Origin of the sequence: Blautia segnis (assembly GCF_014287535.1) — a bacterium.
Taxonomy (GTDB): Bacteria; Bacillota; Clostridia; order Lachnospirales; family Lachnospiraceae; genus Blautia_A; species Blautia_A acetigignens.
Window position 1 is genome coordinate 1 of sequence record NZ_JACOOT010000039.1, and the last position, 115343, is coordinate 115343.

At 44.8% G+C, this 115343-nt stretch carries 96 protein-coding genes, 1 pseudogene and 1 riboswitch; of the genes and pseudogenes, 15 read left to right on the top strand and 82 right to left on the bottom strand.

Translation table 11 applies throughout. The features are described from left to right. Positions 1 to 306 precede the first annotated feature (306 nt). Entirely contained in the window at positions 307 to 1203 is an 897-nt protein-coding gene (locus H8S54_RS16410; RefSeq protein WP_021926169.1) for a PD-(D/E)XK nuclease family transposase, read from the top strand. Between the two features lie 342 nt (positions 1204 to 1545). Here H8S54_RS16410 and H8S54_RS16415 read toward each other — a convergent pair whose 3' ends face one another. From H8S54_RS16415 to H8S54_RS16505, 20 genes are all read right to left on the bottom strand, one after another. After that, positions 1546 to 13206, bottom strand: coding sequence for a hypothetical protein (locus H8S54_RS16415; protein ID WP_186901848.1), 11661 nt, complete (start codon positions 13204 to 13206; stop codon positions 1546 to 1548). A gap of 68 nt (positions 13207 to 13274) precedes the next feature. Beyond that, positions 13275 to 14270 (bottom strand): hypothetical protein, encoded by a 996-nt coding sequence (locus H8S54_RS16420; protein WP_186901849.1) that lies wholly within the window; start codon positions 14268 to 14270, stop codon positions 13275 to 13277. Positions 14271 to 14282: 12 nt separating this feature from the next. After that, positions 14283 to 15065 carry a hypothetical protein gene (locus H8S54_RS16425; RefSeq protein ID WP_173768206.1) on the bottom strand — a complete coding sequence of 261 codons (783 nt, stop codon included), beginning with the start codon at positions 15063 to 15065 and terminating at the stop codon, positions 14283 to 14285. A 36-nt stretch (positions 15066 to 15101) separates the two neighbouring features. Further along, the gene (locus tag H8S54_RS16430; protein WP_173768204.1) at positions 15102 to 16229 is read right to left on the bottom strand and encodes a hypothetical protein; all 1128 of its coding nucleotides are present in this window, start codon (positions 16227 to 16229) and stop codon (positions 15102 to 15104) included. 444 nt (positions 16230 to 16673) lie between these two features. Continuing rightward, positions 16674 to 17072, bottom strand: a complete 399-nt coding sequence (locus H8S54_RS16435) for a hypothetical protein (protein ID WP_186901850.1) — start codon at positions 17070 to 17072, stop codon at positions 16674 to 16676. Between the two features lie 355 nt (positions 17073 to 17427). Further along, positions 17428 to 18675: a sensor domain-containing diguanylate cyclase gene (locus tag H8S54_RS16440; protein WP_178655790.1), complete on the bottom strand. Its 1248-nt coding sequence runs from the start codon at positions 18673 to 18675 to the stop codon at positions 17428 to 17430. Between the two features lie 15 nt (positions 18676 to 18690). Next, positions 18691 to 19233 (bottom strand): V4R domain-containing protein, encoded by a 543-nt coding sequence (locus tag H8S54_RS16445; protein ID WP_021925852.1) that lies wholly within the window; start codon positions 19231 to 19233, stop codon positions 18691 to 18693. A 91-nt stretch (positions 19234 to 19324) separates the two neighbouring features. Then, positions 19325 to 19678 (bottom strand): hypothetical protein, encoded by a 354-nt coding sequence (locus H8S54_RS16450; protein WP_243176865.1) that lies wholly within the window; start codon positions 19676 to 19678, stop codon positions 19325 to 19327. A 155-nt stretch (positions 19679 to 19833) separates the two neighbouring features. Next, entirely contained in the window at positions 19834 to 20319 is a 486-nt protein-coding gene (locus H8S54_RS16455; protein ID WP_021925854.1) for an ureidoglycolate lyase, read from the bottom strand. A gap of 123 nt (positions 20320 to 20442) precedes the next feature. Next, positions 20443 to 20625: a hypothetical protein gene (locus tag H8S54_RS16460; RefSeq protein ID WP_173768202.1), complete on the bottom strand. Its 183-nt coding sequence runs from the start codon at positions 20623 to 20625 to the stop codon at positions 20443 to 20445. Continuing rightward, a complete protein-coding gene (locus tag H8S54_RS16465) occupies positions 20591 to 21142 on the bottom strand; it encodes a PD-(D/E)XK nuclease domain-containing protein (protein ID WP_186901851.1) in 552 nt (183 codons plus the stop codon). Before H8S54_RS16465 ends, H8S54_RS16460 begins: the two co-directional genes overlap by 35 nt. After that, positions 21117 to 24323: a hybrid sensor histidine kinase/response regulator gene (locus H8S54_RS16470; protein WP_186901852.1), complete on the bottom strand. Its 3207-nt coding sequence runs from the start codon at positions 24321 to 24323 to the stop codon at positions 21117 to 21119. The genes H8S54_RS16465 and H8S54_RS16470 overlap by 26 nt, the downstream gene beginning before the upstream one ends. A 62-nt stretch (positions 24324 to 24385) precedes the next feature. After that, positions 24386 to 24835, bottom strand: coding sequence for a PD-(D/E)XK nuclease domain-containing protein (locus tag H8S54_RS16475; protein ID WP_186901853.1), 450 nt, complete (start codon positions 24833 to 24835; stop codon positions 24386 to 24388). A 6-nt stretch (positions 24836 to 24841) separates the two neighbouring features. Further along, positions 24842 to 25120: a hypothetical protein gene (locus tag H8S54_RS16480; protein ID WP_186901854.1), complete on the bottom strand. Its 279-nt coding sequence runs from the start codon at positions 25118 to 25120 to the stop codon at positions 24842 to 24844. Beyond that, entirely contained in the window at positions 25113 to 26303 is a 1191-nt protein-coding gene (locus H8S54_RS16485; protein ID WP_186901855.1) for a P-loop NTPase family protein, read from the bottom strand. Before H8S54_RS16485 ends, H8S54_RS16480 begins: the two co-directional genes overlap by 8 nt. Positions 26304 to 26456: 153 nt before the next feature. Beyond that, complete coding sequence (locus H8S54_RS18695; RefSeq protein WP_330600211.1) at positions 26457 to 27278, bottom strand: ATP-binding protein; 822 nt, start codon at positions 27276 to 27278, stop codon at positions 26457 to 26459. Further along, positions 27205 to 27405, bottom strand: a complete 201-nt coding sequence (locus H8S54_RS18375; RefSeq protein WP_243176867.1) for a hypothetical protein — start codon at positions 27403 to 27405, stop codon at positions 27205 to 27207. The genes H8S54_RS18695 and H8S54_RS18375 overlap by 74 nt, the downstream gene beginning before the upstream one ends. Before the next feature lie 17 nt (positions 27406 to 27422). Beyond that, positions 27423 to 28529, bottom strand: a complete 1107-nt coding sequence (locus tag H8S54_RS16495) for a PAS domain-containing protein (RefSeq protein ID WP_243176869.1) — start codon at positions 28527 to 28529, stop codon at positions 27423 to 27425. A 98-nt stretch (positions 28530 to 28627) separates the two neighbouring features. Beyond that, a complete protein-coding gene (locus H8S54_RS16500; protein ID WP_186901856.1) occupies positions 28628 to 30310 on the bottom strand; it encodes a recombinase family protein in 1683 nt (560 codons plus the stop codon). Continuing rightward, entirely contained in the window at positions 30300 to 31256 is a 957-nt protein-coding gene (locus tag H8S54_RS16505) for a recombinase family protein (protein ID WP_186901857.1), read from the bottom strand. The genes H8S54_RS16500 and H8S54_RS16505 overlap by 11 nt, the downstream gene beginning before the upstream one ends. A 97-nt stretch (positions 31257 to 31353) precedes the next feature. Between H8S54_RS16505 and H8S54_RS16510 the strand changes: the two genes are divergently transcribed. Beyond that, positions 31354 to 32247, top strand: a complete 894-nt coding sequence (locus H8S54_RS16510) for a hypothetical protein (protein ID WP_186901858.1) — start codon at positions 31354 to 31356, stop codon at positions 32245 to 32247. Positions 32248 to 33137: 890 nt separating this feature from the next. Here H8S54_RS16510 and H8S54_RS16515 read toward each other — a convergent pair. The 8 genes from H8S54_RS16515 to H8S54_RS16550 form a co-directional block, all read right to left on the bottom strand. Beyond that, positions 33138 to 34100 carry a hypothetical protein gene (locus H8S54_RS16515; RefSeq protein ID WP_186901859.1) on the bottom strand — a complete coding sequence of 321 codons (963 nt, stop codon included), beginning with the start codon at positions 34098 to 34100 and terminating at the stop codon, positions 33138 to 33140. Positions 34101 to 34407: 307 nt separating this feature from the next. Continuing rightward, on the bottom strand, positions 34408 to 35421 hold the full coding sequence (locus tag H8S54_RS16520; RefSeq protein ID WP_186901860.1) for a hypothetical protein: 1014 nt from the start codon (positions 35419 to 35421) through the stop codon (positions 34408 to 34410). Between the two features lie 4 nt (positions 35422 to 35425). Next, positions 35426 to 36109, bottom strand: a complete 684-nt coding sequence (locus H8S54_RS16525; protein WP_117849795.1) for a PilZ domain-containing protein — start codon at positions 36107 to 36109, stop codon at positions 35426 to 35428. Positions 36110 to 36256: 147 nt separating this feature from the next. Then, a complete protein-coding gene (locus H8S54_RS16530; protein ID WP_173767611.1) occupies positions 36257 to 37459 on the bottom strand; it encodes a sporulation protein YqfD in 1203 nt (400 codons plus the stop codon). 41 nt (positions 37460 to 37500) lie between these two features. After that, a complete protein-coding gene (locus H8S54_RS16535) occupies positions 37501 to 37827 on the bottom strand; it encodes a YabP/YqfC family sporulation protein (RefSeq protein WP_021924389.1) in 327 nt (108 codons plus the stop codon). A 155-nt stretch (positions 37828 to 37982) separates the two neighbouring features. Beyond that, entirely contained in the window at positions 37983 to 38522 is a 540-nt protein-coding gene (locus H8S54_RS16540) for a DUF2284 domain-containing protein (RefSeq protein ID WP_021924388.1), read from the bottom strand. A gap of 17 nt (positions 38523 to 38539) precedes the next feature. After that, a complete protein-coding gene (locus H8S54_RS16545; RefSeq protein ID WP_117849788.1) occupies positions 38540 to 39481 on the bottom strand; it encodes a tRNA dihydrouridine synthase in 942 nt (313 codons plus the stop codon). A 122-nt stretch (positions 39482 to 39603) separates the two neighbouring features. Further along, positions 39604 to 40797 (bottom strand): ATP-binding protein, encoded by a 1194-nt coding sequence (locus tag H8S54_RS16550; RefSeq protein ID WP_186901861.1) that lies wholly within the window; start codon positions 40795 to 40797, stop codon positions 39604 to 39606. 360 nt (positions 40798 to 41157) lie between these two features. Here H8S54_RS16550 and H8S54_RS16555 point away from each other — a divergent pair, with 360 nt between their 5' ends. Next, positions 41158 to 42315: a pyridoxal phosphate-dependent aminotransferase gene (locus H8S54_RS16555; protein ID WP_186901862.1), complete on the top strand. Its 1158-nt coding sequence runs from the start codon at positions 41158 to 41160 to the stop codon at positions 42313 to 42315. A gap of 288 nt (positions 42316 to 42603) precedes the next feature. On the opposite strand, the gene rlmH is transcribed toward H8S54_RS16555, so the two are convergent. The 18 genes from rlmH to H8S54_RS19205 form a co-directional block, all read right to left on the bottom strand. After that, a complete protein-coding gene (rlmH, locus tag H8S54_RS16560) occupies positions 42604 to 43083 on the bottom strand; it encodes a 23S rRNA (pseudouridine(1915)-N(3))-methyltransferase RlmH (RefSeq protein ID WP_021924384.1) in 480 nt (159 codons plus the stop codon). 6 nt (positions 43084 to 43089) lie between these two features. Beyond that, on the bottom strand, positions 43090 to 43392 hold the full coding sequence (locus tag H8S54_RS16565; RefSeq protein ID WP_021924383.1) for a Dabb family protein: 303 nt from the start codon (positions 43390 to 43392) through the stop codon (positions 43090 to 43092). 40 nt (positions 43393 to 43432) lie between these two features. Continuing rightward, positions 43433 to 46372, bottom strand: a complete 2940-nt coding sequence (locus H8S54_RS16570) for an FtsK/SpoIIIE family DNA translocase (RefSeq protein WP_243176870.1) — start codon at positions 46370 to 46372, stop codon at positions 43433 to 43435. 18 nt (positions 46373 to 46390) lie between these two features. Then, positions 46391 to 47266, bottom strand: coding sequence for an undecaprenyl-diphosphate phosphatase (locus H8S54_RS16575; protein WP_186901863.1), 876 nt, complete (start codon positions 47264 to 47266; stop codon positions 46391 to 46393). Positions 47267 to 47478: 212 nt separating this feature from the next. Then, positions 47479 to 48876, bottom strand: coding sequence for an NADPH-dependent glutamate synthase (gene gltA, locus H8S54_RS16580; protein WP_117849778.1), 1398 nt, complete (start codon positions 48874 to 48876; stop codon positions 47479 to 47481). Next, a complete protein-coding gene (locus H8S54_RS16585; RefSeq protein WP_186901864.1) occupies positions 48876 to 49763 on the bottom strand; it encodes a sulfide/dihydroorotate dehydrogenase-like FAD/NAD-binding protein in 888 nt (295 codons plus the stop codon). The genes gltA and H8S54_RS16585 overlap by 1 nt, the downstream gene beginning before the upstream one ends. A 162-nt stretch (positions 49764 to 49925) precedes the next feature. Further along, positions 49926 to 50717: a ClpP family protease gene (locus H8S54_RS16590; protein WP_117850396.1), complete on the bottom strand. Its 792-nt coding sequence runs from the start codon at positions 50715 to 50717 to the stop codon at positions 49926 to 49928. Positions 50718 to 50818: 101 nt separating this feature from the next. After that, positions 50819 to 51547: a YebC/PmpR family DNA-binding transcriptional regulator gene (locus H8S54_RS16595; protein WP_173767606.1), complete on the bottom strand. Its 729-nt coding sequence runs from the start codon at positions 51545 to 51547 to the stop codon at positions 50819 to 50821. Beyond that, entirely contained in the window at positions 51517 to 52854 is a 1338-nt protein-coding gene (locus H8S54_RS16600; protein ID WP_021926627.1) for a hemolysin family protein, read from the bottom strand. The genes H8S54_RS16595 and H8S54_RS16600 overlap by 31 nt, the downstream gene beginning before the upstream one ends. Before the next feature lie 147 nt (positions 52855 to 53001). Continuing rightward, entirely contained in the window at positions 53002 to 53352 is a 351-nt protein-coding gene (locus tag H8S54_RS16605; RefSeq protein WP_021926628.1) for a type II toxin-antitoxin system PemK/MazF family toxin, read from the bottom strand. Positions 53353 to 53446: 94 nt separating this feature from the next. Further along, positions 53447 to 54613 carry an alanine racemase gene (gene alr, locus H8S54_RS16610; protein WP_021926629.1) on the bottom strand — a complete coding sequence of 389 codons (1167 nt, stop codon included), beginning with the start codon at positions 54611 to 54613 and terminating at the stop codon, positions 53447 to 53449. 69 nt (positions 54614 to 54682) lie between these two features. Further along, positions 54683 to 56233, bottom strand: a complete 1551-nt coding sequence (locus H8S54_RS16615) for an NAD(P)H-hydrate dehydratase (protein WP_186901865.1) — start codon at positions 56231 to 56233, stop codon at positions 54683 to 54685. A 120-nt stretch (positions 56234 to 56353) separates the two neighbouring features. Further along, positions 56354 to 57001 carry a redox-sensing transcriptional repressor Rex gene (locus H8S54_RS16620; RefSeq protein WP_021926631.1) on the bottom strand — a complete coding sequence of 216 codons (648 nt, stop codon included), beginning with the start codon at positions 56999 to 57001 and terminating at the stop codon, positions 56354 to 56356. Between the two features lie 254 nt (positions 57002 to 57255). Beyond that, positions 57256 to 57624: a hypothetical protein gene (locus H8S54_RS16625; protein ID WP_021926632.1), complete on the bottom strand. Its 369-nt coding sequence runs from the start codon at positions 57622 to 57624 to the stop codon at positions 57256 to 57258. Positions 57625 to 57756: 132 nt separating this feature from the next. After that, positions 57757 to 60582, bottom strand: coding sequence for an ATP-binding protein (locus H8S54_RS16630; protein ID WP_186901866.1), 2826 nt, complete (start codon positions 60580 to 60582; stop codon positions 57757 to 57759). 33 nt (positions 60583 to 60615) lie between these two features. Continuing rightward, positions 60616 to 60876, bottom strand: coding sequence for a response regulator (locus H8S54_RS16635; protein ID WP_186901867.1), 261 nt, complete (start codon positions 60874 to 60876; stop codon positions 60616 to 60618). Next, entirely contained in the window at positions 60852 to 61094 is a 243-nt protein-coding gene (locus tag H8S54_RS18380; RefSeq protein WP_021926635.1) for a hypothetical protein, read from the bottom strand. Before H8S54_RS18380 ends, H8S54_RS16635 begins: the two co-directional genes overlap by 25 nt. A gap of 391 nt (positions 61095 to 61485) precedes the next feature. Beyond that, positions 61486 to 61561: riboswitch (cyclic di-GMP riboswitch) on the bottom strand. A gap of 46 nt (positions 61562 to 61607) precedes the next feature. Further along, positions 61608 to 61688, bottom strand: a complete 81-nt coding sequence (locus tag H8S54_RS19205; protein WP_317259456.1) for a DUF6783 domain-containing protein — start codon at positions 61686 to 61688, stop codon at positions 61608 to 61610. Between H8S54_RS19205 and H8S54_RS19210 the strand changes: the two genes are divergently transcribed. Further along, on the top strand, positions 61659 to 61763 hold the full coding sequence (locus H8S54_RS19210; protein ID WP_317259455.1) for a DUF6783 domain-containing protein: 105 nt from the start codon (positions 61659 to 61661) through the stop codon (positions 61761 to 61763). The two genes, H8S54_RS19205 and H8S54_RS19210, sit on opposite strands and share 30 nt — an antisense overlap. Before the next feature lie 215 nt (positions 61764 to 61978). On the opposite strand, the gene H8S54_RS16645 is transcribed toward H8S54_RS19210, so the two are convergent. The 4 genes from H8S54_RS16645 to H8S54_RS16660 form a co-directional block, all read right to left on the bottom strand. Next, positions 61979 to 63310, bottom strand: coding sequence for a threonine/serine exporter family protein (locus tag H8S54_RS16645; RefSeq protein ID WP_186901868.1), 1332 nt, complete (start codon positions 63308 to 63310; stop codon positions 61979 to 61981). 27 nt (positions 63311 to 63337) lie between these two features. Then, complete coding sequence (locus H8S54_RS16650) at positions 63338 to 64144, bottom strand: DUF4866 domain-containing protein (protein WP_117849759.1); 807 nt, start codon at positions 64142 to 64144, stop codon at positions 63338 to 63340. A gap of 166 nt (positions 64145 to 64310) precedes the next feature. Next, positions 64311 to 64784, bottom strand: a complete 474-nt coding sequence (locus tag H8S54_RS16655) for a DUF2284 domain-containing protein (protein ID WP_117849756.1) — start codon at positions 64782 to 64784, stop codon at positions 64311 to 64313. 56 nt (positions 64785 to 64840) lie between these two features. Then, the gene (locus H8S54_RS16660; protein WP_186901869.1) at positions 64841 to 65734 is read right to left on the bottom strand and encodes a LysR family transcriptional regulator; all 894 of its coding nucleotides are present in this window, start codon (positions 65732 to 65734) and stop codon (positions 64841 to 64843) included. Between the two features lie 176 nt (positions 65735 to 65910). Between H8S54_RS16660 and H8S54_RS16665 the strand changes: the two genes are divergently transcribed. From H8S54_RS16665 to H8S54_RS19505, 3 genes are read left to right on the top strand one after another with little or no spacing between them, the layout of a single operon-like run. Then, on the top strand, positions 65911 to 67212 hold the full coding sequence (locus tag H8S54_RS16665) for an adenylosuccinate synthase (protein WP_117849750.1): 1302 nt from the start codon (positions 65911 to 65913) through the stop codon (positions 67210 to 67212). Then, complete coding sequence (gene pyrB, locus H8S54_RS16670) at positions 67209 to 68150, top strand: aspartate carbamoyltransferase (protein WP_117849748.1); 942 nt, start codon at positions 67209 to 67211, stop codon at positions 68148 to 68150. Before H8S54_RS16665 ends, pyrB begins: the two co-directional genes overlap by 4 nt. Beyond that, entirely contained in the window at positions 68150 to 68248 is a 99-nt protein-coding gene (locus H8S54_RS19505; protein ID WP_186901870.1) for an aspartate carbamoyltransferase regulatory subunit, read from the top strand. The genes pyrB and H8S54_RS19505 overlap by 1 nt, the downstream gene beginning before the upstream one ends. 5 nt (positions 68249 to 68253) lie before the next feature. Here H8S54_RS19505 and H8S54_RS18385 read toward each other — a convergent pair whose 3' ends face one another. After that, on the bottom strand, positions 68254 to 68412 hold the full coding sequence (locus H8S54_RS18385; RefSeq protein ID WP_330385697.1) for an MmcQ/YjbR family DNA-binding protein: 159 nt from the start codon (positions 68410 to 68412) through the stop codon (positions 68254 to 68256). Positions 68413 to 68992: 580 nt separating this feature from the next. Between H8S54_RS18385 and abc-f the strand changes: the two genes are divergently transcribed. Then, on the top strand, positions 68993 to 70906 hold the full coding sequence (gene abc-f, locus H8S54_RS16680; protein WP_117849743.1) for a ribosomal protection-like ABC-F family protein: 1914 nt from the start codon (positions 68993 to 68995) through the stop codon (positions 70904 to 70906). A gap of 79 nt (positions 70907 to 70985) precedes the next feature. Here the strand turns inward: abc-f and H8S54_RS16685 are convergent, their stop codons facing one another. From H8S54_RS16685 to H8S54_RS16695, 3 genes are all read right to left on the bottom strand, one after another. Beyond that, on the bottom strand, positions 70986 to 72191 hold the full coding sequence (locus tag H8S54_RS16685; RefSeq protein ID WP_021924537.1) for an NADP-dependent isocitrate dehydrogenase: 1206 nt from the start codon (positions 72189 to 72191) through the stop codon (positions 70986 to 70988). A 237-nt stretch (positions 72192 to 72428) separates the two neighbouring features. After that, complete coding sequence (locus H8S54_RS16690; RefSeq protein ID WP_021924538.1) at positions 72429 to 73820, bottom strand: hypothetical protein; 1392 nt, start codon at positions 73818 to 73820, stop codon at positions 72429 to 72431. A 157-nt stretch (positions 73821 to 73977) separates the two neighbouring features. Continuing rightward, positions 73978 to 74814: a S8 family peptidase gene (locus H8S54_RS16695; protein ID WP_021924539.1), complete on the bottom strand. Its 837-nt coding sequence runs from the start codon at positions 74812 to 74814 to the stop codon at positions 73978 to 73980. A 163-nt stretch (positions 74815 to 74977) separates the two neighbouring features. Between H8S54_RS16695 and H8S54_RS16700 the strand changes: the two genes are divergently transcribed. Both H8S54_RS16700 and H8S54_RS16705 read left to right on the top strand, forming a co-directional pair. Then, the gene (locus H8S54_RS16700) at positions 74978 to 76261 is read left to right on the top strand and encodes a chloride channel protein (RefSeq protein ID WP_021924540.1); all 1284 of its coding nucleotides are present in this window, start codon (positions 74978 to 74980) and stop codon (positions 76259 to 76261) included. 40 nt (positions 76262 to 76301) lie between these two features. Next, a complete protein-coding gene (locus H8S54_RS16705; protein WP_021924541.1) occupies positions 76302 to 77678 on the top strand; it encodes an NCS2 family permease in 1377 nt (458 codons plus the stop codon). A 98-nt stretch (positions 77679 to 77776) separates the two neighbouring features. Here the strand turns inward: H8S54_RS16705 and eno are convergent, their stop codons facing one another. Beyond that, the gene (gene eno, locus H8S54_RS16710; protein WP_021924542.1) at positions 77777 to 79075 is read right to left on the bottom strand and encodes a phosphopyruvate hydratase; all 1299 of its coding nucleotides are present in this window, start codon (positions 79073 to 79075) and stop codon (positions 77777 to 77779) included. 204 nt (positions 79076 to 79279) lie between these two features. Between eno and H8S54_RS19595 the strand changes: the two genes are divergently transcribed. Beyond that, entirely contained in the window at positions 79280 to 79474 is a 195-nt protein-coding gene (locus H8S54_RS19595; RefSeq protein WP_186901871.1) for a hypothetical protein, read from the top strand. On the opposite strand, the pseudogene H8S54_RS16720 reads toward H8S54_RS19595, so the two are convergent. Then, positions 79446 to 79607 (bottom strand): annotated as a pseudogene (locus H8S54_RS16720) (cupin domain-containing protein); the annotation flags it as partial. The gene H8S54_RS19595 and the pseudogene H8S54_RS16720 overlap by 29 nt on opposite strands. A 244-nt stretch (positions 79608 to 79851) precedes the next feature. Between H8S54_RS16720 and H8S54_RS16725 the strand changes: the two are divergent. Both H8S54_RS16725 and H8S54_RS16730 read left to right on the top strand, forming a co-directional pair. Then, positions 79852 to 80529, top strand: a complete 678-nt coding sequence (locus tag H8S54_RS16725; RefSeq protein WP_186901872.1) for a DUF6198 family protein — start codon at positions 79852 to 79854, stop codon at positions 80527 to 80529. Between the two features lie 198 nt (positions 80530 to 80727). Then, complete coding sequence (locus H8S54_RS16730; RefSeq protein WP_021924544.1) at positions 80728 to 80880, top strand: hypothetical protein; 153 nt, start codon at positions 80728 to 80730, stop codon at positions 80878 to 80880. Between the two features lie 144 nt (positions 80881 to 81024). Here H8S54_RS16730 and spoIVA read toward each other — a convergent pair whose 3' ends face one another. From spoIVA to H8S54_RS16840, 22 genes are all read right to left on the bottom strand, one after another. After that, complete coding sequence (gene spoIVA, locus H8S54_RS16735; RefSeq protein WP_117849732.1) at positions 81025 to 82494, bottom strand: stage IV sporulation protein A; 1470 nt, start codon at positions 82492 to 82494, stop codon at positions 81025 to 81027. 118 nt (positions 82495 to 82612) lie between these two features. Beyond that, a complete protein-coding gene (locus H8S54_RS16740; RefSeq protein WP_186901873.1) occupies positions 82613 to 84301 on the bottom strand; it encodes a [FeFe] hydrogenase, group A in 1689 nt (562 codons plus the stop codon). 14 nt (positions 84302 to 84315) lie between these two features. Next, positions 84316 to 86187: an NADH-quinone oxidoreductase subunit NuoF gene (locus H8S54_RS16745; protein ID WP_186901874.1), complete on the bottom strand. Its 1872-nt coding sequence runs from the start codon at positions 86185 to 86187 to the stop codon at positions 84316 to 84318. Then, on the bottom strand, positions 86184 to 86663 hold the full coding sequence (locus H8S54_RS16750; protein WP_186901875.1) for a complex I 24 kDa subunit family protein: 480 nt from the start codon (positions 86661 to 86663) through the stop codon (positions 86184 to 86186). Before H8S54_RS16750 ends, H8S54_RS16745 begins: the two co-directional genes overlap by 4 nt. Positions 86664 to 86945: 282 nt before the next feature. Then, positions 86946 to 87920, bottom strand: coding sequence for a GTP 3',8-cyclase MoaA (gene moaA / locus H8S54_RS16755; RefSeq protein WP_186901876.1), 975 nt, complete (start codon positions 87918 to 87920; stop codon positions 86946 to 86948). Further along, a complete protein-coding gene (locus tag H8S54_RS16760; RefSeq protein ID WP_186901877.1) occupies positions 87913 to 88341 on the bottom strand; it encodes an MOSC domain-containing protein in 429 nt (142 codons plus the stop codon). Before H8S54_RS16760 ends, moaA begins: the two co-directional genes overlap by 8 nt. A 312-nt stretch (positions 88342 to 88653) precedes the next feature. After that, on the bottom strand, positions 88654 to 89508 hold the full coding sequence (locus tag H8S54_RS16765; RefSeq protein ID WP_021926210.1) for a bifunctional 5,10-methylenetetrahydrofolate dehydrogenase/5,10-methenyltetrahydrofolate cyclohydrolase: 855 nt from the start codon (positions 89506 to 89508) through the stop codon (positions 88654 to 88656). Between the two features lie 29 nt (positions 89509 to 89537). Next, positions 89538 to 90167 (bottom strand): cyclodeaminase/cyclohydrolase family protein, encoded by a 630-nt coding sequence (locus H8S54_RS16770; protein ID WP_021926209.1) that lies wholly within the window; start codon positions 90165 to 90167, stop codon positions 89538 to 89540. A gap of 17 nt (positions 90168 to 90184) precedes the next feature. Beyond that, positions 90185 to 91870, bottom strand: a complete 1686-nt coding sequence (locus H8S54_RS16775; protein WP_186901878.1) for a formate--tetrahydrofolate ligase — start codon at positions 91868 to 91870, stop codon at positions 90185 to 90187. A gap of 171 nt (positions 91871 to 92041) precedes the next feature. Further along, positions 92042 to 92713 carry a DUF3786 domain-containing protein gene (locus H8S54_RS16780; RefSeq protein ID WP_117849714.1) on the bottom strand — a complete coding sequence of 224 codons (672 nt, stop codon included), beginning with the start codon at positions 92711 to 92713 and terminating at the stop codon, positions 92042 to 92044. Positions 92714 to 92719: 6 nt separating this feature from the next. Next, positions 92720 to 94663, bottom strand: a complete 1944-nt coding sequence (acsV, locus tag H8S54_RS16785) for a corrinoid activation/regeneration protein AcsV (protein WP_117849711.1) — start codon at positions 94661 to 94663, stop codon at positions 92720 to 92722. A 167-nt stretch (positions 94664 to 94830) separates the two neighbouring features. Next, a complete protein-coding gene (gene acsE, locus H8S54_RS16790) occupies positions 94831 to 95616 on the bottom strand; it encodes a carbon monoxide dehydrogenase/acetyl-CoA synthase methytransferase subunit (protein WP_021926205.1) in 786 nt (261 codons plus the stop codon). A gap of 33 nt (positions 95617 to 95649) precedes the next feature. Next, positions 95650 to 96996, bottom strand: a complete 1347-nt coding sequence (gene acsC, locus H8S54_RS16795) for an acetyl-CoA decarbonylase/synthase complex subunit gamma (protein ID WP_021926204.1) — start codon at positions 96994 to 96996, stop codon at positions 95650 to 95652. Positions 96997 to 97020: 24 nt separating this feature from the next. Then, on the bottom strand, positions 97021 to 97962 hold the full coding sequence (gene acsD, locus H8S54_RS16800) for an acetyl-CoA decarbonylase/synthase complex subunit delta (protein WP_021926203.1): 942 nt from the start codon (positions 97960 to 97962) through the stop codon (positions 97021 to 97023). A gap of 49 nt (positions 97963 to 98011) precedes the next feature. After that, positions 98012 to 100138: an acetyl-CoA decarbonylase/synthase complex subunit alpha/beta gene (acsB, locus tag H8S54_RS16805; protein ID WP_117849709.1), complete on the bottom strand. Its 2127-nt coding sequence runs from the start codon at positions 100136 to 100138 to the stop codon at positions 98012 to 98014. 256 nt (positions 100139 to 100394) lie between these two features. Further along, entirely contained in the window at positions 100395 to 102524 is a 2130-nt protein-coding gene (gene acsB, locus H8S54_RS16810) for an acetyl-CoA decarbonylase/synthase complex subunit alpha/beta (RefSeq protein ID WP_186901879.1), read from the bottom strand. A gap of 18 nt (positions 102525 to 102542) precedes the next feature. Next, positions 102543 to 103316: an ATP-binding protein gene (locus H8S54_RS16815; protein ID WP_117849704.1), complete on the bottom strand. Its 774-nt coding sequence runs from the start codon at positions 103314 to 103316 to the stop codon at positions 102543 to 102545. 24 nt (positions 103317 to 103340) lie between these two features. After that, the gene (cooS, locus tag H8S54_RS16820; protein ID WP_117849702.1) at positions 103341 to 105233 is read right to left on the bottom strand and encodes an anaerobic carbon-monoxide dehydrogenase catalytic subunit; all 1893 of its coding nucleotides are present in this window, start codon (positions 105231 to 105233) and stop codon (positions 103341 to 103343) included. A gap of 215 nt (positions 105234 to 105448) precedes the next feature. Then, entirely contained in the window at positions 105449 to 106219 is a 771-nt protein-coding gene (locus H8S54_RS16825; RefSeq protein ID WP_021924410.1) for an ATP-binding protein, read from the bottom strand. A 48-nt stretch (positions 106220 to 106267) separates the two neighbouring features. After that, positions 106268 to 107200 carry a methylenetetrahydrofolate reductase gene (locus tag H8S54_RS16830; RefSeq protein ID WP_021924409.1) on the bottom strand — a complete coding sequence of 311 codons (933 nt, stop codon included), beginning with the start codon at positions 107198 to 107200 and terminating at the stop codon, positions 106268 to 106270. A 103-nt stretch (positions 107201 to 107303) separates the two neighbouring features. After that, positions 107304 to 107486 carry a CooT family nickel-binding protein gene (locus H8S54_RS16835; RefSeq protein WP_021924408.1) on the bottom strand — a complete coding sequence of 61 codons (183 nt, stop codon included), beginning with the start codon at positions 107484 to 107486 and terminating at the stop codon, positions 107304 to 107306. Positions 107487 to 107525: 39 nt separating this feature from the next. Next, entirely contained in the window at positions 107526 to 107921 is a 396-nt protein-coding gene (locus H8S54_RS16840; RefSeq protein ID WP_186901880.1) for a cobalt transporter, read from the bottom strand. A gap of 538 nt (positions 107922 to 108459) precedes the next feature. Here H8S54_RS16840 and H8S54_RS16845 point away from each other — a divergent pair. Continuing rightward, positions 108460 to 109284 (top strand): aldo/keto reductase, encoded by an 825-nt coding sequence (locus tag H8S54_RS16845; protein ID WP_021924406.1) that lies wholly within the window; start codon positions 108460 to 108462, stop codon positions 109282 to 109284. 190 nt (positions 109285 to 109474) lie between these two features. On the opposite strand, the gene H8S54_RS16850 is transcribed toward H8S54_RS16845, so the two are convergent. The 4 genes from H8S54_RS16850 to H8S54_RS16865 are packed head-to-tail and all read right to left on the bottom strand — an operon-like array spanning position 109475 to position 113813. Further along, positions 109475 to 110476: an NAD(P)H-dependent glycerol-3-phosphate dehydrogenase gene (locus H8S54_RS16850; protein ID WP_021924405.1), complete on the bottom strand. Its 1002-nt coding sequence runs from the start codon at positions 110474 to 110476 to the stop codon at positions 109475 to 109477. 10 nt (positions 110477 to 110486) lie between these two features. Then, complete coding sequence (gene plsY, locus H8S54_RS16855) at positions 110487 to 111125, bottom strand: glycerol-3-phosphate 1-O-acyltransferase PlsY (protein WP_021924404.1); 639 nt, start codon at positions 111123 to 111125, stop codon at positions 110487 to 110489. Positions 111126 to 111127: 2 nt separating this feature from the next. Then, entirely contained in the window at positions 111128 to 112453 is a 1326-nt protein-coding gene (gene der / locus H8S54_RS16860; RefSeq protein ID WP_186901881.1) for a ribosome biogenesis GTPase Der, read from the bottom strand. Beyond that, the gene (locus H8S54_RS16865; RefSeq protein ID WP_117850382.1) at positions 112416 to 113813 is read right to left on the bottom strand and encodes a DUF512 domain-containing protein; all 1398 of its coding nucleotides are present in this window, start codon (positions 113811 to 113813) and stop codon (positions 112416 to 112418) included. Before H8S54_RS16865 ends, der begins: the two co-directional genes overlap by 38 nt. Before the next feature lie 325 nt (positions 113814 to 114138). On the opposite strand from H8S54_RS16865, the gene H8S54_RS16870 reads away from it, so the two are divergent. Next, positions 114139 to 115311 carry a ribose-phosphate pyrophosphokinase gene (locus H8S54_RS16870; RefSeq protein ID WP_021924401.1) on the top strand — a complete coding sequence of 391 codons (1173 nt, stop codon included), beginning with the start codon at positions 114139 to 114141 and terminating at the stop codon, positions 115309 to 115311. The last annotated feature ends 32 nt before the right edge of the window (positions 115312 to 115343 follow it).

Genomic DNA, 115343 nt, shown 5'->3' on the forward strand with positions numbered 1-115343 from the left:
GTCTCGTGGGCTCGGAGATGTGTATAAGAGACAGATTTTATAGGTCATTTATTGATGACAAAATCATCTGAAAATATTTATTGTTTGTAAATGGGAAAAATAGGATTGGAATAATAAATCATTCCCCCCTAGCCATCTTTCATCTTTTATGTTACTATATCCTTGAAACAAAAAGTTCATATCGCAGAAAGGCTTGTGGTGGATGATCGTACAAAGTACACTCTCAAAAACAATTTCTACCACAGGACAAAAGGCAGCATACGACAAAGCCTGCAAGAAACTTCTTTCAGAAAAGATCATACTTGCATGGATCATGAAAAGCTGCCTGCAGAATACCGGGACTGTACTGTTCAGGAAATCGCAGAGAAATACATAGAGGGGAAACCTCAGATATCAGAAATTGCGGTACATCAGGACGAACAGTTGGAAACAGCCCCAATGATAAAAGGACTGAACACAGAAGATAACAGTATTTGCGAGGAAACAATCACCTATGATGTCCGTTTTCATGCAGTTGCACCAGCCTCTGGGGAATTGATCCAGCTCATTATCAATATAGAAGCTCAGAAGGACTTCTATCCCGGCTATCCGCTTATAAAACGCAGCATCTACTATTGCAGCCGAATGATTTCTTCCCAATATGGGACTGAATTTACAAACTCCCACTATGAGAAAATCAAAAAAGTCTACAGCATTTTTATCTGCATAGACTCCCCGCAATACAGGAAAAATACAATTAACTATTATTCTCTGCAGGAGCAGAATATAGTAGGTAACGTACAAGAGAAAAAGGAAAATTATGATCTGATCACTGCTATCATCATATGTCTCGGCGACAAAAAGCATGAGGCAGATTCCGGGATTTTGAAATTACTGGAAGCACTGTTCTCTTCCGAACGGGATCCCGAAGAAAAAAAGCAGATTCTGCAGCAGGATTATAATATCCCGATGACAAAGAAATTGGAAGGTGAGGTGGCAGAAATGTGCAATCTGAGTGAAGGAATTGAACAGCGTGGAATTCAAAAGGGAATTCAGAAAGGACGATTAGAAGGACGATTAGAAGGCCAATTGGAAACCAGACAGGAATCCATCCAAAATCTGATGAAAAATTTAAAGCTTTCCATGGAGCAGGCAATGACTGCACTCGGAATTCCGGAGACGGAATGGGAGACGTATCGGAAGCTGAATAAAACCCATAATTAAAAGAAAGCAAGAGAACTTCCCGGTCAGATAGCGGGAAATTCTCTTGCTTTCTTTTTTATGGCAAACGCTTCATTACGTTAATTTGCAAAAGCATTCCAACTTGAGCCTTTTTCACAATATGAAACAAATCTCTACAGGAACTCAAGCCAGTTTGCAAAAGAGTTCGATAAGTATTTCTTTTTACCGTGCAGAGAAGCAACTCCTCTACACGGTATTATTCATAAAAATTTTAGACTATTTAGAAATATTTACCGGGGTCTGGTACCTTCATACTGGTACGCCCCTCTCCCCTTCACGCCCCTCTTTACCGGAGTCTGGTACCTTCATCTACCGGGTCTGATACTACTGCTTGACGCTTGGAAGAATAAACTCTGGAGCAATCTTAGCAAGGGTATAAATGATATCAGCATTCTGCTGCGGTTCAATTGTACCAGTTCCAGCACTGTTCAATATTTCTGCTGTAACAACAACGCGATAATTAGAGTAATAATGATTTAACTGTGAATCTTCTACATTATCAACACGAACCTTAAGCAAAATCCTTTGCGACAACACGTTTCCTTTAAAAACACTACTATTGTTGTTTATATTACCATCTTTCCAATAAGCTATTTGCGGAACAGTCCATGACCAGGTACTATCTTTATAATCCACCACTGGAGTTATTTCCTTGGTCGGGTCCTCCTTGTCCGGAGCTTTAGATTCCAACTCGATGTCCAGATAATCCGCAGCATCCGCTGTTGATGTCTGATATGTTTCTTTTGATTGATTCGTATCAGTATTCTTCGGCTGCAGACTCAGCGTAAATTTAATACCGCTAGAATTTTTCAGTGCATCATCCAAATTCTTCACATCCGACAAATTATAATATGCTGTCGTACTGATCTGCGAATATTTCTTCGTGGCATCATCCAGATTCTGTAAATCCAGAAGATTAATACCAAGCTGACTGATATCATTTGCTTCATAGGTAAGCTTTGCACCTGCTGGTTCTTCTCGATAATATGCAGTCTGCGTCTGCAGCTTTGTCGCACGGTTCGTACTGTAAGAAAGACTTTGAGCTTCTGTAGATAACTGCGAATAATAGGTAAGCTTTGTGAAATCCGTTGGCTGACCATTCTCTGGTTTCGATTCTGGAATCACATCTAAACCGGTTTCAGAAATTCTGGCCTCCATTCTAACTTCCACATAAAAAGTACTGTTTCTCGCAGAATCTTGAATACCCGCCGCTTTCACTAAATCTCGTACCTCGCGAAGGCTAATCATCTGCTTTTTATCTCCCTCTACTTTCATCAATGGTAATTCCATATTTCCGCCATCAGATATCCAAGAATAGCTGACAGCAACAGTTTCTGTATTACCTGCTGCTTCGCTCCAACCATTCCCATTATACTGATAATAAGTTTTTGCAGTTCCATTTTCCCTGTAAACATAAAAGTTTGCAGTTCCTTGCGTACCACTAGGAAACATTACGGCCTGCGAAACATTATTTACGGTTTTCTGAAGTCCTCCGACAAATCTCAGATACAACTGATCATACTCATTATAAATCTGATCAGTTGGGAATGCTATAGTATCTACTACATCAACCTTCACCTTTGAATCATCTACACTTACTTTTTTTGTCAGATCTACTATATTCTGTTCGTCAAGAGTATGTGTATATCCCTTTGAAATAACATATGTACTGGCAGTATTATTATGACTATCCACCGTTCCATCCTTTTTCAGGTAATAAATCTCATGTGGAATTTCACTTGTAATTTCGGTCTGCAGAGAACCATTCAGCGTTACATTTCCACTATTCTTAGGTACTGTTATAACTAAATAATAGTTTTCAGAAATTGAGCTTTTTGTTCCAGAATTTAAAGCACCTTCAGGAATTTTCATCTTATATTTTTTTTCTGAAATTTCGCCTTCCTCAGCTAATCTGTAATACTCGTATTCTCCCTTTGCATTTTTTATCCGCACGGTCGGCGCAGGATGAGTCTCGTTGGCAGAAGGCTCTGTCCCAGCTAATCTGCCATCACTCTCAACTTTAACAAAAATTCCATTTTCTTCTACTGTTACCTTCATCAATTCAGCCAAACTTGGCGCCTGATATTTAACACCGTCAGAACTTTCGAAGCTTTTAAGAGATATTTTATTATTTTCAGTACCAGTTACCGTGTAATAATATACTCTGTCATCCAGGCAATCCACTAGAGATAATTGTGTTCCTTTAGGAAGATAAACATCCCTGCCCAGCGCAAAATACAGCGCCTTATCCATAGGTTCTGCAACATTTCCCCCTGCTTCAATATAACTTTCCCATCCATAATCCGCAAAAGTTCCCTTTTTGCTGTTGTATGTATAAGTTAAATAACCTGAAATAGAACTTCCAAACCCTTCCAGAACATGGCTGGTACCAGTATAATCAGAACTTCTGAAATTTGTTCCATAACTTAATGTAGCTGTAAAATCCATTTCCAGCATACGACGGACAATAACCGGGACCATAATATTGTAATTATGCTCTTGATTGCTTTCATCCTTTTCCGTAAAAGTTACAGTCAAAAGTGTAAAGCGATTCTTTTCGTTATCATAATCCGTAGTAGTCACAAAACTGATTTTATTGTTTTCAGTTTTTACCTGAAGTGCTGCGTTTTCCTTCGTATCCCTTATAAAGTAGCCCTTCTCTGCATCATATACATATACAGCAGTACTTGCCTCTACATGTTTATTCTCATCAGAATTTAATTTATTTGCCTCAGAAAAACCTCCATTGGTTATTATATTTAAATAATCCATTACAGTTGTTGTATCACCATCTGAGACTTGCAATACCGGAAAATCCAAACTACTTTTAATAGGCTGATTGGCATTATAAGCAGAAATAGCTTTTGTAAAATCAAAGGAGCTTACATTTGTTTTTTTATACTTATAATGTCCATTCGCCTCAGCTTCCGGTAGATTATCCTTGAAAATATTCTCCGCAAGCACTCCAAAAGTGTCTGTGTCTGCATCCCAGGAAACACCGTCTCCATAAAGAGAAAGGGCAGTCGATTCACCGGTAGCAGTTGCTTTTGTGTTCACACATAACGAGCTTTTAGGACTAGTAACAACATACGGTTCACTAAGTTCATTTGCTGGCATTATTTTGTCTCCCGTCTCTCCTAGGGGAACCTGCAACAAGTTGGTATTACCAACTTGTTCAGCATTCAATGCAGATCCGGAATAATCAGCAAATGCGAAGTAGCTTTTTGAGGAAATATTATCAGTGCCGTCAACCTTATATAGCTTAATATCAGGATTTATACCTTGAAGACTAATCCCCGCTATATTAATATACTCAACAGCATTAGAACGCACATCGCCAAACAAAACACCTGTTTTAGATGGACCATCAAATGTTACATTTGCAATCAAAATATTTGATGCTGCAAAATTACCTCTTAGATTTCCTATAATTCCACCAACTTTATTCCATGTTTGTTTTCCTCCCACAACATTTGCATTTTGCGCTGCGCAATCAAATATATATAAAGCTCCAGTATTATTATTATCACTATCTCCTCCAAACGCTCCGACTCCCCATGCTTGCCCGGTAACATCCAGAAAGCGAACATTACTTTTTTTAATGCTAACTGTATTCTTATTATTAAAAATACCAAAAATTCCTCCGGCGCAACAGTACCCCTTCACTTCTGTCTTATCACTATCAGAACTGCCCGTTACAGCACAACTAGTAAAACTTGTTTTTATCTTTACGTTTCCGGCAATTCCTCCGGCAATTGCTCCATATATTTTACTGGATGTAATACTACAATTTTCAAAAGTCACTACACCGTGAGAAATAATACCAACAATACCACCTGCGCCCTGACTTCTGTCCTTGTCAGAAGCAGTTGCATGGTTCACTGTATTAATGGTTCCCTTTTCTAAATTACATTCAGTAAACTTATTTTCATTTCCTGAACCTTTTGCATATCCAACAATACCACCTGTTCCCATGCCCTTTCCTTTAGGTGTAGTAATTGCGGCTTTATCTGCTTTAGTCCCCTTAAACAGCACTCTGTTAATCTGATATTCTTTACCATCTATCATACCAATGAGACCACCTGCCCATCCAGAATCGGAAGTAGATGGCTTAGCTGTAATTTGGATATCTTGCAACACCGCTTTTCCAGTTGCTTTTGCATTAACTTTTATTTTCGTTTTTATGTATCCAAACACACCTCCTGCATAAATCGCAGCTTTATTCGTTCCAATCTTCGAACCATTACCAACAGTAATCTCATTATTCGTAACAAGAGTGCTTTCAATCTCTGTATCATTATTATCCAAATAGCCTACAAATCCGCCAACAGCGTTAAACGCATCAATTGTAATTCCATCATATTTAGAATCGATTATACTGATTCCAATAGAACTACGATTGTTAAGCTCAGGTTGCAAAAGCAATGCAATATCATATGGTCGGTAGTTGATAGGTTTCGTACTAGGCGCTTCTCTTCCAGAACTTCCAATTAAGCCACCAGCATTCACCGACCCTACAATATTCATGTTTTTTAATTCAACATTACTAAAATTAACGCTAGCACTACTTCTACTCGCTATTGCAGAAATACTGGATGTTGTCCCCGCAAATCCGCCGACATCCACATTATTTTTAAATGTGTACTCAGTCGCACTATCAACCTGATTTCCCGCAGCATCATAATACTGCAAAGAAACACCGCCAGAAACGACTCCCTTAGCATCTTTCTTACCCTGAAGGGCTAACTTCTGAATTGTACATGTTTTTTTAGTCTCAATGCGAAGTAAATTATATACTCCGCCAACAGCTGCTGCATGGAAATCATCATCTGCATACTCCTTTACCTGTGTATCCAGTGTCAGGCTGCTCTCATTACCGTTGAATCCCAAAAGCTGTGGCACAATCCCCTTAGCCTTCGCACTATCACCCTGGAGAATTGCATTTGATACATAACGGGCAGAAATCCCCTGATAACCGCTTCCGTAAATTGTCATATCATAGCCATCTTTGGTTAATATAATATTGACATTTTGATCACCGCCAAGATTAAAGCAACTACCATTTCCATATTTAGCAAGTAAATATGGCGGATTCTCTGAAGCAACCATATTTTGATCATCCGTTAATGAAAGCTCTACCTCTTCATCCTTTTGGCCAATTCCAATATGATTATAAGAAGCTCTTCTCACTTTTCCATATTTTCCGCCGAATTTATATGTTGTAGTTTTTGAATTTGCCGCATTGGCTGTATTGCTATAGGCATTGCTTATTCCATTTGATGCTGCACCACTGTTAACTACTGCAGACAAAATCAACAATCCCTGTCTATCTTGTACAGCTACTGTAGTTTCAGTTACTGTAGTTTCATCTACAGAAATACATGGATCCGTATGAGTTGTAAGAGTATTAATTTTATAATTTTTATCCGTATTTTCCATTCCAACTGTTGACTCATTAAATGCAAAACCATCTAATACTCTTCCCACATATGGATTGACATACATACTTTTATACGCATTAGCCACTACAGAAACATTATTTTCCGCAATCATAGCATCCGTCAAACCTGTTTTCGCATTTTTATTATTTTCAGCGCTCTCCATCCCACGGAAGATTACGCCTCCACCGCACACAGATCCAACATAGCCGCCTACAGGAATCAGATGTTTCTTTTCTCCTTCAATTTTTAGCCAATTTTCCGCAATTCTTACCGTAACATTATCAATAATGTTGTCTCCGCCCAGTATACAACCAATTACTCCACCGAAGCATACATCCTGATAGTAACTGGAAGTTTTGTCCCCATTATAAGTCAGTGTTTTCTGTTCCGTTACGCTTTCTGTTCCGGTTCCTCCATATACAATTGTCAGATTCCTTATAACGCTTCCGTAGCTATATGGAATCAAACCACTGCAGGTCCCACTGCCTTCCAAAATCAAAGTTGTTCCACTTGTGTTCGTGCTGGTGAGGACACCGCGGAACGGTCTAAATGAATTTCCAAAACCTCCAAAATTAGTCAGCTTCATCTGATAGGAATCAGATCTATCCTCCAGCTTTTCTCCCTTAAGATCATAAAATGCGTTTAGCATATACTGAAGCATAACATCATTGTCCAGCGGAGTGCCACTTATCACCTTCCACTCATTTTCCTCTTTTTCCACAGGATCCCAAGAGGTACCGTTATACTGATAGGAAATATCCCGTGCTGAATTTTCACAGAATTCAGTTTGATTTTTGGTAATTGTAACTCTCCAATCTTTACGTGCCTTACCAGTTGCCAGATACTCAGAGATAATCGTCATCTCGCTCTCTGATGTAATTTTATAAGGATGGCCATATGTACCACAACCATTCACAATATCAGCTACTCGCTGGTTAACTTTTATCTCATGATATAATCCTGAATAGCTCACATACACATATGGAAGATATGAAGAAAAACTAATACTAAAATCATTCTTTACGTCTTTAACAACCCCTTCTTCTTTTCCATGTTTATCTTCATCATAGTACCATTTTTGCTGCCCCAAATATTCTGTTGACTCAGAAATTTCCCTTCCATAAGTCACTTTATGGTGATCATATTTATCCTCTTTATAATCGTTCTCATAATAAAAATTATAAGTTGCAACGGAGGAAGATCCATCATGTCGGAACGATTCCAATAAAGTTGCGTGGGTAAAAATACCACCTGCTTCCTCTGCAGATTTATCTGGAAGTAAAATATTCAAAAATGATAAGTTAATCTGTGTCCCACTGTCCGAGCCCACATTTCCAATTAAGCTGGATGCCGCAGCAGTTCCTAATGTATACTCCTCGTGAGTCACTCCATTCACATCCAGATTCGTGTAGCTTCCAATGCTGTTAATAAAAAGAGGAGCATAATCGTTGCCACAATCATTAACAGCTAAGTTCTTGAATGTAACATCTTGTATTTCTACTGTAACCTGATACACCGTATTTTCTTTCTTTGAACCATTAACACTTCCAGAAAAAAGGACACCAGAACTATTGCCATAATTTACTTTTCCTACTGTTCCTGAAAAGCTGACCTCTTGCAAGCTTACCTCTGTTTTTTCATTTTTTCCATTCACATGGTTCAAAAACAGGCCGCAATGCATAGTATAATGCTGCGATTGTGAAGCGACATCCGATGCACTTGTGAGTTTATTAGTTTCCTTAGACTCACAGGTTTCAATTTCTTTGTTGTAAAATTTAATATCAGCATATTGTACAGTAACGCCGCCGTCCAGATTAATTGGATAGTAGCTGTATGTTTGCATATCAAGACTGGCATGGGTAGTTGAAGAATCACTACCAATCATTGATACATCATTCACTACATCATTTATCTTAATCTGAGGTGATGTATTTTCATATCTTGTCAAGTACTCTTTTATATTTGCAGCTGCATAACGGTGAGTGCTCCAAAGCACTAACTCTTGTGGCGTATCAATTCTACCATTGTTTTTCGCTGAATTTTTTTGCGCCTCTGCTAAACATTGCTCCAAATCATAATAATAACGACTGCAACTGTTTGTTTCATGTGAACTGCCATATGCGGTTCGATTTTGATAAGTTGTACACTTCTCCTTATCAACACCAACAGGTACACTAGTAGTTCCAGATGTTTGTAATTGTGTAGCTATGGAAATAACTCCATTTACTCCATTATTTGAAATCGTCGTGGCTGAGGCAGCTGTATATGCTACAAATTCATCAAAAGCGCCTGTTTTTGTAGAAGAAATATTTACATCCTTTCCAATTTTATAGGAAAACTTTTCTCCGTCATCCCAATATTCTGTCGTATCCAAAAACAAAGCACCTAATTCTGTACTTGTGTTATTTATAGTCTCATACGCTTTTTCTCCATGACACACTAACAATCCAATGTCTTCCCCGGCATTAATCGTAAATTTCTCCATATTAATTCCGTAAGCACGGATTTCCCAAATGCCGCTGGAACGATATGCCAGCCCACCAACGCTCTTTGCGTTAGGGGCATTAATTGCAGCATCTGTTATTTTCAATTTGGTATCAGTACCATCATTGCCGTTACGTTCTCCCATGAAGTATACTCCCACATGAGACCATATACTTCCCAACAAGCCACCGCAAACTTCACTTGCTTTAGAAGCATTAATTTTGAAACCATTGAACTCCAATTTTCTTATTTCCATCCAGTGATTTGCAGTCGCTTCACTTCCGCTATTATTTATAATTCCTATGAGACCACCCACATAAGCATACTTTTGTACATCACTGGTAATTTCACCCGTAACGGTTAAATCATTACATGCCAGTTTAAAGTAACTATTTTCAACCCGTCCAATTACGCCTCCTGCATATATTTTTGTATCGTTTGTATTTCCCCCTGCACTTTTTAAGTGTATTTTTGCACCAGCCTTTGTTCCATTTTCTATCTGCAAGGTTGCCTGTTCATTCGTAGCTATGCCACTGCCAAAAAAACCGCCTACTATCATGCCTGCACTGCCATTAATGTATGCCACTATATTTTCTGATGTAGTAACATTGTTGACAGTAATAACCTGATTTCCACCAGCTTCCCCGGCAGCAACTCCGCCAACGGTCATCTCATTTCCAGCATTACTTACATGAATTGCTCCGGCTATTTTAATATTTTTAATTTCCCCTGCAAATATTGCAAAGATTCCCTGATAGTTATGATAGCTGTTATAAGCATATACTCTTCCGCAACCCTCTTTATCATCAGTAGCCAAACTACTCTCCTGAAATCCAAATGTTTCGCCAATCGCAAGCGTTAATGTAGCCCCATTACTTGCAGAAAACACTCCAGAATATGCTAATTCCTTACTGTTATCGCGTGTCAGCCCATAAATGCCAGTTCCTGTTAAATTTATATCACTTGTGATGGTAATATTGCTCTTAAATAACAAGCCATAATTTTTAGTATTAATAACAGCTTTATTTGCACTAAAATACCCTCGCGAATTCCAGGCTATAGAAAGTAACGCAAAATCATCTGCTGACGATAAAGAAATCTCTTTAATATTACTCCATGCAACCGCTGGGTTTTTCAATACCACGTCATGTTCATTTGTTATTTGAATTAAGTTGTAGCTAAGGCCACCAGTACTACTGCTATCCTCCGATGATTTTAAACGAATAATTTGTCCATAAGTTCCTATATCATTAATGAAAGCGCTTGCCTTGGTAAAACTACTACGTTTATATGTCCATCCATTTCCATTTCCATCTCCTTTCGCATAAACTAAACCGCATTCGTTTTCTTTCACCAATTGTCCTACAATGCCATTGGAGCGCCCTTGAAAGTTTACATTTGTAAGATCTGTGCATCCAGATAATTCTAAAACACTGCCTTCGCCGGCATGTCCTAAAATTCCACCGCCTTCCCATAAACTGCTATCGTTGCTGTTTCTAGTATCTATTTTCACATTATATACTTTCATGATACTATTTTTGGTTAAGTATGCAGAGATTCCTCCAAACAAACTTCTCGCATGCGGATTTGTTATATTCACAGCCACATTATTAACTTCAAGATACGTAACATTTTCTTGATCATTATCTCCAATTCTTCCAATCAAACCACCGTGGTACATTGGTCTTGTTTCTCCTGTCGTATAAACAGAATTTACTTCTAAATTCTGAAGTACCAGTGCGCTTTCTTTTGCTGTACTGGTCAATTGTCCTGCAATTGCCCCGTACCCTTGTGAACGACCTCCGTCTTGTTTATATTTCGCATTAAATTCAGTCTTTGCTGTAGTATTATCCTCAGAACCAATCACATAACAAAGGCCTCCCTGAAGATTGAGCCTTCCGAAATATCCGCCGGAATTCCCCCCTCCCAACCCCCAGGCTCCATCTGCCCAGACAGTCGGATTAATGATTTTTATATACTGTGGAAAACTCTGATTAGTATCAACAATATCCGCATTTAAAGTATAATCACCAACAAAGCCGCCTACATGCGTCCAGCTCTTTCCGCCTACATTTGGCGTACTCACTTCAATGTCACTTTTCACACTATTAAATGTAACATTATCGGCTTTTCCCGCTATGCCGCCAGCTGCTCCATTAACAGTTTTAGTACCATCGCTTGTAATCGTAATTTGGGGAGAATCAATCGTAATTCCTGCATTCTCAGCAGTAACAATCTCTGAGTGTTCTTTCATTCTTCCCATAAGACCACCAGCAGTTCCAGTTCCTGCAGTTACCTTAATGACAGGTTTACTAAATTCGATCACTGCATTGACAGTTGTCTCGAACTTAGCTTTTTCCCCCAGACTTCCTACTAATCCACCAGCTGCAGTTGAACCATTTATTGTCACATTAGTAAAATTCAAGGCAGCTTTTACAGAAATTGATGCTGCAGTTTCTTCTGCATCGGGTTTTTCCACAATACCAACTATACCGCCAGCGTTTCCAGTTGTCGCAGTTATAGTCACACCTTCAAATTTAATCGTTGAATCCAATTCCAGTTTTGTATTTTTTTTCATTTCACCAATAACGCCGCCGGCATTTTGATTCGCTGATGTTATTTTTATTTCATTGCTTTCAGATGGAAACGCATAATTCCCAATATGAAGATTTCCACTTTCCAGTGTGTTACAGATCAATCCTGCATTACCGGAAACTGGAACTACATTTACCTTCACACCATCGGTATATGTGACAATATCTTTTTCAATATGTAAAGTCTGATTTTTAACGTTTTCCACTTCTTTTATCGTTCCGATCAAACTTCCCAACACTCCCGATGAGTCCCCGGTAATCTTAATTGCAGGAAGCATATGCCCAACGTCTTTAGTCTCATCAAACTGATATGTCCCAGCCAACATTGGTACCGTACCATCACCACACCAGGTAAGTGACAATATATTACCACCGTTCATTGAAATTACTGCCTTTGACGATAACCCTCCAAAAAAGGAGTACCCAACTTTAAAATTTGCCGGAACTACTCCTTTGATTGTTCCCTGAAAAGGATAATCTGCACTGCCAATTCCCTTATACTTGTACTCTACCCCTGCAGTTATTGTATCCTGAACAGTCATGCCCTGCTCACCTTCTGCTGAATCAGACATCATAGTAGCATCAACTATTTCTTCTGTATTATTATTCAGATCCTCCTCTGTCGTTTCAGCAGCTGCCTCCGCCTGCATCTCATCTTCAATAACTATATTGCCTTCCAAACTATTAGCTGCAGCTTCATCCTGCTGTACTGTTTCTTCCTGAACATCTATATTTTCATCCGCAGATGCAGCTTCCTGAACAGAAGTTTCATCCGCAGCAGAAGTTGCAACAGTAGAAAGCCACTCTGAAAGATCAGTATTAGCGGCTATTGGTTGGGTAATATCTATATCACCAGAACTAGAAAATTCTATAGTAATTCCCTGTATTTCTTTTGGATCACAATTTGAAAGCAGAATCAGGTCTTCATTTGATCGTATACTCATTACCGATTCTTTTTCTTTATAGTGTTTTAATTGGTTTAACCGTAATACTCCTGTAGCTTCTGCCTGTACAGAAGCCTGTCCATTCTCTTGCAGATCTGTCTCTTCCTTCTGAGTATCATCAGAAAACAAATCCTCCCCCTCTTGTTCTTCTGACACTTCAGAGGTAATCTCTGTCACTTGTCCATTATCTTCTGCACCACTAAAAAAGCCAGTTTCGTTATCATTTGACGAATCGGCTTCCATTGTATTACCCGTTTGTTCTCCGCCAAAGAAACCAGTTTCTCCTGCGGTATGCTCTTCTCCTTCGCTTTCACCCTCTCCAGATTCAGAAGCTTCAGGGACCAGACCATCCGATATTTCAATGCCGTTTTCTTCTGAATAAGTTTCCACCTCTTCCATGCTGGAAATTTCATCACTCTGATTTTCTGCACTGGCACTGATTTCTACTATGCCAGTCGGTATTGCGCATACTGTTAAACTCATTGTAAGAAGTGTTGCAAGAACCTGTTTATATTTTTTCACCAATGTCAACTCCTATGAAATTAATTTCTTTCAATCAACGTCAAATCAGTTTCTATCTTTCAAAATCATTATTGTGTTGCAATTGGAGTAGGAGTTACGGTTACAGATCCGTTTCCCTTTTCTTTTGCTGTAAAAGTAATTTTATTACTCAATTCCTCCCATTCCACTGAATTGCTATCCTTATCCAAAAGATTTGATTTCTTTTTTATGTAAAAAGGTATCAGATAGTCTCCTGTTCCCTCTGGCTGGTTCATTTCAAACGTTAAGATTCCATCGTCTAAAATTTTTTTAATCTCGTTTTCTGTTTTTCCAAGATTGATGAGGAAAAATTTATCTATTTCCACAGTATCCGTATCCCACTTTAGCGTTGCATCCGCAACACCACTTGAAATTAATACTTCATAGTTAAATCCATCATAGAACGCGGGATCAACTCCTGACGTTGCATCAATAAATTTCCCAGCCCAGCTAAAGGAATTTATTGTTGAACCAGTACATGGAGTAATGACCGCTGCCAAAAGCTGTTCATTCGTAACAGACAGATTAGTGGGCGTTGCAATGGCTACAATTTTCAGCTTATCCAAATCTGTTCCTGGAAAGCTTATTGTATATTTAAAATAATTGTCTTTACGTCCCCTTAAAACTTGATTCGATATGGTATATGTATTATTATTAACAGTTTCATCATTTACTTTATAATTATTTCCATTTCCATTCTCAAAATTAAGCTGCAAAGTATAAGTAATATCTCTGTCGCTTGACAGGCTGGGGTTTCCATTTGCGTAATTATATATATATATATCAAAAGATATCGGATCGTCTTTCTTCAATGATTTATCATAAAGAATTGTTCGGCCAGCATAATCCGTAGATCCACTTGCACAGGTTTGAAGATAATTGGAGGTAAATCGGATTGTTTCACCATTTCCATTTCTGACAACCCCTCGCTGGAATGCCTGACTGTTGTATGCAGCATAGCTTCCGCTTGCAAGGACAGCCAATGCAAGGAAACAAACAACTGCCAGCAATATTCTTTTCCATTTTGGTTTCTTTAAAAATTCCATTTTTATCCCCTGTTATTGTACATCTGCATTCTCGGCAAAAATATAAAAAAGATCGGTTTCCTTGGTCGTTTCAGTCCAACTGATTTCGCATACAAAATAGGTATGATGATATTCTGTTTTCGTTCCATTTTCATCTGTTATTTCTACCCTATTGCTGGAGTCAGAGTCCAGGCTGTAATTATTAGCCTTAGCGCCAGCCAGCCAATATATAGGTTCTGCATGCGCCTGCACATTATCGTAATTTCCATAGTTGATTCCGTGATATGTCTGATCCGCATATAAATACTCTGATGTAGAATCAATCTTGTTGATATAGCTTCCTGCTACGCGATCATTCTCTTGGTAACTATATTTAGAATTATCTTTTGCTGTTACAATTTTATTTTCTGCCGAACCAGTATCACTTGAATTCACTTGATTTGCCCTATAAAGATTAAATTTCAATCCTTTCAAATTTGTAGTATGCGCAATCTCTAATTTAAAACTTCCTGTACTTTCCACACAGAACACACGCCGAATCGTTACCGTACCATTAGTATCTTTTTCGTCTCCTTCATTATAGGTTAGTTCCAGGGAATCAAGTTTTTTTCCGCTGGGTCCCAGAATTGAAATATTGGATGGAGGCAGAATTTTCATTAATGTTGCCATGTCCATTCGATTAAAAAACCAGGCATAGGTAAATCCGGCAATCAAAGCTGCGATTGCCGCAAGCATGATTATCGAACGTAATAGTTTTATTTTGCCAGAAGAGGCTGTATTCTTTTTCTTATCTTTTGTTTCGGATTCCATCTTCATATTTCATTCCTTATCAATTTACAGCTTTTTGTGTTCTTATTGTTCTGCATTCAATTCCACATAAATATATTGAGCATTCTTTCCAATATATTCATCTGCAAGATTATAATAGTTTGTACAGCTTTCGAATATTTCGTCTGACATGTTTATATCAATCGAGTTTTCCGCACCACTAAAACCACTACTGTACGTTTTGGCTGAATAAAATAATTTACTTGTATTTTTCGCACCATATGCTTCATTTGCTGGAACTTGAGCATTTACAAACTTCAACAGTTTCTTATAGTCAGCTTCAGACGTATCAGTAAATAAATCACCTTTTCCTGTCCTATCGTTATATACATAATTTCGGAATTCTTTCGGCCATTTCCAATACAAGATAACTTTATAGGGCATGTTTTTTTCAAATACAGCTGTATCAGATGCACTGTTTTTGATGTCGGATGCATTTATAGTCAGCTCATTAATAAGTTCATTGCTAGATTCATTTATTTCACCAAGCCAGCCGCTATAGCCTTTTGTATTATTAGCATCCAAACCAGTAAAAATTAAAATATGTCCCTGTATCAAATTCTCCCAAACATGATTCTCCACCAGTGAAAGATTATTGCCGTTTCCTTCCTTATATCCTGTTAAATTTATCTGAAACGTTATTTTTTTCAAGCCATCCTGTTTCGGAATGAAATAGAATTCCAATTCACCACTGGCTCCAGGATAGAATTTCTGCTGACCGTTTAAACGCCAGGCAAGACTGCTGCTTCCAGTATAAAGGGTTTTGCCATTTAATGGATATGTAGTTCCAGTTTTATAATCAATATAATTTGAATAATTATTTTCGTTGCTTCCCTCCGACAGCTTCCCCTGTGATAATTCTGGCTTCTGCCTTTCTCCGGCACTTGCCAATTCAAATGGCACTGTATTCTCCGCCGAAATACTTGTCCCTGTCATGGTTACTTTCGTATTTGATACAAACCACGCAATACAAACTGCAATAATCGCAATCAAAGTCGTAAACGCAAGCACAAAGCTTCTGGCGGCCTGCTTCTTGTAGCGGGTGATTTTCTCGGTGGTTTCGTTATTTTCTGTTTTATTATCATCGGAATGTGCTTCTAAATCCGGCTGTTCCGGGGTTGAAGCTGGCTTCTGGTTCTTCTCTTCTGCCACGGGATTTCACTCCTGTCTGATCTTATAGTCTTGGGATTTTCGTATAATAGAAAGATTTACAGAATTATACAGAATTGATTATAACATTCTTCGTGCTGATTTTCAATAAATCGACGGTTTTTTTCATATTTTTCACATTTTAGTGGAATTTTGGGTGGTTATTTTACAATTATTATATGATGTATTTTAGTGTATTGTCTAGTTTCAATCTATCTTTAGAGGTTCTATTTGTTACCATTCTTTTACTTTTTCATAAAATTTAATGTAGATTTCGATTAACTTTTATGGATTCTCAGATGCATTTCAGTATAAATCGGCATTTGTTTTAATGATGTATATAGTTGTACTATATTGTTATTCTTCATAAAAAACATACGCAGATAACCACTTTTCGGCATCTGCGTATATTTTTTGCATCATATCTTTCTGAATCTTTCTTTACAACTACAGCATTTTACTCTTCAACCGCTTAAGTTCTGCCTCCAATGCATTTGCACGGGCACACTCCCTTTCAGCCCTGGCATGTTCTCTTTCCGTATTTTTTCGCTCCTCTTCTCTTCCCTCAGCCCGCATCATATTGTCTCTCTCAAACTGCTTCATATACTTTACTGACACCTCCCTGTCTTTTTTCACGGTTTCTACCATGTGGTGGAAATCACGTAGTGTATCGTTTACGACGTTCTCACTGGTGCTTTTCTCCATGTAACGCAGGAACTGGCGCACTTCTTCGGACACCTGACCTTTCGTTCCTCTGGTGTATAGAAAAATCGTTTTCGCTCCATCATCGTATGGAACATCCGGTTCTGCATCATATAGAGTGGCCTCCAGTTTCCGTTCTGCCATTTATGACAGTACCCTGACGAAAAAAATCCTCAGACGCTACAACCGTAACTACCTGAGGATTTTCATCTTCCATTTACTTTAATGCAAAATCGAAAAGGACAAACAGCTCAGAAACTACCGTTCCTAATGCCCTTGTACCTATGATTTTTATTCCGCCACAAACGGCACAACATCCTTCACCGCTTCCGCCGGAGAGATCTCAGCGTCATCATTGTCTACATCAATGAGGTGGTATCTGTCATTTCCACATTCACGCGCTCATACAGCTTCTTCAATCCCTCCGGGGAAAGATCTCTGGTAAAATATACAACAGATTCCTCCCCGCTGCATGTTATTTTAAGCCTAAAAGTCCACTTTAAGTCAAGGAATTTTTTTGCGCCCGCGTATGTTCCCGCTTCTGTCGGTACATGGCTCTGTCTGCGTGGCCGATGATGTCCTCGATGATCAGGTTGCCGTGTCCTTCTGGAATTTCCTCAAGACCGAAGCTGAATCCCTTCTTATAAGGATGCTCCTTCTCGCTTGCAAAAATCTTCTGGATGCGGCGCATTTTCCTGCGTGCCGTCTCCACCTGGCAGTGGCGCAGCACAATGCAGAATTCATCTCCGCCGATTCTGGCAAACACATCCTCCTGGCGGATATTGCAGCTGACAGTATCCGAAAAGTGCCGGATATACCAGTCGCCCTCTCCATGTCCATAATTATCATTCACATATTTCAGATGATCCAGGTCACAGTAGCAAAGGATCACACCCTCGCCGCTTTTCAGAATCTCAGTGGCTTTCTCGAAGAAGAACAGACGGTTGCCGATTCCGGTCAGAGGATCCTTGTAAACCTCAATCTCCAGCCTGCTCTGGCGCTGCTTCTCTTCTGTCACCTCGCGGATAATATGCGCATAAGCCTTCTGACCCTGCCAGAGCATGATTCCGGTGGTGATCCTGTAATAATGATGCTGGCTGACCTCTGTCTCCCAGGTCCACTCGTAAGTATCACTCTTGGCAAACATGCTGCCGTCCTGCTTCTCCTGCTGCTGCAGACAAAGCTGATAAATCTCCTCCGGGGATATCTGGATGCTCATGTTCTCATTGCTGTAAAGCACCTTCTGCCCGATCATACTGATGACCATAACCTCTTCATCACTTCTGGCAATCAGCTCCATGAGAAGCTGGTTATAGCTCTCCATCATGTTGGCATGGGTTTTCTCACGCTCTGCTTCCCGCTTCAGGGATTCCTCCCGCTCCTTCAGCTGCCTGGTCATGGTATTAAACGCCTCGGAAAACTCTCCCAGAAAGGATACCGTCTGAGAATAATCCCCCTTGGCTACCTGCTTGGCCTGCCAGGTCAGATGATTCAGATTGGAATGCATGTTCTTCAGATTCTCACACAGGAAATTATCCCGGTCCGGAACCTTGGCTGAAAGCTTTCCCCTGGAAAGAGCTTCGGAATAATCTTTCATCTCCTGAACTGCATGATCCAGAAATTCAAGCCCCATCCCCAGCTTCTTATAAGGCTCGTCCAGTGCTCCCAGATCCAGGGGCTTCACTGTGGAATCGTACAAAATGCTCCGCAGATATTCAAATAGTAATTCACAGTTTTTATCTTCCATTTAGGAAACTCCTAGTCACTCTTGGTCTTTTACATTGGCGTGGAAACGGCAGACACGGTCGCCAGTCGCCCAGCAGTCCACCTCTACTGCTGTGTAGACCTTTCCCGAATAAACAGATAAAATACCGGAAATAAATCCTTCATCATAATTGCAGACCGTCTCTCCCAAAATGGGAAGTCCGGAGCAGTCTGCATCCTCGGAAACTGTGAGAATAATTCTTCCGCTTGCCTCATCTACGTCCTCAATTCGCAGCACGCCGATCTTCAGCTCCTCCAGCTTCTTCTGAAGCTCACTGACAAACTGATCCAGCGGCTGATCCAGATTCAGCATCTTCTTCGCAAAATATTCTCCAGCCATACGTCCAGCCTTGCGGAAAATATCTACCTGCACTTCCTTGCCAAACCTGGTGCACAGCTCTTCCTTCAGTGAGTATTCCAACATACGGTAAACCAATACTGGAAGCTCCTCTCCAAGATTTTCCCTGCTTTTCTCATCAAACTGCAGGTATTCCTCAAATGTAATCGGTCTCTTATTTGTCATAAAAATATTGTTCTCCATAGAGCAGCTTCCTTTCTCCCGCCAACGAGCGCCAATGCGAAAACTCCGTCCTCATTGGCAATTTCGATAGCTTTAGTATAACATATTTCTGTCAGTTTGTTAATAAAAACCGTAACCATTTCTGCCATTTTCTTTTACATGGTAGAGGGCCTTGTCCGCATCGTTGAAAATGCTTGGGCCAGGATTCTCCCTGTCGGTAAATGCCACGCCCACACTGAGGGAAACTGCGGGAAGAAGTCATTTCTACCATAATAATGGCGAACTCATCGCCGCCGATCCGGCATACGTAGTCGATGGTTCGAAACGCCCTCTTCAGGCTCTCATACTCTGCTTCGTGGCGGATCAGCTTCTGAGCCTCTTTATTCTCCTTGTATACCTGGTTGTAGGTTTCCGCAAGATTCTGCAGTTCATCTGTGTTAAAATATCCCTTAACCATAGAATTCATTGTATACTGATTCGATATCTTATGGTATAACGGACGAATGCCCAAAATACAAGTCACACAAGGCTATCTTTTTTCCAGTCAAAAAGGAGCGATTTCTCGCCCCTTACATTTTTAAGTTTCCTCTTGATGGTGGGAACTCACCAGCTTTTGAAATTTTATACAATCTTAAACCAGTCTTTTTCCTCGAATTCTACTACGGTGCAGTCATTGGCATAAGTGCATTCTGGCAAAATGATCATGGCGTGGAGCACATCGTTGTGTACGGGCAAAGGACATAGATGCCAGATGGCGGCATTGATTTTCACCATACATCCTTTGGGGACGATAAACGCCTTCGCAAGTTCGGGAACCGGGGTGCCGGCAGATGCGGGGGCTACGTGGATAATCATGTCATCATCTAAAGCTACAATGCCTTCCCATGTTGTGGTGTGATATTCAGCCATTTTGACAATGCGATCATCCTTTCGCACGGCGATTGGGGAAAATCCCATACTGCCCATGCAGGTTCCGGAAATGCGGTCAGGATAGAATTTGTGGATTTCGCCCTGCAGCGGATAACCTTCAGGTTCCGTCATAGAATAATAGGTTCCGAACGGGGCGAAATCCCCTGGTGTAATGTTGACAGCTTTAATTTCTCTCATGGAAAAACCTCCTCAAATTTAGTAAAAACCCTGGAAATATTATAGCATGGAGGCGGTGAAAGCTCAAGACGAGAAACGCAAGAGCAAGCGGAATGATACTACCGAACCGCTCGCTCTTGCGTTTTATTTGTCAAACAAACCATGCTTATTTGCTCTTTTCTGAGCAAGTTCATATACTTCTTCGTCGGCACGAACACCGATTACAATAACCATCATAGAAGATTCTGTACGACGAAGCTGATAGACGATCCGTAACCCAGCAGAGCGAAGCTTAAAAATCAGCCAGTTCATCTTCTGTAATGCCAAGGCGACGATTCATTTCTTCCTCAGAAATTAAAGAAGAAGGATTAAAATGTGCCATGCGCTCAGAAGCAACAGCCAGCAAACGGGCATCATTCAGTTTTTCAGCAACCACCTTGCACCGTTTTTTAAAAAATGCGATTCCATATGCCCATATATCATTGCGGCCTTCGTTGCGAAGGTACTGATCATATCTGCGATCATGAATTTGGCTCATGGCTCGTTCACAAGCTCTGTCCAGCTCAGAAAGACTTCCTACACTCTTAAGTTCGATGATAATTCCTGAATCAGGATTATCCGTTTCAACGATTAAATCCGCAAAGCCATCGCCCGACTCCCTGTTGGAAAGAATTCCCCATGTTCCATTTCCCACTAACATCCCAGATAAGAGGGCGTGATAGAACTTTTCTTTTTCTTTTTGTGGTCCCTTGGGATCCAGAACGCTGATTGTTTTGCTTAATGTCCGTGTCAGACTGAATTCAATAATTTGAAAGCAATTACAGCCAGTTTTCCAGAACATCATTCAGTTTATTCATATCCAGCGGTTTTGCGATATGTCCATTCATCCCTGTATTTTTGGCCAACTGTACATCTTCTGCAAAAGCATTGGCAGTCATGGCAACAATAGGCAGTTTTCCCTTTTCACCCGGAAGGCTCCTGATTGCTGCAGTTGCCTCATAACCATTCATGACAGGCATTTGGATATCCATAAAAACAAGATCATACGAACCTTTCGGAGAAGCTTCCACTTTCTCAACTGCAATTTTCCCATTTTCTGCCGTTTCCACTTTTGCACCTGTCATTTGCAAAATTTCACCAGCAATTTCTCTGTTCAACTCATTATCCTCAACTAGCAGAATCTTTTTTCCCGTGTAGTCTGATTCTGACAGCTTCTCCAAATAATTTCTTGCTGTTTTTTCTTTTCTTCCTGAAGTAAACTGCCGCAGTGTAGCCGTCAGCCGGGAACGGAACAGCGGTTTTGCAATAAAAGCATCTATGCCCGCCGCCTTTGCTTCTTCTTCAATCTCGCTGAATTCATAAGATGTCAGTACAATGATGGTGATCTCTTTTCCTATCCGTTTCCGGATCTGTCTGGCTGTTTCTATGCCATCCATATCCGGCATCTTCCAGTCTAAAATAACAGCAAAGTAATCATCTTTCAACTCATGCCGTGCATAACAGCGCTCAACCGCTTCCCTGCCAGAGAGAACCCATTCACCCATAATACCGATTTCCTTCAGTGTGGCAACTGTACTTTCACAGCAAGTCTTATCATCATCCACTACCAGAACCGGCAGATTCATCAGATTTTTATCCTGTTCTTTTTCTTTTTCCTGAAGCTCCAGATAAATTGTTACTGTGATTTTAGTTCCCTTGTGCAAGGTACTGTCCACTTTAATAGTGCCATTCATCAGGTTCACAATATTTCTGCTGATTGCCATTCCCAGACCGGTTCCCTGAACTCTGGTTGTCCGGTGGTCATCTGCACGGCTGAAAGGATCAAACATGATTTTCTGGAATTCCGGTGACATACCGATTCCATTATCCTCAATCGTAAATTCATAGCATCCAAGTTCCGAAAATCCATTTGGCTTTTCCTCTATGGAAAAAGTAATATTTCCACCATCCGGTGTATACTTGATTGCATTACTCATCAGATTCACAAATACCTGTTGAATCCTCAGGCTGTCACCACAGACAGCCTCATGTTCAATATGATTGATGTGTATATCAAAATTATGTTTATGTTCATCAAGCACCGGTTTCGTAAGTGTAATAAGATTATCTACCAGCTCTGACAGATTGAAATCTTCCTGTGCCAATGTCATTTTTCCACTTTCAATACGTGCCATATCCAATACTTCATTGATCAGCCCCAGCAGATGGCGGCTTGATTCTGTGATCTTGCTGAGGCATTCAATGACTCTGTCCTGGCTCTCAACATTTGCTCCTGCGATTGCCGTCAGACCTACAATCGCATTCATTGGTGTCCGGATATCATGGGACATATTGGAAAGGAATTCTGTTTTCGCACGATTTGCATTTTCTGCGGACCGGTAAGCCTCTTTCAGTGCCTGACGGGATTCAATCTCTGCTTTCTTCTCCTGTGTCACATCCATGGATGCCAGCAATACCTTTTCCAGCTTTCCATTCTTCCATTCCAAGGGAATATAAGAAGCGATTTTATAAGTCTTTTCATCCAGGCTGCAATACTCAAACTTATAAATATCATTTTCACTTTTCAGTTTTTTCCGAATATTATCCGGGGCTATCAGGATATCTATAGCTTCCAATGGTTCCAGTGTCTTATATTTTTCAAGAACCTGCATCTGAAAATCATGATAAAATCCCAGAGGTTTATATATCATCTGTCCATTCAGATTGTAGAATTCATATCTGTCATTTTCCAGATCACAAACAACAAAACGGTCAACCAGACGCACAATACTCTGGATCAGCTGCTCCATGGAAGCATTGTCCGCTGCCATCTGCAGATGCCGTGCGCTCTCTACCTTCGCTTCTGTGATATCCCGCAGAAAAATCATGGCATATTCTGAATCCTCTATCTCACCGCGTATGATCACATTGCGGACCCATCGTTCTTCTCCATTCAGGGTGATCCGACACTCTAAAGACAATTCAGTTTCCAGACCCTTCAGCCTTTCTGCAATATAACCACGGTCGTAAAAAGAGGATACCGCCTTCTTATCTGTCTCCACAACATAGGAATCCACAAAATGCCGAATCAATTCATCCCACGTATAACTCTGTTCAAAGACTGTCATCAGGGACGGTTCAACCTTAAAGGTATCAAAAGTATTCGCTTCCAGATTCACATAATACTCGCACAAATCTGCTTTCGTAAAAGCCCGGTGGAAAGCAGCAGATTTTTGTGCCTGCATGGTTTCTTTTTTCTCCCCATCAATGTTAATAAAAATCCCGGCAATCCTGCTGGCAGAACCATCCAGACGGCGTATTACTTCTGCCGATGCCCGAAACCACTGGTATCGATTATCCTTCATTCTCATACGATACTCTACATGGTATTTTATCTGGTTCGTCTTATCCTTAATTGCCGCCTGAAGCTGCACCATTACTCTTTCTTTATCCTGTGGATGCAGAAGATCTGACCAGGATTCCAGTTTATTCGGAAAGTCCAGAGTGTCATGATAGCCAAGCATTTTTCTAAATTCATGACTCCAGTTTGCATTCACAATCTCACTGTTTTCGTCACAGTCAAAATACCAGAAGCCAGAACAGATAGCCTCATTGAGCAGTGTCAAATTTACATGGTCCCAGTTGACCTGTACGGACATAACCCAGATCTGTCTGCCCTCCTCATCTGTCGCATCCTCTTTACAAAGCCGTACATTTTTCACTGTACCGTCTGCTGCAAGGATCTGTGCTTCCCCTGTTCCGTGAAGCTGCAAAAAACGGTCTCGCTCCAGTATATCTTCCTCGTCATAAAAGAAGTTTCTCAATGAGCCTTTTGTCTGTTCCATGAAAGTATCGAATGTATATCCTGTACTATGTAACAACAGATTATTCACAGACAAAATAGACAGGTTTTGGTCATAAGATCCTGTCATTATACCTACCCCGCCATTATTTTCCAGTGTTTTCTGTATAGCCTGTGACATGGCCTGTGTCTGTCCCGTTACAGTCTCATCTAAAGAATAGATTTTGTCTTCATAATTTTCCATTTTATAAAACTCCTCACTCTGGGGGACAGGGAAAGTGGCTTTTTAGGTGTCCCCTTGGCATTTTACAATTTCACTGGTTGCAATACAAACAGTTTCACTGTTTTCCTATCAAATTGTTTATTAAAATAAACATTAAAATTCTTAGTTTCTTTTATAATCTTCTTTTTGTCATATACATAAAAGAAAATATTTTTTTCCTGATAATGAACAATATCTGCTTCTATTTCTTCTATTAATTTTTTCAAAGTCATTGAATCGCGGGTGCATTTTGCTTCTAAAACTACATCTAAATCTGGAATAAATATATCTTCTCGCACTGTTCCAATACCAGAATCCTTTGAGACTTCTTTTCTTATTCCCGGATAAAGAGGTTTTAATGCCGCATATAATAAATGCAGCAAATCATATTCATTTTGTATCATTATTTTCTTCAAATTTTCATATCTAATTGTTGCTCTTTTATCAGGTAAATATTCTGTTAGTGCTTCTAAAAAAAGATAAAAATTTTCCAAATATATTTAAAGATTCTTTAAATCCGGATTCTGATATTCTTCCTGTGTCAATGCGGATAAATAATCTGTTAATTTAATCTTTGCCATCAACATGTTTTCTCTATTTACTTCATCTGAAAATCGATTCTTTAAATAAGTTGCTCTTTTTCTGATTTGAACAATAATATCATTTGGATACTCTTTGCTCATTAGTATTTCGTATAAGTCTGTAACAAATTGATCATACTCATTAATTTCAAAAATATTTTGTAATTTTTCAATATATGGCTTCAACCAATTATCCATTTTTTCTTCCCCATCTCAAATAAAATAAAAAAAGTGGATCCAATACATATACTTTTCCATCTTTCCATTCAATTGCCCTGTAAATTTCTTCTTTTGCTTCCAAGACATTTTGTAATTTTCTTAAATGCTCTTTAACAATTGATTTCTCAGGATTCTTTTCATTTGCTGACAGCTTAATCAGTTGAATAATTCTACTATAAAATGTTTCAAATGAAATCTCTGTTAATGGCGGATTTTTAGCAAGTGATTCAACAATCAAACCGTACATGTCTAACAGCTTCCCATCTATTGTTTCATACATTTTTCTTTGTTGTCCTCGCTGATTGGGGCCTTTTCCCATCGTATTAACTACATCGGCATAGCTGAAATTCACAGTTGTAAACTTATATGCTTTTTCCAGAATTTCATCTGTTACTTCTTGTTTATTTTCATCTTCTAATAAAGTACAAATGCTTAAACATATATACTGCATCAGTTGTGGTGATGTCAGACATTCAACAGCAAGTTTTTCAGCAACAGCATCAGTAATATTAATATTGAGTTTTTCAAATCCCATTAGCGCAATTTTTTTCAGATCTTCTTCTTTCCACGTATCAATAGTAATCAAACTCAAACGCCCTGATAAATCGGCATTCTGACGAATTGCATCATCTGATCTGTGAGGAAGTGAAACAACTATAACTTTTAATTCTCTACGTATTGCATCTTTTAATTGTTGCGCTATTTTTATCTGCATCTCTGGCGATGCATAGTGAAAATCATCTATAACCAAGACTTTATTGTGTTGGATATAATATTCAATAATTTTATCTTTTGAAAGAACATATTTTTCATTTTTTCCATCTCTGTCTGTTATTTCTTCGGTCTTTGAAAATCTCTCGGTCGTTATTTCTCCCATATAAGGCAACTCAACCTTAGCCGCTACTGTTGCCCAAAAATCTGTATTTTCATTAAAATCTGCTCCTGAAATTTCAACTATGTTATCTAATCCAATAACTTTCTCACATAATATCGTCTTTCCCATCTTTGACGGACCAATAATAGAAGTCAGACATCCAGCGGTCCGCAATGCTTGTTTTAATCGTAATTCATAGGATATATCTGTATCCTCATAATGACGTGATACATATGTATATGTCGGGTATGCGCCAGGTTTAAATACTTTTTCTGCTCTCATTGTCATTACTTTCACCTCCACATGGATTTATTTGTATTATAACATATTTATATCCTTTTTAAATCCTTTTTATACCTTTTAATACCTTTTCGTGGGAAGCCAAGGGGACAGGGAAAGTGGTTTTTTAAGTGTCCCCTTGGCTTTGAGAAGTTGCAACCACTACACACAATATTCACACAAAATTCTCTTTACGTTTTCAATTTTTATAGGCTTTGCCAAGTGAGCATTCATTCCTGCTGCCAGACACTTTTCTTTATCTTCTCTGAATGCATTTGCTGTCATGGCAATAATCGGGATTGTTTCAGCATCTGGACGTTTCAGTGACCGGATTGTTTTTGTCGCAGTAAGCTCATCCATTACAGGCATCATGATATCCATCAGAATTGCGTCAAAATAACCTTCCGGTTTCTCCTGAAACATTCTGACCGCCTGCAGTCCATCTTCTGCAACTGTCAGATTTGCACCTTCATCAGACAACAGCGTTTCCGCAATTTCTGCATTCAATTCATTGTCCTCTACCAGCAATAAGTTTAATCCGCTGATATCCATCTGTGCCTCTGTTTTCTTTACTGTATCTGGTGCGGAAGCAAGTTTAAACGGAATCCTGATGATAAAGGTTGAGCCAACGCCTTCTTCGCTTTTAACTTCAATAGTTCCACCCATTTTTTCAATCAGACCTTTTACAATCGCCATTCCCAGTCCAATTCCCTGCTGTGTGCTTTTTGCATCCTCTCTTTCCTGCGAAAACGGATCAAATATATGCTCCTGGTATTCCCTGCTCATACCAATGCCAGTATCAGTAATTATCCACTCATATGTCGTAATTCCGTCAACAGCTTCTGCATAATCTAACACAGTTGTTATCTTTCCGCCAATTCGGTTATACTTAATACAGTTTCCATAAATATTAAGAAAAATTTGTCTTAAATGCACCGGACTTCCATAAATAAAAGGATATCGAAGCCCTTCCTTTTTTTGCACGGAACCGCATCTGGATTCCTCTGTCTTTTGCCCGCTGTTCTATGATAGTCAGAACATCCTGACTTAATTCCTCAAAATTGATGATTTCCTGTGTCAGAGGTACATTTCCCTCTTCAATTTTGCTCATCTGAAGGATATCGTTAATCAGAGACAATAGATAGTCTGCAGCCACCTGCATTTTTCTGAAATTTTCCAGGACCAATTCCTGTCATCAAAATGTTTCTCAGCAATCTTCAGCAATCCGATAATTCCATTCAGCGGGGTTCTCATATCATGAGACATCCTGGAGAGAAAATCAAACTTGCTTTTATTTGCTTTCTTTTCACTTTCCAGGGCAATTGATTTGTGCATGAAGTCATTTTTATCCAGCATGAGATTCCAATGTTCAATGGTTCCGTCTTCCTTTATTACTTTTTGCCCACGATCTTCGATATACTTGTATGTCCCGTCCTTACAGCGTATCCGGTAAATAGTAGCATAATGATCGGAATGAGTATATTGATTTAATGCATCTGCAAGTCCGACCTTCATGTCATCTGGATGAACAAGGCCGATAATACTACCGCCAGAAGCGTCCAACAGTTCCTTTGGTGTTGCGTAACCGAGCATATTTGCAAATTGTTCTGAAACATATTTGAAAGAGTATTCCGGGTCATCATTACTGATTTTGACGCCGCCAGGGATGGATACGGTAAACAACTCCAACTGACTTTGCAGTTTCTTTGTCAATTCCTCGATCATAGCCGTATGCTTTTTCTCTTCTGCCAGAAGCTTCGCATACTCTCTGTTTGATTTTTCCAGTGCCCGCTCTTTTTCCTCTAAGCGGTAATGTTCTGTACGGTCAAGAACATAATTAACTGCAATGACATCTCCAGTTTTCTCTTCACGGTACAGGGCCATGTGATCTTCTGCAAGCATGGGCTCAAAAGTAGCAGTCCTGGTCCAGTATCGGAACGATATATGCCGTTCACCATTTTCAAACCGATTTAATAATCGTTCTCTGTCAAACTCGTGCAGAAAATCTTTAAGACCTTCTTCAGGTATGGTCAATGCCCATGCAGCCACCAGACTCTGTAAGCTTGAATTCTCCGGCAAACCTAATTGTTCATTCAGATTATATTTTTTTCCATTAACTACCTGATACATGGAACCACGTACGATATTCTTTGTGAGATTGATCACGCAGTACCCATCCGCAATAGCAAATACCGACTCTTCCAAAAAACGATTATTAATAATGTCCTGACTCATTCAACTTCTCCTCGTCAATCTTCTAGTAAGGATTATATCCTTATTTTTGTGTATTCGTCAATAAAAAAGAAAGCCAAGGGGACAGGGAAAGTGGCTTTTTAGGTGTCCCCTTGGCTTCTGGCATTCCCCTTTCTTTTCTTTGGTCGGTATGGCTTCTGACGTTTTTCCATCGGGAGCAGTTCATAATTGCAGGAAATCGTGCCGCCATCCTTCTTATAAATGATCAGCTTACCCGGCTCACACATCCCGATGTGGTCAATCTGCCCGGTAAAAATTTCGTCCGTCATCTGAGCAACGCCCAGGGCTTCTGCCAGAATGCTGTTCAGGTGGTCATGCGTGATCTGTTCGGATGCACAGGAACCGCCGTTTCCGATGCCCCTGCATTTCCAAAAGGTCACCATCCCAGCCCTGGCTACCTTTCTTGTCTGCTTGTTATAATTCATTCCGCAAAGCTCGCACCGGATTCTGCCTGTCATGCAGGAAGCCCCTTTTGTCTTTGCCGGGGAAGCGGTGCGGTTTGCAGCGTGTCTGGCTTTTCGTTCCGGTGTCCATGATGCTTTCTGTGCCGTATGCTCCCAGTGCTGGATGACCTCTGTGCCGTCATGCAGGCAAAAGAGTAATTCGTGTACTCCCTGCACTGTGATGGATTCCACTTTGTCAAAAAAGATATCCTCATCAAATTCAGAAACGCCCAACACTTTTGCACTGGCTTCCATGAGCTTTGCTTCTGGAATATTCTTGGAACCACACCGTCTGTACTTCTCTGCTTTCTTTCCTGTGCAAACCCAGGTCGGACGCTTTTTCCCGATCGCACTGGTATTCCAAAGCTGTCTGGTGTAGTGCCGTCCGCAGCAGCCACAGATCACCTTCATCGTGAAAGGGTACTTCCTGCCTGTGTGATTATAAGGAAACCGTCCCATCTCTTTGTTTTGGGCGAGTTTCTTCTGCACCTGTTCAAAGGTATCCATGTCAATGATTGCCTCGTGGGTATCCTGTACAAAATACTGTGGAAGTTCCCCTGTGTTCATCACTTTCTTTTTGGAAATCGGGTCCTGGATGAAGGTCTTCTGAAGAAGGGTATTCCCTGTGTAAGTGATGTTTCGCAGGATATTGCCGATTGCACTTACGGAGATTAGTTTTCCATTGATGGATGTGATTCCTTCTCCAGCCAGTTCCTTTGCTGTTTTCATATGGGAACCACCTGCAAGGAAATTTGCAAAAATCCGTTTGACCGCCTCAGCTTCCTCCGGAATCACAGTCAGCTTTCCATCTACCCAGTGATAGCCGAGGGTTCTGCGTCTTGTATTTCCGATTCCATTCTGGAAGGCTTTATGAATTGCCCACTTTATATTTTCGCTGATAGATTCGCTTTCTGCCTGTGCCACCGATGCTATCAATGTCAGCATCAGTTCCCCTTCCTCTGTCAGGGAATCAATGTTCTGTTCCTCAAACCGCACAGAAACACCAAGCTGCTTTAAATATCGGACTATCCTAAGTAAATCCAGAGTATTTCTTGCGAACCGGCTGACTGATTTCACAAGAATCAAATCAATTTTTCCGGCTTTGCAATCACTTATAAGCCTGACAAAGCCTTCTCTTCTTTTTATATCGGTTCCTGAGATTCCGTTGTCCTTATAAATTTCTGCCAGCTCCCATTCTGCCTTTTCATGTATCTGCCTCCGGTAAAATTCTTCCTGTGCCTGCAAAGAATGCTGTGTTTCTTTTGTCTCTTCAGAAACCCTCACATACGCTGCGACCCTCAGCTTTTTGTTATTTTCCATGCCTGGATTCTCTTCTTTTCAGTTCTTCTTGCACTCTCTGAAACATCTCTGTATCAATGATTGCTTCATGATTCCCAACAATATAATATTGAGGAACTGCGCCCTCGTTTTTACGCATTTCACGGTCAAGAAAGTCTCTGGAATACCGTTTCTGAAGCAATGCATCACCCCTGTATTTTTCATTTTGCAAAATATTTTTTACTGTTCGCCCATTCCAGATTTGCAACCCATAGGGTGTGGAAATTCCTCTTTTTGTCAGTTCGGCAGCAATTCTATAAAAAGAATATCCATCCAAAAACATCCGGTAAATCATCTGCACAGTCTCTGCCTGTTCCAGGTTCACCTGCAGCTCTCCGTTCGCACCACGATCATATCCAAGGAAATGTCGAAACGGCACAAACACTTTTCCGTTTTGAAAAGCCTTACGCATTCCCCAGCGTGTATTTTCGGAAATGCTGCGGCTTTCTTCTTGTGCCAGAGAACTCATGATCGTTATCAGAAGTTCTCCTTTTGTGTCAAAGGTCCAGATGTTTTCCTTTTCAAAATAACACTCGACTCCATGCTCTTTCAGCTGACGAATCGCAGTCAGACTATCTACTGTATTTCTCGCAAAACGGCTGACTGATTTCGTTATGATCAGGTCGATATTGCCTGCAACAGCATCATCGATCATTCTTTGAAATTCCACCCGTTTTCGTGTAGAGGTGCCCGTTACGCCTTCCTCCGCATACATCCCGGCAAAGCTCCAGTCTGCCTGTTTTTTTATGTAATCTGTATAATACTGAACCTGTGCTTCATAGCTTGTCTGCTGGCTTTCTTTATTGGTACTTACTCTGGCATACGCCGCCACACGGCGCTTATTCTTCTCCTGCCCATTTTCTGAATTACGATCCTCCCGCGCCGGAATCACTATCACTTTTTTCTCTTTTTTTGTTTTCTCTGTCATAATACGTTCCTTCCTTCTTCTGTGAAATCTCTTGCAAATATAGCATAACAAAATAAGAAAAATCTGACGAGAAAATAATAGCGAAACAAAGGTTGCCATGGTACTGGTTGCCGCTGTAGCGCTGGGATCAAGTACGTATGCTTGGTTTGTAACGAATACGAAGGTTACAGCAGGTAAGGCAGAAATGACTGCAACTGCTGCAAACACACTGCTCATTTCTGCAGCAGGTCAGAATGAGTGGGCAACATCTTATGATTTTACCGACACTAACACAACGTTTGCACCAGTATCTACTGTTGGTACTGATGATGGAACAGAGTTTAACTTCTTCAAACAGAAAAATTGGGCAAAAGATTCTGGACAGAGTAATGCAATCACCGTTAATAAAGTATCTGAACTTACCGATGATGAAAAAGCAGATGGTACAACTCCACTTTATTACAAAAAATCCTTTGACATCAAGGCATCACAGGCTTGTAAACTTTATCTTGATACTGAGACTGCATTTACAGCAACAGCAGGTAGTATGAATAAGACACTTCGTCTCGCACTTGTAGTAAAAGACTCTACTGGTGCTTATAAGAAGACAGTGATTTATCAGGTAGACAAAGAAGCAAATGCTACAAATGGTAATAGCTATAATACTACTCTTGCTAGTACCGGAAGTAATGGTATTGCAAAAGCTGTTTCAGCTGTAGGTACAGATGATGCAGTAACTTCTGCAGCACTTGCAGTTAAAGTTCCAACAGATAAAGATATCGTTAGTCAGGGGCTTCTTGCAACACCAGATGCAACTAATGGACTGAATCCTACGGTTGGCGCAGGTGTGGATACTCTTTATGAGTTCACGGGTGCTAACGATGTATGCCAAATTACTGCTTATATTTGGATGGAAGGTTGTGATTACGACTGTACAAACAATACTGTTAACGAAATTACAGCAACTGCAAATAAAGTAAGTGCTAATCTTGGTTTCTGTGCAGGACTTTAATTCTATAACAAGAGGTTATATTGAAAACTCCCTAGATGGTTGTGGCATCTGGGGAGTTTTTTGAAAAGCCCAAAGAATCCAAGGGGACAGGGAAAGTGACTTTTTAGGTGTCCCCTTGGCTTTCACAGTCCGCATCAGTTCCTTCCATCCAGATGTAAACTCGCATGGTTGTGTTTCCATCATAATCTACGCTAGATGCAATTTTCTGTGCATTTCCGGTTCGCAGTATATAACTGAATCCATCTTTTGTAGCTGCATAATTGTACGTTTTTCCATCTGCAGAATCCGTCCATGTACGTAGACTAGGTGTGGTTTTACTTCATTCATAAAATATATTCGTATAAAAAAATGTCTCCCCTGGGGGGCACATCGTTGAGAGGTGCGGGGAGTCCTGTTAATATTATTATATGTATAACAGATAAAAAAACAATGTGCAAAATAGCTAAAATTCATCTTAAGCTCTGACAATGCAAGCTAGCATACAGCTATATGCTCCGAAAGTCTTATGAAAGCAAGTTGCCAAATCGTTAAAAGGTTGTTTGGTTTGGGTTATACCTCTTAAAAGTATCAATGTTCAGTAAAAAATGTTGCCATGGTATGCGTAGTTGCTATCGCGCTGGGATTAAGTACGTATGCGTGGTTTGCAAGCAACAATAGTGCAAAAGCTGAAAAAATGAATGTAACTGCAACAGCAGATGTTAAGTTCTTGGAAATCCAGAATGCCAAAGGGACAATGAAAAAACTACTTTTCCTGTCCCCTTGGCTTCAAGAAAAGATCATGGAAAGAAATTAAATATCTCTCCATGACCCTTGCTACTTGGGGAATATTCAAAGTTCCCAGATGCCACAACCATCTAGGAACCTGAGGTTAATTACATTTCGTTAATATTTTACTGAGCTGCACCAACGCAGAAGCCGAGTGTTGTTGTAACTTTTTGCTGGGTGATATTCTTTACAACAGAACTGTTACAATCAGCATCGCAACCTTCCATCCAAATATATACATCAATAGTTACAGTATCATCTGGCTTTGTGAACTGGTAGAGAACATCGGCATCATTAAATTCTGTTGCCATTGCATTATTAGTAGGTGTTGTTGCAAGATTTGGTGTTGTATTTGTTGTACCAGTATGTAAATATTTAGTAACACCATTAGTTGTGTCGATATTTTTACCGACAATATCTGCAGATGTGCTTGCTCCAGAAATGGCCTTTTTAACACCATCCGCACCAAGAGTAAGTAAAGTTGTATTATAGCTATCGGTTAAATTGTCTTTATCAACCTGATAGATATAAGCACCATTGTAAGTAGCAATGCCGTTACCCTTAACAACAAGAGCTACACGAAGCGTAGTAGCAGTGTCGTTGGCAGTTGCCTGTTCTGTTTTTGCTGCGATATCAAAAACAGTCTCCTTATCAAGATACAGATTAGATTTCTGACTTGCTTTTAAAGTGACAGTATCTTTATAGTATTCTGTTCCGGCAGTGGCATCAACAAATTCACTAGCGTTGTAAGTACCGTCTGTATCCGTTTTCCATGCATTGTCTTTAAAAAATTTAAGATCAGCATATGTATCAGAACCGATAGTTGATACTGGTGCAAAGTCTTTTGAATCATAATCTGCTAATGTTGCAACAGTGCCCCATTTAGCATTTGTTTCTCCATCACCATGGGTAATTAAAAGGTTATTTGCTGCTTTTGCGGTTACATCAACGTTTTCAGCTGTAACCTTAGTATTGTTCACAAACCAAGCATACGTACTTGATCCCAGCGCTACAGCGGCAACCAATACCATGGCAATCGCTGCACCCAGCTGTTTTTTAAGTGTTTTCACACTTTTTGTTTCTGTCATATTTTTCCTCCCATTTGCGTTCTTTTGGCGGTTGAAAAATGGGGCGGTGGGAAGTGATATTCGGTTCTCTTGCCATCAGTTCATGCTCTCACCGGGCCCGGTTAAAAGAGTTTCTCCTCAAACCGTTTCCGGTGAGGATATCAACTCATAGCAGGCCTTGGAATAGGACTTCCGATTCCGTTTCCTTTCCCTCAATTGCCAAAAGATTTGCTCCTTTGTAAAAAAGGTTATTTCTTTTTTATATAAACAGTGGTTGTGGCACTGCTCATACCATTCATATGTACCTGGCTTCTCAGGTACTTTTTGGTTATTTATTTCGCCTGGTGTCCCAGGTGATCTCTCTGTCTGAATAGTAGCTGTCATTTGGTGCTTCATTTCCTGACGCATTGATGGGCTTGTCGCCTGTCAGGGTATCCTTGATATCTGTGATGAACTTCCATACAAGGCTTGTCTCATCGTCATAGTCAGCATCAATATGCATGCTGAACTGGACGCTTCCTCCGATGATGGAATCCACACATTCGGGATCGTCTCCCTCCATCCAGATTGCAATGGTATAGCGGTCTACGTTTCCCACAAGGAAATCGGGCTCTTCATATGTACAAACCAAATCTTCGGACTCAAAGCTGGTGCAGCCGCTTTCGTCGCCTCCGTCTGCTCCCGGCTCCGCATATACCACGCGGGTTCCGTTCCGCCAGACTGCCACTCGAACCGCATCCTCCGCGCCCTTGGCACAGGAGTCCAAAGTGATCCTTGCCTTGTAGCCAAGATCCTCCTTGCCTGCGTTTCGCACGTAATAGGTGTACGCCATGTAGTTCTTGCCGTTATGGTCTCCCTCTTCTTCATCCAGATTGTCTGGAAGATCCTCGATGGAAATATTGGTGGCATCCTGCACCGCACTTGCGGTAAGCCTTGCCGTTGCGTCCTTGAAATCTCCGGTCTCGGAAATACTGATTCCCTTTCGGTACAGCTCCAGACGGTTCAGGTTGATGGTGAAGTTACCCATTTTCTCCTGCATAAATGCGGTGATAAACAAAATTGCTACCAGAAGAAGCAGTCCCATCAGCAAAAGCTGCATTCTATCTAATTGCAGAAGTGCTGCTCCGATCTTACGGCGCTTACGGTGGGGAATGTACATGCTGACAACGTCCTCAGGGTCTGCTCCCTCGCCGTATTTGCTCATCAGCTCTTCCAGCTCTTCGATTCGGATAATCTGATCTGTCTTTCTCTTTCTGCCAAAGCGCTTCCTGGGCTTTTTCTCTTCCTGGTTTTCTGAAATATCGGCAGGGATTTCCTCCTGCCTGTTCTTCCTTCTCTTCATACTCTTACAGTCTGTATCTCTTCTTCACATAGGCTACATAGTTCTGCATAGCGGCCTTCTCCTCAGGGTCTGCAAAACGCAGCTGGATACCGGCTACATAGCGGAAGCTTCCGCCCTTGGGTACCTCTCTCATCCAGCAGATCACGCCAGCCACCTCGTGCTCCGGAACTCCTGCGGCGGCAGTTCCGATTCTGGGAAGGGTGAAAATGCAAGTCTCCCCTACATCAAACCAGCGGTTCATATAAATTGCAAGACCGCCGTTGGAAATATCCATAGTCTCGCCCAGCTCCTGATCGATCTCTCCGTCTGAATTCAGTGCCCAGGTATCCTGCATGTATTTCACCGGCAGAGCCACCTTCATACGTACATCCACACGCTTGATAAACTGTCTGTGTTCTGTTACACGACGTACCTTCCAGAAACGGCGGATTCCAACCTTCACGGTATCGTCTACATATCCGGCAATAATGCCCGCTTCCTCTCCGTCGCCGTACTCAAACAACAGCTTCTGATTCTCGTCAGGCTCCAATGCTTTTCCCCCAACCATAGGGATGGATACCAGAAAAGCAGATTCGTCTAATGATTTATTAAAAGTACATATCATATTGAATTTCGGTTCCTGACCGATGGGAACATCAAATGCCATTCGAAGCTTCGTTCCCGGATTGATCTTTAGTACTCCTGCCATGCTTCACCTCGTCTCCGCGTTTCATCCTGCAAAGGCGTTCTTTCTATATCGCTACTTATTTATCCCATATTATAACAAATATCATAATTTCCGTCTACATTATTTTACCAAATTATTTTCAGAATATTTCCAAAAAGCACTGAAATTTCACGAAGTTTCCTCTCCCTTTTGCACACTTCTCCTCTCCCCGCATTTTTCATCCACGGTCAAGGTTCCTTTGGTGATGCAGCGGGTTTTGTCTACGGTGATGGAAAGACTGGTGTCCACAATGGTGATGTACTGATCCAGCAGATTTTTTTCGTAGAGTTTTAGCTGCCGGGCGGCTTTTTCTTCGGCCTGTTCTTTGGTGTATACAGCCTTTTCAATCTGGTAGGGCGTGCGGGTGATTTTTCCCAGGGAAATAGGGAGGGCAAAATTTTCGGTGACCTGCCAGGGGATTTCTTCCACGGAAGTGATATGCTGCTCCCGGGACGCGCTGCCCGCGCCCAGAATCCAGTTTCCTATGTGAAAATACCAGCTGTTTTTCGGCTTGCCGTCTGCGATTTTTTTCTGATAGGAAAGGGAAAATTCCTGGTAGTATGGGATCTGATGGCGGACATAGATGTCTGCGTCTGCGGAAACGTACTCGGTGCGCACCACCTCCTGGCTGTCGTTTAAAATCTCTACAATTCCGGATATGAGAAGGTCGCCTTTCTGACAGGTGTCTCCGGTTTTCATTTTGGGGACGCCGCTTCTTGTGGTCATGCTTACGATTTCGCCGTCAAAATCTGCGATCAGATCACAGGGCACCGCCTCTTCCTGAAGGGTTTCTTCCAATACCTCCTCCTGAATGGTAAGAAGCAGCCGGGTTCCCTGCACCCTGGCAGAAACAAAGGTAATATCCGGGTAATTTTTCCGAAGGAGGGCTGCGATTTCGGAGCAGTTTACGTTCTTTTTGCTGATTCCATGGATCACGCCCTGCTGGTCCAGAAATTCCAGTAGCTGGGGTGTGGAATTTTTCACGTTTCCGTCAATGTGAATGTTCCAAATGCGGCCGGAAAGCCAGAAAAGCAGAAGGGCGCACAGCAGGATGCCTGTAAGAAAGCATTTCCTGCGCCAGCTTCTGTACAGGAAAAAGGGCAGGCCTCTTTTTTCCAGAATGTGGATGCGGACATGGGTTTTGCTATGTATGGGCGCCAGCTTTTTGAAATCTGCTATGGAAATGCGGGCGGTGAGTTTCTTCTCTTCTGGGAGACGGACATTTTCCAGAAGGAGGCCTCTGGCGCGGCACAGGTTTAGGAAACGCTCTATCTGCTCCCCGGATACGGAAATTTTCACAGAGCCGCGGACGAATTTTTCGGGACTTTCCATGCTTCCAGGCTCCTTTCTTATTTTGGACGTTCCATTCTTTCTCATCCACGCTCCAGCAAAACACAGGAAATGAATCCTTTTATTTCCATTTCCATGGGGCTGTAGCTGGCGATCTCCAGATTTTCCCCCTGGAGGATCACTTTCCCTTTGCAGGTCAGGATGATCAGCTTTTCGCCGGAATAAAAAAGGATGCTTTTATAGTTTTCGATCACAGCCCTGGATGGACCTGTGAGGGTGATGATGGGGTCCTTGCAGGCAAGATCGCCGGGAACCTGCATGGCGGTCAGGATGTTTTCCCGGAAAGTGTAGGGACTTCGGGATGAATCCCCCTCTTTCTCAGGATTTTTGCGCACTCTTTTTCCAGACATAAAAAAATCCTCCCGGCCTTTATAACTAGCTTATGCGGGAGGATTTTTTTTATGCCGAAGCAGCCCCGTCAGGTATCCGCACAGAAACAAACACCTGGCGTTTGACCTAAATTTTTTTCAGACGCTGCTATTGTTTTTGACAATCATAATCTTTTTTACCGGAAAAGTACCAGGGAAAACCAGAGTATGGTGTTTCCGCCAAGATTGTATTCCATGGAATGTTTCTCTACCAGCTCGTTGGCGACTACGCCGTGGCTTTCCAGGCAGGGGTGCATTCTTTCCGGGAAACGGCAGGGCTTGCCGTCTAAGTAAGCGCAGTGTTCGCACAGGTCGCAGGATTCTGTGGAAAGGGTGAAAGTCTCAAAGCCCTCACCCTGAAGGAATTTCGCCACCTCACAGGTCAGTTCCTCGTGTGCGTCCCGGGTGGACAGCATTTCTTCCATGTTCATAAGGTCGGAAACCTCTGCCACGCTGGAAAAAAAGATGCCGCTTTTGTAGCTGTGGATCCGGGCGGCGCATTCCTCAAGGGTGCCTACCGCAGGGGGACAGGCCCAGGTGGTGCCGTAGCGCTCGCACTCCTGTTTGCAGATGGTACGCACCCGCTCCCGCACTTGGATTTCAGCAGCATCCAGCACGCGGTATTCGTAAATGGGATACTGGGATATAAATTCTTCAAAACGATTTGTGTCTAACATGTTGTTCCTCTTTGTATTTAATCAGCCAGCTCCTGCTCTGCAAACAAACTGGATACGGCAGCCTGGTAGTCGGACAGATGCTGGGATTTCTTGATTTTCTTTGCGTATTTCTCGTAGTTTGTGAAGCTGACTGCCATGTAGCTCCAGAGCTCTTTCATGCGGAAAAGCACGTTTCGCTCGCCAGATAAAAGCTCTTTGTATTCTTCCAGCAGACAGTCGTGGAACTGGCAGAGCACTGCTTTGCCCGGCTGTACGCCATCCCGAATCTCGCTTACCAGACCTGGATTTGTGATCAGGCCTCTGCCGTACATAAAACAGTCTGTGTCCGGGAAGCGCTGGGTAATGCGCTTATAATCTGCTGTGGAAAACAGGTTGCCATTGTAGCACAGGGGCATTTTCAGCCGGCTGACTGCCTTTTCGTAAGCACCAAGACGGGGGACGCCCCGGTACATATCTGTCTGGATTCTGGGGTGGATGATCAGCTCGTGGATGGGATATTTCTCGTAGATGGCAAGAAGGTAATCCCAGTCCTCCTCGTAATGGGTGCCGATCCTGGTCTTGATGGAAATCTTCATGTCCAGTTTGCTAAAGATCTCGTCCAGAAAGGCGTCTAATTTCTGGGGCTCTGCCAGAAATCCGGCACCTTTGCCTTTGGCGGTTACAGTGCCGGAGGGACAGCCAAGGTTTAAGTTCACTTCCTGGTGTCCGTAGTCCTCCTTCAAAAGCTGGGCTGTGCGGATGAAGTCCTCTGCATTGCAGGTCAGGATCTGGGGAACCACGTACATCCCCTCGTTCCGTTCCGGCGACACCTCGCAGATTTCCTGGAAGCTTAAGTTCTTCTTGGGTTTGGCGGAAATAAACGGGGTGAAGTATTTGTCCATAGGATGATAAAACCTGTGGTAGGCACGTCGGTATACAAAATTGGTCACTCCCTCCATGGGAGCCATGTAATCTTTCATTTAAGTCCTCGCATGTATTAATTTCTGAAATTTGTAGGGCACAAAAGCCACTGGGAACGAAATTTTCATAAAACCAATTATACACGTTTCTATCTTTTTAGACAATGGCTGATTCCTCAATATCAGCGGATTTTGTTCTCCTTTTTCCATTCCCGGTATTCTTCCAGTCTTCGCACGTATGCATCAAATTCCGGAACTGTGAAATCCAGTTCCTTATACCGCACGGAATAAATAATTCCTTTGCTGATCAACTGAGCCCTTGAGGTAGAAATAGAGTTTACCGTCTTGTTCATTATTTTTGCCACACTGGAAATCGTACAGGGAAGTTCCCCACAGGCTGTCATTGCAAAAATAAATTTCTTATCAGCCTCAGAGCACCGCTCATACCTGACTTTAAAAAAACCATTATCCAGCGTTTTCAAAAACTCCTCTACATTTTTTTCCACGCATTTTCCGTCAATTACGTCTGTGCTGGTATTTTGGTAAACGATCTGGCATAGCTGCTGGATAAAAAACGGATACCCTTTGGTAAGCCTGATAATCTTTGTTACTGCGTCATCTGTATAACGAACATGCATCTTCTCCGCCGGCTTCTCAATTGCCTCTCTCGCCTGTGTTTCTTCCAATGAGCCAATTTCTTTGTAAACAAATAATCTCTCCGAATAGGATTTCTCCTCGGAAAGCATGGAATAGATCTTCGGAAGTCCTGCTCCCACGATCATTACCGGATAGCCCAGCTGATTGGCCCGGTGAAGCGCCGCAATCAGTGCGCCAAGCTCATTGGATTTCATATACTGAATTTCATCTATGAAAAAACAGATGGGTGTTTCCGCCTTGCCGGCGGCTTCCCCGATGGTACAAAAAACGTCCGTCAGGCTCTGGGTCAGATTAACGGTTGTATACAGTTCTCTTTCCTGCACAGAAAGGGAAAAGGTATTTTCACCAGGGTCGAAAGACACCACCAGAGCTTTAATAGCATCCAACGGTTTCTGGATCAAATGTTTAAATTTCTCAACTGTACTTATTTTCCTTAAAAAGGCCTGGGAACAGCTTGCAATCTGAGAAATAAAGTCATTCCGCTCTTCTACCTCTATATGTCTGCAGAAAATCCCTTTTTCTTCCGCAATGGTCTGTAGCCTGTTGATCAGAACAGTTTTCCCCACACCGCGAAGTCCGCTGAAAATCACGGATTGTGTGGGAATATTCAGCATCAGCCCATCAAATAAATTCTCAATATTTTTTATATCTTCGTCACGGCCAGCCAGATAAACAGGCATCAATCCTGCACCAGGTCTGTATGGATTTACTTTAAACATTTCAGCACCTCCAAGCATAATGATGTTAGGGGCAAAAAATAATTCCCCCAGAGCTTTTTAACACGCTCTAAATTGCTCTATCACATATTATTCCATTAACCACCGTCTTCGTCAACACATTTCCGTGTAAAAGTATAAAAAAGTATGGTATATCTCAAATATAACCAGATAAGCATCATCTATTCCACCACAGACCTTAAAGTGCTATATTTTTCACAAATACATATGTCTTTCCCAGAAAATACAGTTTCCTGGCAAATTTCTCTTGCCACCTATACTTTGCCGTGCTAAAATGCAAAAGAACCTTTTCCTGTAATTGGAAGGGAAGGTTATTTTGACAGAAAGAAGGCATACAAAAAGATGAAATTTTCCAAGCGACTGGATTTATTTGGAGATGAAATTTTCGCTGCGCTGAATGAGAGGCGGCTTGAGCTTGAGAAACAGGGAAAGAAAATATACAACATGAGCGTGGGAACCCCGGATTTTCACACACCGGACCACATTAAGAAAGCACTTATGGACGCAGCTGCGGACGACCAGAACTGGCGTTACAGCCTCCGTGACCTGCCAGAACTTCTGGACGCGGTCTGTGCTTATTACAAGAAGCGTTTCCAGGTGGACATTACACCGGATATGGTAATGTCTGTTTACGGAAGCCAGGAAGGTATGGGACATCTGGGCATGACCCTGTGTGATGAGGGAGATGTGGTGCTTCTTCCGGATCCCTGCTATCCGGTTTTTGCAGCGGGAAGCAAGCTGGGCGGCGCAGTGCCTTACTACTATCCGCTGGTTGCAGAGCATGATTTCCTGCCTTATGTAAAAGATATCCCGGAGGACGTAGCAAAAAAAGCACGCTACATGGTAGTTTCCCTTCCGGCGAATCCGGTAGGAAGCATTGCTACTCCCGGACTTTATGAAGAAATTATTGCATTTGCAAAAAAATATGACATTCTGATCATCCATGACAACGCATACAGCGACATTATTTTCGACGGCGTAAAAGGCGGAAGCTTCCTTGCCACTCCTGGAGCCAAGGAAGTGGGTGTTGAATTTTTCAGCCTTTCCAAATCTTTCAACGTAACCGGTGCCAGAATCAGCTTTCTCATCGGACAGCCGGAAGTGATCGCTGCCCTTAAGAAGCTGCGCAGCCAGATTGATTTCGGTATGTTCCTGCCCATCCAGAAAGCTGCCATTGCCGCACTGGAAGGACCTCTTGACAGCGTGAAGGAACAGTGCATCCAGTACCAGGCACGCCGCGATGCACTTTGTGACGGACTTGCCTCCATCGGCTGGGAAAAACCAAACGGCAAGGGAACCATGTTCGTATGGGCCCGCATCCCAGGCGGCCGCACAGACAGCATGGCATTCTGCATGGAACTGATGGAAAAAGCCGGCGTCATCGTCACCCCAGGCGCAAGCTTCGGACCTCACGGGGAAGGATATGTGCGCTTCGCACTGGTACTTCCGCCTGAGAAAATCAAAGAGGCGGTTGAGGCAATCCGTACAAGCGGAATTTAATGCATAAAAAAACGCCTAAAACAGCCAGCGGGAAGGGAGTTTTCCATTACAGATTTGAACCTCGAAACCAGGCTCACAATCCACAAGGCAGAAAATTTTCTGACTCATATTTGGTTTGTGCATTCAAACATAAGTACCAAAATCCAAAATAACTCAAGAAAAGAAAGGGCTTTTATAACTCATTCAAGTTATAAAAAGCCCTTTCTTGTTTCCAGAGCATGTTTGCAAAAGGCCTTCTGCAAGATGTACGTTACAATTTGCGGAAAGATTTTGGAGACACACTCTAAATTATTTGTGGTAGGGTTCGTGGTTCATGATGCGGTAGCCGCGGTAGATCTGCTCCAGGAGGATCATCTGCATCAGCTGATGGGGGAAGGTCATTCTGGAGAAGCTAAGCTTGTAGTCGGCGCGCTTTAACACTGCATCGGAAAGGCCCAGGGAGCCGCCGATCACAAAGACGATGCTGCTTTTTCCCTGTACCCCTAATCTGGCGATCAGATCGGAAAGTTCTACGGAATCCAGCATTTTGCCGTCTATGGCAAGGGCGATCACATAGTCCTGCTCCCGGATGTGGGAAAGAAGACGGTTGCCTTCTGTCTCCTTGATCTGACGGTTCAGGGCATCGGAGGCCTTGTCCGGGGTTTTCTCGTCCGGCACCTGGATGAAGTTCAGCTTGCAGTAGCGGCTAAGGCGCTTGGCGTACTCGGCGATCCCGTCATTTAAATATTTTTCTTTTATTTTTCCAACTGTGAGAATACGAATTTCCATAGCAGATTACATTTCAAAATCCATTGCCACGCGGTCGCAGGTGTTTGGTCTTACGTAGGTGTCGGCAACTTTTACGTGATTTGGGTTTACAGCGTAGGCAGCAAGTGCCTCGGCGCTCTCAAGCTCTGTGATCAGGCACAGGTCACGGGAGCTGGATGTCAGGGGATCGGTGACTACCTTTGCGCTGATCAGGCCTGGAACTACGCCTACAAGACCTTCTAAATGCTCTTTGATCTGTGCTTTTAATTCCGGCTTCTTCTCCTCCGGAATCTCCTCTTTAAATGACCACATTACCATATGTTTTACCATGTTTCTCTTCTCCTTTACTATTAGATTTTACCCGTTTCCATTACAAATGTTCTTCCACATAGGTCTGGAATTCTTCCATGGACATCAGGACTTTACGGGGCTTGGTGCCTTCTTCGGGGCCTACGACTCCGGCGTCGCAGAGCTGGTCCATGATCCTTGCGGCACGGTTGAAGCCGATCTTGTACATTCTCTGCAGCATTCCGATGGACGCTTTCTCCTTCTCGATAATGAATTTGCCGGCCTGCTCGAAATAAACGTCACGTTCCTCCCCGCCGGAGCTTCCTCCTGCTGTGAGAACCGCATTGTTCATCTGCTGCTCGATCTTGCTGTCATAGTCAGTCCTTGGGTTCTTGTCTGCTAAGAAGTTCACAATATCACTGACTTCATCATCCGAGACAAAAGCTCCCTGCAGTCTGGCAGGCTTCTGATAGCCCTGCGGATAAAACAGCATATCTCCTTTACCAAGCAGTTTCTCCGCACCGTTCATATCCAGAATAGTTCTGGAGTCCACGCCGGAAGTAACCGCAAATGCAATACGGGACGGCATGTTCGCCTTGATCAGACCTGTGATGACATTGACAGAGGGTCTCTGGGTTGCGATAACCAGATGAATGCCTGCTGCACGGGCCAGCTGTGCCAGACGGCAGATGGCATCCTCCACATCTCCAGGTGCCACCATCATCAGGTCGGCAAGCTCGTCTACGATAATGACGATCTGACACATTTTCTCCGGGCGCTGTTCGCCCTCCGGGAAGGTCATCTTGTCCAGCTTGCGGTTGAACTCCTCCAGATTACGCACGCCATACTCTGCAAAGGTATTGTAACGGTTGCTCATCTCATTTACCGCCCAGTTCAGAGCACCAGCTGCCTTCTTCGGATCTGTGACAACCGGAATAAACAGATGGGGAATTCCATTGTAGACACTAAGCTCCACCACCTTGGGGTCGATCATGATCAGCTTCACCTCATCCGGTTTGGCTTTATATAAAATACTGATGATCAGCGTATTGATACATACGGATTTACCGGAACCAGTGGAACCAGCGATCAGAAGGTGAGGCATTTTCGCGATATCCGCAACCACAGTCTTGCCCTCAATGTCCTTGCCAGCTGCAAAAGCAAGCTTGGATTTGGCATTCTGGAACTCCGGTGACTGGATCAGATCGCGGAGCATCACGGCACTGTGCTCCTTATTGGGAACCTCGATTCCAACGGCCGCCTTGCCTGGAATAGGTGCCTCAATACGAATGTCCGGCGCTGCAAGATTCAGCTTGATATCATCAGCAAGGCCTACGATCTTGCTGACCTTCACGCCCATTTCCGGCTGAAGCTCATAACGGGTGACGGTAGGTCCGCAGCTTACATTGGTTACCTTGGCATTGACGCCGAAGTTGTATAAAATCTCCTGAAGTTTCTGCGCTGTCTTCCTTAAGTGAGCATCGGAATCTCCCTGGGATTTGCCGTTGCCCCTCTTCAGAAGGTTCACAGACGGGTACTGATATTCCCGCTTCACGGCTGCTTCCTGGGTGCTGATCTCGTGCTGGATATTGACGATTCCGCTCTCAATCTCCTGCCTGGAGGATTTGGGATTCTTGGCAGGCTGGCGGGATGCTCTCTCCTCTCCTGCAGGGGCGACACCATGAGAACCATCAGCTGTGCCAGACGAACCAGAAGTACTGGCAGCTCTTCCAGAGCCATGAGAACCTGAAACATCAGCTCCCGTGCCGGAACCGCCGGCACTTGTTGCCTGCATGGTTCTGGCAGTTGCCATGGCTTCCTTGAAATCTACGCCAGCGTAGCTGTCCTCATCTTCTGCATCCTGCACTGGATTCACTGCCTGAGGCTGCATTTCTTCTCCAAAATGCGCCAACTGCTGCTGCTCTTCCATCACAGTCTCTGGCAAAACTTCTTCCGTATCCACAGTCTCTGATCTGTGAATGGCAAAATCCAGTCCTGTATCCTCCGGAAGGGAAACCTGGTCATCCATTCCATCCCCGTAAGCCTCCATATCACTGAACAGATCCGTTCCCACAAGAAATCCAGTGGTCTCTGCCTCTGCTCCTCTTCTTGCCTGGCGTCTCACCGGCTGGCTGGCTTCTGTCAAACTGTCTCTGTTTTTCTGCTTCTTTTTCCCAAAGATGGAAGAAGTTTTCTTCGAACCGTCTTCTGACTCCAATTCTTCCTCTTCCAAATCCAGATCCTCTTCCGCCAGCGCAGCCTCCAGCTCCTTCATTCTTCTCTCCCGGCGTTCCTGGGCTGCCATCTGGCGCTGCTGGGCCTTCACCTGACGTCTTAACTCCCGCTCCGGTGCTCCCTCCTGGTAACGCTCATGAGTTCCCTTCAGCATCTCCAGGAGCTTATCGTAAAGCTTATAGAGAAATCCCAGAAAAGAATGCTGGGTGATCAAAATCAGGCAGACTAAGATCACAAGCACAATGATCACATAGGCTCCTACCGTTCCAAATGCGGAAATGGTAGAAATGCAGATGGCTCCTCCAATGGCGCCTCCGCCCGTGTGATACTGGGAACTAACCTTGTAGTACTCTGCCAGAGTGGTGCTCTCTGCGTACCCCTCTGTCAACAGCTGGAACACGCCGCAGAGCACCAGAAACAGAACAGCTGCTGCCGCGGTCTTCTTATAGGCAAGCACATTACCCTTATTGGAAATCAGAAACACGGACACCCCAAACAAAACGAATGGAAATGCATAGGCCATCAGCCCCATCACTCCCATCAGTGCCCTGCTGATGCTTCCACCCACACTGCCTCCAAAGCCCAGGCAGCTTACCATCAGGATAATGGAAGCTGCGATCAGCACAAGAATCACGATCTCTGTCTGGAAACCGCTGGATATGGACTGCTTGGTATTTACATTTTTCCTGGTGGAAGGCCGTCCGGCGGTTTTCTTTTTGCCAGAGACATTCCCTTTAGCGGTTGATTTTTTCCTCGTATTAGATTTCTGCGTTTTTGACGCTGCCATTTAAAAGCTCTCCCTTCATCAGGCAAAATTACTGATCAGCGCTACCGCACCAGCCACAAAGCAATAGAATGCAAAATAGCGCAATTTCGTATGCTGCACGATCTGAAGCAGAAAGCGGATCATAAAATAGCCTACTACTCCTGCCGCAACCATGCCAAGAACATATGTAAATCCAAGTGAAACCGTCATCTTCGGTGTGGTAAACTGGCCAAGCTCCAGAATCAAGGAGCCAATTACAGCCGGAATACTGATCAGATAAGAATATTTCACCGCAAATTTCCTTCTGAAGCCGCACATCATACCGGCGCAGAGAGTCATACCGCATCTGGAAAGTCCTGGAAATACAGAGATTCCCTGGCAGATGCCGATCCACATGGCATGATCGTAGGTTGCCTCCTTCGGTGTCTTAATTCCGCCGATGTTGCTCAGATCGGTCACAAGAAGAAAAATTCCGGTGATCAGAATGCAGATGCCCGGAAGAAGCGGGGAAATGGCCGCCTTGGTCACCAGTCTTCTGCAGATGTAGCCAAGCATGGCTGTGGGAATAGATGATACCAGTATCAGCACCGTAAGCTTCCGATAAGTACCGGACACCAAACGGGCATACCCAAGCTGCTCTCCTGTCCTGCGGTTATGAAAATAGATGTTCAGATTGCCGATCACGTCCATAACCATTCCCAAAAGTTCCTCGCCGATCCTGCGGATATCCTCATGAAATGCGAAAAAAATCGCCGCAAGGGTTCCCACATGAAGAAGCACCTCAAAAAGCACTGCCGTATTCCTGGTAATTCCCATGGCATTCTCTATGGCTGCCAGATGTCCAAAACTGCTGACAGGGAGAAATTCCGTGATTCCCTGCACGATTCCCAATAAAATTGCCTGTAAAACTGACATAACACTCAATTCCTTTTCTATTGTTAAGATCCGGCAGGCAAAAGCCCACCAAGTATTCCCATTATATCACAAACCCGCAGAAGATACAACTTTTAATCGAACAGCTGTTTATGGGGAAATATGGAACTAAGCATTTCTGCGCATAAAAAATCCCCGTCTGAAATCCCATAATGGAAAATCAGACGGGGAAAACATACTCAAAGGAGTATTACTTATTTCGCATATTTGCTCTTAATGTACTCGTCGATACCTCGGGCACCTGCTTTACCTGCTCCCATTGCAAGGATAACAGTTGCAGCACCTGTAACAGCATCTCCGCCAGCGTATACGCCCTCTTTGGATGTCTTACCGAACTCTTCGTCAGCGATGATGCATTTTCTCTTGTTTACATCAAGGCCGATGGTTGTGGAGGAGATCAGCGGGTTCGGGCTTGTACCAAGGGACATGATCACAGTATCAACGTCGATGGTAAACTCAGAACCAGGAATCTCAACAGGACGTCTTCTTCCGGATGCATCCGGCTCGCCAAGCTCCATACGGATGCACTTGATTCCGGTTACCCAGTCTTTGTCATCGGTAAGGATCTCAACAGGGTTGCACAGAAGATCAAACTGTACGCCCTCTTCCTTAGCGTGATGTACTTCCTCTTTACGTGCAGGAAGCTCAGCCTCGGAACGACGATAGATGATATGTACCTCTGCGCCAAGACGAAGTGCAGTTCTTGCAGCGTCCATGGCAACGTTACCACCGCCTACAACTGCAACTTTCTTGCCGTGTGCGATCGGGGTATCATAATCCTCGCGGAATGCTTTCATCAGGTTGTTACGTGTCAGATACTCATTAGCGGAGAATACGCCGTTTGCCTGCTCCCCCGGGATTCCCATGAACATAGGAAGTCCGGCACCGGATCCGATAAATACAGCCTCGAAGCCCTCATCCTTAAGAAGCTCGTCGATAGTTACGGATTTACCGATGATAACGTTGGTCTCGATCTTAACACCGAGAGATTTTACGTTCTCTACCTCAGCAGCAACGACTTTGTCTTTCGGAAGACGGAACTCCGGAATACCGTAAACAAGAACGCCGCCTGCTTTGTGAAGAGCCTCGAAGATAGTTACATCATAGCCCATCTTTGCAAGGTCTCCGGCACAGGTAAGTCCGGAAGGACCGGAACCGATTACAGCTACCTTGTGTCCGTTCTTCTGTGCTGCAGGAACTGGCTTGATGCCGTTCTCTTTCGCCCAGTCAGCAACGAAACGCTCCAGCTTACCGATGGAAACAGCCTCGCCCTTCATACCGCGGATACATCTTCCCTCACACTGTGTCTCCTGAGGACATACACGTCCGCAGACAGCCGGAAGAGCACTGGACTCACCGATGATCTGGTATGCTTTCTCGAAGTTTCCTTCTTTTACTTCATGAACGAAGCCCGGGATATTGATGGAAACCGGACATCCTTCCATACATTTTGCTTTCTTACAGCCAAGGCAGCGGTTCGCTTCTTCCATTGCCTCTTCTTTATTATAACCAAGGCAAACCTCTTCAAAGTTCGTAGCACGTACCTTAGGAGCCTGCTCTCTGACTGGTACCTTCTTTAATACATCTGCCATTATTTGTCACCTCCACACTGTCCGCATCCGCCGTGATGGGTATCGCCCTCCTGAAGCTTCAGAAGCGCACGTCCTTCTTCGGTCTTGTACATCTGCTGTCTCTTCATGGCAAGGTCGAAGTCAACTTTGTGTCCATCAAACTCCGGTCCGTCAACGCAGGCAAATTTTACTTCGCCGCCAACCATCAGACGACAGGCACCGCACATACCAGTTCCATCTACCATGATCGGGTTCATGCTGACAACGGTAGGAATATTCAGTTCTTTGGTTAACAGGCAGACAAATTTCATCATGATCATCGGTCCGATCGCAACGCACAGATCATACTCTTTGCCCTGGTTCTGTACAAGGTCGCGAAGTACGTCAGTACCCATACCTTTGCGTACATAAGAACCATCATCTGTAGTTACATACAGATTACATACTTCTTTCATCTTGTCCTCAAGGATAAGGAGATCCTTTGTCTTGGCACCAACAATGGCATCAGCAGTAATGCCGTGCTCGTGAAGCCATTTTACCTGAGGATATACAGGTGCTGTACCAACACCGCCGGCTACGAATACAATTCTTTTCTTCTTAAGCTCTTCAATGTCTTCATGGCAAAGCTCAGATGGCTGTCCAAGAGGTCCAACGAAGTCTTCGAAGTAATCTCCGGCTTTCAGCTCGGACATTTTGGTGGTAGATGCACCAGCCGGCTGGAATACGATTGTTACAGTTCCTTTCTCTGCGTCATAATCGCAGATTGTAAGCGGAATTCTCTCGCCTACTTCGTCCATCTTTACGATGACGAACTGACCAGGCAGACAATGCTTAGCCACGCGGGGTGCTTCCACGTCCATAAGAAAAACATTTGCAGAAAGTTTCTCTGCGTTGAGAATCTTATACATAGTTCCCTCCTGAAGTACTATATTTAACAAGCGCTAAAAATGTGCGTCCCCAGTGAGGACACATGTACGCTAGTCATATCCTATACCACTATAGCACAAAAAGATGGGTTAGTAAAATGAAATTCTACAGTTTCTCTTATATTTTTTCAAAAAAATGCCAGATCAGCTGTTTTTTTCCTTTTTTTCACCAATGAGCTGGTATAACTTCCCCAGAGCTTCCCGCATTCCGCCTACTTCATCGATCAGGCCCTCCTTTACTGCCTCCGGGCCTTCCAACATAGTTCCCACATCCTTTACCAGCTGGGTGGTGTCCAGCATCAGCTCCTCCAGCCGCTTCTGAGAAGTATGGGAATGGGTGGAAATAAAGGTGGTGATCCGGTCCTGGATCTTTTCCATGTTGCGGTAGGACTGGGCCACGCCGATGAACATGCCGTTGGAGCGCACGGGATGGATCACCATGGTAGCGCTTGGGACCACAAAAGAATAATCTGCGGAAACTGCCATGGGAACGCCGATGGAATGTCCGCCTCCAAGAACCAGAGAAACGGTAGGAACGCTTAAGGAAGCGATCATCTCCGCAATGGCAAGGCCCGCTTCCACGTCACCTCCTACGGTGTTCAGAAGAACCAGAAGGCCGTCCACGGATTCGTCATCCTCGATCATGGCAAGCTTGGGCAAAACGTGCTCATATTTGGTAGTTTTGCTGTGGGACGGGGCAGACTCGTGGCCTTCCACTTCCCCGATGATGGTCAGAAGCTCCACCTTGTATCTTTTGGAATTCTCATGCAGGGTCACTTGTCCCATATCCCGGATCTGTTTATTCTGCTGCTCTTCCTGATCCAGGTTTTCCTTTTTTTCTGCTTTTTCCTGCTGCTGTTCTTTCTGCGGCTCTTCTTCCTGCTTTTCTCCTTTTACAGAGCTCTTCTGCCCTGCTTTTTCCTGGCCTTTCCCCATGTTTTCTTCTGATTCTAATGGGTTTTCCTCTATTATTTCCAGCATAAAAAAATACCTCCACACATTCTTGTATGGAGGTATTATCTGCAATTCTTATAAAATTATTCAGCCCAGTTGTGCCATACGTCTGTAACGTCGTCATCATCATCCAGAAGATCAAGGATTCTCTGGATATCCTTCAGAGCCTTCTCATCAGTCAGCTCTACAGTGGTCTGCGGGATCATGGCAACCTGTGCCTCAAGAAGCGGAACGCCTGCTGCCTCAAGAGCCTCGCGTACTGCACCAAGATCATCCGGAGCTGTGAGAACCTCATAGCTGTCCTCTTCCTCTGCGAAATCCTCAGCGCCTGCGTCAAGAGCGATCATCATCAGCTCGTCAGCGTCCATCTCGCACTCTTCCTTATCGATGATGATCTGACCCTTCTGGTCAAACATGTAGGATACGCAGCCCTGGGTTCCGATGCTTCCGTTACCCTTTGTAAATGCGTTTCTTACATTGCTGGCTGTACGGTTCTTGTTGTCAGTCAGAGTCTCAACGATGATGGCAACACCATTGGGGCCGTATCCTTCGTATACTGCCTTCTCGTAGCTGTCAGCAGAGTCAGCACCTGCTGCCTTCTTAATACCGCGCTCGATGGTATCGTTCGGCATGTTGTTTGCTTTCGCCTTGGCGATAACATCGCGAAGCTTGCCGTTGTTGCTTGGATCCGGACCGCCGGCCTTAACAGCCATTACGATCTCACGGCCGATGATGGTAAAGATCTTACCTTTTTTAGCGTCGTTTTTTTCTTTCTTGTGCTTTATGTTTGCGAATTTTGAATGTCCTGACATTTCTTATCCTCTCCTTTTGGTTCTTTTTTTATCTTTTCGGCCCGTACCTTTCCAATAGTCTTGTTTCCAAGGGAAAGGATTCTGAAACGGTAGCCGTTTACCACAATTTCTTTATCCAGATCATCCTCTGTGGGGATATGCCCCAGAAGATTGGTCAGATAACCGTTTAGGGTCTCAAACTCCACCTTCCCGAAGTCGATGCCAAGTTCCTCGGATACATCCTCCAGGTAAGCCAGCCCGTCAATGATCACACTGTTGTCCTTCTGTGTGCGGAAGGTGCTGTCATCCTCATCATATTCATCCAGAATGTCCCCTACGATCTCCTCCAGGATATCCTCCATGGAAACGATTCCGGAAGTCTGTCCATACTCATCCACTACCACTGCCATATGGATCTTCTTCACCTGCATGGAGCCGAACAGATCACTGATTCCTCTGGTCTCCGGAATAAAAGAAGCTTCCCGGATCAGTCCCGGCAGATCCTTAAGGGGCTTAAATTTGGCCCAGGAATTCCGGGTAAGGAACTTCAGCGCATCTTTATAATGAATGATTCCCACAATATTGTCAATGGTTTCCTTATATACCGGATAACGGGAATTGCCCTCCTCCAGCATAGTATCCACAATAGACTGCAGATTCTCTTCCTGGTCAAAGGCGATCACATTCTTGCGGTGGGTCATAATATCCTTGGCTTCTGTGTCATTGAACTCCATGATGTTCTGGATCATCTCGGCTTCATTTTCCTCGATGACGCCCTGCTCATGGGCCTCATCTACCATGGAAATGATCTCCTCTTCTGTCACAGGCTCCTCTGCCTGGTTAAAGGCCACTCCGAAGGGGCGTGCCGCCAGCTTGGCGATAAAGGTAACGCACATGGTAAAAGGATATAAGATCCTGGTAAAAAATCCCACAACTCCCAGATAGCGGTAGGCATATTTCTCCGGATGGTAGGTTCCGATCCTTCGAAACGTAAGGATGCCAAGAGATGCAAGCAGGATCACCACAAGTGCAAGCACCAGGATCACTGCTGCCAGATGCTTTATGTAGGGATGAAAGGTCTTCGTAACCCACGGAACGATAAATGCTCCGAAGCTCACGCCGGAAGCCATGACAATCAGCGGAATCGCATTGACAAACGTCATGGGACTGTTCATCAGGGATAACAGATAAGTGGATTTCTTATCTCCTTCCTGCGCCCGCTTCTCAACCTCGCTTCCGCTCAGATTGTGTACTGCAGCCGAGAACCCGTAAAAAATACCGTTCAGCCACAGCAGCAACAATAAAATAATAACGCCCGCCAGGGGCATACTACTGCCGTCCTCCATAAATAAACCCTTTGTTCCTCCGTATAAAACCAGTCAAGGGGATCTTCACCATCCGCCTTGCTATTTGGTTAAAATGCGGCTGCAAATGCCGCTGAGACTTAACAACTATATCACTAAACTTTCTTTTCGTCAAGAGAATGTAAGCTCCAGGCTGATCTCAAGGGCATGATTTACCTTGTCAAGCATGGGGCCGTCCAGGTGGCATACCTTATCCTTAAGCCTTCTCTTGTCAATGGTACGAAGCTGTTCCAGAAGAATTACCGAGTCTTTTTCGATTCCGTAGGCGGACGCATCGATCTCAATATGGGTAGGCAGCTTCGCCTTGTTCATCTTGGATGTGATGGCTGCACAGATCACAGTGGGGCTGTGCCTGTTGCCCACATCGTTCTGAATAATAAGTACCGGGCGGATGCCTCCCTGCTCGCTTCCCACCACAGGGCGAAGATCCGCATAAAAAATATCCCCTCTTTTAATTACCACACAATTCACACTCCGTTTTACTTTAACTTTTTCACTCCTGAAAATAAGTATTTCCAACTTTTTTCCTGTGTATACATGTGTGGTGTTTTACTATTTAATCAAAATACGTTAATTCTCCGCATTCCTCTCCGTCCCTGATGTAGATCCTTGGAACGCGCTTGCTGATATCACAGACAAACTCATAGGAAAAGCGGCCGGACAGATCCCCGATGGTGTCTGCTGTGATCTCTTCCTCTCCGTCTGTGCCAAGGAGTGTCACCTCATCCCCTGTTTTTGCATCCGGAATGTGGGTTATATCTACCATAAACTGATCCATGCAGACTCTTCCGCAGATCGGCGCCTTTTTGCCGTGGATCAGCACCCAGCCCTTGTTGGAGAGCATTCTTGGGTATCCGTCTGCATAGCCCACCGGAATGGTAGCCAGTCTGGTGACGCGGTCTGTGGTGTAGGTTCCGCCATAGCTTACCTCCGTTCCCGGCTCCACGTCTTTTACATAGGAAATGTGGCTCTTTAAGGACATTACCGGCTGAAGCTTCACAATATCCTTCTCCACTTCCTCGGACGGGTAAATGCCGTAAATGGTGATTCCGGCGCGGACAAGGTTTAAGTTTGCCTCCGGCACACGGATGATTCCGGCGCTGTTAGAGCAGTGGTGAAGAGGAATATGGATGCCGTTTTTCTCCAGAAGGTCCGCGAAGTCAAGGTAGCGCTTCAGCTGTACCATGGCCGGGGTGCGGTCATACTCATCTGCCCTTGCAAAATGGGTAAACAGGCCTTCCACTTCCACATTGTCAAGCTCATAAATCCTGCGGATCTCTTCCAGACTCTCTTCGCTGTCCTTGAATCCGATTCTTGTCATGCCGGTGTCTGCCGCAAGATGGATCAGCGCCTTTTTGCCGCAGGAGGCTGCCGCCTCGCTAAATTTGCGGGCAGTTTCATAATCACAGACTGCCATGCGCACATCCTCTCTTGCCAGCTCTTCGTAGTACTCTTCAAACACAAGTCCCAGGATCAGAATCGGCCGGGTGATTCCTTCCCGGCGCAGCTGCAGGGCTTCCTGGGCAGTCGCAGTGGCAAAGCCCCAGATGTAATCCAAATTCTCCAGCATGGCCGCAATGGGGACTGCGCCATGTCCGTATGCATCTGCCTTGATCACGGCAATGATCTTCGTCCCTTCTTTTATGTTCTTTTTCATCTGTTCAAAATTATATTTCACGGCATCAAGGGAAATCAACGCCTTAATTCTGTTATATTTTTCCATAATGTTCTCCTCGTTACTGTTCACCGATGTAACCTGTTTAAAAAATCATTTCCGCTTTGGGAGTACGCTCTAATTTTCCCCCTCCGAAAGCTTCAATATTTCTGGAAGTGCTTCGATCAGATCCTGTGCGGTCATGCCGTGGGTTCCTTTTTTCCTGAGGGCAAAATCCCCGCAACGTCCATGGATATAAACGGCCATGGCTGCCTGATAAGAAACCGGCGGCTTTTCTTCCTGGCTGTGATACATGCAAAGCACTGCAGCCGTTATGCCGGAAAGTACATCCCCGCTTCCCGCAGTTGCCATTCCCGAATTGCCGGAAAGATTGAAATACAGGTGTTCTTCCTGGTCTGCGATTACGGTGCAGGCATCTTTCAGCACACAGGCGCCCCCGCTTCTGTCTGCAAATTCAAAGGCCGCGGCTGCCGGATCCTCTTTCAAATGAGAAATGCTGCTGCCTGTCAGACGGCTCATCTCTCCCATATGCGGGGTCAGAATTGTATTTTCATTTATAAATTCCTGCCATTCCGGATGCTCAGCCAGAAGGTTCAGCCCGTCCGCATCTATGACTACAGGCTTTTTCGCTGCCGCCCCGTTTTTCAAAAACCAGAGCATTCGCTCTCTGCCCACTCCGTCTGTTCCAAGTCCCGGGCCGATCACCAGCACATCGCACCAGCTTAGGTTCTTTTGGTTGGCTTCCTCGTTAAATTCACAGGTTACCATTGCCTCGGGAAGAAGGGTCTGAAGGGGAACGCGGTTCTCCTCCACGGTCTGGATCTTCACCATTCCTGCTCCGCCATGAAGGGCTGCGCTGGCACTTAGGCAGGCGGCGCCGCACATTCCAGGGGAGCCTGCGATAAGGAGGACTTTCCCGAAGGTTCCTTTATTTCCCCAGGGGGCTCTTAAAGGAAGCTCTGCCAGGTCTGTCTGCTCCATGTGACAGGCTGCTTTTTCTGCAATCTGGATGCCTTTCGGGTCCCGGTCGTAAATTCCAATGTCTGCTGTCACAACCTTTCCCGCGTACATTCTTCCTGGGTAAAGGCACAGTCCCCGTTTCCGGTATGCAAAGGTTACCGTCATGTCTGCCTTAAAAGCCACGCCGAGAATGGCTCCTGTATCACCATGGATGCCAGACGGAATGTCCACTGCCACCTTGCAGGCTTCTGCCTGATTCATGCAGTCGATGATTTCTCTGTATTTTCCCGCAATTTCCCGGGAAAGCCCCACGCCGAAAATCCCGTCTGCTATAACAGTATATTCACTCCATACCGGGTTATTCGTTACCGGCACCTGATAGCTGGCGGCAATTTCCCACTGGCGTCTGGTTTCTTCGGTCATTTTGTCCGGATTTCCTGCAAGAAAAATCTCCGTATGGATCCCGGATAAGTGAAGCAGCCTTGCAATGGCAATGCCGTCGCCGCCGTTGTTGCCGGAACCGCAGACTGCCAGGACACGTTCATGCTGCCAGCTGCCATCGGGATTTTTCCCCAGAAGGTACTTCACGATTTCATCTCTGACAGCCAGGGCTGCGCGCTCCATCAGCACCAGTGACGGTACGTGCATGCTGTGAATGGTTTCATGGTCCAGAAGCTTCATCTGGCTGCAGGTCACAACTTTTTTCATGATCAGCTCCTCATCTGACGCGTCAGGCAACAAATCATTTCCTTTCGCGTCTATATGCAAAACTGCTGCCCGGTCTCCTGTAAATCTTCCAGTGAGACAAGCAGCAGTCCTCTTTAACTTCTATTTCTCTGTATGTTCATTCCGATACTGGCTTAAATTGTAGGACAAAGCCATCAGACTCTCGGAAAGATGGACATTCTCCACGATTACGTCCTCCGGAGCGTCCAGATCTGTATGTGCGAAATTCCAGATTGCCTTGATTCCGTTCTCAATGAGAATCTTCGCCATCTCCTTGGCCTTGTTCTTGGGAAGTGTCAGAATGGCGATTTCCACCTGATTCTCCTTCATAAATTCCGGAAGCCGGCTGATCATCTGGATCTCAATGCCGCGAACGGAAATTCCTTCCAGAACCGGATTCACGTCAAAGATTCCTACAAGGCGGAATCCTCTTTTCTCAAAATCCCCATAATTGGCAAGTGCCTGTCCCAGATTACCTGCACCCAGAATGATCATGGGATGGATGGTGTCCAGCCCTAAGATCTTGCCGATCTCTGTGTAAAGATATTCTACATTGTATCCGTATCCCTGCTGTCCAAAACCGCCGAAGTTGTTAAGATCCTGACGGATCTGGGATGCAGTTACGTGCATTTTCTTGCTCAGATCATTGGAAGATATACGCTCTACCTTCTCTTCCATCAGTTCCCCCAGATAGCGATAATACCTTGGCAGTCTCTTAACCACTGCCTTTGAGATTTCTTTCGCCTCCAAAATGTTCCCCTCCTTGTTCCCGCTGCCTATACTTTTCCGCGATACACTACGTCAATTATACCGAAATGTTATTTTCTTGTCAATCAAAGTTGTGCAAAATCACAAAACTTTTTGACCACGCAGCACATAATGGTTCCAGCTGCCTTAATGGTCACTGCTTTGTAAGTATCATGCTTTGTATCCCGGTAAAGAACCATGTCCATGCACTCTATCTGTCTGTACCTCTGGGATATCGTATGTGGCAGAAAAAAGAGTCAAAGCTGAAACTGGCTGCTTCTATGGTACGGCGTCTCCAATGCCTTTGTAAGCTCTTCATCCCGTTTTTGGCTATAATGAAGTGCATTTGACAATTCTTCATTCTTCTGCAACAGCATCATCTGCTGCTTTACCCGGTTAAGATCCTCTGTATCACCAGATGCATAACGCATAATTTTCTCACAGATATAATCCTCAAACATCTGCTCATCCGACTCTGGGAAAATGTTTTCACCACTACGCAGCTTCGTATCCTGATGAAGCTTTATGCATTTTCCTGTATCTTCAAAATCAATATACAGAATTTCTATATAATGATTTTTAAGAGCTTTTTCATATATTGCAGACTGAACTGCTTTCTCTAACAACTGAATTTCTCCTACTTTTTTCAATATATTTTATTACTATCGCAACTAAATGATCGAAATCGTCCACTTTTTAGTACCAAATATTCAAGCTCCATTCCATGTGAAATTTTCAATCCATTTTTAACACCTGAATCATCGTTCTATATATTTTGTGATGACAGATATCAGAATCTCCATATCAACTGGCTTGGCCACATGATCATTCATCCCGGCATTCAAAGCAGCCTGTACATCCTCTGCAAATGCATTTGCCGTCATTGCAATAATAGGTATTTTCTTTCCGTCCGGACGGTCCGGCAGATTTCGGATGGCTTTTGTCGATTCATATCCATTCATTTCCGGCATCATAATATCCATCAAGATCAGATCAAAAGTCCCGGGAGCTGTATTGCAAAACTGTGTCAGAGCAGATTTGCCATCTACAGTCCTGGTTACAACCATCCCTTTTTCTTCCAATAAAACTACTGCTATCTCCGCATTTAAATCATTGTCCTCTGCCAAAAGAACATGCAAACCCTGTAAATCCATATCTTTCCTTAAATTTTCTTCCTTTTCAGTCAATACCTGTTCTGCTATAAGCAGGGGGATTTCTACCGTAAAGGTTGAGCCAATACCTTGTCTGCTGCTGACTTCAATTTTCCCACCCATAAGATTTACATACTGTTTGGCAATGGCCATTCCCAGTCCGGTTCCCTTATAACTGGTTCTTGCTCCATCATTTTCCTGACTGAACTCATCAAATATTCTTGCCTGGAATTCCTCACTCATACCAATTCCGGTATCCGATATACGATAGCGCACGATTATATGGTGCTCATCATTACCCAGACTGTTTTCTGCAATAAATGAAATAGTGCCTCCGTCTTTTGTAAATTTGACTGCATTGCTGATAATGTTGAGCAATACTTCCCTGATTCTGAGTTCATCTGCCATTACATAGGGGTTTTTAAGTTCTTCTCTTGAAACATAAAAATTAAGGTCACGGTTTTCCATATATCCCCTTGCAATCGACAAAACAGTATTTATCATATCCCTGAGATCTACCGGTACTGGTTTATATTCCAGTTTACCACTTTCAATGCGGCTGATATCCAACACATCGTTGATCAGTGTCATCAGATATTCGGAACTCTGCCTGATCTTTTTCAGACAATTCTCCACTTCTTCGTCCGGCTTCCTCTTCAGGGCAATATCTGTAAATCCGACAATTGCATTCATTGGTGTCCTGATGTCATGGGACATATGGTTCAGGAATGTTGTTTTTGCAATATTCGCCGCATTTGCATTCTGTGCTTCTTTCAACGCTTCCATTTGTTTTTTCCTGCTTACGGAAAGGAAATAGACCAGAAGAAGCAGTACAAAAATAATCACAAATGAAATTCCGATAGCGAAGTCGGCATACTCTGCAAGGACATCCTGCAAGGTCATTTTCTTTTCTGAAACGGAATTCTGCGCAAGGACAACGCCATTTAAAATATTGGATGACTGCTCAATTGCTTTATTGATAATGGTAGCTGCTCTTCTGTTTCCTCTCGTTGTAAACATCGCTAATTCCTGCCGTTTTGCCATTTCTGCAAATGACAGACTTTTGGTCAGTGGACTTTCATTAAGAAGATTGATTTTTGAAGAGGGAATAACCGTTGCTCCTACTTTTCCCTTTGCTACTGCCTCCAGGCATTCCTCTTGTGTGTCATATTGTTTGATCTCTGCATCTGGAAAAAGAAGGGACACCATCAATTCCGAATACAGTGAGGTCTCTGTCGCTGCGATTGCAGAGAGACTGCTGCTATATTCTTTCCCCTGGTAAATAACAACCGGCGTAATATCAAAGATTACATCCGTCAAAACCACCTGAAACTGTTCCTGCATATAAAGATCCTGAATGATAGGACCGGCAATATCTATTTCACCAGATTGCAATGCCTCGTTCATCTGCACTCCCGTGGAACAGGGAACTGCCTTGATCGTGATTTCATATTTTTCCTGGACAGTGTTCAAAACGGTTCCAAGGATTCCTGTCAGTTTCCCATTTTCTTCACCGCAAAAAGGAAGATTATCCTTTAGATATCCCACACGGATTGTATTTTCATGTGCATCCAGCCATTGTTTTTCTTCCTTGTTGAGTGCATAATTTATGACCGCTTTTCCTTCATAACGGGCATACAGCTTGCTGCTGTAGTCCGTTTCTGTGTTGTTGATTTCTTCCAGGGCAGAATTTAATTCCTTTAACAGATCTGGTCTGGATTTTGATACACCAAAATAACAGTCACTTGCCCCGATATTGGCAATGGCAATAAAATCGCTGTTGACAGACAGTGCCGGAATCACAAGAGCCTCCAGTTCATCTGCATCCAGTTTTTCTATCATTTCATCATAGCCTTTACAGGCAACAACCTCTGCCTGGATCTGATTGCTGTCCAGCCATTTTTCCAGAAGTTCTTTCTGATAGCTTCCATCTGCAACACCGATACGGCAGCCATTTATCTGCTTTAGATCACCATCCGTAAGGTCCGCATGGTCCTCCCTGGTATAGATCCAGTATCGTTCCGTTAGCTCCTCATAAGAAGAAAAATTGATAGCTTCTGCTCTTTCCTGTGTATAACTGACATTTCCAAGTATATCTATTTCTCCAGCTTCCAGCATATCCAGGCACTCTTTAAAGGAAGCATAGACATATTCATACTTCCAGCCGGTTATATAAGAAATTTTCTGAAGATACTCATAGCCTGCTCCCTGCTTGTGTTCCCCGGAACCGCCTTCCTGAAAATTGGAATATGGAAAATACCCGACTCTCACGGTTTTATTTTCTTCTTCCATTGCCTGAGTTGTTTCCCCGTCACTTTTTATCTCCGACGCATAAACAGAAGCTGATACAAAAAGCAGCATAATAATTGCAAAAATGCTCAAACATAATCTTTTATTCTTATTTTTTCCTATCTTTTTATTTATTCTTTTCATCTTTATTATCCTGCTGTTGTTCTTCCCAGTCTGTCAGTTTTTCTGTTTATTCAATACAGAAAGAATGGCCACTCTCAGTTTCTCAATATCAATGGGTTTCGCTATATGTTCATTCATGCCCGCATCAAATGCTCTTTTTTTGTCTTCCTCAAAAGCATTTGCTGTCATGGCAATGATCGGGATCTCTGCCTTCTTTTTATCATTTAAATGCCGGATACACTGGGTTGCCTGATAGCCATCCATGTTTGGCATCTGGATATCCATAAGTATCAGATCATAAGTTCCCGATGACATTTTGCGACAGCTTCTGCTTTTCTTGCCTTTCTTAAAAGTACGAGTATATTTGTAAGTGGAACACTCTTGAAGTCTTGATCGTTATCATATATCAGTGCCTGAAGCATTTCATCATAATCATTGCAGTCCTGTATCTTAAATTTCAGTGTCTGATTCCCCAGACAGTCTTTGGCATAAGAGATATATTCTGCCAGCATACCCGTAAGTTTTTCTTTCACCCAGGATTTTTCTCCGCCTGTAAGACTCCGATTATACTCAAGCGTAAAGTACTTCTTATACAGATCTGCCTTAAAAAAAGGACTCTTTATTTATTGCAAAATATATGCCCGATTTGCCAATAGTAGTAACCGAAGATATTCCCTATTCAGACCAGATGGATTCCTCCAGAGATACAAAAGCATCCATCTCATGACTTCGCAGTTTATCTGGGAAGTCTTTTAGTCATGTCTAAATTTAAAAGCACCTACTTTTCATCTTAAGAATTCTGCGTTGCAGGATTCTTACCGCTTTTTAATCAGGATTGCGAACTTGTTTCGCAATTACCTATCATGTACTATTAATAATTCATGTTATAATAAAAGCACTGCCAAACAGACAGTGCACCTCACTTTATGCAACTGGCTACCATTTTACAGGTCCTGTAGCTTTGCGTCCCAAATTTTCATCTGGTTTGCCGATTTCCTTATTATAGCTTTTAAAATTATACAAAAAACTGATTTTATTATACCCCCTTACTCCGCTTTGCACAAGGAAAACATCCGGGCTACGTAGGCCGAATTCGGGTGAAATATACCGCAAAGTGGGGCGTGCAGATTGCAGGAATGATTTTTCAAACCCTTAGAACTTCTTTCTGTTTTTCTGTCAGATTCTCCGAATTACCTTCCTGAAAAAACTGTGATAATCTGTATTTACTGATATCACGTTTTTCACATAAAGATGTTATTTTATCCGCAATATACTTCTCTATCATATTCATAAGCGTCCCTAAGCGGTTTTCGCCTTTTTTTCGCCGTTTTCTTCAGCATAGGAAATCATACTTAACATATCAGCCACCTCCTTTTGCCGGACCGGTTTAGCAGCTTGCACCTGTTTGCAATTCAAGTCAGGTACAATACCGAAACGCCTTATCTGTCAAAATCCTTGCAAAGATCAGTCCCAGCGGAAGTGCTGCAATGATCAGAAGCGCAGCTGCAAACCAGGATGCGGAAAGGGATAAGGACATGATTCCAAGGTTATAAAATCCACGGTATAAATAAAGCCCCGGTACCATGATCACAATAGAAGGCACTGTCACGGAAATCCTTGGATAGCCCACCTTATTTTTCAGAAGGGAGGCCAGAAGCCCAGCTGTCAGAGCTCCGATAAATGCGGCCACTGCCGGAGGTAAGGTGGCGAGATCCACAAGCTCCAGCCGCAGGGTATTTGCAATTGCACCAAGTACTGCCGTAGAACAGGCAAGCCTTACCGGACTGTTAAACATGATGGAGAAACCGAACACGCCGAAAAAGCTTGCAATAAGCCGTGTGAGAATCCACATTGCAGCAGACATATGGATCTTTATAAAATCCACCGGCTGTAAGTGAAGAAGCATGGCCATGATCCAGGCAGACATAGTGGCTACCAGGACAATAATCAGTGCATAAGTAAGCCTTTCCATACCAGAACGCATATCCAGCTTTGCCAGGTCGATTCCGCTGGTAATAAAGGGGAAGCCAGGGATGATAAAAAGCATGGCACAGATATATCCTGCTTCATGCTGAATGGAAATCCCAAACAGGATTTCCCCTAATTTTAATAATCCTGCATATACAAAGCATGCCAGGGAGACAGATGTAACAATACCCAGAAACAAAGTAAAATGATGCTTGGTCAGCTTGCAGCGAAGGAAATTTCCAAGTCCTGCTCCAATAAAAGCACAAAACATCTCTACTGGTCCTCCGCCTAAAAGAAAGGTAAATCCACAGCATGCAATGGCGGCAGCCAGTCCCAGGGCTGCCGGGGAATAAAGGCCATGGATCCTTTCAATCTCATCCAGATAGCTGTGAAGCTCTTCCCCGGACATGTTTTTTCCCTCTGTTTCAAAGTTACGGATAAAATGCTCCAGCCGGTTCAGCTTTGACGTATTCACCCCTGTATTGGTAAGGCATAAAGACTGGGTAAAGCCGTTTTCCCCGTCAAAACAGGTGTACTCAATGGACATCAGTCCGATATCTGCGGTACAGGTAATTCCCATTGCTTCGGCCAGGGCATTCATGGAGCTTCGGACCCTCCAGGCTCCAGTCCCACAGGATAAAAACATGATCCCCACACGTCCGATAATGGAAGCCTTTTCGGTGATGCTTGCATTTATAACGGGGGTATTTTGGCCATTTGCATCGGTGTATTCATGCCACTCCACGTCCATATGATTTTTTCTGACCATCTCTGGCTGCATAAGCCCACTTCCTTCCGAAAAGTCCCTTTATAATTTCAGGCTGTCATTTCCTGCAAGTTCCATCATCCGCTCCCTGCAGGCAAGGACGATCCCGTCAATTTCCTCCATATGCTGGAGCATTTTCTTTTCAAATTCATGGATGGGAAGCAAAACGCCAAGTTCATCAAAGGGTTTCTCTGGATTTTCTTTTTTTACGCCGGTCTCCTGTCCATAAAAAACCACTGCACGGGGTGCTGCCTGCTGGATCTCCTGGAAAGTCTTCCATACAACCGCATAGGCCTGCGCCTCTGTAAGCCCCAGCTTGCAGGTATCCGGAAGTGCATAGAGGATTAAAATCCCACGCTGGCGCTCTTCTTTTTCCTCTTTAATTTCCAGCCCATCCGTGTAAGAGCGTACAATGTCATATCCATCTGCCAGGTAAAGTCTGGATCTTGGTACACATTCATGCCGGTCAAAGGTTTCCTTAAATTTTCCATAGTCATGGGCGGAAACCATCTTTCCAGCATCTTTAAGAAGCTCTCCTTCCACATTGGTAAGAAGGACCGGATTCTCTCCTGCCTTTCCGTGGAATTTTCTTGGGATCAGATAGGCTTCGCGGAGCAGATCAAACATACTTTTTCCGCACAATTCCAGAAGAAGGGCACTTACATCCCCGTTCTGGTAAGCGTGAAAGAGTACCTGCAAAAAGTGGTCCGGATCCTCATCCACCAGCATATGTTCATCATCCAGATACTGGTAAAACACTTCACGAAGTCTTCTTGATGCCTCCGGGGAAGCCAGGATTTTGGAAAAAATATCTTCTACAGCATGTTCTCTTGGTAAAACTGTTTTCATACTAAAACGCCTCTTTTTCTGTTTGGATCATGATGAGAGCTGTACTTATCTCTTTTCAGGAGGGATTATAGCATTGTTATAGTCATACCGCAATAGAATGAAAATTTTCTCTTTCATATCATATTTTTATGTCTGCCATATCATTGACCGTTGTATGTGTTTTCCATTACAAGTTTCCATGAAATAAAATTTGTGAAAAATACCGTATCTTATCATCGGTCCCCCAGCAGATCATTCCCACCGCATCTGCCATTTCCTGGGCATCAACACAGTAGGCGGACATGCAGGAATGGTGCCTGTAAGGACCAGCGGACATGATCAGCAGGTCTGTATTTCCAGATTCCATTATTTTAGAGGCCAGCTGTTCGGTGAGTTTATTGTGCGCAAGCTTCGCCATTTTGTAGTCCATATCCTTGTTTTGTATCGTCTGGAGAATAAGCGCTTTTTCATAGGCGAATACCCTTTGTTTCATAGATTCTACTGTTCCGCATTCAGGTGGACAGGCGGGATTCACGTTGTAACATCCACACTGATTTTCTTCACAAAACTTTCGATATTCCGGTTTGAACACAAGTTTTTGTGTATCCATGATTGCCGCATTTGAAAACCCAAGTTTTTTTGCTTCTTTGATGTAATCCATAGGATACCTCCTCCAAGTTTTTTACAACTCACTAAAATTTTCTCCATACGCTGGTTTTAAACCCGCCCAGCTACAATTGTGTTTTTTAATTCCCTTGCCGCAGCGCCCATAGGATGCTGGCTGTCATACACCAGACAGATCTGACGCTCCGGGATTTCGTCTTTTAGTGGGATCTGTACGATTTCTTTTTTCAGAAGGGATGGGGCTGCCATTGGCTGGGGCAAAAAGGCAAGGCCAAGTTCACATTTTACCAGCGGCAGGATCTGGTCCGCAGTGGCGGCTTCCGTATCCGGGGAAAGATCCAGGCCATGGGATAAAAATACACTGTTGTAAAATTTATAGGTCATAGTTTCCCGTCCAAGAGAAATCAGCGGATAGTTCTTTACCTCCCGAAGAGAAAGCTCCTGGCTTCCAAGGGCGGTAAACGTGGTACCGCCAACCAGGATCTCCTGGAAGGGCATGAGCATGATCTGTTTCAACGGGGAATCCACCTCTGCCGGAGTGGAAACTACTGCAAAATCGATCTTTCCACTTTTTACGGATTCAATGGCTTCCGGGGTAGAATGGTTATAAAGCTTCAGCCGGATTCCCGGATAAGTCATATGGAAGTTTTTTAATTTGTCTAACAGAAAAATATTCAGGGCAGTTTCACTGGCGCCAATGGCTACACTTCCGTGGGAAAGCCCGGAGCTGTCCGCCAGCTCCTCTTCTGCAACCTGGAACTGCTCCATTGCACCAAGCACATGGGTATAAAGCCGTTCTCCTTCCGGGGTAAGCTGTACCCCACGGTTAGTACGGATAAATAAAGTGGTATTCAGCTGCTGTTCCAGACAGTTCATGGCCCGGGTGATGTTAGGCTGGCTGTTGTTTAAAGCCTGGGCTGCCTTGGTAAAGTTGTGGTATTTTGCCACATAATAAAAAATTTTGTAATATTCGAAATTTACGTCCATAATATTTTTCCTTTTCTTTTGACATATCATATGTTTATTCCAACTATATCAATTATAGTTTTTACTTATTCCTGCGTCAAGCGTATTATGTACCCGAATAAAAAAGAACACTGTGACAGGGCCAAAAGCTGTTCATTGTAATATGGCAGCCCGGACAGTTTTCAAAGGAGGAACAAATGCTTACAGCAGTAACCGGTATTAACTGGGGCGATGAAGGAAAAGGACGTGTGATCGATCTTTTAGCGGAGCAGGCAGATGTGGTCGTCCGCTACCAGGGCGGCAACAACGCAGGTCACACAGTGGTCACCGACCAGGGTAAATTTGTCTTAAATCTTCTCCCATCTGGTATCTTACATCCAGGTGTGGTATGTGTCCTCGGGGACGGAATGGTAGTCGATCTGGAACATCTTTCCCGGGAAATCCATGAAATAGAGAAAAAAGGAATCCGGGTTACACCGGATCATCTGAAGCTTTCAAAGCGTGCCACGATCTCCATGCCATGGCACAAGGTACAGGATGAGTTAGAAGAAAACCGGCTGGCAAAAACCGACAGCGCCTTTGGCTCTACCCGCCGTGGAATCGCCTATGCCTACAGTGACAAGTACCGTAAGAAAACCCTTCGTCTTGGGGATCTGCTGCATTTAAAAGAGGATTCCGTAAAAGCCAGATTAAAAACCATGCTGGAGGCAAAGAACCTGGAGCTTGCAGGCTGCTACCATCAGGAGCCCATGTCCTACCCTGCACTTCTTACCTGGTGTGAGGAACAGGCTGAACTCTTTGGTCCCTATATTGCAGACACGGGTGAGTTTCTGGAACAGGCACTGTCAGAGGACAAAAAGGTAGTGCTGGAAGCCCAGCTTGGCGCCATGAGGGATATTGATTATGGTATTTTCCCCTATACCTCAAGTTCCTCTACCATTTCTGCCTATGGCCCTATCGGTGCCGGAATTCCGGGAAAATCCCTGGATCATGTGGTGGGCGTTTTAAAAGCATATTCTACCTGTGTTGGTGCCGGTCCCTTTGTAGCAGAAAAAGCAATGTCCGATGCCTGGGAAGAAGAGCTTCGAAAAGCGGGCGGCGAATATGGTGCTGCCACAGGCCGTCCCCGCAGGGTTGGGCCCTTTGATGCCGTAGCCAGCCGTTATGGATTAAAATGCCAGAATGCAGATATAATTGCACTGACCAAAATGGATGTGTTAAGTTCCATGAAAGAGATTCCTGTGATTACAGGCTACAAACAGGATGGAGTTATAGTAATGGACTTTGATCCTATGGAGGAACTGGAAAGTTATACGCCGGTAATAGAAATGCTCCCGGGCTGGGATTGCGATATTTCCAGCTGCCGGACTTATGATGAGCTTCCGGAGAAGGCCAAATCCTACATCCGTATTCTGGAACAGCTTTTGAACCATGAGATCCAGTTTATTTCCGTCGGAGCCAGACGGGATCAGTTTTTAACAAAAGGAGCCTGGTTATGAGACATTTGATCGATCCACTTGATTTTACCCTTGAAGAAACTACAAAAGTTCTGGATTTGGCAGACCGCATTGCAGAAAATCCGGAAGTGTACAGCCATGTGGCAGATGGGAAAAAGATTGCCACTCTTTTTTATGAGCCAAGTACCAGAACCCGTCTTTCCTTTGAATCTGCCATGCTAAGCCTTGGCGGAAAAGCCCTTGGCTTTGCCGGGGCTGAACAGTCCAGTGCCACAAAAGGAGAAACGGTAGCGGATACTGCCCGGGTGGTAAGCTGCTATGCAGATATCATTGCAATGCGCCATCCCAAGGAAGGTGCACCCCTTCGCGCATCCATGTACGCCACAGTACCTGTTATCAATGCCGGTGATGGAGGACATAACCATCCTACCCAGACACTGATTGATCTTATGACCATCCGCCAGAGAAAAGGGCATCTGGATCATTTAACAGTAGGCTTTTGCGGTGACCTGAAATTTGGACGAACCGTGCATTCCCTGGTAAACAGCCTGGTACGTCATCCTGGAAATGAGTTCTACTTCATCTCCCCGGAGGAGCTTAAGATTCCGGATTACGTAGTTGAAGAAACGTTAAAGCCAAACCAGTCTTTTTACAAAGAAGTCACCAGTCTGGAGGAAACCCTTCCAAAGCTGGACGTGCTCTATATGACAAGGGTTCAAAAAGAGCGTTTCTTTAACGAGGAAGATTATGTCCGGTTAAAGGATACCTATATTTTGAACCAGGAAAAGTTAAATCTGGCACAGCCGGATATGCCGGTTCTCCATCCTCTCCCAAGGGTGGACGAAATTGCCACAGACGTGGACCAGGATCCAAGAGCCGCTTATTTTGACCAGGTGCAGAACGGAAAATATATCCGTATGGCATTGATCATGGCTCTGCTTGAAGTCCCGGATCCGCTGACAGGAAGGACGGTGCTGTAATGTTAAAGATTGAATCTATCCAAAACGGAATTGTGATCGACCATATCCCGGCTGGAAAATACCCTTTAGGTTTATTTCTATTCCTAAAGGGTATTTAAAAAAATTATTTTCTTCCCGTATCAGTTAAATCATAACTCATATCTAAAAAATCCAGCGTTTTACCATCTCCAACAGAGCAATCTAATATCACAGATATCCAATGCGCCTTATTCATGTGGTACCCTGGCATAATCCCATAGGTTTGCGCGATAAACTGTGTCAAAGAAAAGCATTTAGATTTTCCATAATTAATGTCTCCCTATAAAAACAGGTGGAAATTCTTCAATTTCTAATTCTATAAAGGGCAATCCTAAACAGACCTACCTATCTTCAGTACATACAATTATTGCTAATATTATATTTCTAAATGTGCTTATATTTTGTGTAACTTTTTGTTTATACAAATTTTCATCGCTTAAAGCTAATTTTCTCATAGATAACTTTTTGCCTATCACATAAACTTCATGTGTAATTTAGAAAAAAGGACAAAAAAAGAGCATAAAAGCTATCTGATTTTCCGTTACTGTACCAATTACTACACCAATTTAACATCAAAATACGATATTTTACGATAAATGGCGATAAGTTTGTAATAAGCAGAAAATGCAGAAATACTATATTTTTCAGTGCTTTCATGGGATTACTTGTGCAGTCTTACAAATTTTTGCATATTTTTTTGTAATTCGACAATTATTCTTTCAAAAATGCAGGATTTCAAGTATAATATTAAGAATAAGGGTCTGGATGACGGCAGGAATGATTATATCTGCCCACATCCAGCACCTACAGTTAAGGAGGAACTTATGATTTTATCATGTCAGAGCATCTGCAAATCCTTTGGGGAGAAGGTCATTTTGCAGGATGCCTCTTTTCACATAGAAGAACGGGAAAAGGCTGCCCTGATCGGCAATAACGGTGCCGGAAAGACCACTCTCCTTCGCATTATCATGCAGGAGATTTCCGCAGATTCCGGTAATGTGGTTATTGCAAAGGACAAAAAGATTGGCTATCTTGCCCAGTATCAGGACATTCACGGCCATCACACCATCTACGAAGAGCTGTTGACCACCAAGCAGTACATTCTGGATATGGAGGAGAAGATCCGTACCCTTGAGCAGGAAATGAAATATGTGGCCGGAGAAAAGCTGGAGAGCCTTATGAACAGCTATACCCGTCTGACCCATCAGTTCGAGCTGGAGAACGGCTACGCCTACAAAAGCGAGATCGTAGGCGTGCTTAAGGGTCTTGGCTTTGAGGAAGAGGATTACAGCAAGCAGATTGAGAACCTTTCAGGTGGTCAGAAAACCCGTGTGGCTCTTGGCAAGCTTCTGATTTCCAAGCCGGACATCCTGCTTCTGGATGAGCCTACCAACCATCTGGATATGGAGAGCATTGCCTGGCTGGAAACCTATCTTCTCAACTATCCAGGAGCCGTATTTATCGTTTCCCACGACCGTTATTTCCTGGATAAGGTGGTTACCAAAATCGTGGAGATCGAAGCCGGACAGATGCGCATGTACGATGGCAATTATTCCGCCTACGCCCTTAAGAAGGCCATGCTTCGCGATGCCCAGTACAAGGCCTATCTGAACCAGCAGCGTGAAATCAAGCATCAGGAAGCAGTTATCACAAAGCTGCGCTCCTTTAACCGGGAGAAATCCATTAAGCGAGCAGAGAGCCGTGTGAAAATGCTGGATAAGATCCAGAGGATCGAAAAGCCTGTTGAAATTGACAACCAGATGCGCATTTCCCTGGAACCAAGATTTATCAGCGGAAATGATGTGCTTACTGTAGAAGGCCTTTCCAAGGCATTCCCGGGACAGATCCTGTTTACGGATATCAGCTTTGAGATCAAGCGTGGAGAGCGTGTGGCTCTTATTGGAAACAACGGAACTGGCAAGACCACCATTTTGAAGATTCTCAACGGAATCGTGGAGGCTGATGCAGGTCGTTTTGCCCTTGGCTCCAAGGTGCAGATCGGATACTATGATCAGGAGCACCATGTGCTTCATATGGAGAAAACTATTTTCCAGGAGATTTCTGACACCTATCCGACTCTGACTGAGACAGAAATCCGCAATATGCTTGCAGCCTTCCTTTTCACAGGGGATGATGTGTTTAAGCTGATTTCTTCTTTATCCGGTGGCGAGCGTGGTCGTGTTTCCCTTGCCAAGCTTATGCTTTCCGAGGCGAACTTCCTGATCCTGGATGAGCCTACCAACCATCTGGATATTGCTTCCAAGGAGATCCTTGAGGAGGCACTGAACAGCTATACCGGTACGGTGCTGTATGTTTCCCATGACCGTTATTTTATTAACCAGACAGCTACCAGGATCATGGATCTGACCAATCAGGCCATTGTAAATTACATTGGGGATTACGATTACTATCTGGAAAAGAAGGATGAAATGACCCAGATCTATGCTCCTGCACAGGAAACTGCTGCACAAGAGATAAAGGAAGCGGTTTCTGAAACCAAGCTGACCTGGCAACAGCAAAAAGAGGAGCAGGCTCTAAAGCGTAAGCGTGAGAATGAGCTTAAGAAGGTGGAGGCTCGCATTGAGGAGCTGGAAACCAGGGACAAGGAAATTGACGAGACTATGGTTCTTCCGGATGTTTGTACCAATGTAGCCGAATGCACCAAATTAAGCAGGGAAAAAGCGGCAATTGCAGAAGAACTGGAAGGGCTTTATGAGAGATGGGAGGAGCTGGCGTAAAACTGCCAGTCTCCTTTTATACAAAGAAAAGCAGGAGCAGAATTGGAATTCATTTTCCAAAGCTGCTCCTGTTTTCTTTTTACATATTCTCAAGCTTCTCTCTGATTGCCACAATAAATTCGCGGCTGTTGAGAACCTTTACATCCTTTAAGGTAGTAATAAGTGCCAGATCCTTGGTCATCTGACCGCCTTCAATCACGGAAAGGGTTGCCTTCTCAAGCTTATCGGCAAACTCCATAAGCTCCTTGTTATTGTCCAGCTCTCCACGCTTTCTAAGTGCTCCTGTCCACGCAAAGATAGTGGCAACGGAGTTGGTGGAGGTTTCCTCTCCCTTCAGATAACGGTAATAATGTCTCTGAACAGTTCCATGTGCAGCCTCATACTCATAGTAGCCGTCCGGGGAAACCAGAACAGAGGTCATCATGGCAAGGGAACCAAATGCGGAGGAGATCATGTCGCTCATAACATCTCCGTCATAGTTCTTGCATGCCCAGATAAATCCGCCCTCTGCTTTCATAACACGGGCAACTACGTCATCGATCAGGCTGTAGAAGAAAGTGATGCCTGCTGCCTGGAATTTCTCCTTGAACTCTGCCTCGAAGATGTCATGGAAAATCTCTTTAAATCTGCCATCGTAGGTCTTGGAGATGGTATCCTTGCCGCCGAACCACAAATCCTGTTTGGTATCCAGTGCGTAGTTAAAGCAGCATCTTGCAAAGCTTTCAATGGATTTGTCAAGGTTGTGAACGCCCTGGATCACACCCGGAGCGTCAAAGTGATGGATCAGCTCGCTTCTCTCCTCGCCGTCTGCTCCTTTAAATACCAGCATGGCATCTCCTGGCTTGTCGATGTACATTTCTGTGTTCTTGTAAACATCACCGTAAGCGTGACGTGCAATGGTAATTGGCTTCTTCCAGTTCTTGACGCATGGCTCAATGCCCTTTACCACGATGGGTGCACGGAAAACAGTTCCGTCTAAGATGGCACGGATGGTTCCGTTGGGGCTTTTATACATTTTCTTCAGGTCATACTCAGACATTCTGGCCTTGTTGGGGGTGATGGTCGCGCATTTGACTGCTACGCCGTATTTCTTGGTGGCTTCTGCTGCGTCTACGGTAACCTGGTCGTCTGTCTCATTTCTGTATTCCAGTCCAAGATCATAATACTCTGTCTTCAGATCTACAAAAGGAAGAAGAAGCTCATCCTTGATCATCTGCCACAGAATTCTGGTCATCTCATCCCCGTCCATCTCAACAAGAGGGGTCTGCATCTGAATTTTTCCCATTATATCCTCCTAAATATGAAGTGTAATTTAATGATACCAGTGTCAAAAGGTCAAAAAGCCGTTCGTGCTTGCACGATAAGGCGTTTGAACTTGCGACACGCCAAATATGAGAAAGTAGCGATTTACGTAGTAAATCAGCGGATTTCTCATATTTGGAGGATTGCGGGAGCCGCATAGCGGCGGAGCAATCCGGGGTATCAAATGAGTGGCAAAAGCCTTTTTGACACTCATTTCATTTTATTTTAACGTAATTCCAAGGCGTGTGCAAGTCTCTGCCACGATGTTCTCAAGCTCCTCGTCGCAGAGCACGGTCACACGTCCTTCCTCGTACTGTTTGTCTACCCAGGCTTTGATCATTTTCACGAGCTCGCTGTTCTTGTCAACCTTCTGCTCCCCTTTCAGGCGGTAGTGGCTGTCGATCCAGTGGGCGATTCCGGCTGCTCCGGAGGTGTTGGATACGGCGACCTCAACCGGGCGGTTCAGGAATTTCTCAGTGTCAAATACGTTGTAGATTTCCTCGTTTTTCAGAAGACCGTCTGCGTGGATGCCGGCTCTTGTTACGTTGAAGTTCTTGCCTACGAAAGGTGTTCTCTCCGGAATGTGGTAGCCGATCTCTTTCTCATAGTACTCTGCCAGCTCGGTGATCACCGTGGTATCCATGCCGCCAAGGTTTCCGCGAAGCTGTGCATACTCAAATACCATAGCCTCAAGAGGTGTATTTCCGGTACGCTCGCCAATACCAAATAAGGAAGTGTTGACGCCGCAGGCACCGTACAGCCATGCTGTGGTGGAGTTGCTCACTGCCTTGTAGAAATCATTGTGTCCGTGCCACTCAATCAGCTCGGAAGGCACGCCCGCATGAACCATAATACCATAGATAATACCAGGTACGGAACGTGGGATCACGGCACCAGGATAGTTGACGCCGTAGCCCATGGTATCGCAGCAGCGAACCTTAACCGGAATGCCGTACTGCTGGCGAAGCTTCATCAGCTCCAGGCAGAATGGGATGACATAACCGTAGATATCTGCTCTTGTAATGTCCTCCAGGTGGCAGCGCACGGAAACGCCGATTTCCAGGCACTCCTTGACAATGCTTAAATAATGCTCCATGGCCTGCTTACGGGTCATTTTCATCTTATAGAAAATATGATAATCAGAGCAGCTTACCAGGATACCGGTTTCTCTCATACCCATATCGCGGACAAGCTGGAAGTCTTTCTTGTTGGCACGGATCCAGCTGGTAACCTCCGGGAACTCGTAGCCTCTCTCCATACATTTCTCTACTGCATCCCTATCCTTTTTGCTGTAAAGGAAAAACTCGGAAGCACGGATTCTTCCTTCCGGTCCGCCAAGCTTATGCAGATAATCGTAGATCCTTACGATCTGCTCAGTGCTGTACGGTGCTCTGGACTGCTGTCCATCACGGAATGTGGTGTCTGTGATCCAGATGTCATCTGGCATATGATGCGGTACAACCCTGTCGTTGAACGCAATCTTCGGTACTTCGGAATATGGAAAAAGATTTCGGAATACGTTAGGAGTGGTAACATCCACAAGCGGGTACATATGCTCCTCTAACTGAAGCAGATTAGTGTGGCGGTTCATTGAAACACGTCTATTTTCCATTGATATTTCCTCCTCGTTGGCTGGGGCCTGACTTTTCTTTTGTAAAAAGCGGCTCTGAAACTATACTTGCTGTCCATTTTACTCAATTAAAGCGATTCAGTCAAGTACTTTTATACTGTAAAGTGATAATTCTTTATCAAGCTCGGAACAATTCTCCTCACATTCCAAGAAAACGGCGGCGGTTAAACCGTCCCCAGCCCTGCTGGTTTCTGGGAAGGCCAAGGTCGTCTGCGCTGTTCATCAGCATGGTTTTGATATCCGTGTTGGTAAGGGCGGGATCCTTTTCCAAGGCGCAGGCGATGGCGCCGGTGACCAGGGGTGTGGACATGGAAGTGCCGCTTTTCACCCCGTAGGAAAACGGCTTGCCTGGGACGCAGGACATGATCCGGTTTCCGGGCGCTACGATATCTGGCTTGCAGACGCACTCTGTGGTAGGCCCTCTTCCGGAGATGGCGCTCCGCCCTTCCAGAAGGTCGCTGGAGCCTACTGTGATCACCTTTTTGCTGCTGCCTGGTGCTGTGATGCTGCCAGGCCTTGGACCCTGGTTGCCCGCCGCGGTGACCACCACCATGCCCTCATCCCAAAGCTGCTCCACGCTTTCCACAAGCCGTACATGATCCTTTTTGGAATTGCAGGTGGTGCCAACGGAAATGTTTACCACCCGAATTCGGTACTGCTGCCGGTACTCCCGGATCCAGCGGATGGCACGCAGCACGTCCTCCTGGCTTCCGTTTCCGTAGCGGTCCAACACCTTCAGGGCAATGATCCCGCATCCCGGTGCCGCTCCCCTGTATTTTCCCATGGACGCAGTGCCATCCCCTGCCGCCAGGCCTGCCACATGAGTGCCGTGCCCGTTGTCGTCATAAGGACGTCTTTTAAAAGAAAGAAAATCATAAAACGCCCAGATCCTGCCTGCAAAATCTATATGCTCATAAATCCCGGTATCCAGGATGCAAACGCCGACTCCTTTTCCCGTATAAAAGGATTTTTCCATCATTTCCCCCAATAAAAAGAAAGCTTATAATAAATTATGTTTGCATTTTCAAATCTGCGTCAAATTTATAGACAATTTTTGAAATTCTCAAAAATTTTTATCGCTTTTTCTGCATACATATAGTATAATGAAATTACTTATAACAAGGGGATGAAAGAGACTTATGGAAAAGAATACACAGACACCGGAGGACAAGCTTCATTATTACTCCAGCGCTATTCGCCGTGACATGGGAAACCTGCTGAAATGGCTGATTCTTGCTGCCATCGTAGGCTATGTGGCAGGGGCATTCAGCACACTGTTTTCCTTTGTGTTAAAGGCAGTTACCAGTTACCGCAAGGCCAATCAGTGGATTTTTTATCTGCTGCCGCTCTCCGGCCTTTGCATTGTATTTCTTTATGACAAGCTTGGCAAGGACGACGGGGGCACCAACCAGGTGCTTTCCACGGTGCGTTCCCAGGACGATGTGCCCTGGCTTTCCGGACCGCTGATCTTTGTTTCCACTGCACTGACCCATCTGACAGGAGGTTCCGCAGGACGTGAAGGCGCAGCCATCCAGCTTGGAGGAAGCATTGCCAATCTTCTGGGACGGTGGATCCATCTGGACGAGGAGGACCGTCATGTGATCGTGATGTGCGGTATGAGCGCCGCATTCTCCGCACTTTTTGGCACGCCTATGGCTGCAGCGGTTTTCTCCATGGAAGTGGTCAGCGTGGGAGTAATGTACTATACGGCGCTGATGCCCTGTATGATCGCGTCTTTGATTGCCTCCCGTTTTGCAGCGGGCATGGGTGTTACACCGGAATCCTTCCATGTGGTGAACATTCCGGCGTTCAATCTGGAAACCGGGCTGAAAATGGGCGTGGCAGCACTGGGATGCGCGGTGATCAGCATTGTATTCTGCATTATTTTAAATGAGACAGCCAGACTATATGGGAAATTTTTCCCAAACAAATACATCCGGGTTGTGGCTGGTGCCGCTCTGGTCATTGTGATCACACTGCTTCTTGGAACAACGGATTACATGGGCGCAGGCGCGGAGCTGATCGAGAAGGCTGTTGAGACCGGAGAGACGGATTACATGGCTTTCTTCTGGAAAATGATCCTTACTGCACTTACTATGCGGGCAGGCTTCCGCGGAGGCGAAATCGTGCCGTCCTTTTGCGTAGGAGCGACCTTTGGATGTATGGCGGGACAGATTGTGGGACTCTCCCCGTCTCTTTGTGCAGCCTGCGGAATGGCGGCTGTATTCTGCGGCGTGACCAACTGCCCTATTACTTCGATTCTGATCGCATTTGAAATGTTTGGATTTAAGGGCGTTTCTTTCTATCTGATCGCAGTGTCCATCAGCTATGCTGCTTCCGGATATTACGGACTGTATAAAGATCAGACTATTGTATATTCTAAGTATAAGGCGAAATATATTAACAAGCACACTAAAATGTAAAATCCGGCACAAAGTGCCGTAAAAAGAAGGGGGTACATTTATGAACCTAGAAAAACTTTTTCACCTGAAGGAACACCGAACTGACGTGAAGACTGAGGTAATGGCTGGAATCACCACATTCATGACCATGGCCTACATTCTTGCAGTCAACCCGAACATCCTTTCCGCAGCCGGAATGGATAGAGGCGCAGTATTTACCGCAACTGCCCTGTCTTCCTTTATCGCAACCTGCCTGATGGCGCTGTTATCCAATTATCCGTTTGTCCTTGCTCCTGGAATGGGTCTGAATGCTTATTTTGCATACACCGTAGTCCTTGGCATGGGATATTCCTGGGAACAGGCTCTGGTTGCCGTATTTGCAGAAGGTATTATCTTCATTCTGCTTTCCCTTACCAACGTGCGTGAAGCGATCTTCAACTCCATTCCTATGACATTGAAGCATGCTGTTTCCGTAGGAATTGGTCTTTTCATTGCCTTCATCGGTCTGCAGAACGCAAAAATCGTTGTAAACAATGATTCCACACTGGTAAGCATGTTTTCCTTTAAGGGCTCTCTTGCAGACGGTTCCTTCAATTACATGGGAATCACTGTTCTTCTGGCTCTTCTTGGTGTTCTTATCACAGCCATTCTTCTTGTTAAGAATGTAAAGGGCGGTATCCTTTGGGGTATCCTGATTACATGGATCCTTGGAATCCTCTGCCAGCTTGTAGGACTTTATGTGCCAAATCCAGATGCTGGCTTCTTCAGCCTTCTCCCGGATTTCTCCAACGGAATTTCCGTACCAAGCATGGCACCTACTTTTATGAAGATGGATTTCGCAGGGGTGTTCTCACTGGATTTCGTTGTCATTATGTTTGCGTTCTTATTCGTAGATATGTTTGATACACTGGGAACCCTGATCGGTGTTGCTTCCAAAGCCGATATGCTGGACAAGGATGGCAAGCTTCCGAAAATCAAAGGTGCGCTTCTTTCTGACGCAGTTGGTACCACAGTTGGTGCTATGTGCGGTACTTCTACTGTTACCACATTTGTTGAGAGTGCTTCCGGTGTTGCAGAAGGCGGACGTACAGGTCTTACCTCTTTAGTATCCGCTCTTTTGTTCGCCCTTTCCCTGTTCCTTTCCCCGATCTTCCTTGCAATCCCATCATTTGCAACTGCTCCGGCTCTGATCGTGGTTGGATTTTTGATGCTTACTTCTGTTACAAAGATCGATTTTGATGACCTTACAGAAGCTCTTCCGGCATTTATCACAATCATCGCAATGCCGTTCCTGTACAGCATTTCCGAAGGTATCGCACTTGGCGTTATCTCCTATGTAATCATCAATGTATGTACCGGAAAAGCAAAAGATAAAAAGATCAGCGGTCTTATGTACGCACTGGCTGTTATCTTTATTCTGAAATACGTATTCTTATAGCATTAAGCTAAAATACCTCCTGACAGGAAATATGCTTCCTGGCAGGAGGTGTTTTTTGTTTGCACTATATAGAGGTATATCGAATACGTAGCTTTTCTTTATCTTTTTACATTGAATGCGCCCATTCCCGGGTAAACAGCTGCATCCCCAAGCTCTTCCTCAATGCGGAGAAGCTGGTTGTATTTGGCAACACGCTCTGTTCTGGATGGAGCACCAGTCTTGATCTGGCAGGTGTTAAGGGCAACTGCAAGGTCTGCGATTGTAGTATCCTCAGTCTCACCGGAACGATGGGAAGAAATTGCAGTGTATCCAGCCTTGTGAGCCATCTTAATTGCCTCAAGTGTCTCAGAAACAGAACCGATCTGATTCAGCTTGATCAGGATAGAGTTTCCGCATCCAAGAGAAATACCCTTGGAAAGTCTCTCCGTATTGGTTACAAACAGGTCATCGCCAACCAGCTGAATCTTGTCGCCAAGTTCTTTGGTAAGCTTCTTCCAGCCTTCCCAGTCTTCCTCATCCAGGGCATCCTCGATGGAAATGATCGGGTATTTGTCAACCAGCTTTTTCCAGTGGTCGATCAGCTCATCAGATGTATAAACAGTACCAGCCTTTGGAAGCTTGTACTCGCCAAGCTTGCCTGTCTTCCACTCAGAAGAAGCAGCGTCCATAGCGATCATAAAGTCTTTTCCTGGCTCATAGCCTGCATTCTTAACAGCCTCGAGAATGGTCTCAATGGCCTCTTCGTCAGATTTTAATGCCGGAGCAAATCCGCCCTCATCACCAACGGAGGTAGCAAGTCCTCTGGATTTCAGGATTGCTGCAAGTGCATGGAACACTTCTGCGCACCATCTTAAGCACTCTTTGAAGCTTGGTGCACCAACCGGCATGATCATGAACTCCTGAACGTCAAGTCCGGAGGAAAGTGCGTGGCAGCCGCCGTTTACAATGTTCATCATCGGCACTGGCATACGGTTTCCGGAAATGCCGCCAAGGAAGCGGTAAAGCGGAATGTCAAGGGAGGCTGCAGCTGCACGGCAGCAAGCGATGGAAACAGCAAGGATGGCATTTGCGCCAAAGTTGGATTTGTCCTTTGTTCCGTCTGCCTTGATCATTGCTTTGTCAATTGCATAAATGTCAGATGCGTCCATTCCTGCGATCACATCGTTAATGGAGGTGTTGATGTTCTCAACAGCTTTTGTAACGCCTTTTCCAAGGTATCTGCTCTTATCATTATCTCTAAGCTCCAGAGCCTCGAACTCTCCTGTAGATGCACCGCTTGGTGCTGCTCCTCTGCCGATGGTTCCGTCTACCAGGTAAACTTCAGCCTCTACAGTAGGGTTTCCTCTGGAATCCATAATCTCTCTTCCAATGACTTTCTCAATTTCTAAGTAATCCATGGTATGTATACTCCTTTCGTTTTTCAAAGGAACTCCTTTTTTATTATGCCAGCGGTCTTTCTGTCATAATAAAAAGGAGTCCAAATGATTTACACCGTTAGGTTAGCTATTCCTAACTCTTTGGTTAGTATACACTAATCGGAGTGAGTTGGCAAGAGATTTAAATGATAATATTTTTCATTGGCGAGGGAGGGCTTTTTCCCGGTGAAAGAAATCTGGCGCATTGCCATGGCATCTGAAATCCCGTGGTATTCCTCCGAGATTGTTAGGAAAAAGCGGAAAATCACAGACATGGGGATCACGATTTTTTCCGAAACATGCATTCGCTCCATGGCTGCCGCCGAAGCCGCCTTGGCTGATTCCAGTCCTATTAGGAAATTACTACCAGCAGCATTTTAAATCTTTCTTTTCCCATTACGGCGTGGGGATGTTTGGCGGGCATCACGATAGAATCCCCTTCGTGAAGCTCGTACTCTACGCCGTCGATGGTGATCTGGCCAACGCCGTCTAAGCAGGTTACAAATGCGTCTCCTAATATATTAGTTTTTCATAATATGCTGTAACTATACCACTGCTGCCCCCAAAATTCTGTTGCTTTGACAATATCTTTATTTTTCTTTCCATTTTTCCCATAAAATTGGGTTTTCAATAAAAACACAATTGTATTTTCATGTATACGTAGTATAATAATTACCGTTTGCAGGAAATATTGGACATGTCCATTCATACATATTCCCTTTATTTTCTGCCAAAAAACTTAACAGGAGGCTTTTGTCTTGAATACCCAAACTACATCAAAATCTCTCCCTGTTTTGCGGGGCGAGCTTGCACTCTTACTTGCAGTTACCATCAACAGCTTCGGCGTTGTGCTGATGCTTTTTTCCGGAACGGGAATCTCCGCAATCTCCAGTGTTCCCTACGCGTTTTCCTGCGTATTTCCAGCAGTCACACTTGGCACCTGGACCTACATTTTCCAGGGACTTCTGGTACTGGCGCTGATGATCCTGCGCAAAAAATTCGTCCCCCAGTACCTGTTCAGCTTCGTGGTTGGATTCGTGTTCGGCGAACTGCTGGATGTGCATGAAATGTGGATCAACATTTTGCCCGCCTCAATCGGCTGGCGTGTGGTTTATTTTGTGGTAAGCTACATATTGCTGTGCATTGGAATCGCACTTTCCAACCGCTGCCAGATGCCTATTGTACCGACGGATCTTTTCCCAAGAGAGCTGTCCCAGATCACTTCCATCACCTACCCGAAGATCAAGATCAGCTTTGACGTCATCTGTCTGGCTGTCACTGCCCTTCTTACCGGAATCGGCCTTGGACATATTAAGGGACTTGGAATTGGTACTGTTGTTGCCGCTTTCACCATGGGAAAAGGTGTTGGCATCGCAGGAGAATGGATGGACCGCCATATGGCATTTACTTCTTTTCTTTCCGCAAGACAAGAATAACATTCCTTCCGGCCTGCCCCTAAATTACTCCCGCAATTTCTTTATTGCCTGCTTAAAATAAAATACAATCTTTCTTTTTCCTGACATAAAATGTATAAATTGATATTATTTGCAAATACTACTATTGTGGAAAATCAACCGGGTCAATGTGACTGCTTTTCACACGATTTATCTCAGGGGGCAAAAAGGAGGGATTGTATGATATTACTTATCATTTTGTTTTTTGCATTACAGGTTTTGATACTTTTCTGCTGTCTGGCTGCGGGAAACGATCCGTATTCCCAGCAACTTTCCGATCAGGAACAGCTTGAGTTTCTTGCCCGCTGGAAAAAAGAGCATGGACGGGAGTAAGGTTTCAAACAGACCTGATCTCAGGTAAACAATCCGCATAAAAAGGCAGCTGTCCAAATGGGCACGCTGCCTTTTTGCGAAGAAAATTTGGATTTCTTAGCCCAACACCATAAATTAGGCTGGCTATGCTTTTCCCACAAGCCATTATATAATAATGCACACCAGCCCGCCTTTGCTGTCGTTGACGATTTTCTGCATGGTATCCTGGAGCTTTGCCTGGCTTTCCTCGCTGATGGAGGCCAGCTTGCTTCGGATACCGTCCTGCACCAGCTGTTCTATAGATTTTCCGAAAATATTGGTCTCCCAGATGCTCTCTCCTCTTGACGCGCTTTCCCCGATGTAGGCGATCAGATCCTTAGCCTGCTGCTCGGTGCCTACAATGGGGGCAATTTCTGTCTCAATGTTGGCTTTGATCATGTGGATGGACGGGCTCTTGGACTTAATCTTTACGCCGTATTTGTTGCCCTGGCGGATCACCGCAGGCTCTTCCAGCTGAATCTGGGAAAGCTCGGGAACCACAACGCCGTAGCCGCTGCCTGTCACTGCATCTAAAGCGTCGCGGACTTTTACATATTTTTCCTTCATGGCGGCAAGCTCTTTCATGGTGTGGATCAGCTCATACTCGCTTTCCATGGGGATTCCGCTCATGTCACTGAGCATTTTGTAATAGTACTTGTCATTTACCTGGATGCGGATCTGTACGGTGCCGTCGGACAGATTGACGTGATCCAGAAGGGTTTCCTGGACATAGGGGCCTTCCAGCTTTACAGATTCCCTGGTGATGTCCCGGATGTGGAGCATGCGCTTCATGCAGGCTTTGATCTGGGAAAGGATCTGGGCTTTCAACTCGTGGTCAGCAGGCAGCATTTCCACCCATTTTGGCACGAAAAACTGGATCTGGGTAACCGGAAACTCATACAGGATTTTTTCCAGGATCTGGGCTACGTCCTCTTTTCTTAGCTGTTCGCAGTTTACGGGCACTACGGGGACCAGATATTTCTGCTGAAGCTGGTTCGCCAGCTGCCTGGTTTCCTCTTTGTGGGGGAACTGGGAATTCACTACCATAAGGAAGGGCTTTCCCTGTTTTTTCAGCTCTGTCACAGTCTGCTCTTCTGCCTGGGTAAAATTTTCCCGGGGGATTTCCCCGAAGCTTCCGTCTGAGGTGATCACAAGGCCGATGGTGGAATGCTCCTGGATCACTTTTTCCGTGCCCATTTTGGCGGCTTCATGAAATGGAATGGCTTTTGTAAACCAGGGAGTTTTCACCATACGCTCTTTTCCGTCTTCGATATTTCCTGCAGCGTCTTTTACCAGAAAGCCTACGCAGTCGATCAGGCGAACCTGTACCTTCAGATCCTCCCCAAGGGTTACAGGCACTGCCTCTCTTGGGATGAATTTAGGTTCTACAGTTGTGATCATTTTGCCGGAGCCGGAAAGAGGGAGCTGGTCCCGGACCTCCTTCTGCATTTTTTCATCCATCCCAGGCAAAGCCACAAGCTCCATGAACCTGCGGATAAAGGTGGATTTCCCGGTGCGTACAGGGCCTACAACGCCTATGTATATATCACCGCCGGTCCTTGCCTGGATATCCCGGTAAATCTGAAAATTCTCCATACGAAAAAGCCCTCCTGCCTGATATTCAAAGGTTCTGCGGCGGCATAGCTGCCGCCGCTTCGCATAATCCTACACTCTTCCTCTAAATAATATGCAGTCGGGCTTTTTATTATTCTAATCAATAAAACTCATTATGCAGCAGCTTATGCTCCTTGCCCTTGAGCAGTCCCTGGTAGAGTTCCATAACCATAGGGTTCTCGTCGGACTTCTTGATCAGCATGGTATTGTCTGCGCTGTATAGGCCTCTTGCTCTTGCAGCCTTGGTCCTGTCACCTGCACGTACAGGCTGGCCGCCTCCCATAATACAGCCACGGCGGCATGCCATTACCTCGATCAGATGATAATTGGCTTCACCGTTTTTCACACGCTCCATAACCGTTCTGGCATTTGCAAGTCCGCTAGTTACACAAATGTTAATATCCATTCCCTTGTAAGGAATAGTAAATTCTTTGATTCCCTCATCGCCGCGCACGCCGCACTCTGCGATTTCGCGCATGGTCTCCTTGGTATGATCTGGGCTTAAGCGACGAAGAACCGCCTCTGTAACACCACCTGTAACACCAAAGATCACACCGCCGCCGGAACCAAATCCAAAAGGCATATCGCATGCTTCCGGCTCCAGCTGTCCGAAGTCCAGACCAAAATTGTCGATCATTCGAATCAGCTCTGTAGTCGTGATAACAATATCCGTGTCCTGCTCTCCGTCTGTAAAGCTGTTTGGACGAATTGCCTCTGCTTTCTTGGCAGTACATGGCATAACAGATACCATAACCGTTCTCTTGCCTTTGGCATTTTCAGGGTCACGGAAGTACTCCTTAATTACTGCTGACATCATTCCCTGCGGGGATCTGCAGGTAGACAGGTTCGGAATATAATCCTTGTACTGGTCAGTAATAAATTTCACCCATGCCGGACAGCAGGAAGTAAGAAGAGGAAGATTCTCACCATTCTCGACCCTTTTCAGGAACTCTGCGGATTCTTCCATAATAGTCAGATCCGCGCTAAAGCTGGTGTCATAGATTTCATCAAAGCCCATTCTGTGAAGTGCATTGACAATCTTGCCCATTACACTGCGGCCCTTGGTCAGTCCATAGTGATCTCCCACAGCAACACGTACTGCAGGAGCAATCTGTGCAACCACCCGTACATCCGGATCTGCAAGGGCATCCCATACTTCGTCCATATGTGTCTTAATGGAAATAGCACCTGTAGGACAGAATACACGGCACTGTCCGCAGTTCACACACTGTGTCTCTGCTATCTTTTTGTTGAAGGCCGGAATCACAATGGCTTCTGTTCCACGGTATGCAAAGTTCAGGGCACCGATTCCCTGTAGCTCCTCACAGGCACGTACACAGTCACCGCAAAGGATACACTTATTTGGATCGCGGATCAGAGATGGTGAACTGTCATCAATCTCATAATGCTCTCTTGTGTTCTGGAAACGGATATTATGTACCCCAAGTCTGTGAGCCAGCTCCTGGAGCACACACTCCCCGCTCTTAACGCAGGTAGTACAGTCACGGCAATGTGCTGCAAGAAGCAGCTCCACTACCAGCTTCCTGTATTTCTTAATTTTTCCTGAATTTGTATAAATAACCATGCCATCTCTTGGTTCCTCAGAACAGGAGGCAAAGGTTCTTCCACGGTCATCCTCTACCGTACACAGACGGCAGGCTCCAAAGGTGGAAACCTCTGAGTGATAACAAAGTGTGGGAATATTGATTCCTGCCTTACGAATAACGGTCAGGACATTTTTTTCATCTGTAAATTCGACTTTTCTGCCGTCAATTGTCATTGTACCCATAATCTGTCCTCCCTTTACATTTCCACATAGATTGCATCAAAATTACAGTTGTCCTTACAGCTGCCGCATTTGATACATACATCATTATTAATATGATAAGGTGATTTGATCTTGCCGGAAATTGCCCCGGCAGGACAGTTCTTGGCACATTTTCCACAGCCGATACAGAACTCCGGATTGATGTGGAACTGACGGAGCGCAGTGCAGACCTTGGCACGGCACTTCTTGTCACGGATATGCTCCTCATACTCCTCACGGAAACGCTTCATGGTACTGAGAACCGGAAGGGGTGCACTCTTGCCAAGACCGCAAAGAGCCATACTCTGAACCATGGTTGCAAGCTCTTCCAGCTCATCAAGATCGGACATTTCACCTCTGCCCTCTACGATTTTCTCCAGAATCTCCAGCATTCGCTTGGTGCCCTCACGGCACGGAACGCACTTGCCGCAGCTCTCCCGCTGGGTAAAGCTCATGAAGAAACGGGCAACCTCTACCATACAGGTATTCTCGTCCATAACAACCAGTCCGCCGGAGCCCATAATGGCATCCAGCTTCTTCACGGAATCAAAATCAAGAGGCGCATCCAGCTGATCCTCGATCAGACATCCGCCGGAAGGACCACCGATCTGTACACCCTTAAATGCAGCACCACTCTTAAGACCGCCGCCGATATCATAGATGATCTCACGGAGCGTGGTTCCCATAGGCACTTCAATAAGGCCTGTGTTCTCAATCGCTCCTGTAAGGGAGAATGTCTTGGTACCCGGGCTTCCCTCTGTTCCGATGGTACGGAACCAGTCGGCACCCTGCACAATGATCTTCGGAACATTTGCATAGGTCTCTACGTTATTCAGGACGGTCGGCTTGCCCCACAGACCCTTCTCAACTGTACGAGGCGGCTTCACACGGGGCATACCTCTGTTTCCTTCAATGGATGAGGTAAGGGCAGAGCCTTCACCGCATACAAAAGCTCCTGCGCCGCGATTGATGTGAAGGTGGAAGTTTACACCGCTGCCAAGAATATTGTCTCCAAGAAGACCGTATTTCTCAGCCTGTGAAATGGCAAGGCGAAGTCTTGCAACAGAAAGAGGATACTCTGCACGCACATATATGTATCCGTTCTCAGCACCTACTGCATAAGCGGCAATGATCATACCCTCGATCATCTTATATGGGTCGCCTTCCATAACGGAGCCGTCCATAAATGCTCCCGGGTCACCCTCGTCACCGTTACATACAACATAACGGGTCTTCTCAGCCTGTCTGGCTACCTGTGACCATTTCTTGCCAGCCGGGAAGCCGGCACCGCCACGTCCGCGAAGGCCGGATCTGGTAACCTCATCAATAACCTCCTGGGGAGTCATCTCTGTAACTGCTTTTGCAAGAGCAGCAAAGCCTCCTGCTGCAATATATTCATCAATGGATTCCGCGTCAATCTTACCGCAGTTCTCAAGAACGATCCTGGTCTGACGGTTAAGGAACGGAATATCCTCTGGCTTGGGACAGACCTCATCCCCATGGCGGTAAAACAGACGGTCTACAGGCTGTCCGAGGCGTACAGTACGCTCTACGATCTCCAGACAGTCTTCTTCCTGAACATGTACATACTGATATCCATAAGGCTCAACGCGCATAAGAGGTCCTAACTCGCAAAGTCCCTGACATCCGGTCTTAATAACGCCTACATGAGGAATATCCTTCTGCATCTCAATGCGCACACCGTCGATTCCCTCACAAAGTCTTACCATTTCATCATAGATCTTCTGTGCACCGGAAGCCATACATCCGGTACCGGAACAGACGAGAACACGGCATGTAAAGTCCTTAAGCTTCTGTTCGATCTGGGCTTTCTTATTCAGCAATTCTTCTTTACTGTTAATTCTCATCCATTCTCACCTCTCAATCTGTTAATCAGCTCTACTACCTTCTCCGGTGTCATCTTGGCATGCACTTCTTCGTTAACCATACAGGTTGGAGCAAGTCCGCAGGCTCCAAGACAGGATACGGTCTCCACAGTGAACATCATGTCGTCTGTGGTATGCTTCTTATTGCTAAGGCCCAATTCTTTCATAAATGCTTCTTTTACAGGGATGGATTTCCTTACATGGCAGGCAGTTCCGTCGCACACCTTAATAATATATTTCCCTTTAGGCTCAAAGGAAAAATTCTCATAGAAAGTAGCAACACTAAATGCCTTGGCTTCTGTGACACCGATCTTTCCGGCAACATAGGTCAGAAGCTCTGCCGGCAGATATCTGTATTCTGCCTGAATGTCCTGCATGATGGGAATTAATGAGGCAGCACACTTCTCATAATGCTCAATAATCTCATCTGTCTTTTTGTACCATGACTGATCTAACATTACTGTTAATCCTCCTTACCTGCCAGTTCTACCTCTGGCCCCTTTGTGAATGTTTCACCATAAGGTCTCCGGCATTGCGTATTTTTTAACAAACTTCACTATTTTTGTAAGAAAATTATATATTTTTTTGTTCAATTTGGCAAGCTTTTCCTAATAAGTCTTTTAATTAACAATGTTTTTTGCACAATTAACTCAGTGAAAAATATACCAAAGCGCACAAAAAGCCGGATTCTGCTGGATGTACGGAAAATACATCTGCAAAATCCGGCTTTTTATAGGTTCTCATCCGCCGATCTGCGCCATTATATGGGACTCTTCTGTCCCGTTCTTTTTTTCCTGGAAATTATGGCCTGCTGGCTTCTCATAAATGGTCTTCTGGATGGTTTCCTTCAGAAGCGCATCGGAAACGCCGCCTCTTAACAATGCTTTTAAGTCCGCTCCGTTTTCAAACTGAAGACAGCCCTTCAGATATCCGGTAGAAGTAAGGCGCACACGGTTGCACTGACTGCAGAACTTGTGGGACAAAGCACTGATAAATCCAATTCTGCCCTGGAAATTTTCAAGGGTATAATAATGGCAGGGTCCATTTCCAAGGGTTTCCTTCGTAGGCGACATAGGACCGTAAGCACGCTCCAGAAGCCCTTTTACTGTCTCCTCGTCTCTCGCTGTAAACTCTTTTCCAAGACCAATGGGCATCATCTCGATAAACCGCACATGGAGCGGATTCTCCTTTGCCAGGACCGCCACCTGCAAAAGATCCTGCTGGCTCTGAAAAGTGGGAACACAGTTTACCTTCACCTTAAGCTCCGGATAGGAAAGTGCTGCCTCAAGTCCTTCCAGCACCTTTTTCAGCTCATCCCTTCTGGTGATTTTTCGAAAAGTCTCTGCATCCAAAGTGTCTAAGCTTATATTCACTGCATCCAGTCCCGCTTCCATCAGCCCCGGCAGCTGCTCTTTCAGCAAAATGCCGTTGGTAGTCAACGTCACCTGCTGGATTCCGGGAAGAGCTTTCAGCTCTTTCACAAGGGGAACACAGATCGTGCGCACCAAAGGCTCCCCTCCTGTCAGCTTGATCCTGGAAATCCCAAGCTCACTGGCCAGGCTGCAGACTCTTAAGATTTCATCTTCACTTAGAACCTCCGCGCGGGGAATCTGACAGATTCCTTCCTCTGGCATGCAGTAAATGCACCGCAGATTACAGCGGTCTGTAAGGGAAATCCGCATGTAATCAATGATTCTTCCATACTGATCAAGCATAATCCATCTCGTCTCCCTCTGAGATCACGCCGCCGTGGATCACCCTGGCAAACACGCCCTCTCTTGGCATGATGCAGTCCCCCATGATCTTAAAAATCTCGCAGCCATTATGGCACTGCTTGCCAATCTGGGTGATTTCCAGGATCACATCGTTGCATTTCAGCCGTGTGCCAACAGGCAAAGTTCTGAAATCAAACCCCTGCACAATGAGATTTTCCCCAAAGGCGCCATCCTGCACCGGGGCTCCCTTCTCCTTGAATTCTTCTATTTTCTCATAGGAAAGAAGGCTGACCTGGCGGTGCCAGTTCCCTGCATGGGCGTCATTCTCCAGTCCATAATTCTCAATCAGCTTCACAGTGTGCACATTGACCTTCTGCGTTCCTCTTTTCTCGCTGATGTTCACAGCCATCACTTTTCCCATATCACACGACCTCCATATATCTGTTACTATCTATGATACAATATTTTTAAGAGAAAAGCAATTTTTTTGTAAATATTAAACATATTCTAATGGAAATCAGGTTACTGTTCACTTCGTGAGCAGTAACACGCTTCGCGATGCACAGAAATCATGCATTCGCATGATTTCGCGCTGCAATTCTCGGGTTTTCTGTGAACTTTGTTCACAAAAAACACCTCGCGGAATGTTACCAGTGAACAGTAACGAAATCAGCTTCTGAACTATACTATAAAAAGCTCCCCGGGTTTCCCCGGAGAGCTTTCTTTATGCAAATTATGCGTTTACCTTACGCATTGCTGCCTCCACAACATGTCCTACCAGAACAGAAGTTGTAACACTTCCAACTCCGCCAGGAACCGGTGTGATCGCATCAACGATCGGCTCTACTGCTGCGTAGTCAACGTCTCCGCAAAGCTTGCCTTCTGCATTTACGTTGATTCCTACGTCGATCACAACCTGTCCCTCTTTAACATAATCAGCGCCAACAACGCCTGCGCGGCCTGCTGCTACGATGATGATGTCAGCTTCACGAGCTACAGATGGCATATCAACGGTTCTTGTATGGCAGATGGTTACAGTTGCGTTTTTCTTAACAAGCATCATTGCTGCCGGCTTACCAACAACAAGGCTTCTTCCGATTACAACGGCTTTCTTGCCTGTGCAGTCGATTCCGTAATGATCCAGGATCTCCATACATGCCTGTGGTGTACATGGTGGGAAGCCGATCTTCTTACCTGTGAAAACACCGGACATGGAAAGGTCTGTCATACAGTCAACATCTTTTTCAGGAGCAAGTGCATTCTCGATCACTGCCTGGTCTAAGTGCTTCGGAAGCGGACGGAACAGAAGAACGCCATGGATATGGTCATCCTTGTTTACCTTGTCGATTACTGCAAGAAGCTCTTCCTGAGCTACATCCTCCGGAAGAAGAATCTTCTCGCAGGCAACTCCTAAAGTCTCGCAGCGCTTTGTTGCGCCTCTCTCATAGGAAATGTCGCTTGGATTCTCGCCTACACGAATGATGCAAAGTGTCGGGTTAACGCCTTTTTCCTGAAGTGCTGCCACATTGCCTTTGATGCGCTCATTTAATGCAGCAGTTACTTCTTTACCTAATAACTGTTTTGCCATTTTGAATGATCTCCCTTTCTGGTATCCTATTATTTCAGTCTTGCAAGAACGCTGTCAAATGTCTCATCTGCAAGCTTACAATATTTCTCAAGCATAGCATCTGCTTTAGCATTGAGCTCTTCTGCATATTCTCTGTCTGCCATGGATTTGGTGTTAATGTAAACATTCAGGCTGGCACCCTTTAATGCAGCCTTGCAGAAGGTTGCCGCTACACCGGCATCGCTGATTGCAAGCTTGGAGCCCTTTGCAGCGAATTCCTTGATCAGGTCAAGTGCTTCACAGCATTTCTCCATAATCTCCATCGGAACGGAGCAGGCATCCTTTAATACGATTGCCATAACTCTTGCTTTCTCAGCTTTCTCTTCTTCTGTCTCTTTTGGCATACCGTATGCCTTGGAAAGAGGCTCAAAAACTTCTGCATCCCGCTCAATAAGACGAAGGAAATCTTTCTGAAGCTGGTCGCATTTACCCTTCAGCTCCCACATTTCTTCTTCAACATCTGCATATTTCTTTTTGCCAACAGTAAGGCTTCCTACCATGTTGCCAAGAGCAGTTCCTACTGCACCAACCAGTGCGGATGCGCCGCCGCCGCCCGGAACCGGGGCTTTAGAAGCAAGAACTTCTACAAATTCTGTACATGTACTTGTTGAAAATCCCATTTTCATTTATCTCCTTATTAGAACAGTCCTGTGATCTTACCAGTCTCGTCAACATCGATTCTCTCAGCAGCCGGAACCTTCGGAAGACCTGGCATAGTCATGATCTCACCGGTAAGAGCTACAATGAAGCCTGCACCGGCAGAAATTTTCAGGTTGCGAACGGTTACTTCGAAATCTGTTGGAGCACCAAGCTTAGTCTGATCATCCGTTAAGCTGTACTGTGTTTTTGCAACACAGATCGGGCAGTTTCCAAAGCCAAGAGCCTCAAGCTGTTTTGCCTGTTTCTGAGCATTTGCTGTAAGAACTACGTTCTTTCCACCGTAAACCTTCTGAACGATCTGGTTCAGCTTGTCCTCGATAGAGCCTTCAAGCTCATAAGCATAAGTAAAGTCGTTTGGCTCCTCGCACAGACGAATTACTTCCTCAGCAAGCTTCAGACCGCCTTCGCCGCCTTTTGCCCATACTTCGGAGAGCGCAACATTGACACCAAGCTCTTTACATTTTGCTTCTACAAGATCAAGCTCTGCCTTGGTATCTGTTGGGAATGCATTGATTGCAACTACACATGGAAGCTTGTAAACATTCTTAATATTGTTTACATGTTTCAGAAGGTTCGGAAGACCCTTCTGAAGAGCCTCAAGGTTCTCATTATTCAGATCTGCTTTTGCAACGCCGCCATTGTATTTAAGTGCACGAACAGTAGCAACGATAACAACTGCATTTGGATGAAGGTCAGCCATACGGCATTTGATGTCAAGGAATTTCTCAGCACCAAGGTCAGCACCAAAGCCAGCCTCTGTAATTGCATAATCAGCAAGCTTCATAGCCATCTTTGTAGCTGTTACAGAGTTGCAGCCATGAGCGATGTTTGCGAATGGTCCGCCGTGAACGATTGCCGGTACATGCTCAAGAGTCTGAACCAGGTTTGGTTTGAGGGCGTCCTTTAAAAGTGCAGTCATAGCGCCTTCTGCGTGAAGGTCACCAGCTGTTACAGGCTTCTGCTCTGATGGTTTGCCATATGTATAGCCAACGATCATTCTTGCAAGTCTGTTCTTCAAATCTGTGATATCGCTTGCAAGACAGAGAACTGCCATGATCTCAGATGCTACTGTGATATCGTAGCCATCCTCACGTGGCATACCGTTTGTTCTTCCGCCAAGACCATCGATTACGTTACGAAGCTGACGGTCATTCATATCCACACATCTTCTCCATGTAACCTTACGTGGGTCAATGTTCAGTGCATTGCCCTGGAAAATGTGGTTGTCGATCATTGCTGCAAGAAGGTTGTTTGCAGCGCCGATTGCGTGGAAGTCACCTGTGAAGTGAAGGTTAATGTCCTCCATCGGAACAACCTGTGCATAGCCGCCGCCTGCTGCACCGCCCTTTACACCAAATACCGGTCCAAGAGATGGCTCACGAAGCGCAACCATTACGCTCTTTCCAAGCTTCTGCATTCCATCTGCAAGACCTACAGTTGTAGTTGTTTTTCCCTCACCAGCCGGGGTAGGGTTGATTGCTGTTACAAGGATCAGTTTTCCGTCTTTTTTATCGCTCTCTTTTAAGAGATTGTAGTCGATTTTTGCCTTATACTTTCCATACTGCTCCAGGTATTTGTCATCAATACCAGCCTTCTCTGCAATCTGGGTAATCGGCAGCATTTCGCATTCCTGTGCGATTTCAATGTCACTCTTGTATCCCATTGTAACTTACCTCCTTTTTACGTCACTGCCACCTGAGCAGGACGCCTCCGCATAATTTGAATTTATCAAAACGGCTTCCAAAAGGGCATTAAGGATCATGTCCCTGTCCGGATCCGCTTTAATCATGAATATACCGCTTTTACATTTAACAGACTTAATTTATATGCAGGATCATTTCGCCTGCGCAGCCTTTAAAAAAGCTTTTAAAGAGCCGATGATCACATCTCCCATAACCGCCATATCTTCCGCAGCAAAGGATACGGGGAAATTATCTGAAAACAGAATCTGGGAGGATGGTGGAAATTCCTCATCTCCCTCCCACAGGATCATCTGGATCTGATATCCGGGATAAATGGATAACTCATATGCCGCATCTCCGAATTTCACAGGAGTGCATTTCATATGATCCATTACCAGCCTGAAATCCTTCAGTCTGTTACCATAAGTAAATGCAAGACGCTTAATGCATCTTCCGTCAAACTGGCGTAAATACACTTCGCCCCAAGGCATTTCACGGTAGGTTTTATACTTACCGGTTCCCATGGAAGCAGAACCGTTTAACAGAAAACGGATCGTCAGGATTTTCGCATAGATCATATCCTCAAGAGGATAGCATTTCTTCTCATCCTCCACATGCTTTACCTGAAAATCCGGGTATGTGATAGTATAATCAGAGCCCAGAAATGTCAAAGTAAAGGCTTTCGCACTTTCATCATATGGAATAGAAAGTCTGGCTGCGATTTCCTTAGGATCAGCCTTTGCATACAGCTCAAGATAATGCTCCCAGGGCATTCTCTCCTTGCTGTCTTTATCATAGTTTAAATCATCAATGGTAAATGGCATTTTTGTTTACTTCCTGTTCTGTAAATCTTTCATTACGTCCGGGAACATTCCGGTGTCTGTGTGCGGAATAAAGCATGCGCCCACAAACTCGTCCATATAAGTCGGTACTGTGGAAAGCTCCATGTATGTCATGTTTGCAGCAAGCTCATAGGTCTTCTTCTCTGCTGCTGTAGAAAGAAGCATCAGGTAGGAGCCTGTCAGGGAAGAATTGCCGATATAGTGGAATTTCTCCAGAGGGATATCCGGGAACATTCCGATATTTACAGCATTTCTCATATTGATACCGCTTCCGATACCTCCTGCTACATAAACATCATCAATCATGCTTACATCAAAGTCCAGACTGTTGAGCATAGTGCGGATTGCAGAAAAAATAGCACCCTTGGCACGGATAAAGTTATCAATATCCACCTCTGTGATCTCAACATCCTTCACAGAGCCTGCTTCGCTTTCAAATGCGATCACATAGCTTCCCATTCCATATTTGTCGTGGCGGATTCTCTCACCCTCGCGGACAAATTTACCCTTAGGGTTGATGATTCCACACATGAAAAGCTCACTGATCACGTCAATGATTCCGGAACCGCAAAGTCCGATCGGCTTGGTTCCAGGATTTCCTACTACCTTGTAGGTAGGAATCATAGTTTCCTTGTCAATGGTACAGGCCTCAATGGCACCGTCTGTTGCACGCATACCGCAGCTGATGTCACCACCCTCAAAGGCAGGTCCTGCTGAACATGCACAGCTCATCATAAAGTCAGAGTTTCCGAATACCAGCTCTCCGTTGGTACCAAGGTCAATAAACAGGGAAAACTCCGGTCTGTTCCAGATCATACTTACTAAGGTTCCGGCAGTAATGTCACCGCCTACATAGCTTCCGATATTCGGCGCAATAATAATATGCGCGTCTTTATTAATGGCAACTCCCACATCAGAAGCAAAAAGGGAGTTGGTCTTAAAGAATGCAGGAATGTATGGCTCCATACGGACCGGATCCGCATTGATTCCTGCAAACAGATGATTCATGGTTGTGTTTGCGCCTACAGACATTCTGTAAATATGGCTGGCTGAAATACCGGCGCTTTTGCACATCTGCGCAATAAGAGGGTTGATGGTCTCTTTAATTACGGCATCCTGCAGCTTCTTCTTTCCTCCTGGCTTCTGCTGCTCGATGATACGGTTGATAACATCTGCGCCGAAACGGATCTGTCCGTTTCCGGAGGAAGCCTTGGCAAGAATTTCTCCTGTCTCCATATTGATCAGAACTGCGGACACGGTGGTAGTACCAATATCTACTGCCAGACCACCGACTACTACATCCTCATCTTTTCCGAAAATATCGTATACAAAAAGATCATTTGGTGCAGTCCGGACTACACATTTCACTTTGAAATGGTTCTCCCGGAGCACATCCGGTAATTTTCTTAAAACAGCATAAGGAATCCTTACCTGCTTCAGATTCATGTATTTCTTTAAAGCTCTTGTAAGACGTTCATTGTCCGGCATTGTATCATCCAGACTTGGCTCGTCCATCTCCAGTTCAATTACGTCAAGACTGTTCCGAAGCTCAATTCCGGTCATCTCCACATCATTCTTGGAGTTTTCAAAAATGGCAATTTCCTCTTTGGAGCTCAGGTCTGCAACCTTCATTCTGCTCTTGTAAGCAGACGCAATATCAGGAACAAGCACAGTCACATCAGCACAGATCTTGCTTACACAGGCAAGACGCCATCCTGCCTGATATTCTTCATCACTGATATGCAAGGTTTTCTTGCTGTCCAGTTCTCCCTTTATCAACTGCACCCGGCACTTTCCGCAAGAAGCATTTCCGGAGCATGGTGCGTCGATGGCCACATTGGCCTCTCGCGCTAATTCAAGTAAATTGTCCCCCGCATTGGCAAAATGTTCTACCACACTGCCATCTTCAAAAGAAAATGTTACCTTAAACATTCGGCACTCACCTTTCTCATATGGTAATATCTGCCAAAACAGACATTTAATTTGTTAAAAAAGGGACTGAGGCCCAAGCCCCAGCCCCTCTTTGTATCTTACGTCCCTATTCAAGCACGGAAATATCCGCTTACGCAGACAGCTTATAAAAGTCAGCTACTCCGTGATTACAGCTCAAGATAGGAATCAGCATACAGGGTGTTGCCCTTGAATACATCGCAGGATTTGATTGTTTCCATAAGACGAAGGTCGTTAGGGTTAACAATTGCAGATGTAAGACCCTGCATCATAGCCATAGCAACTAATGCGGAATCCATGATCGGACGGATATTCTTCGGCATACCGTTACTGTTGTTGGACAGACCGCCTGTAGAATTCAGTCCCATATCGGAGAACATTTTGATAGCCTCCAGAACTTCCATCTGTTTCTCCTGCATTCCCTTAACAACCAGGAATAACGGATCAAACCACAGATCAGAAGGATCCATGCCAAGTCCCATACCTCTTTCAAGCATGTTCTGGCAGTGCATCATACGCTCATCATTGTCTGCTGCAATACCGTCAGCGGAGCAAAGAGCGATAACGATAGCATCGTTTGCTGCTGCAAGGTCGATGTTCTCGATTCTTCCGCCAGCATCTGCGGAGTTAACGATCGGTTTTCCTTTGCTTCTGTTATATACAGAAATACCAGCCTCGATAGCTTTCTTATTGGAAGTATCAAGTGCAAGCGGAACATTATCGAAGTTCTCCTGAAGAAGCTTAACAGCCCATTTCATCAGGTCTTCTCCATCGTTCTCAGCTGGTCCGATGTTTACATCAAGATATACAGCACCAGCATCAAGCTGCTGTTTTGCTCTTTTTAAGATCGGCTCAGGATCTCTCTCTGTAAAAGCTTTGTTTACAGATGGTGCTGTTGTGGAAAGTCTCTCACCAATAGTAATAAATTTTGCCATTGTAGTGTTCTCCTTTTTGATAGATTTAGTTGTTTATGCGTCCAGGTCCTTTAAGAACTTAACAAGCTGTACAGCTTCTCTTGGTCCGACAATGATCTCCCAGCCCGGAAGCTTTGCTTCCAGATCGCCCTTAAGTACGGCAACCTTTCCAGGGATTACAAGTCTTCTGCTCTTAACCTTAGGCTCTACGTTCTCTTTGAAGAATGCGGAAATGCTGTTTCCAGAGAACTTACCAGCAGCCCAGGAGGTCAGTACGGATAATCCGCCTGCATCATTGATAACAAGGTTAAGCGGAACACCGGAACGCTCCAGCTCACCAGATACAAGGAAGTATGTAAGAGCAAAGTCTACGGTTGTAACAACAAGAGAATTCTCGTCAGCACCGTTCATTGGGTAGATGCCTGGCTCTACACGCATTGGCTTCTGCGGGTCAGTAAATACGTTCTGACGCAGACCGTATAACGGAAGTGCCTCTGCATATGTCATACGCTCCATAACGATAATGGAACCATATTTCATAGTGAATACAGCTGCAAGTGCTGCCTGAAGATGATAATCTCCGCCAGCAATCTTAGCAAGATTTACAATAGAAGGATATCCAAAGGTTCTGTCCTGATCTTTGAGAGCTGCACGACGAACCTGAACAGCATTTCCGAAGGTCTCTTTTACATCAGCACCTGTTACATCAAGTACCAGGTTCTTGTTTCCGAGCTTCTCAAGAGCTGCTGTGGTGTCATATAACTCGTTTAAGTCTTTGCCGGATACACCAAGAACTACACCTGCTGCTGTAGCAACAGCGTTCATAGCTTCGTAGTTGGAAGCATTTGCTCCGTTTAATACCGGCTTGTTGTCCTTGCATACTTCAAGGGCTGCTTTTGCGATCTCAGGATCAGAGCATCCAAGGATCATAGTACGTCCAAGTGCTGCTGCTTTCTGAACGAGAGCTGTATATTTGTCAGCTGTTGCCTCAGCATCACAGTTCACATAAACAAGCTCTGCGTACATTCTCTCACCGATACGGTCGTAATCAACCTTCGGGATCTCAGCCAGCTTCGCATCAACAGCAGCATCGTCCATGCATGTGCACAGCTCTACTGCATATCTGGATTTGTTTACAAATGTCTTCTCATGTCTGAAAAGAACTGTCTCACCGCCAAGGGTAAGCTCCTCTGCGCCAGTTCCGATCTTGATTGTCTTCATTGGCGGAGCTGTTGCCTCAGAAAGGGAAGCTAATGCGTCCTCGGACATATGTGGACACTGCTCAATTTTCATAGCGCCCTGTGCAACCTTCATAGAGAAAGCCATACATGTCGGGCATCCACATTCCTTACAGTTTTTCTTTGGTGTTAATTTAAAAATCTGAATACCATTCAGTGCCATATCAATTATTCCTCCTAAAAATTATTACACAAGTGCGTCAATCATCTTAGCGATGGTCTTTACAGACTGTGGATGTCTTAAGATAACTGCATCAGAACCTGCTGCAAGGTCTGCTGCTGCTGTCATAACTTCCATGTTGATACCACGCTCATCCTCTGATCCCCATTCAGGCATATCTTCCTCAGTAGCAACTGATTCTTTTACGCCCCATGTCTCAGAAGAAACCGGTGTAATAATTGGCATCTGCAGCATGTTATCATTCTGGGATAAAGCTGCTCCTTTGATACGGTCCATAGTGGAAACAACGTACTCATAACCGTAACCTACTGTTGCGGTACCTACGTTCATAACGATCTTCTTCGCATCAACACCTAACTGTGTTGTAACTACGTTCAGCTGTTTTGCAAGGTTGATATCATCAGCAGACTCAGCACCTACGATCTGGTTGTAAGCAAGACCTGCTGCTGCACCGATTGCCTTGTAGTTCTCTTCCTTCTCAGACATAACGATTACGTTTCTGCCCTGAAGTGCTTCTGCAACCTTTGGAAGAAGTTCCGCATCCTTCTCCACATTCTTGCAGCCTTCAACTACTAATGGACAGTCGATTGCTTCTGCAACCTCTTTCACTACTGCAATAAGCTCTTCTGTAGATTTGTTTACTCCGTTTGGATCTCCGCCATCCAGATTGAGTACAACAAAATCTCCACCTTCCATAGCTGCTGCTTTCTTAGCGATCTCAGCCATAGTGGTGCATCCTTCATAATATGCTTTGATTCCCGGCGCAAATTCGTCAAGTCCCATATCAGTGATTTCTACACCGATTTTCGGACGGTTCTCGGTTGGTGCATCAAATGTATAGAACGGAAATGTGGAATTTCCTCCAATAGTAACCGCTTTATCACCAGTTCCAACCGTAACAGTGTTGATCTTTGCGTTGAACTTCTGTGGTTTCTGATTAAATGGCATTTCTTAAAGCCTCCTTGAAAATTTTGTAAAAGTATACAGAACCATTATACTACATCATCGGATCCATTGACAATGCAGGATGATTATGTTCTGTTAAAAATGCAACAAGAACTTCCGGATCTGTGGCAACTGTCTCATCACCGACCATATCAGTGAAGTTGTCAATGCCATAGAGTTCTTTTGCAGTTCTGTTGAGACGCTCCGCCACGGTCTCTTTTAATTCCTTCGGCATCCATACGATACGCTCAATTCCGCCCTCTGCCTTCATGAATTTCTTGGATGAAATAAAGTGTTTTCCATGTCCCATAAAGCCTGGTGTCTGAACACCGCCTCCGGTCATGGAAGCCATCTCGGAGAACGTCATTCCAAGAGGTGTCATGCCTGCATACTCACGGTTTGCGATAACCACGCCATTGGAAAATGGCTCGATACCGCAGATACACTCGAAGCATCCGCAGGAGGTCATAGGATCCTGCATGATGGAGTACAGAGTAACATGCTCCAGAGCACCCTGGGAATATTTCTTTACTGCTTCATCAACATCCTCGTAAGAGCCCAGATTTACATCAATCGGGCGCTCCTTGGTGATGATCTGACATGGGCCGTTTGGATCCAGCTCATTTGTGGCTTTTGCATCAAGCCATGAAACGGCTCCGCAAAGTCCAAGTCTCTCCGGTGTTACTACGCAGACATGTGACGGAGAAAATGCCTGACACAGGATACAGCTGTAATAAACGTCTACAGACTCATCGGTAAGGGTTTCCAGACGTGCATCACGTTTGTCGAAAGTAGGAATTGCTACTTCGTGACGGATTCTGGTACACTCAGCCGGGTCCGTGTAAACGGTTACCTGACACTTATCTACAACCGCCTCAAACTCATTCTTTACCTGTGTGTAAAGAACCTCGCCAAAATGTCTGGCTCTGAAGCCTGCTGCAAATGCGTCATTGCTGATACGGATACGGAACATATCCCTTTGTCCTGTATGGTATACACCTTCAATGCAGTTTATATAATTGTGGAATTTACGCTCGATAACCGGCTCAAAATCCGGCTGCATCTTCTTGCCTGCTACTTCTACCACGTAGGCAAGACTGTGCTTGCTTCCAGGCTCAAAGCTATCGACCTCAGGACCTACGACAGTGATCTTGTGATCTTCGACCTCGTTCATTTCCTTAGTCTGCACAAGTTCTACGCAGTCCACACGGGAACCGTCAAATTCCACACGCATATCTTTACGACGAATGATCTCGCCCTCAAAAGCGGATGCAAACGCAACCGGAATATCCACTTTTGTAATCTTGATCTTGATTCCTCTGGCTTCCAGGGAAACCTTGTTAAAATCAGCAACGTTCGGGCATGCGATCAGTGCGCCTGGTACTTCCGCAATGTTCTCATCCTCATTGGAGATAACCGGGAAGCCAAGCTTGATAGCACCTGCACCTGCTGCGAGAATTACATCATCAACAGGCTTGAAGGCATTTACAAATGCCGGGACCCTGTCTTTGGTGTATGTAAGAAGGCTTGCTGCATCACCAGGTGTTACGTTACCGAAGATCAGTGCTGCACGAAGTGCAACGGATACAACGTGGATTACACTTGTTACGTCTTTTCCCAAAGGAACGATTCTTAAATTATAGCCCATCTTCAGGCCAAGCTCCTGTGCCTGGTCGATGATACCGCCAACCAGTGTTACAAGAATACCCTGTGCCTGGTAGCTCTTGATCAGGTCAACACCTTCCTGTGCAGTAGGTGCGCTGCCAAGAATAACTGCTACTCCGGGGATATCTCCTGTTACAAGCGGTACACCAAGCTCACGGATAATGGAGTCCGGAAGATGTCCATAGCATGGCTCCTGATAAGGCTCTGCCCCATCAAGATATTTCAATGCTTCAATAAATTCCGCGCAGAGAGCGGTGGCTACGCCTGACATAAGAGCATCCTCCAGTGCATGCTCTCTTGTCATAAGAGATTTGACGACGCTAAGAGCTGCCTGCAGTTCTCCAAGTGTCTTGATCTTAACACCAGTTACTGCATAATAGCATGGCAGGCAGTAAGCAGTATGGGGAAATCCCACCGCTTTGTCTGCACCATGCTGTTGTACAGCATCGTTTACGGCTTTTTCTGTCAGACCGTATACTGCATCATTTCCGCTGAAAATTCTGTTAATTAACAATTTTCTGCATCTCCTTTTCTGTTAATCTTCTATCACAAACCACCACAGGCTTCAACACCTTTTGTGGATTTGCTGCTAAATAAATTATCAGACATGGATTCTTTCATTCCGCAATAAAACAATCCATTGTATTCGCCCTCCGCAGCGAAACGATCAAGCTGTCAAACAGTATCCTGCCTGGAAACAAATTTCCCGGAGCCTGCCAGACGGCAGACCCCAGAAAATGATTTTCCCTCAGCAGGATTTACTGAATCTATTACATCATCGGATCAAGTCCAAGTGCCGGATGTCCTTTCTCTGTAAGGAACTCTACCAGTGCCTCAGGATCTGTAGCAACAGTCTCATCACCGATCATATCTGTAAAGTTGTCAATTCCATAAAGCTCTTTTGCTGTTGCATTCAGTCTGTCCGCAATAAATTCCTTTAATTCCTTCGGCATCCATACGATACGCTCGATACCGCCCTCAGCCTTCATGAATTTCTTGGAAGCGATGAAGTGTTTTCCATGTCCCATGAATCCAGGAGTCTGAACTCCACCACCTGTCATGGAAGCCATCTCAGAGAAGGTCATTCCAAGAGGTGTCATGCCTGCATACTCACGGTTTGCGATAACTACACCGTTGGAGAATGGCTCGATACCGCAGATACACTCGAAGCATCCGCAGGAGGTCATAGGATCCTGCATGATGGAGTACAGGGTAACGTGCTCAAGAGCACCCTGGGAGAACTTCTGAACTGCTTCATCAACGTCCTCGTAAGAACCAAGCTCCTCATTGATCGGACGCTCTTTGGTGATTACCTGGCAAGGTCCGTTCGGGTCAAGCTCGTTGGTAGCTTTCGCATCCAGCCATGAAACGGCACCGCAAAGTCCAAGTCTCTCAGGTGTAACAACACAAACATGAGACGGGGAGAATGCCTGGCAAAGGATACAGCTGTAATATACATCTACAGACTCATCAGTCAGGTTTGCAAGACGGTCATCACGTTTCTCGAAGATCGGGATAGCAACCTCATGACGGATTCTTGTACACTCAGCAGGATCTGTGTAGATCACAACCTCGCATTTGTCAACAACAGCGTCGAACTCGTTCTTAACCTGTGAGTAAAGAACCTCACCGATGTGTTTGATACGGAAGCCTGCATCATATGCCGCATGGCTGATACGGATACGCTGCATATCTCTCTGTCCTGTGTGGTATACACCCTCGATGCAGTTGATGTAGTTGTGGAATTTACGCTCGATTACAGGCTCGAAGTCTGGCTGCATGTTCTTTCCTGCAACCTTAACAACGTATGCGATGCTGTTCTTGCTTCCCTCTTCCATCTCGTCAACTTCCGGTCCTACAACTGTGATCTTGTGATCCTCAACCTCAGAAGCGTCACAGGTATGTACAAGCTCTGCACAGTCTACACGGGAACCATCGAACTCAACCTGCATGTCTTTACGACGGATGATCTCGCCCTCGAATGCGGATGCAAATGCAACCGGGATATCGATGTTTGTGATCTTGATCTTAATGTCACGAGCCTCAAGGGAAGTAGCGTTGAATTTGCTTACATCCTCCTGAACGATAAGGCTCTTTGGTACACGGAAGATATTCTCTGTCTCGTTTGTGATTACCGGGAAGCCAAGTGCGATAGCACCAGCTCCGCATGCAACTACAACGTCATCCAGAGGTCCGAATGCGTTAACAAATGCCGGAACACGATCCATTGTGTATTTCATAAGTGTGCCTGCATCTCCAGGTGTTACATTACCGAAGATAAGAGCTGCACGAAGTGCAACGGATACAACGTGGATAACAGAGGTAACGTCTTTTCCAAGAGGAATAACACGTACGTTTGCTCCTGTGTTCATTCCGGCTTCCTTAACCTGATCAATGATACCGCCAACCAGTGTTACAAGAATACCCTGTGCCTGATAGCTCTTTACAAGAGCAACACCCTCTTCTACAGAAGGAGCAGATCCAAGGATAACGGCTACACCAGGAATATCGCCTGTTACAAGCGGTACACCAAGCTCACGGATAACAGCATCTGCAAGATGACCATAGCATGGCTCCTCATATGGTGTTGCTCCGTCGATATATTTCAGAACTTCGATGAACTCTGCGCAAAGTGCGGTAGCAATACCGGACATAAATGCGTCGTTCAGTCTTTTCTCTCTTGTCATAAGAGTTTTTACAACGCCAAGAGCCTCTTTTAACTCTTTTAAGGTTGTAACCTTTGTTCCTGTTACAGAATAGTAGCAAGGAAGGCTGTAAGCGGTATCAGGGAAGCTTACTGCTTTGTCTTCGCCGTGCTGTGCGATGGCTGCATCAATAGCACCCTCTGTTAATCCATAAACAGCGTCATTTCCGCTGAATACTCTATCAAATAAAGTCACTGTAGTACCTCCTATTATTTACAGACTGTTTTCATTGTCTATCTTTTCTTTAATCTTTCTGATTTCGGATGTTACGGTCTCACTGAAATCGTAGGGAGATTTGCCCTGGCGGTCTGCGTCCATAACTTCAACATTATAGTGGATCATACCAAGAAGATCTTCAGCCGGAATCTTTGCCCTGATGAACTCTTCATCCTCAGCATTCCGGACTTTGTTTGCAACCACCTTGACCTGGGTGATTCCAAGATCCTTTGCAAGGCGTTTTACATTCTTGTAGGTCTGTACGCTTCTTGCGCCCGGTTCGATCACAACAATAAATTCGTCCATACTTTCCGTGGTTCCCCGGCCCAGATGCTCCAGACCGGCTTCCATATCCATAATCACCACATCATCCCTGTGTACAACAAGGTTGCTGATGATTCTCTTTAACATGACATGCTCAGGGCAGACACATCCGCCGCCGCCTGTCTCCACGGTTCCAAGTACAAGCAGCTTTACGCCATTACAGACCTTTCCGTAGGTATCCGGAATATCGTCCACCTTTGGGTTCAGTGTATAAAACTGGTTCTGACTGTTGGCTCCGGTACGCTCCTCCACCAGCTTACGCATTTTTGAAATTGGAATAATGGAATCAAGAGTTTCCTCATCAAACCCAAGGGCAAGTCCCAGGTTTGCGTCCGGATCAACATCCGCTGCAAGGACCTTCTTCCCTTCATCTGCATATAATCTGGCAAGTGTTGCCGCAAAAGTTGTCTTTCCTACTCCGCCTTTACCGGTTACTGCTATTTTCATAAGTTAATCGCGCCTTTCTTTGGATCAGATTCCGAGAGCGTCACGTTTCTCTTCGATTCTCGCAATCATAAGATCGCCTAATTTATCAATATCTTTCTCAACTGTATATGCTGCTTCTACCCAGTCACGTACACCCTCTGTAAGGAGGCTTGCAACCTCTGTAGAACCGGAAACATATGGGTCTACACCAAGATATGTATCAAGACCAGTTGCTACTACATAGTTTCCAATGGAAACTGCCTTCTCAGACATCCATTCAGGAGCACATCCTACTACTGGAAGCTGGGAAATATTCAGTCCGGAATCCTTGGCAAGCTCAGCTGCAAGGATCAACATACGGCTGATATCCACACAGGATCCCATATGTAATACTGGCGGGATATCTGCAAGCTCGCAAACACGTTTCAGACCAGCACCGCAAAGATCCTTTGCAGCTTTGTCCATAAGTCCTGCACGAGCAGCTGCCTGAGCAGAACATCCGGAAGCGATGATCACGATATCGTTTGCGATCAGCTTCTTCATAAGTTCGATGTGAGCTGTGTCAGGTCTGACCTTCGGGTTGTTACATCCAACCATAGCAACAGCACCACGGATAACACCGGATGTAATACACTCAAGGAGAGGTTTGGTGGTACCGGTTTCGTCTACCTGAGAGTTTGTTACGCCGTCAAGTGTCTTAACGATTGCTTCTACAGAGTAACCAACTGTAGCTTTATGTTTCAAATCCGGAATATGTACAAGCTCTGGTTTTCTGTTCTTGAAGTTTTCACATGCAAGTTTTACGATCTGTTTTGCTTTCTCACCTGCTGTACCTGCATCAAATTCAATGAAATCGGAATCTGGCATCTGGCAGATTGGAGAAGTTGTGATGAATTTTGTATGGAAGCATTTGGAAAGAGGTCCAAGTGCCGGGAAAATACACTGAACGTCAACTACGATTGCCTCACAGGCACCTGTCAGTACAACATTCTCCTGCTGTAAGAAGTTACCAGCCATCGGAATACCCCGACGCATAGCAACCTCATTTGAGGTACAGCATACACCGGAAACAGTGATTCCCTTAGCGCCCATGGATTTCGCATAATCGATCATCTCTTTGCTGTCTGCATACTCACAGATCATCTCAGAAAGACTCGGGTCATGTCCATGAACAACGATGTTTACATTCTCAGCGTTCATAACACCAAGGTTAGCCTCGGTATCAATTGGCTTCGGAGTTCCGAAAAGAACATCGGAGAACTCAGTTCCGCACATGGAACCGCCCCATCCATCGGAAAGACCGTTACGAAGTGCCTGACGGATCAGAGCCTCCGGTTTACTTGTGTTACCCATATGAGTCATATGAAGTGCACAGGAAACCTCACGGTCGATTGCTCTTGGCTCAATTCCAGCTGCATGCCACAGATCCTGTGTATGCTGAGGTGCTCTCTTCAGCCATCTGGAAACGCCTCTGATCTTTCCGTACTCTTCCTGAGCAAGATCAGACATTTCATGAGCCAGATCATAGATGTCTTTACCCTCTGTCTCAACGCCCCACTCTTTCGCAATACGGATCAGCTTCTCAGGATCTTTTACCTGGTAATCGCCGCCCTCTTTTGCATGTCCAAGTGTGATACAGATCTCACGTCCGTGATCAGAGTGTGTAGCTGCGCCGCCTGCTGTGAAACGAAGGAAGTTTCTTCCTACGATACCATGTACATCGCATCCACAGATACCTCTCGGTGCCTTAGGTGTAATACGGCACGGACCCATTGAACAGATTCGGCAGCATACACCCTGCTCACCGAATTTACAGTGTGGAGTCTGATTCTTAACACGCATCTGCCAGGAATCAGCGCCTACCTTTGCACCAGTCTCAAGAAGACGGGCTGTGGCAGCTTCGAATTCTTCCACTGTAGTTAATTTGAATTCACTCATTATTGACCTCCTCTAAGTATATGTTACTTTTGTATTTGATGATGTCTGCATGGGCAGACCTAAATGTTTCGTCCGATATTCGGAACCCATCCCCTCCCATGGGATATGGTTCTGATGAAAAATTCCGCAGCAGCGTTCCCGCTCACTGCGGAATTACCAGTCCATTTCTCATTCCCCTGCTGCACAGAGCATACAGGTAGGGGGAAGCTTTTCAATTATAAGCCAAGCTTGTCAACGATCTCACGAAGAGCCATCTTCACCGGATTATTCTCCGGCAGACTGGCGGTTGGTTTCCCTTCACAGTCATATTCATAAACAGTCTCATCCTGGGGAACAACGCCCAGAAGGTTGAGTCCCTGCTTCTCGATTTCCTCTTTGATTCCGTCATTCAGCTTTCCGCCCGGAGCGCGATTGATGATAAGGCCCACTTTATCAGGATGCATATCGCATTCTTTGATAAGCTCTGCAATACGGCCTACGGCCTGAACACCTCTTCTGGAACAGTCACTGACCAGAATTGCTGTCTGCATGGACGGAAGCACACCTCGGCTGATATGTTCCATACCAGCCTCATTATCTACTACAATGTAAGGATAATTATTCTGGTATTTGGCAAGCTGTGTCTGAAGAAGTCCGTTCACGAAGCAGTAACAGCCTTTCCCCTGAGTTCTTCCCATAACAAGAAGGTCGAAATCATCATCTTCTACCAGGGCGTCTTCGAAGCGTCTTTCTGCATAATCTGCCTTAGACATTCCTGCAGGGATCGGATTCTCACTTGCAAGCTCTGCACGGGCAATTTCTTCCCTTACATCACCAAGTGTAGTCTCCACTTCCACTCCAAGAACTTCATTCAGATTAGAATTTGCATCAGCATCTACAGCAAGGATCGGGCCTTTGCCCTTCTCGCAGAGATACTGGATCAGCATTCCGCATAATGTGGTTTTTCCAACGCCGCCTTTTCCTGCGACAGCAATTACATGTGCCATAATATAATCAATTGCCTCCCAAAAATTTATAAGTAGTCAGATAAAAGCTTAGATTAAAGTTCTAAGTCCGGATCTGTCGATGATCTCAGATACATCTTTCCATTTGTTCAGTGCGTACAGATGGATACCATCTACGCCAAGAGCACGGTACTCGTCGATCTGTTTGATTGTGTACTCGATTCCCTCTTCCTTGAATCTCTTGATCTTGTCATCATAGAACATATCAAATGGCTTGCCGTCTGCATCTTTTGCTGCAAATGGGTTCGGGAACAGCCAGTTTCTGGAAATGAGTCTGCAAAGCTCGCTATCCATTACGCAGCCGTTACGGGAAAGCGCCATATTGATTGTAGCAGACATATCAAGGATTGGCATAACTCCAACATCTACAGGCATTGTAACACCAGCCTCACGGATTGCATCCAGCCAGTATTTGAACTGCTCCATATCCCAGCAAAGCTGAGTCATAATGTAGTCAGCACCATTGTCCTGTTTCTGTCTGAGAACTGCGATGTCAGCATCAAGGCTGCGGCATGCAATATGTCCTTCCGGTGATCCTGCAACAGCGATCTCGAATTTATCGCCAAATTCGTCACGAACGAATTTAACAAGGTCTGTAGCATAGTTGAAATCTCCACAGGTAGTTGTCTCACCAAGGGGGATATCTCCGCGAAGTGCAAGCATATGGTCAACGCCCTCTGCAAGGTACTGATCCAGCTGCTCCTTGATTCCCTCTTTGGTATTCTTAATTACTGTGAAATGAGTTACCGGAACAGTTCCGGCTTTCTTGATCATCTGACAAACTTCTCTGTTAGCACCTACATTTCCGCCGCCTGCACCATATGTACAGGAGATGTACTCTGGTTTGTACTTCATAAGATGATCGATTGTTCCAGGAAGGTTCTCCATTCCTTTCTCTGTCTTCGGCGGGAAAAGCTCGAAGGACAGAAGCATTTTTTCTCTCATAGCTTCTGACAATTTCATAATTACATACCTCCACGTATTAAGTAATTTTATATTCTAAAGGCCAGAGCCTGTTGAACCGATTATTCAAACACACTCCAGTGCCTGAAGATCCGCTAAAAAATCAGTCGCATTTTACTTTGACAATACTATTAGCAAGGTCTACCATAAGGATAGAACCCTCTACAACTCTCTCGTCACCCATAATGTCACGAAGAATCAGCTTGTCTCCTTCCACATTAATGCGGCTCACATTCTTGAAAATAACAGAATCATCATTCTCTTTGTAAACAGTTGCTAAACACATATTAATGCCTCCTTTGTGTCACACTGTAACGTCAAATTCTTATTTCATTTCCTCTTTCACAAGGGTAAGGGCAAGCCCAAGACGCATATTGCCCTTCTGGAAATCGGAAACGCTTTCTTTAATGGTCTTTGCAGCAGCATCCATTCCCATCTTGGCCAGGTTGTCTGCCATCTGGTCAAGCTCGGCTGCGTGATGCTCATTGTGCTGCAGCATATAAGTCAGGAGTGCCACTGTCTCATTCTTACAGTCTCCTCCCTGGCAGGAGCCGCAGCCTGTGCCGCAGTTCTGCTCGTCAGTATGTGTATGGTCATGGCCTTCAGATTCCTCGTGGGTATGAGCATGAGTATGGCTCACGCCGTCAGCGTGTGTGTGCTCATGAGTATGCTCATGTCCATGCTGAACCAAATTGCCGTTTTCGTCTTTGATCAAATGCATTGCAATACTCCTTTCGCCTGATGGACAGGCAGATGTTTACGCCACAGTCTGCTGCCGGTTAAATCCAGACAGCCGCCTTATCACATTTTCAGCAATAAAAATGGGCACGAAAAAAGCTCACGCCGTCAGCGTGAGTAAGCATATAAAAGGATATTCTATTCCCTTTAATGAGATTCCGCTTATCTCTTCCTTCATGCATAGCGCAGTTCCTTTCTTCTACCTAAAAAGATGCAGACTAATGACATAAATTTATCAATTTTTCTTTTATTATACATCCTTTCTCATTAATACGCAAGGATATAATTATAAAATTTTACCAAATTTCAACGCTTTATCACACAAATATATGTTTTAATTTCTGTACAATTTTACCAGTTCTTACAAGAAATCGTTTAAAGATTAACGAACTGCCCGTTTTTGCCCTTTCTTCCCCAAAACAGGTGTGATTCTTGTAAAATTTCAATAAAAAACAGGTGATTCTTTTCCGATTATATGATATAATGATTAAAGTTTATTTTTCAGCAAGGAGGAATTAGCTTTGAGAGAAACCGTATTCCTGAATAACGACAGAGAAATGCCCCTTCTCGGGCTTGGAGTATATAAGACAGCAGACAATGAAGCAGAGACAGCCATAAATGCAGCAGTGGACGCAGGATACCGCCTAATTGACACTGCATCCGCCTACAAGAACGAGGAAAGCGTTGGCAAGGCCATTGCCAGATGCGGCGTTCCCCGCAAGGATCTTTTCATCACAAGCAAGATCTGGAACAATGCACAGCGTCTCGGGGATGTGGACGGAGCTTTTTACCGAAGCCTTGAGAGACTGAAGCTGGATTACCTGGATCTTTACCTGATCCACTGGCCAGTTCCTGGCTGCTACACAGGCACCTGGCTGGAGATGGCCAAGCTTCTGGAGACCGGACGGGTATTGTCCATCGGAGTCAGCAATTTCCAGATCCATCACTTGGAGGAGCTGAAGAAGGTTTCCGGCATTGTTCCCGCTGTGAACCAGATCGAATGTCACCCCCTGTGCTATCCCAAGGAGCTGATCGAATACTGTCAGTCCGAGGGCATTCAGGTACAAGCTTATGCCCCGTTGGCAAGAGGGGCTTACCTTGACAATGATGTAATGTGCGTCCTTGGCACCAAATACGCCCACACGCCTGCACAGGTCGGGCTTCGCTGGGCCATCCAGAAGGGAATTTCCGTAATTCCCAAATCCGTGAACCCGGACCGCATTGCTTCCAATGCCAATATTTTTGATTTCAATATTGAGGATGAGGATATCGCCATTATGGATACCCTGAATGAGGATCTTCATACTTCCCATGTACCGGATGATCTGAAGGATGTTATTTTCTGACATGGCATGTTGCGCACCCAGGCAAGTAATTGGTTCTCTTAAATTTTAATTATGCAAAGCAGAACTACAAAAACCGGAAAATTTCCAACTGCTAAAGTGGAAATTTTCCGGCTTTCATTTTTATTTTTCTAAATTACTTATACTGTCCGTGAGAATCATCCGCATACATAAGGGTGCGTCTGAAGCATTTTTACTCCCAGGAAATTTCCCCCTGCTTCTCTCTCTGCATCAGATCTTTCACCGCCTCAGATGCAGGCTTGTTCTCAAACAGAAGCTTGTTCACTTCCATGACAATGGGCATCTCCACATCATATTTCTCTGCAAGGGCTTTGGCTGCCTTGGCGGAATACACGCCTTCCACAACCATCTGCACTTCCTTCATGGCCTGCTCCATGGTATACCCTTTTCCCATAAGATAGCCAGCGCGCCTGTTTCGGCTGTGCACACTGGCACAGGTAACGATCAGGTCTCCGATTCCGGAAAGTCCTGCAAAAGTCTCCAGCTTAGCGCCCATTTTCACCCCAAGCCTTGTCATCTCCGCAATTCCCCTGGTGATCAGGGCTGCTTTAGTATTGTCACCATATCCAAGTCCGTCGGCAGTACCGGCCGCCAGGGCAATGACATTTTTCAGTGCGCCGCCAAGCTCCACGCCCAGCATATCCGGCGTTGTATACACACGGAAAACCGGACTCATGAAAAGTCCCTGGAGATATTCCGCTGTTTCTTTCCTGCGGGCACTGACCACGCAGGTGGTAGGAAGCCCCCGGCTTACCTCCTCCGCATGGCTTGGTCCGGAAAGCACGCACACATCTGCCTGGGGAATCTCTTCTTTAATAATATCGCACACAGGCATCAGAGTATTCTCTTCCACACCCTTTGCCACATTTACAATGATCTGCCTCTGGCGCACATAAGGTGCCAGGCGTCTGCTTACTTTACGGATATAGGCAGAAGGAGAAGCAAACACTGTCACATCCACATCTGTAAGAGCCGCTTTGTCATCGGAAGTTATTACGATTCCTTCCGGGATCTTCACCCCGGGAAGCTTCCCACTGTCCTCGCGGGTCTCATTCAGGCTGACTGCCTTTTCCGGATGTGCAGACCACAGCATAACCTGATGGCCATTGTTGTAAAGCAGTATTGCAAGTGCTGTTCCCCAGCTTCCGGTCCCCATTACACTGATTTTTGCCAAATCCATCACCTCATCTTTTCTTCGCTCCCAGCTTATTCTCAGTGCCGTTCATAAGACGGGAAATATTGGCTCTGTGCCGGTAAATGGCAAGAGCTGTCATAAGGGCCATGATCACATTCATTTCCACCACATGGGAAGGATCCATGCCATAGCTTCCTGCTGCGCCAAAGGCAATAAAGCAGATCAGCGCACCTACATAAGCCGCCATGGAGCCCAGGGAAACATAGCGTGTAACCGCTACAAGCCCGATAAAGATCACAGCACAGATCAGAAACACTCTCCAGTCAAGGGCAAGGAGCATTCCGGCAGAAGCTGCAATTCCCTTTCCCCCTCTGAATTTCAGATAGATGGGGAAATTGTGTCCAAGGACACAGCCTGCTGCCGTATACATTCCAAGCAGGGGCAGAATATCCCCGTACTGATTTTTGAAAACCGCGTCCACCACCAGAATGGCGATCACGCATTTTAACATGTCCCCGATCAGGGTCATAGCTCCCGCCTTTTTGCCTAGGGTACGAAGGGCATTGGTGGTTCCCGCATTGCCGCTTCCGTACTGGCGGATATCCATGTGATGGTATTTTCCAATAAGATAGGATGTCTGAAACATTCCAAACAAATACCCGATAAACAGGCAAGCAATCCGTTCCATAATTATTCCTTCTCTCCGCGCTCTCTTACAATAAACCTCAGCGGTGTGCCGCCAAAATCAAATGCATCGCGGATCTTGTTTTCCAGATATCTGGTGTAGGAGAAATGCATAAGTTCCTTGTCGTTTACGAAAATAACGAATGTAGGCGGCTTCACTGCTACCTGAGTCATGTAGAAAATCTTCAGGCGCTTGCCCTTGTCTGACGGCGGCTGCTGCATGGCAACGGCTTCTGCAAGGATCTCGTTGAGCACGCCTGTCTGGATACGCATGGTCTGGTTCTCGATCACTGCATCCAGAGTCTCAAACATTCTGGAAATTCGAAGGCCGGTCTTGGCGGAAATAAATACGATCTCTGCATACGGCATAAAGGAAAGGACCTCACGAATGCGGTTGGTATGCTTGTAAATGGTCTTGTCATTTTTCTCGATGGCATCCCATTTATTCACCGCAATGATCACGCCTTTACCCTTCTCATGGGCAATTCCGGCGATCTTGGCATCCTGCTCGGTAACGCCCTCGGAAGCGTCGATCATCACAACCACAAGGTCTGCCCGCTCTACTGCGGTTACGGTACGGATCACGCTGAAGCGCTCAATCTCTTCCTTCACCTTAGCCTTGCGGCGAAGTCCTGCAGTGTCGATAAAAATATATTCCTTGCCGTTCCAGGTAACCTTGGTATCAACCGCATCACGGGTGGTTCCGGCAATGTCGGATACGATTACGCGGTCCTCTCCAAGGAGTTTATTTACAAGGGAGGATTTACCTACGTTCGGCTTTCCTACAATGGCGATCTTCGGAATATCGGAATCCTCATCCTCGCCTGTATCCTCTGGGAAATACTTGGTTACTTCGTCCAGCATATCTCCAAGTCCCTGACGGTTGGCTGCAGAAATGGCAAATGGCTCTCCGATTCCAAGATTATAGAATTCATAAACATCCATCATGTATTTCTGGACGCTGTCCACCTTATTTACCACAAGCACAACCGACTTGCCGCTGCGGCGGAGCATGTCTGCTACCTTGGCATCGGAATCCACAAGACCCTGATGCACGTCTGTGATGAAAATGATCACGTCTGCTGTGTCAATGGCGATCTGCGCCTGCTCTCTCATCTGGGAAAGAATGATGTCGCTGCTGTCCGGCTCAATACCGCCTGTATCGATCATGGTGAACTCCTTGTCCAGCCATGTCACATCTGCATAGATTCTGTCTCTTGTTACACCTGGCGTATCTTTTACAATTGAAATTTTATCTCCTGCCAGTGCGTTAAACAATGTGGATTTTCCAACATTAGGCCTGCCCACTATTGCTACTACCGGTTTGCTCATACATTTGTCTCCTTTTCTGTTTCTTATGCTGGGGCGGATCAAGAACGGCTGATACAAGGTCAGCGCCTCCTTCATCCACAATTACGATCTCTACATTCAGTTCTTTGGAAAGCTCCTCTACCGTTACATCATCCAGAAAAACATTCTCATCGTTTTTCAGCATGCTGCAGGGGATCAGAAGCTTTTCCCCGAGGTTCTTTCCCTTTAACTGCCGCATCAGGTCGCCGCCTGTGATCAGTCCGGCTACGGTAATGGTCTCTCCGAAAAATTCATTCCGTATGGTGATCACCTCTACATTGACATTTGGGAATTTCTCATGGATCATTCCCATATAGCGGACAATATAAGGCGCCGCCAGGGCTCCTGTGGCACTGACTGCCTGAACCTTCCGGTCATCTCCATCCAGCTCAGCCAGTGTGTCCTGCATCTCTGTTCCAAGCAGCCGCAGCATTCCCACGCCGTTTTCCAGCTGAAGATAGCCATCGTAGGAAGCCTCCTGGGGAAGTTCTCTTCCTGCCATAATATACCACTCATCAGAAGCATGGATAAAGTGGATGCCAAATTTCTCCATCATCTTTTGCTGCCAGCCATGGATCTGATCCAGCACCTGGCAGGCATCCTCTTTGTTAAAAAGTTCCAGGGGATACAGTCCCTTGCGGAACTTGGTAAGCCCTGCCGGAACTACGGAAACGCTCTGGATCACAGGCGCATAGGCGGAAAGCTTGCGGATGCTTTCATCCAGCTCTTCCCCGTCATTGATTCCCTTGCACAAAACGATCTGACCGTTCATGGTGATGCCTGCATCGTAAAGCTTCTGCACCTTCTCCAGGGCATCCCCTGCAAAACGGTTATGAAGCATTTTGCAGCGAAGCTTCGGGTTCATGGTTTGGAAGGAAATATTGATGGGTTCCAGATGATAGCGGATGATTCGCTCAATATCATGGTCACTCATGTTTGTCAATGTTACATAGTTTCCCTGGATGAAAGACAGTCTGGAATCGTCATCCTTGAAATAGAGGGTATCTCTCATTCCCGGGGGCATCTGATCAATGAAGCAGAAAATGCAGTGGTTGGAGCAGGAGCGGTAATCGTCCATCAGGTCCTTGGCAAATTCCACGCCCAGGTCTTCTTCGTATTCCTTCTCTACCTCAAGCTCCCAGATTTCTCCGTTGGCTTTCTCTACCTCCAGTACCACATATTCCTCATTCATCAGATAGCGGTAATCAAATATATCTTCAACAGGCTGGCCGTTTACACTAAGCAGGGCATCCCCAGGCACAATTTCCAGTTCCTGGGCAATACTCCCCTCCTGCACTGTCGAAATCACATGTTTTTTTTGCTTTTTCACATTTTTCTCCATCGTTTCAAAGAAATCAAAGTCACTGCTCACACCGCGCACAGCGGCCGGTTATGCATCCTGTTTTTCCTTTGAATGCATTTGTCTATGGCACCGCATACGATAGCCATTATTCTTAATATACCAAGTTTTTTCCCAAAACACAACTAAAAATTTCTGGTTCAATATGAAATTCGCGTTTTTTCGAAGTAAAAATAAATAAATTCCTTGACGTCATTTAGGGCAAATGTTATAAATATAAGGAAGAGGTCTGCAAATGAAGGACAGCTGTCCTATTTTGATGCAGCAAACTGAATCGACAATTAGCATACTACTTAGGAGGAATATCATGCCGAACATAGAATTGCTCGAGAAATCTATGCCTGTCGCACCAATCCGTATCGCAGCGCTGGAAGGCTGCCGCGATCTTGCAGAGGAGGTCGACAGAAAACTGGTAAAATTCCGTAAGGAACTGGTAGAAAAAAAAGGTCTGAACAACATTCCCCAGGGCTACAGTGAGAAGTCTTTCCTTGTAGACTGTGAGTGCCCCCGTTTTGGTACTGGTGAGGGCAAGGGAATCATTAAGGAATCTGTCCGCGGTACAGACCTTTACATTATGGTAGACGTTACCAACTACAGCTCTACTTACACTGTCTGCGGTCATGTAAACCATATGTCTCCGGACAACCATTTCCAGGATCTTAAGAGAATCATCTCCGCAGCTACCGGTAAGGCTCACCGTATTAACGTTATCATGCCGTTTCTTTATGAAGGCCGTCAGCACAGACGTAAGAAGAGGGAATCTCTTGACTGTGCAGTTGCGCTTCGGGAATTAAGCGATATGGGCGTTTCCAATATCATCACCTTTGATGCCCATGATCCCCGTGTCCAGAACTCCATTCCGCTGAACGGATTTGACAACTTCTTCCCTACCTATCAGTTCTTGAAGGCTCTGGTGAAGAATGTAGACAATTTCCAGGTGGACAACGATCACCTGATGATCATCAGCCCGGATGAGGGCGCTATGTCAAGAGCGGTGTACTTCTCCAATATCCTTGGCGTAGACATGGGTATGTTCTATAAGAGACGTGATTATTCCACCGTTGTAAACGGCAAGAACCCGATTGTAGCACATGAGTTTCTTGGTGACTCCGTAGAGGGCAAGGACGTTGTCATTATTGACGATATGATCTCCTCCGGTGAAAGTATGCTTGATGTTGCCAAACAGATCAAGGAGCGCCACGCAAACCGTGTATTTATCTGCACCACTTACGGTCTGTTTACTGAGGGCATGGATAAATTTGACGCTTACTATGAGAAGGGCTGGATCGACAAGGTTATCACTACTAACCTGAATTACCGTATCCCGGAGCTTCTGACCAGACCTTACTATATAGAGGCAAATATGAGCAAGTATCTTGCAAGTATTATTGATATTATCAACCATGACGTTTCCGTTGAGAAGGTTCGTTCCAGCAACGAGAAGATCATGGATCTGATGAAACGGGTAAACCAAAAATAAGGATCAAAAAAAGGATAGAGGACGGAGCTGAT

Excerpts from the sequence above, each read along its gene's own strand:
- H8S54_RS16835 (WP_021924408.1), bottom strand. The coding sequence starts at position 107,486 with ATGTGTTTAGCAACTGTTTACAAAGAGAATGATGATTCTGTTATTTTC.
- H8S54_RS18375 (WP_243176867.1), bottom strand. The coding sequence starts at position 27,405 with ATGAGCAAAATTGAAGAGGGAAATGTACCTCTGACACAGGAAATCATC.
- H8S54_RS16435 (WP_186901850.1), bottom strand. The coding sequence starts at position 17,072 with ATGGCAGAACGGAAACTGGAGGCCACTCTATATGATGCAGAACCGGAT.
- H8S54_RS16615 (WP_186901865.1), bottom strand. The coding sequence starts at position 56,233 with ATGAAAAAAGTTGTGACCTGCAGCCAGATGAAGCTTCTGGACCATGAA.
- H8S54_RS16595 (WP_173767606.1), bottom strand. The coding sequence starts at position 51,547 with ATGTCAGGACATTCAAAATTCGCAAACATAAAGCACAAGAAAGAAAAA.
- H8S54_RS16455 (WP_021925854.1), bottom strand. The coding sequence starts at position 20,319 with ATGAGAGAAATTAAAGCTGTCAACATTACACCAGGGGATTTCGCCCCG.
- H8S54_RS16530 (WP_173767611.1), bottom strand. The coding sequence starts at position 37,459 with ATGGAAAGTCCCGAAAAATTCGTCCGCGGCTCTGTGAAAATTTCCGTA.
- abc-f (WP_117849743.1), top strand. The coding sequence starts at position 68,993 with ATGATTTTATCATGTCAGAGCATCTGCAAATCCTTTGGGGAGAAGGTC.
- rlmH (WP_021924384.1), bottom strand. The coding sequence starts at position 43,083 with ATGGAAATTCGTATTCTCACAGTTGGAAAAATAAAAGAAAAATATTTA.
- spoIVA (WP_117849732.1), bottom strand. The coding sequence starts at position 82,494 with ATGGAGAATTTTCAGATTTACCGGGATATCCAGGCAAGGACCGGCGGT.
- H8S54_RS16630 (WP_186901866.1), bottom strand. The coding sequence starts at position 60,582 with ATGAAAAGAATAAATAAAAAGATAGGAAAAAATAAGAATAAAAGATTA.
- H8S54_RS16500 (WP_186901856.1), bottom strand. The coding sequence starts at position 30,310 with ATGGAAAATAACAAAAAGCTGAGGGTCGCAGCGTATGTGAGGGTTTCT.
- H8S54_RS16470 (WP_186901852.1), bottom strand. The coding sequence starts at position 24,323 with ATGGAAAATTATGAAGACAAAATCTATTCTTTAGATGAGACTGTAACG.
- der (WP_186901881.1), bottom strand. The coding sequence starts at position 112,453 with ATGAGCAAACCGGTAGTAGCAATAGTGGGCAGGCCTAATGTTGGAAAA.
- moaA (WP_186901876.1), bottom strand. The coding sequence starts at position 87,920 with ATGCTTGATCAGTATGGAAGAATCATTGATTACATGCGGATTTCCCTT.
- alr (WP_021926629.1), bottom strand. The coding sequence starts at position 54,613 with ATGGAAAAATATAACAGAATTAAGGCGTTGATTTCCCTTGATGCCGTG.
- gltA (WP_117849778.1), bottom strand. The coding sequence starts at position 48,876 with ATGGCAGATGTATTAAAGAAGGTACCAGTCAGAGAGCAGGCTCCTAAG.
- H8S54_RS16510 (WP_186901858.1), top strand. The coding sequence starts at position 31,354 with ATGGTACTGGTTGCCGCTGTAGCGCTGGGATCAAGTACGTATGCTTGG.
- H8S54_RS16425 (WP_173768206.1), bottom strand. The coding sequence starts at position 15,065 with ATGAAGATGGAATCCGAAACAAAAGATAAGAAAAAGAATACAGCCTCT.
- H8S54_RS16650 (WP_117849759.1), bottom strand. The coding sequence starts at position 64,144 with ATGAAAACAGTTTTACCAAGAGAACATGCTGTAGAAGATATTTTTTCC.
- H8S54_RS16535 (WP_021924389.1), bottom strand. The coding sequence starts at position 37,827 with ATGTCTGGAAAAAGAGTGCGCAAAAATCCTGAGAAAGAGGGGGATTCA.
- H8S54_RS16540 (WP_021924388.1), bottom strand. The coding sequence starts at position 38,522 with ATGTTAGACACAAATCGTTTTGAAGAATTTATATCCCAGTATCCCATT.
- cooS (WP_117849702.1), bottom strand. The coding sequence starts at position 105,233 with ATGAGTGAATTCAAATTAACTACAGTGGAAGAATTCGAAGCTGCCACA.
- H8S54_RS16665 (WP_117849750.1), top strand. The coding sequence starts at position 65,911 with ATGCTTACAGCAGTAACCGGTATTAACTGGGGCGATGAAGGAAAAGGA.
- H8S54_RS16770 (WP_021926209.1), bottom strand. The coding sequence starts at position 90,167 with ATGGGATTTTCAACAAGTACATGTACAGAATTTGTAGAAGTTCTTGCT.
- H8S54_RS16775 (WP_186901878.1), bottom strand. The coding sequence starts at position 91,870 with ATGGGATACAAGAGTGACATTGAAATCGCACAGGAATGCGAAATGCTG.
- H8S54_RS16815 (WP_117849704.1), bottom strand. The coding sequence starts at position 103,316 with ATGAAAATAGCAGTAACCGGTAAAGGCGGAGTAGGAAAGACAACTTTT.
- H8S54_RS16485 (WP_186901855.1), bottom strand. The coding sequence starts at position 26,303 with ATGACAATGAGAGCAGAAAAAGTATTTAAACCTGGCGCATACCCGACA.
- H8S54_RS16780 (WP_117849714.1), bottom strand. The coding sequence starts at position 92,713 with ATGCCATTTACCATTGATGATTTAAACTATGATAAAGACAGCAAGGAG.
- H8S54_RS16750 (WP_186901875.1), bottom strand. The coding sequence starts at position 86,663 with ATGTTAGATCAGTCATGGTACAAAAAGACAGATGAGATTATTGAGCAT.
- H8S54_RS16410 (WP_021926169.1), top strand. The coding sequence starts at position 307 with ATGGATCATGAAAAGCTGCCTGCAGAATACCGGGACTGTACTGTTCAG.
- H8S54_RS16505 (WP_186901857.1), bottom strand. The coding sequence starts at position 31,256 with ATGACAGAGAAAACAAAAAAAGAGAAAAAAGTGATAGTGATTCCGGCG.
- H8S54_RS16590 (WP_117850396.1), bottom strand. The coding sequence starts at position 50,717 with ATGGGGAAAGGCCAGGAAAAAGCAGGGCAGAAGAGCTCTGTAAAAGGA.
- H8S54_RS16685 (WP_021924537.1), bottom strand. The coding sequence starts at position 72,191 with ATGGGAAAAATTCAGATGCAGACCCCTCTTGTTGAGATGGACGGGGAT.
- H8S54_RS16600 (WP_021926627.1), bottom strand. The coding sequence starts at position 52,854 with ATGCCCCTGGCGGGCGTTATTATTTTATTGTTGCTGCTGTGGCTGAAC.
- H8S54_RS16690 (WP_021924538.1), bottom strand. The coding sequence starts at position 73,820 with ATGGAAAATAGACGTGTTTCAATGAACCGCCACACTAATCTGCTTCAG.
- H8S54_RS16840 (WP_186901880.1), bottom strand. The coding sequence starts at position 107,921 with ATGCATTTGATCAAAGACGAAAACGGCAATTTGGTTCAGCATGGACAT.
- H8S54_RS16420 (WP_186901849.1), bottom strand. The coding sequence starts at position 14,270 with ATGGAATTTTTAAAGAAACCAAAATGGAAAAGAATATTGCTGGCAGTT.
- acsE (WP_021926205.1), bottom strand. The coding sequence starts at position 95,616 with ATGGCAAAATTTATTACTATTGGTGAGAGACTTTCCACAACAGCACCA.
- H8S54_RS16495 (WP_243176869.1), bottom strand. The coding sequence starts at position 28,529 with ATGAGTCAGGACATTATTAATAATCGTTTTTTGGAAGAGTCGGTATTT.
- H8S54_RS16865 (WP_117850382.1), bottom strand. The coding sequence starts at position 113,813 with ATGGAGAAAAATGTGAAAAAGCAAAAAAAACATGTGATTTCGACAGTG.
- H8S54_RS16550 (WP_186901861.1), bottom strand. The coding sequence starts at position 40,797 with ATGTTTAAAGTAAATCCATACAGACCTGGTGCAGGATTGATGCCTGTT.
- H8S54_RS16870 (WP_021924401.1), top strand. The coding sequence starts at position 114,139 with ATGCCGAACATAGAATTGCTCGAGAAATCTATGCCTGTCGCACCAATC.
- acsD (WP_021926203.1), bottom strand. The coding sequence starts at position 97,962 with ATGCCATTTAATCAGAAACCACAGAAGTTCAACGCAAAGATCAACACT.
- H8S54_RS16450 (WP_243176865.1), bottom strand. The coding sequence starts at position 19,678 with ATGAATTCTATGGTTAAGGGATATTTTAACACAGATGAACTGCAGAAT.
- H8S54_RS16555 (WP_186901862.1), top strand. The coding sequence starts at position 41,158 with ATGAAATTTTCCAAGCGACTGGATTTATTTGGAGATGAAATTTTCGCT.
- pyrB (WP_117849748.1), top strand. The coding sequence starts at position 67,209 with ATGAGACATTTGATCGATCCACTTGATTTTACCCTTGAAGAAACTACA.
- H8S54_RS16440 (WP_178655790.1), bottom strand. The coding sequence starts at position 18,675 with ATGGAAGATAAAAACTGTGAATTACTATTTGAATATCTGCGGAGCATT.
- plsY (WP_021924404.1), bottom strand. The coding sequence starts at position 111,125 with ATGGAACGGATTGCTTGCCTGTTTATCGGGTATTTGTTTGGAATGTTT.
- acsV (WP_117849711.1), bottom strand. The coding sequence starts at position 94,663 with ATGTTTAAGGTAACATTTTCTTTTGAAGATGGCAGTGTGGTAGAACAT.
- H8S54_RS16745 (WP_186901874.1), bottom strand. The coding sequence starts at position 86,187 with ATGAGAATTAACAGTAAAGAAGAATTGCTGAATAAGAAAGCCCAGATC.
- acsC (WP_021926204.1), bottom strand. The coding sequence starts at position 96,996 with ATGGCACTGAATGGTATTCAGATTTTTAAATTAACACCAAAGAAAAAC.
- H8S54_RS16520 (WP_186901860.1), bottom strand. The coding sequence starts at position 35,421 with ATGAAGAGAAGGAAGAACAGGCAGGAGGAAATCCCTGCCGATATTTCA.
- H8S54_RS19505 (WP_186901870.1), top strand. The coding sequence starts at position 68,150 with ATGTTAAAGATTGAATCTATCCAAAACGGAATTGTGATCGACCATATC.
- H8S54_RS16765 (WP_021926210.1), bottom strand. The coding sequence starts at position 89,508 with ATGGCAAAACAGTTATTAGGTAAAGAAGTAACTGCTGCATTAAATGAG.
- H8S54_RS16525 (WP_117849795.1), bottom strand. The coding sequence starts at position 36,109 with ATGGCAGGAGTACTAAAGATCAATCCGGGAACGAAGCTTCGAATGGCA.
- H8S54_RS16565 (WP_021924383.1), bottom strand. The coding sequence starts at position 43,392 with ATGGTAAAACATATGGTAATGTGGTCATTTAAAGAGGAGATTCCGGAG.
- H8S54_RS16740 (WP_186901873.1), bottom strand. The coding sequence starts at position 84,301 with ATGGGTACAATGACAATTGACGGCAGAAAAGTCGAATTTACAGATGAA.
- H8S54_RS16570 (WP_243176870.1), bottom strand. The coding sequence starts at position 46,372 with ATGGCAGCGTCAAAAACGCAGAAATCTAATACGAGGAAAAAATCAACC.
- H8S54_RS16635 (WP_186901867.1), bottom strand. The coding sequence starts at position 60,876 with ATGTCATCGGGAACTTATGATCTGATACTTATGGATATCCAGATGCCA.
- H8S54_RS16655 (WP_117849756.1), bottom strand. The coding sequence starts at position 64,784 with ATGGATTACATCAAAGAAGCAAAAAAACTTGGGTTTTCAAATGCGGCA.
- eno (WP_021924542.1), bottom strand. The coding sequence starts at position 79,075 with ATGGATTACTTAGAAATTGAGAAAGTCATTGGAAGAGAGATTATGGAT.
- H8S54_RS16465 (WP_186901851.1), bottom strand. The coding sequence starts at position 21,142 with ATGATGTTCTGGAAAACTGGCTGTAATTGCTTTCAAATTATTGAATTC.
- H8S54_RS16705 (WP_021924541.1), top strand. The coding sequence starts at position 76,302 with ATGAACCTAGAAAAACTTTTTCACCTGAAGGAACACCGAACTGACGTG.
- H8S54_RS16660 (WP_186901869.1), bottom strand. The coding sequence starts at position 65,734 with ATGGACGTAAATTTCGAATATTACAAAATTTTTTATTATGTGGCAAAA.
- H8S54_RS16480 (WP_186901854.1), bottom strand. The coding sequence starts at position 25,120 with ATGGATAATTGGTTGAAGCCATATATTGAAAAATTACAAAATATTTTT.
- H8S54_RS16445 (WP_021925852.1), bottom strand. The coding sequence starts at position 19,233 with ATGGAGAACAATATTTTTATGACAAATAAGAGACCGATTACATTTGAG.
- H8S54_RS16515 (WP_186901859.1), bottom strand. The coding sequence starts at position 34,100 with ATGACAGAAACAAAAAGTGTGAAAACACTTAAAAAACAGCTGGGTGCA.
- H8S54_RS16700 (WP_021924540.1), top strand. The coding sequence starts at position 74,978 with ATGGAAAAGAATACACAGACACCGGAGGACAAGCTTCATTATTACTCC.
- H8S54_RS16825 (WP_021924410.1), bottom strand. The coding sequence starts at position 106,219 with ATGGCACATGTAATTGCTGTCGCAGGAAAAGGCGGCGTTGGAAAAACC.
- H8S54_RS16575 (WP_186901863.1), bottom strand. The coding sequence starts at position 47,266 with ATGTCAGTTTTACAGGCAATTTTATTGGGAATCGTGCAGGGAATCACG.
- H8S54_RS16730 (WP_021924544.1), top strand. The coding sequence starts at position 80,728 with ATGATATTACTTATCATTTTGTTTTTTGCATTACAGGTTTTGATACTT.
- H8S54_RS16545 (WP_117849788.1), bottom strand. The coding sequence starts at position 39,481 with ATGAAAGATTACATGGCTCCCATGGAGGGAGTGACCAATTTTGTATAC.
- H8S54_RS16695 (WP_021924539.1), bottom strand. The coding sequence starts at position 74,814 with ATGGAAAAATCCTTTTATACGGGAAAAGGAGTCGGCGTTTGCATCCTG.
- H8S54_RS16585 (WP_186901864.1), bottom strand. The coding sequence starts at position 49,763 with ATGTATAAGATTCTCAACGCAGAGAAACTTTCTGCAAATGTTTTTCTT.
- H8S54_RS16760 (WP_186901877.1), bottom strand. The coding sequence starts at position 88,341 with ATGGGAAAAGTGATGGCTGTGAACATCAGCGAGAAAAGAGGAACGCAG.
- H8S54_RS16645 (WP_186901868.1), bottom strand. The coding sequence starts at position 63,310 with ATGCAGCCAGAGATGGTCAGAAAAAATCATATGGACGTGGAGTGGCAT.
- H8S54_RS16830 (WP_021924409.1), bottom strand. The coding sequence starts at position 107,200 with ATGAAATTGTCAGAAGCTATGAGAGAAAAAATGCTTCTGTCCTTCGAG.